General features: G+C 62.5%; 110 protein-coding genes, 1 tRNA gene and 1 pseudogene (1 of these 112 only partly in view). 68 read left to right on the top strand and 44 right to left on the bottom strand.

The annotated features are described in order from the left end of the window. Nucleotides 1-428: 428 nt before the first annotated feature. From LAN70_13340 to LAN70_13315, 6 genes are all read left to right on the top strand, one after another. The gene (locus LAN70_13340; protein MBZ5512137.1) at nucleotides 429-839 is read left to right on the top strand and encodes a hypothetical protein; all 411 of its coding nucleotides are present in this window, start codon (nucleotides 429-431) and stop codon (nucleotides 837-839) included. A 165-nt stretch (nucleotides 840-1004) separates the two neighbouring features. Further along, on the top strand, nucleotides 1005-2975 hold the full coding sequence (gene thrS / locus LAN70_13335) for a threonine--tRNA ligase (GenBank protein MBZ5512136.1): 1971 nt from the start codon (nucleotides 1005-1007) through the stop codon (nucleotides 2973-2975). A 263-nt stretch (nucleotides 2976-3238) separates the two neighbouring features. Beyond that, nucleotides 3239-4030, top strand: coding sequence for a 1-acyl-sn-glycerol-3-phosphate acyltransferase (locus LAN70_13330; protein MBZ5512135.1), 792 nt, complete (start codon nucleotides 3239-3241; stop codon nucleotides 4028-4030). Nucleotides 4031-4083: 53 nt separating this feature from the next. Continuing rightward, entirely contained in the window at nucleotides 4084-4887 is an 804-nt protein-coding gene (locus LAN70_13325) for a gamma-glutamyl-gamma-aminobutyrate hydrolase family protein (GenBank protein ID MBZ5512134.1), read from the top strand. A 296-nt stretch (nucleotides 4888-5183) separates the two neighbouring features. Further along, entirely contained in the window at nucleotides 5184-5966 is a 783-nt protein-coding gene (locus LAN70_13320) for an SDR family oxidoreductase (GenBank protein ID MBZ5512133.1), read from the top strand. A 159-nt stretch (nucleotides 5967-6125) separates the two neighbouring features. Continuing rightward, nucleotides 6126-6968, top strand: coding sequence for a hypothetical protein (locus tag LAN70_13315; protein ID MBZ5512132.1), 843 nt, complete (start codon nucleotides 6126-6128; stop codon nucleotides 6966-6968). A gap of 104 nt (nucleotides 6969-7072) precedes the next feature. Here LAN70_13315 and LAN70_13310 read toward each other — a convergent pair whose 3' ends face one another. From LAN70_13310 to LAN70_13275, 8 genes are all read right to left on the bottom strand, one after another. Further along, on the bottom strand, nucleotides 7073-7468 hold the full coding sequence (locus LAN70_13310) for a hypothetical protein (GenBank protein MBZ5512131.1): 396 nt from the start codon (nucleotides 7466-7468) through the stop codon (nucleotides 7073-7075). A 182-nt stretch (nucleotides 7469-7650) separates the two neighbouring features. Then, entirely contained in the window at nucleotides 7651-8325 is a 675-nt protein-coding gene (fsa, locus tag LAN70_13305) for a fructose-6-phosphate aldolase (protein ID MBZ5512130.1), read from the bottom strand. Between the two features lie 136 nt (nucleotides 8326-8461). Continuing rightward, a complete protein-coding gene (locus tag LAN70_13300; protein MBZ5512129.1) occupies nucleotides 8462-9265 on the bottom strand; it encodes a fumarylacetoacetate hydrolase family protein in 804 nt (267 codons plus the stop codon). A 171-nt stretch (nucleotides 9266-9436) separates the two neighbouring features. Next, a complete protein-coding gene (locus tag LAN70_13295; protein ID MBZ5512128.1) occupies nucleotides 9437-10528 on the bottom strand; it encodes a hypothetical protein in 1092 nt (363 codons plus the stop codon). Nucleotides 10529-10685: 157 nt separating this feature from the next. Further along, nucleotides 10686-12101, bottom strand: coding sequence for an ATP-dependent protease ATPase subunit HslU (gene hslU, locus LAN70_13290; GenBank protein ID MBZ5512127.1), 1416 nt, complete (start codon nucleotides 12099-12101; stop codon nucleotides 10686-10688). A 30-nt stretch (nucleotides 12102-12131) separates the two neighbouring features. After that, nucleotides 12132-12545: a DUF3052 domain-containing protein gene (locus LAN70_13285; protein ID MBZ5512126.1), complete on the bottom strand. Its 414-nt coding sequence runs from the start codon at nucleotides 12543-12545 to the stop codon at nucleotides 12132-12134. Between the two features lie 120 nt (nucleotides 12546-12665). Then, on the bottom strand, nucleotides 12666-13232 hold the full coding sequence (gene hslV / locus LAN70_13280) for an ATP-dependent protease subunit HslV (protein MBZ5512125.1): 567 nt from the start codon (nucleotides 13230-13232) through the stop codon (nucleotides 12666-12668). 64 nt (nucleotides 13233-13296) lie between these two features. Then, nucleotides 13297-13929, bottom strand: coding sequence for a DoxX family protein (locus tag LAN70_13275; protein ID MBZ5512124.1), 633 nt, complete (start codon nucleotides 13927-13929; stop codon nucleotides 13297-13299). A 303-nt stretch (nucleotides 13930-14232) separates the two neighbouring features. Here LAN70_13275 and LAN70_13270 point away from each other — a divergent pair, with 303 nt between their 5' ends. Beyond that, a complete protein-coding gene (locus tag LAN70_13270) occupies nucleotides 14233-14610 on the top strand; it encodes a RidA family protein (GenBank protein MBZ5512123.1) in 378 nt (125 codons plus the stop codon). A gap of 5 nt (nucleotides 14611-14615) precedes the next feature. On the opposite strand, the gene LAN70_13265 is transcribed toward LAN70_13270, so the two are convergent. From LAN70_13265 to LAN70_13255, 3 genes are all read right to left on the bottom strand, one after another. Then, nucleotides 14616-14996, bottom strand: coding sequence for a PilZ domain-containing protein (locus LAN70_13265; GenBank protein MBZ5512122.1), 381 nt, complete (start codon nucleotides 14994-14996; stop codon nucleotides 14616-14618). A 261-nt stretch (nucleotides 14997-15257) separates the two neighbouring features. After that, nucleotides 15258-15446, bottom strand: coding sequence for a 50S ribosomal protein L28 (gene rpmB, locus LAN70_13260; protein MBZ5512121.1), 189 nt, complete (start codon nucleotides 15444-15446; stop codon nucleotides 15258-15260). Nucleotides 15447-15619: 173 nt separating this feature from the next. Next, nucleotides 15620-15766: a hypothetical protein gene (locus tag LAN70_13255; protein MBZ5512120.1), complete on the bottom strand. Its 147-nt coding sequence runs from the start codon at nucleotides 15764-15766 to the stop codon at nucleotides 15620-15622. 36 nt (nucleotides 15767-15802) lie between these two features. Here LAN70_13255 and LAN70_13250 point away from each other — a divergent pair, with 36 nt between their 5' ends. The 6 genes from LAN70_13250 (at nucleotide 15803) to LAN70_13225 (ending at nucleotide 22609) form a co-directional block, all read left to right on the top strand. Continuing rightward, nucleotides 15803-16216 carry a DUF971 domain-containing protein gene (locus tag LAN70_13250; GenBank protein ID MBZ5512119.1) on the top strand — a complete coding sequence of 138 codons (414 nt, stop codon included), beginning with the start codon at nucleotides 15803-15805 and terminating at the stop codon, nucleotides 16214-16216. Between the two features lie 93 nt (nucleotides 16217-16309). Further along, nucleotides 16310-18871: a UvrD-helicase domain-containing protein gene (locus tag LAN70_13245; protein MBZ5512118.1), complete on the top strand. Its 2562-nt coding sequence runs from the start codon at nucleotides 16310-16312 to the stop codon at nucleotides 18869-18871. Between the two features lie 207 nt (nucleotides 18872-19078). Continuing rightward, nucleotides 19079-19237, top strand: a complete 159-nt coding sequence (locus LAN70_13240; GenBank protein MBZ5512117.1) for a hypothetical protein — start codon at nucleotides 19079-19081, stop codon at nucleotides 19235-19237. Between the two features lie 70 nt (nucleotides 19238-19307). Beyond that, nucleotides 19308-20879, top strand: a complete 1572-nt coding sequence (locus LAN70_13235) for an amino acid permease (GenBank protein MBZ5512116.1) — start codon at nucleotides 19308-19310, stop codon at nucleotides 20877-20879. 180 nt (nucleotides 20880-21059) lie between these two features. Continuing rightward, nucleotides 21060-22100: an adenosine deaminase gene (add, locus tag LAN70_13230; protein ID MBZ5512115.1), complete on the top strand. Its 1041-nt coding sequence runs from the start codon at nucleotides 21060-21062 to the stop codon at nucleotides 22098-22100. A gap of 248 nt (nucleotides 22101-22348) precedes the next feature. Further along, nucleotides 22349-22609 carry a hypothetical protein gene (locus LAN70_13225; protein ID MBZ5512114.1) on the top strand — a complete coding sequence of 87 codons (261 nt, stop codon included), beginning with the start codon at nucleotides 22349-22351 and terminating at the stop codon, nucleotides 22607-22609. Nucleotides 22610-22717: 108 nt separating this feature from the next. Here LAN70_13225 and LAN70_13220 read toward each other — a convergent pair whose 3' ends face one another. After that, entirely contained in the window at nucleotides 22718-24925 is a 2208-nt protein-coding gene (locus tag LAN70_13220) for a bifunctional (p)ppGpp synthetase/guanosine-3',5'-bis(diphosphate) 3'-pyrophosphohydrolase (protein ID MBZ5512113.1), read from the bottom strand. A 285-nt stretch (nucleotides 24926-25210) separates the two neighbouring features. On the opposite strand from LAN70_13220, the gene LAN70_13215 reads away from it, so the two are divergent. From LAN70_13215 to LAN70_13205, 3 genes are all read left to right on the top strand, one after another. Next, complete coding sequence (locus LAN70_13215) at nucleotides 25211-26056, top strand: hypothetical protein (GenBank protein ID MBZ5512112.1); 846 nt, start codon at nucleotides 25211-25213, stop codon at nucleotides 26054-26056. Nucleotides 26057-26126: 70 nt separating this feature from the next. Beyond that, entirely contained in the window at nucleotides 26127-27044 is a 918-nt protein-coding gene (locus tag LAN70_13210; protein MBZ5512111.1) for a hypothetical protein, read from the top strand. Between the two features lie 149 nt (nucleotides 27045-27193). Next, nucleotides 27194-28093 carry a TIGR01777 family oxidoreductase gene (locus LAN70_13205; GenBank protein ID MBZ5512110.1) on the top strand — a complete coding sequence of 300 codons (900 nt, stop codon included), beginning with the start codon at nucleotides 27194-27196 and terminating at the stop codon, nucleotides 28091-28093. Between the two features lie 103 nt (nucleotides 28094-28196). Here LAN70_13205 and LAN70_13200 read toward each other — a convergent pair whose 3' ends face one another. Together LAN70_13200 and LAN70_13195 are read right to left on the bottom strand one after the other, a co-directional pair. Then, complete coding sequence (locus LAN70_13200) at nucleotides 28197-28556, bottom strand: sulfite exporter TauE/SafE family protein (protein ID MBZ5512109.1); 360 nt, start codon at nucleotides 28554-28556, stop codon at nucleotides 28197-28199. An 84-nt stretch (nucleotides 28557-28640) separates the two neighbouring features. Continuing rightward, complete coding sequence (locus LAN70_13195; protein ID MBZ5512108.1) at nucleotides 28641-29609, bottom strand: putative sulfate exporter family transporter; 969 nt, start codon at nucleotides 29607-29609, stop codon at nucleotides 28641-28643. Between the two features lie 203 nt (nucleotides 29610-29812). Between LAN70_13195 and LAN70_13190 the strand changes: the two genes are divergently transcribed. From LAN70_13190 to LAN70_13170, 5 genes are all read left to right on the top strand, one after another. Then, nucleotides 29813-30370 carry a DinB family protein gene (locus LAN70_13190; protein MBZ5512107.1) on the top strand — a complete coding sequence of 186 codons (558 nt, stop codon included), beginning with the start codon at nucleotides 29813-29815 and terminating at the stop codon, nucleotides 30368-30370. A 248-nt stretch (nucleotides 30371-30618) separates the two neighbouring features. Further along, entirely contained in the window at nucleotides 30619-31653 is a 1035-nt protein-coding gene (locus LAN70_13185; GenBank protein MBZ5512106.1) for a radical SAM protein, read from the top strand. A 586-nt stretch (nucleotides 31654-32239) separates the two neighbouring features. Beyond that, a complete protein-coding gene (tdh, locus tag LAN70_13180; GenBank protein MBZ5512105.1) occupies nucleotides 32240-33292 on the top strand; it encodes an L-threonine 3-dehydrogenase in 1053 nt (350 codons plus the stop codon). A 93-nt stretch (nucleotides 33293-33385) separates the two neighbouring features. Next, nucleotides 33386-34600 carry a glycine C-acetyltransferase gene (locus LAN70_13175; protein ID MBZ5512104.1) on the top strand — a complete coding sequence of 405 codons (1215 nt, stop codon included), beginning with the start codon at nucleotides 33386-33388 and terminating at the stop codon, nucleotides 34598-34600. A 61-nt stretch (nucleotides 34601-34661) separates the two neighbouring features. Further along, a complete protein-coding gene (locus LAN70_13170; protein ID MBZ5512103.1) occupies nucleotides 34662-34805 on the top strand; it encodes a hypothetical protein in 144 nt (47 codons plus the stop codon). A gap of 88 nt (nucleotides 34806-34893) precedes the next feature. Here the strand turns inward: LAN70_13170 and LAN70_13165 are convergent, their stop codons facing one another. After that, the gene (locus tag LAN70_13165; protein MBZ5512102.1) at nucleotides 34894-35736 is read right to left on the bottom strand and encodes a haloacid dehalogenase-like hydrolase; all 843 of its coding nucleotides are present in this window, start codon (nucleotides 35734-35736) and stop codon (nucleotides 34894-34896) included. A 130-nt stretch (nucleotides 35737-35866) separates the two neighbouring features. On the opposite strand from LAN70_13165, the pseudogene LAN70_13160 reads away from it, so the two are divergent. Next, nucleotides 35867-38020 (top strand): annotated as a pseudogene (locus LAN70_13160) (M28 family metallopeptidase). A 176-nt stretch (nucleotides 38021-38196) separates the two neighbouring features. Here the strand turns inward: LAN70_13160 and pepE are convergent. Beyond that, entirely contained in the window at nucleotides 38197-38904 is a 708-nt protein-coding gene (pepE, locus tag LAN70_13155) for a dipeptidase PepE (protein ID MBZ5512101.1), read from the bottom strand. Nucleotides 38905-39114: 210 nt separating this feature from the next. On the opposite strand from pepE, the gene LAN70_13150 reads away from it, so the two are divergent. From LAN70_13150 to polA, 3 genes are all read left to right on the top strand, one after another. After that, on the top strand, nucleotides 39115-39321 hold the full coding sequence (locus tag LAN70_13150) for a hypothetical protein (protein MBZ5512100.1): 207 nt from the start codon (nucleotides 39115-39117) through the stop codon (nucleotides 39319-39321). A gap of 3 nt (nucleotides 39322-39324) precedes the next feature. After that, nucleotides 39325-39696: a cysteine dioxygenase family protein gene (locus LAN70_13145; GenBank protein ID MBZ5512099.1), complete on the top strand. Its 372-nt coding sequence runs from the start codon at nucleotides 39325-39327 to the stop codon at nucleotides 39694-39696. Nucleotides 39697-40101: 405 nt separating this feature from the next. Next, nucleotides 40102-42825 carry a DNA polymerase I gene (gene polA / locus LAN70_13140; GenBank protein MBZ5512098.1) on the top strand — a complete coding sequence of 908 codons (2724 nt, stop codon included), beginning with the start codon at nucleotides 40102-40104 and terminating at the stop codon, nucleotides 42823-42825. A gap of 26 nt (nucleotides 42826-42851) precedes the next feature. Here polA and LAN70_13135 read toward each other — a convergent pair whose 3' ends face one another. From LAN70_13135 to LAN70_13120, 4 genes are all read right to left on the bottom strand, one after another. Then, nucleotides 42852-44147 (bottom strand): tetratricopeptide repeat protein, encoded by a 1296-nt coding sequence (locus tag LAN70_13135; GenBank protein MBZ5512097.1) that lies wholly within the window; start codon nucleotides 44145-44147, stop codon nucleotides 42852-42854. Between the two features lie 109 nt (nucleotides 44148-44256). After that, nucleotides 44257-44982: an NAD-dependent deacylase gene (locus LAN70_13130; protein MBZ5512096.1), complete on the bottom strand. Its 726-nt coding sequence runs from the start codon at nucleotides 44980-44982 to the stop codon at nucleotides 44257-44259. 123 nt (nucleotides 44983-45105) lie between these two features. Further along, the gene (gene glmM, locus LAN70_13125; GenBank protein MBZ5512095.1) at nucleotides 45106-46479 is read right to left on the bottom strand and encodes a phosphoglucosamine mutase; all 1374 of its coding nucleotides are present in this window, start codon (nucleotides 46477-46479) and stop codon (nucleotides 45106-45108) included. Between the two features lie 116 nt (nucleotides 46480-46595). Beyond that, nucleotides 46596-48047, bottom strand: a complete 1452-nt coding sequence (locus LAN70_13120) for a peptidase C45 (protein MBZ5512094.1) — start codon at nucleotides 48045-48047, stop codon at nucleotides 46596-46598. Between the two features lie 137 nt (nucleotides 48048-48184). On the opposite strand from LAN70_13120, the gene LAN70_13115 reads away from it, so the two are divergent. Next, nucleotides 48185-48586 carry a carboxymuconolactone decarboxylase family protein gene (locus LAN70_13115; protein MBZ5512093.1) on the top strand — a complete coding sequence of 134 codons (402 nt, stop codon included), beginning with the start codon at nucleotides 48185-48187 and terminating at the stop codon, nucleotides 48584-48586. Nucleotides 48587-48675: 89 nt separating this feature from the next. Here LAN70_13115 and LAN70_13110 read toward each other — a convergent pair whose 3' ends face one another. Continuing rightward, the gene (locus tag LAN70_13110; GenBank protein MBZ5512092.1) at nucleotides 48676-50739 is read right to left on the bottom strand and encodes a GAF domain-containing protein; all 2064 of its coding nucleotides are present in this window, start codon (nucleotides 50737-50739) and stop codon (nucleotides 48676-48678) included. 320 nt (nucleotides 50740-51059) lie between these two features. Between LAN70_13110 and tadA the strand changes: the two genes are divergently transcribed. The 4 genes from tadA (at nucleotide 51060) to LAN70_13090 (ending at nucleotide 55435) form a co-directional block, all read left to right on the top strand. Then, the gene (gene tadA / locus LAN70_13105) at nucleotides 51060-53174 is read left to right on the top strand and encodes a Flp pilus assembly complex ATPase component TadA (GenBank protein MBZ5512091.1); all 2115 of its coding nucleotides are present in this window, start codon (nucleotides 51060-51062) and stop codon (nucleotides 53172-53174) included. Nucleotides 53175-53473: 299 nt separating this feature from the next. Beyond that, nucleotides 53474-53635, top strand: coding sequence for a hypothetical protein (locus LAN70_13100; protein ID MBZ5512090.1), 162 nt, complete (start codon nucleotides 53474-53476; stop codon nucleotides 53633-53635). A 158-nt stretch (nucleotides 53636-53793) separates the two neighbouring features. Next, nucleotides 53794-54768: a restriction endonuclease gene (locus LAN70_13095; protein ID MBZ5512089.1), complete on the top strand. Its 975-nt coding sequence runs from the start codon at nucleotides 53794-53796 to the stop codon at nucleotides 54766-54768. Between the two features lie 34 nt (nucleotides 54769-54802). Next, a complete protein-coding gene (locus LAN70_13090) occupies nucleotides 54803-55435 on the top strand; it encodes a DUF4928 family protein (GenBank protein MBZ5512088.1) in 633 nt (210 codons plus the stop codon). Nucleotides 55436-55561: 126 nt separating this feature from the next. Here the strand turns inward: LAN70_13090 and LAN70_13085 are convergent, their stop codons facing one another. Beyond that, a complete protein-coding gene (locus LAN70_13085) occupies nucleotides 55562-55915 on the bottom strand; it encodes an aspartyl protease family protein (GenBank protein ID MBZ5512087.1) in 354 nt (117 codons plus the stop codon). Nucleotides 55916-56109: 194 nt separating this feature from the next. Here LAN70_13085 and LAN70_13080 point away from each other — a divergent pair, with 194 nt between their 5' ends. Then, complete coding sequence (locus LAN70_13080; GenBank protein MBZ5512086.1) at nucleotides 56110-56877, top strand: hypothetical protein; 768 nt, start codon at nucleotides 56110-56112, stop codon at nucleotides 56875-56877. Between the two features lie 239 nt (nucleotides 56878-57116). Continuing rightward, entirely contained in the window at nucleotides 57117-57305 is a 189-nt protein-coding gene (locus LAN70_13075; GenBank protein MBZ5512085.1) for a hypothetical protein, read from the top strand. Nucleotides 57306-57576: 271 nt separating this feature from the next. Here the strand turns inward: LAN70_13075 and LAN70_13070 are convergent, their stop codons facing one another. After that, nucleotides 57577-57897: a transposase gene (locus LAN70_13070; protein MBZ5512084.1), complete on the bottom strand. Its 321-nt coding sequence runs from the start codon at nucleotides 57895-57897 to the stop codon at nucleotides 57577-57579. Between the two features lie 182 nt (nucleotides 57898-58079). Between LAN70_13070 and LAN70_13065 the strand changes: the two genes are divergently transcribed. From LAN70_13065 to LAN70_12990, 16 genes are all read left to right on the top strand, one after another. After that, a tRNA-Ser gene (locus LAN70_13065) sits at nucleotides 58080-58169 on the top strand. Nucleotides 58170-58641: 472 nt separating this feature from the next. Further along, nucleotides 58642-59298: a hypothetical protein gene (locus LAN70_13060; GenBank protein ID MBZ5512083.1), complete on the top strand. Its 657-nt coding sequence runs from the start codon at nucleotides 58642-58644 to the stop codon at nucleotides 59296-59298. A 20-nt stretch (nucleotides 59299-59318) separates the two neighbouring features. After that, nucleotides 59319-60758, top strand: coding sequence for a sigma-54 dependent transcriptional regulator (locus tag LAN70_13055; protein MBZ5512082.1), 1440 nt, complete (start codon nucleotides 59319-59321; stop codon nucleotides 60756-60758). Beyond that, nucleotides 60759-61271, top strand: a complete 513-nt coding sequence (locus LAN70_13050) for an Hsp20/alpha crystallin family protein (GenBank protein ID MBZ5512081.1) — start codon at nucleotides 60759-60761, stop codon at nucleotides 61269-61271. Between the two features lie 27 nt (nucleotides 61272-61298). Continuing rightward, on the top strand, nucleotides 61299-63434 hold the full coding sequence (locus tag LAN70_13045; protein MBZ5512080.1) for a CDC48 family AAA ATPase: 2136 nt from the start codon (nucleotides 61299-61301) through the stop codon (nucleotides 63432-63434). Then, the gene (locus tag LAN70_13040) at nucleotides 63434-64252 is read left to right on the top strand and encodes a GvpL/GvpF family gas vesicle protein (GenBank protein MBZ5512079.1); all 819 of its coding nucleotides are present in this window, start codon (nucleotides 63434-63436) and stop codon (nucleotides 64250-64252) included. Before LAN70_13045 ends, LAN70_13040 begins: the two co-directional genes overlap by 1 nt. Then, nucleotides 64249-64977, top strand: coding sequence for a GvpL/GvpF family gas vesicle protein (locus LAN70_13035; GenBank protein ID MBZ5512078.1), 729 nt, complete (start codon nucleotides 64249-64251; stop codon nucleotides 64975-64977). The genes LAN70_13040 and LAN70_13035 overlap by 4 nt, the downstream gene beginning before the upstream one ends. Before the next feature lie 460 nt (nucleotides 64978-65437). After that, nucleotides 65438-65656: a gas vesicle structural protein GvpA gene (gene gvpA / locus LAN70_13030; protein ID MBZ5512077.1), complete on the top strand. Its 219-nt coding sequence runs from the start codon at nucleotides 65438-65440 to the stop codon at nucleotides 65654-65656. A 112-nt stretch (nucleotides 65657-65768) separates the two neighbouring features. Further along, the gene (locus LAN70_13025; GenBank protein MBZ5512076.1) at nucleotides 65769-66059 is read left to right on the top strand and encodes a hypothetical protein; all 291 of its coding nucleotides are present in this window, start codon (nucleotides 65769-65771) and stop codon (nucleotides 66057-66059) included. A gap of 703 nt (nucleotides 66060-66762) precedes the next feature. Continuing rightward, nucleotides 66763-67677 (top strand): gas vesicle protein GvpN, encoded by a 915-nt coding sequence (gene gvpN, locus LAN70_13020; GenBank protein MBZ5512075.1) that lies wholly within the window; start codon nucleotides 66763-66765, stop codon nucleotides 67675-67677. A 169-nt stretch (nucleotides 67678-67846) separates the two neighbouring features. Beyond that, nucleotides 67847-68809: a GvpL/GvpF family gas vesicle protein gene (locus LAN70_13015; protein MBZ5512074.1), complete on the top strand. Its 963-nt coding sequence runs from the start codon at nucleotides 67847-67849 to the stop codon at nucleotides 68807-68809. Between the two features lie 21 nt (nucleotides 68810-68830). Beyond that, a complete protein-coding gene (locus LAN70_13010; protein ID MBZ5512073.1) occupies nucleotides 68831-69073 on the top strand; it encodes a gas vesicle protein GvpG in 243 nt (80 codons plus the stop codon). 12 nt (nucleotides 69074-69085) lie between these two features. Next, nucleotides 69086-71059 (top strand): ArsA family ATPase, encoded by a 1974-nt coding sequence (locus tag LAN70_13005; GenBank protein ID MBZ5512072.1) that lies wholly within the window; start codon nucleotides 69086-69088, stop codon nucleotides 71057-71059. Then, nucleotides 71049-71330: a gas vesicle protein gene (locus LAN70_13000; GenBank protein ID MBZ5512071.1), complete on the top strand. Its 282-nt coding sequence runs from the start codon at nucleotides 71049-71051 to the stop codon at nucleotides 71328-71330. The genes LAN70_13005 and LAN70_13000 overlap by 11 nt, the downstream gene beginning before the upstream one ends. Further along, the gene (locus tag LAN70_12995; GenBank protein ID MBZ5512070.1) at nucleotides 71317-71694 is read left to right on the top strand and encodes a gas vesicle protein K; all 378 of its coding nucleotides are present in this window, start codon (nucleotides 71317-71319) and stop codon (nucleotides 71692-71694) included. The genes LAN70_13000 and LAN70_12995 overlap by 14 nt, the downstream gene beginning before the upstream one ends. 9 nt (nucleotides 71695-71703) lie before the next feature. Beyond that, nucleotides 71704-72027, top strand: a complete 324-nt coding sequence (locus LAN70_12990) for a gas vesicle protein (protein ID MBZ5512069.1) — start codon at nucleotides 71704-71706, stop codon at nucleotides 72025-72027. Nucleotides 72028-72091: 64 nt separating this feature from the next. Here the strand turns inward: LAN70_12990 and LAN70_12985 are convergent, their stop codons facing one another. After that, entirely contained in the window at nucleotides 72092-72391 is a 300-nt protein-coding gene (locus LAN70_12985) for a hypothetical protein (protein ID MBZ5512068.1), read from the bottom strand. A gap of 289 nt (nucleotides 72392-72680) precedes the next feature. Between LAN70_12985 and LAN70_12980 the strand changes: the two genes are divergently transcribed. From LAN70_12980 to LAN70_12950, 7 genes are all read left to right on the top strand, one after another. Continuing rightward, a complete protein-coding gene (locus tag LAN70_12980) occupies nucleotides 72681-73064 on the top strand; it encodes an Hpt domain-containing protein (protein MBZ5512067.1) in 384 nt (127 codons plus the stop codon). A 9-nt stretch (nucleotides 73065-73073) separates the two neighbouring features. Then, complete coding sequence (locus LAN70_12975) at nucleotides 73074-75149, top strand: TonB-dependent receptor (GenBank protein ID MBZ5512066.1); 2076 nt, start codon at nucleotides 73074-73076, stop codon at nucleotides 75147-75149. A gap of 329 nt (nucleotides 75150-75478) precedes the next feature. Further along, the gene (locus tag LAN70_12970) at nucleotides 75479-77464 is read left to right on the top strand and encodes a TonB-dependent receptor (protein MBZ5512065.1); all 1986 of its coding nucleotides are present in this window, start codon (nucleotides 75479-75481) and stop codon (nucleotides 77462-77464) included. 95 nt (nucleotides 77465-77559) lie between these two features. After that, nucleotides 77560-78186 carry a YfiR family protein gene (locus LAN70_12965; GenBank protein MBZ5512064.1) on the top strand — a complete coding sequence of 209 codons (627 nt, stop codon included), beginning with the start codon at nucleotides 77560-77562 and terminating at the stop codon, nucleotides 78184-78186. Then, nucleotides 78186-78749 (top strand): hypothetical protein, encoded by a 564-nt coding sequence (locus LAN70_12960; GenBank protein ID MBZ5512063.1) that lies wholly within the window; start codon nucleotides 78186-78188, stop codon nucleotides 78747-78749. Before LAN70_12965 ends, LAN70_12960 begins: the two co-directional genes overlap by 1 nt. Continuing rightward, complete coding sequence (locus tag LAN70_12955) at nucleotides 78730-80934, top strand: response regulator (GenBank protein MBZ5512062.1); 2205 nt, start codon at nucleotides 78730-78732, stop codon at nucleotides 80932-80934. Before LAN70_12960 ends, LAN70_12955 begins: the two co-directional genes overlap by 20 nt. After that, entirely contained in the window at nucleotides 80915-81520 is a 606-nt protein-coding gene (locus LAN70_12950) for a response regulator transcription factor (GenBank protein ID MBZ5512061.1), read from the top strand. The genes LAN70_12955 and LAN70_12950 overlap by 20 nt, the downstream gene beginning before the upstream one ends. A gap of 201 nt (nucleotides 81521-81721) precedes the next feature. Here the strand turns inward: LAN70_12950 and LAN70_12945 are convergent, their stop codons facing one another. The 19 genes from LAN70_12945 to LAN70_12855 all read right to left on the bottom strand — a co-directional run bounded on the left by LAN70_12945 (nucleotide 81722) and on the right by LAN70_12855 (nucleotide 101620). Then, nucleotides 81722-82486, bottom strand: coding sequence for a GAF domain-containing protein (locus LAN70_12945; protein MBZ5512060.1), 765 nt, complete (start codon nucleotides 82484-82486; stop codon nucleotides 81722-81724). Between the two features lie 261 nt (nucleotides 82487-82747). Continuing rightward, nucleotides 82748-83407, bottom strand: a complete 660-nt coding sequence (locus tag LAN70_12940; GenBank protein ID MBZ5512059.1) for a carboxypeptidase-like regulatory domain-containing protein — start codon at nucleotides 83405-83407, stop codon at nucleotides 82748-82750. Nucleotides 83408-83505: 98 nt separating this feature from the next. After that, the gene (locus LAN70_12935) at nucleotides 83506-84285 is read right to left on the bottom strand and encodes an ABC transporter permease subunit (protein ID MBZ5512058.1); all 780 of its coding nucleotides are present in this window, start codon (nucleotides 84283-84285) and stop codon (nucleotides 83506-83508) included. Between the two features lie 3 nt (nucleotides 84286-84288). Then, a complete protein-coding gene (locus LAN70_12930) occupies nucleotides 84289-85092 on the bottom strand; it encodes an ATP-binding cassette domain-containing protein (GenBank protein MBZ5512057.1) in 804 nt (267 codons plus the stop codon). Beyond that, entirely contained in the window at nucleotides 85061-86011 is a 951-nt protein-coding gene (locus LAN70_12925; GenBank protein MBZ5512056.1) for an ABC transporter substrate-binding protein, read from the bottom strand. Before LAN70_12925 ends, LAN70_12930 begins: the two co-directional genes overlap by 32 nt. Before the next feature lie 18 nt (nucleotides 86012-86029). Further along, nucleotides 86030-86539 carry a hypothetical protein gene (locus LAN70_12920; protein MBZ5512055.1) on the bottom strand — a complete coding sequence of 170 codons (510 nt, stop codon included), beginning with the start codon at nucleotides 86537-86539 and terminating at the stop codon, nucleotides 86030-86032. A 19-nt stretch (nucleotides 86540-86558) separates the two neighbouring features. Next, nucleotides 86559-86882 (bottom strand): hypothetical protein, encoded by a 324-nt coding sequence (locus tag LAN70_12915; protein MBZ5512054.1) that lies wholly within the window; start codon nucleotides 86880-86882, stop codon nucleotides 86559-86561. A gap of 7 nt (nucleotides 86883-86889) precedes the next feature. Further along, the gene (locus LAN70_12910) at nucleotides 86890-87618 is read right to left on the bottom strand and encodes a hypothetical protein (protein MBZ5512053.1); all 729 of its coding nucleotides are present in this window, start codon (nucleotides 87616-87618) and stop codon (nucleotides 86890-86892) included. Nucleotides 87619-87641: 23 nt separating this feature from the next. After that, a complete protein-coding gene (locus LAN70_12905) occupies nucleotides 87642-88097 on the bottom strand; it encodes a PAS domain S-box protein (protein ID MBZ5512052.1) in 456 nt (151 codons plus the stop codon). Between the two features lie 161 nt (nucleotides 88098-88258). Continuing rightward, a complete protein-coding gene (locus LAN70_12900) occupies nucleotides 88259-89908 on the bottom strand; it encodes an acyl-CoA synthetase (GenBank protein MBZ5512051.1) in 1650 nt (549 codons plus the stop codon). 13 nt (nucleotides 89909-89921) lie between these two features. Continuing rightward, the gene (locus LAN70_12895; GenBank protein ID MBZ5512050.1) at nucleotides 89922-90551 is read right to left on the bottom strand and encodes a hypothetical protein; all 630 of its coding nucleotides are present in this window, start codon (nucleotides 90549-90551) and stop codon (nucleotides 89922-89924) included. 14 nt (nucleotides 90552-90565) lie between these two features. Further along, nucleotides 90566-90943, bottom strand: a complete 378-nt coding sequence (locus LAN70_12890) for a hypothetical protein (GenBank protein ID MBZ5512049.1) — start codon at nucleotides 90941-90943, stop codon at nucleotides 90566-90568. A 9-nt stretch (nucleotides 90944-90952) separates the two neighbouring features. Next, the gene (locus LAN70_12885; GenBank protein MBZ5512048.1) at nucleotides 90953-92323 is read right to left on the bottom strand and encodes a CoA transferase; all 1371 of its coding nucleotides are present in this window, start codon (nucleotides 92321-92323) and stop codon (nucleotides 90953-90955) included. Between the two features lie 14 nt (nucleotides 92324-92337). Further along, complete coding sequence (locus tag LAN70_12880; GenBank protein ID MBZ5512047.1) at nucleotides 92338-93738, bottom strand: CoA transferase; 1401 nt, start codon at nucleotides 93736-93738, stop codon at nucleotides 92338-92340. A 155-nt stretch (nucleotides 93739-93893) separates the two neighbouring features. Next, nucleotides 93894-97181, bottom strand: coding sequence for a TonB-dependent receptor (locus LAN70_12875; protein ID MBZ5512046.1), 3288 nt, complete (start codon nucleotides 97179-97181; stop codon nucleotides 93894-93896). A gap of 122 nt (nucleotides 97182-97303) precedes the next feature. Beyond that, on the bottom strand, nucleotides 97304-98608 hold the full coding sequence (locus tag LAN70_12870; protein MBZ5512045.1) for an OFA family MFS transporter: 1305 nt from the start codon (nucleotides 98606-98608) through the stop codon (nucleotides 97304-97306). An 867-nt stretch (nucleotides 98609-99475) separates the two neighbouring features. After that, entirely contained in the window at nucleotides 99476-100192 is a 717-nt protein-coding gene (locus tag LAN70_12865; GenBank protein MBZ5512044.1) for a Crp/Fnr family transcriptional regulator, read from the bottom strand. A gap of 204 nt (nucleotides 100193-100396) precedes the next feature. Continuing rightward, complete coding sequence (locus LAN70_12860; protein MBZ5512043.1) at nucleotides 100397-101308, bottom strand: universal stress protein; 912 nt, start codon at nucleotides 101306-101308, stop codon at nucleotides 100397-100399. A 144-nt stretch (nucleotides 101309-101452) separates the two neighbouring features. Then, a complete protein-coding gene (locus LAN70_12855; protein MBZ5512042.1) occupies nucleotides 101453-101620 on the bottom strand; it encodes a hypothetical protein in 168 nt (55 codons plus the stop codon). A gap of 491 nt (nucleotides 101621-102111) precedes the next feature. Here LAN70_12855 and LAN70_12850 point away from each other — a divergent pair, with 491 nt between their 5' ends. The 7 genes from LAN70_12850 to LAN70_12820 all read left to right on the top strand — a co-directional run bounded on the left by LAN70_12850 (nucleotide 102112) and on the right by LAN70_12820 (nucleotide 108837). Continuing rightward, complete coding sequence (locus LAN70_12850; protein MBZ5512041.1) at nucleotides 102112-103395, top strand: ABC transporter permease; 1284 nt, start codon at nucleotides 102112-102114, stop codon at nucleotides 103393-103395. A 116-nt stretch (nucleotides 103396-103511) separates the two neighbouring features. Then, the gene (locus LAN70_12845; GenBank protein ID MBZ5512040.1) at nucleotides 103512-104777 is read left to right on the top strand and encodes an ABC transporter permease; all 1266 of its coding nucleotides are present in this window, start codon (nucleotides 103512-103514) and stop codon (nucleotides 104775-104777) included. A 160-nt stretch (nucleotides 104778-104937) separates the two neighbouring features. Beyond that, nucleotides 104938-105417 carry a hypothetical protein gene (locus tag LAN70_12840; protein MBZ5512039.1) on the top strand — a complete coding sequence of 160 codons (480 nt, stop codon included), beginning with the start codon at nucleotides 104938-104940 and terminating at the stop codon, nucleotides 105415-105417. Nucleotides 105418-105625: 208 nt separating this feature from the next. Then, nucleotides 105626-106165: a peptide-methionine (S)-S-oxide reductase MsrA gene (gene msrA / locus LAN70_12835; GenBank protein ID MBZ5512038.1), complete on the top strand. Its 540-nt coding sequence runs from the start codon at nucleotides 105626-105628 to the stop codon at nucleotides 106163-106165. 53 nt (nucleotides 106166-106218) lie between these two features. Continuing rightward, complete coding sequence (locus tag LAN70_12830) at nucleotides 106219-107286, top strand: ABC transporter ATP-binding protein (GenBank protein MBZ5512037.1); 1068 nt, start codon at nucleotides 106219-106221, stop codon at nucleotides 107284-107286. Between the two features lie 180 nt (nucleotides 107287-107466). Further along, nucleotides 107467-108222, top strand: coding sequence for a metallophosphatase family protein (locus LAN70_12825; GenBank protein ID MBZ5512036.1), 756 nt, complete (start codon nucleotides 107467-107469; stop codon nucleotides 108220-108222). 123 nt (nucleotides 108223-108345) lie between these two features. Next, the gene (locus tag LAN70_12820) at nucleotides 108346-108837 is read left to right on the top strand and encodes a ribonuclease HI family protein (protein MBZ5512035.1); all 492 of its coding nucleotides are present in this window, start codon (nucleotides 108346-108348) and stop codon (nucleotides 108835-108837) included. A gap of 94 nt (nucleotides 108838-108931) precedes the next feature. Here the strand turns inward: LAN70_12820 and LAN70_12815 are convergent, their stop codons facing one another. Then, nucleotides 108932-109603, bottom strand: a complete 672-nt coding sequence (locus LAN70_12815) for a hypothetical protein (GenBank protein MBZ5512034.1) — start codon at nucleotides 109601-109603, stop codon at nucleotides 108932-108934. A 241-nt stretch (nucleotides 109604-109844) separates the two neighbouring features. Between LAN70_12815 and LAN70_12810 the strand changes: the two genes are divergently transcribed. From LAN70_12810 to LAN70_12785, 6 genes are all read left to right on the top strand, one after another. Continuing rightward, nucleotides 109845-111125, top strand: coding sequence for a 3-deoxy-D-manno-octulosonic acid transferase (locus LAN70_12810; GenBank protein MBZ5512033.1), 1281 nt, complete (start codon nucleotides 109845-109847; stop codon nucleotides 111123-111125). Then, the gene (lpxK, locus tag LAN70_12805) at nucleotides 111125-112078 is read left to right on the top strand and encodes a tetraacyldisaccharide 4'-kinase (protein ID MBZ5512032.1); all 954 of its coding nucleotides are present in this window, start codon (nucleotides 111125-111127) and stop codon (nucleotides 112076-112078) included. Before LAN70_12810 ends, lpxK begins: the two co-directional genes overlap by 1 nt. Nucleotides 112079-112208: 130 nt before the next feature. Beyond that, entirely contained in the window at nucleotides 112209-113267 is a 1059-nt protein-coding gene (locus LAN70_12800; GenBank protein MBZ5512031.1) for a bifunctional hydroxymethylpyrimidine kinase/phosphomethylpyrimidine kinase, read from the top strand. A gap of 47 nt (nucleotides 113268-113314) precedes the next feature. After that, nucleotides 113315-113806 (top strand): adenylyltransferase/cytidyltransferase family protein, encoded by a 492-nt coding sequence (locus LAN70_12795; GenBank protein MBZ5512030.1) that lies wholly within the window; start codon nucleotides 113315-113317, stop codon nucleotides 113804-113806. Beyond that, nucleotides 113803-114966: a glycosyltransferase family 9 protein gene (locus LAN70_12790; GenBank protein MBZ5512029.1), complete on the top strand. Its 1164-nt coding sequence runs from the start codon at nucleotides 113803-113805 to the stop codon at nucleotides 114964-114966. Before LAN70_12795 ends, LAN70_12790 begins: the two co-directional genes overlap by 4 nt. Next, nucleotides 114963-115343 carry the 5' portion of an isoprenylcysteine carboxylmethyltransferase family protein gene (locus LAN70_12785; GenBank protein ID MBZ5512028.1) on the top strand. Its footprint extends 162 nt past the window's final position, so only the first 381 of its 543 coding nucleotides appear in the window; its start codon is at nucleotides 114963-114965; its stop codon lies off the right edge, out of view. The genes LAN70_12790 and LAN70_12785 overlap by 4 nt, the downstream gene beginning before the upstream one ends.

Raw genomic sequence — 115343 nt, 5'->3', positions numbered from 1 at the left:
GTTTTCTGTGCCGCCGCCAGCCACGCGACTTGTGTGGCACGGGTCTCCGACCCGTGGTCCTGCGTCCTCGGACTCTCAATCGCCGTGCGCATTGCCTTCTCCTGTCCGACCACCGTGCCGCTGATCGCCACGCAAACCAGTATGACTAAGATGCCGCCGCGCCGCATTTCTCCTCCTTATCAAGCGGCCCAGTATAAACAAATAGTTGTGTGCGAATGACCGCGTCGGTGGTGATCTGAGCTATTCTCGACAATCTTCCGCCGCGCGCATACAGTGACGCCATGCGTATGCTGCTTCTCGTTGTTATCGTTGCCACAGGGCCGCTCTTATCGATTGCGCAGTCTGCCCCCACGCCACCGCGAAAGGGAACTGTGTGCTGGCCGCTTAATTTCGCTGGCGTCACCGTCGGAGTAACTACAGATGCACAGGTGCAGCGTCTCCTCGGCACCGGCGTGTTTCGACCGAACGAAGGCCACACTGGAGGCCGCTATTTCGTCGACACGAAGCACACGGCGACGCTCCACATCGTTGAAGGCGTCGACCGAATCGTCGAGGAACTGACATTCATCCAAGGTGTGGACGGTGCAATCAAAGGGAGTGAACGTAACGCTGCTGTGAGCAAGTGGTTCGACACGCAGGAAGGTTTCGGCAAGTGGCACGAGCTGCATTTGGGCTCGTCCAAAAGCGATGTGCTCGTTAACTTGGGGGAACCGCAAGAGAGAGTCAGCGCGAATCGATGGATCTATGAGTCAGCCTGCAGCTGTGAAATCCCAGAATATTTCACCGTCTCGTTCAAAGACGGCCGCGTAGTCGAACTTGCCTTGTCCGAAGAAGAATAGAACCTAACTGATCTATCCCCTTATCACCAGTCACCTTTTTCCGCTTATAATTGTTTCGACTGTGAAATTGCACTCGCCATCCCGCCGAACATCCCCGCGCTCCTAGCGCCGCGCCCTCGTTTCCTCTAAACTCAATATTTTCAGCCGTACTCGCGGAGTTTCTCCATGGCAGACAGCGTCGAAGTGAAGGCCGGCATCATCCACATCAAGCTGCCCGACGGCAGCGTTAAGGAAGTGCCCAAGGGCACCACTGCGCTCGACATCGCGCGCTCCATCTCGCCACGCCTGGCCGACGCCGCCCTGGCGGCCAAGACCAACGGCAACCTGATTGACCTGACCAGGCCGCTGGAGGCCGACTCCGAACTCCGCATCCTCACCGACCGCGATCCCGAAGCGCTGCAGGTTTACCGGCACTCGTCCGCGCACCTGATGGCCGCCGCCGTGCTCGAACTCTTCCCCGAGACCAAGCTCGGCCACGGTCCCGCCACCGAGACCGGCTTTTTTTACGACTTCTACCGTCCCACCCCCTTCACCCCCGAGGACATGGAGAAGATCGAGAAAAAAATGCAGGAGATCGTCGCCCGGAACGAGCCCTACGCGCGCGAGTGGCTGCCGCGCGTCGAAGGTCTGGAGAAGTTCAAGGGCGAGGGTGATTTCATGAAGTGCCACTTCATCGAACAGTTCACCCAGCCCGACGAAAAAATCTCGCTCTACAAGACCGGCAAGTTCGTGGATTTCTGCCGCGGGCCGCACATCCCCTCCACCGGCAAGATCAAGGCCTTCAAGCTGCTCACCATCGCCGGCGCCTACTGGCTGGGCGACGAGAAGAACCCGCAGCTCCAGCGCATCTACGGCACCTCGTTTTTTTCTCGGAAAGAGCTGGACGAATTCATCAAGCAGCAGGAAGAGGCCAAGAAGCGCGATCACCGCGTGCTGGGCAAGCAGCTCGACCTGTTTTCCATCCAGGAAATCGCCGGGCCGGGGCTCATCTTCTGGCACCCCAAGGGCGGGCGCATCCGCAAGGAGATGGAAGACTGGATGCGCGATGAGTATCTCCGCCGCGGTTACGACCTTGTCTACACCCCGCACGTGGCGCGCGTGGATTTGTGGAAGACTTCGGGCCACGAAGGCTACTACGCGCAGAACATGTTCACTCCCATGGAGCTTGACGATTCCGACTACCGCATCAAGCCCATGAATTGCCCGTTCCACATCCTGATCTACAAGGACCAGCTCCGCTCCTACCGCGATCTGCCGGTGCGCTTGGGGGAGCTCGGCACTGTGTACCGTTACGAGCGTAGCGGCGTAATGCACGGCCTGCTGCGCGTTCGCGGCTTCACCCAGGACGACGCCCACATCTTCTGCACTCCGGAGCAGATCGAGGACGAGGTCGTCGCCTGCATGGACTTCGCGCTGGAAGTGCTGCGCGTTTACGGCTTCGAGAAGTTCCAGGTCGAGCTTTCCACCTGGGACCCCAACGACCGCAAGAACTTCTTCGGCCGTGCAGAGCAATGGGAGCTGGCCAACAAATCGCTGGAGAGCGCGCTCCGCCGGCGCAACATCGAGTACAAGACCATACCCGGCGAAGCCGCATTCTACGGCCCCAAGATTGACGTCAAGCTGGTGGACGCCATCGGCCGCCTGTGGCAGCTCTCCACCATCCAGTTCGATTTCTCGCTGCCCGAACGCTTCGCCCTGGAGTACGTCGGCGAGGACGGCCAGCGCCACCAGCCGCTGATGGTGCACCGCGCGCTCTATGGGTCGATTGAACGCTTCTTCGGCGTGCTCATCGAGCACTATGCGGGCGCGTTTCCCACCTGGCTGTCGCCGGTGCAGGTGGCCATCATCCCCATCAGCGAACGCCACGCGGAATACGCGAACAAAATCGGCGACGCCTTGCAGGCGGACAATGTGCGCGTCGCGGTTGACCAGCGCAATGAGAAGATGAACGCCAAGATCCGCGAGCACGCGATGCAGAAGGTCCCGTTCCTGCTGGTTGTCGGCGACAAGGAAGCGGAAGCGAATTCGGTGAACGTTCGCACCCGCGGCAAGGAGAAGACCGAAACTGTTCCGTTCACTGAATTTCAGGCGCGGTTGCGCAAGCTGATTGTGGATAAATCCGCAACTCTGGACTGATTGGGCACGTAGGAGTCTGTGTGAGAACTCACTTTCGGGAAGCGAAGTGGTCCAAACGCACTCATAATCCAGCCGCGGAGCGGCGGAATTCGTTAGCCCAGCGCGGCAGCGCTGGGAAAGGTGGATCGGAATTATCGAGCGCCAGCGGCGCGGCACGGTTCTCTCACAGACTCGTAGGAGTTGGGAATCCGGTTCAAGGCACAAGGCTCAAGGAGAAACTCAATCGCCTTGAGCCTAGCGCCTGAAGCCTGGAGCCTTGATGCGTGAAGACCTCGTCCAAATCCTGGAATGCCCTGAGCTGGGCGCGCTCCATCTTCATCTTCGACCCGCTCATTTACCTGTACACCGCCGTTCTTGGCATCCTTTCGCTGTTGTCGTCGCTGTTTGACCGTGACGGCCGCATCCAGCACGGCTTTGCGCGGCTCTGGTCGCGGCTGATCCTGCACACGGTTTTCTCCCCGGTAAAAGTCACCGGCCTGGACCGCATCGATCGCGCGCGCCCGCACGTCTTTGCCGCCAATCATATTTCCGCGCTCGACATCCCGCTCCTCTACGAGCACCTGCCGTTCCAGTTCCGCATCATGGCGAAGAAGGAGCTGTTCCGCTACCCGTTCATGGGCTGGCACCTGCGACGCTCCGGGCAGATTCCCGTGGACGCCGCCAGCGCCGCAGCTTCCATGCGCAGCCTGATGCACGCCGTCCGCAGCCTGCAAGGCGGCATGCCGCTGGTGGTCTTTCCCGAAGGCGGCCGTTCTCCCAGCGGGCAGGTCCAGCCGTTCATGGGCGGCGCGTTCTACATCGCCATCAAGGCCGGCGTGGACGTCGTGCCCATGGCGATTGTCGGCTCTTATGAAGTGCTTCCCATGAACAGTTTCCACATCCGTCCCGGTCCCATGGAGCTGGCCGTCGGCGAGCCCATCTCGACTGCCGGCTACAGCCTGCGTGACATGGACGTGCTTGCCGCCCGCGTGCGCAAGGCGGTCGAAGACCTGTACTATGCCCGCTCCCGCGTGCCCGACCCGCGCGTTTCCGCCGGAGCCACGACGGGTTCATGACCGGCCCTGGTTGGGTTTACACTGGCCACTGACCACTGAACACTGGCCACTTTATGCGACCCCGCATCGCCATTCCCGTCCCGCACTCCGAGCACGATTACGCGCAGCGTGCCCTGGTGCAATACGAGCAGGCAGTGCGCCAGGCCGGCGGCGAGCCCATCGCGGTCCCGCTGGAATGGACGAACCAGCAGATCGCGCAAGCGGCCAAGCGCTGCGACGCCATCCTCCTGCCCGGCAGCAAGGCCGATCTTGACCCGGAAAAATACGGCGCGGCGCGCGGCCCGCACACCGCCCCCGCCGATCCCGCCCGCGACAACGCCGACGAGCTCCTTTTGCAGGACGCGTTTAATATGCGCAAGCCCATCCTCGCCATCTGCTACGGATTGCAGGCGCTGAATGTCTGGCGCTCGGGAACGCTGGCGCAGCACCTCACCACTGGGATCAATCACGCCGTCGGGCGCGAACAGCCGCGTGCGCACACCGTCACCGTCGAGCACGGCTCACGACTGGCGGGAATTGTCGCTCCGTTCAAGGAGTTCGCCGCCGGACTTTGTGGCTACACTCAAGACAAGCCGCAGCAGAGAATTTCCCTGGTCGTGAACTCCAGCCACCACCAGGCTGCGGAGGTCGTGGGCGACGGCCTGCGCGTGGTCGCCCGCGCCGACGACGGCACCATTGAAGCTCTCGAGGGCACCGAGCCCGATCACTTCGTGGTCGCCGTGCAGTGGCATCCGGAACGCAGCTTCGCCGATGACGAGCCCTCGCGCGCCATCTTCCAGGCCTTCATCCAGGCCGCGCTCCTGCGCCACGACCAGCCGCGCACGCCGGTGCCGGATTTCGAATCGTTGCCGAAATAGCTGTCAGCTATCAGCCATCAGCTCTCAGCCTCAGCCATTGCTTTCACCGATATCATCCCGAGCGAGGATGCGCCACCGAACCAGCGCGCCCGCTGGAGCCTGCCCTGAGCGCGGCCGAAGGGCCGCGCGGGTTGGCGGGGCCCCCGCGGCGCGCCGGTTTTGCGCGCCGTGGGGTACTTTGGCGCATCCGAGTCGAGGGACCTTGTGTTTCTGCGCCGCACGCACCCGCAGGTAGGCGCAGCAACCCTCTACAATCCGTTGCGTCCTTCGCGTCCTTTGCGGTTCAATGTTCGCTTATGCCAAACGGAATCACGCTTTCCCTGCAAGACCGCATCGCCATCATCACCGGTGGCTCGCGCGGCATCGGCGCTGCCACGGTCAAGATGTTCGTCGCTGCCGGCGCCAGGGTCCTGTTCAATTACCGGAAGAATCGTACGGCCGCGGAGCGCGTCGTCAGCGAATGCGGCAGAAACAAAGATCGCTGCGCCGCCGTTCGGGCCGATCTGCGCAGTGTCGAATCGGCGCGCGAATTCGTGGAGCAGGCCACCCAGCGCTTCGGCGGCCTGGACATTCTCGTCGCCAATCATGGAATCTGGCCGCCGGAAGACGTTGCCGTGGACCGCATGAGCGACCGCCAGTGGCATGACACCATCGCCATCAACCTCGACAGTGTTTTCGGCCTGGTGAAGCATGCGGTGGCGCAGATGAAAAAGCAGGCGCGCGGCGGGCACATCGTGCTGGTCAGCTCCACCGCCGGCCAGCGCGGCGAAGCCTTCCATTGCGACTACGCCGCCACCAAGGGCGCCGTCATCAGCATGGTCAAGGGGCTTTCGACCGAACTGGCGCGCGACCTCATCCGCGTCAACTGCGTCGCTCCCGGATGGGTTGCAACCGACATGGCCGCGCCCGCGCTCAATGATCCCGCCACCCGCGATAAAGTGTTCGCCACCATCCCGCTGCGCCGCGTCGCCACGCCGGAAGAGATCGCCGCGCCCATTCTCTTCCTCTGCACGGAACACGCTGGGTTCATCACCGGCGAAATTCTTAATGTCAACGGCGGCGCGGTGTTGGTCGGATAGTCTTCGGTCGTCAGTCGTCAGTCTTCAGCACGTGGGATAGTGTCCCGTCGTCGATTGTGCAGCGCCCGAATCCCGCTTTCCTGACGACTGAAGACTCAAGGCTGAAGACTCCGGAACAGCTATTGCGCCCCGCGAGCGTCTAAAATAAGCACTTCACCTATGAAGCCTTCCATCGTCACCGTGCTTTTCGTCGTGTGTGCTGTTGCAGCCGCCGCTCAGGCCGTCCCCCAATCCTCTGCGCCCTCCGCGTCCTCTGCGACAAGTTCACCGCAATCCTCGCAGGATGCCAATGCGCGCCAGGCCCGCTCGCTGCTCGAGGAATGCATTCAAGCCTTGGGCGGTCAAGCCTGGCTCAACCTTCAGGAGATGGAGCAGCAAGGGCGTGCGTACGCCTACTCACACGGCCAGCCGAACAGTCTCGGCACCCTGTTCTGGAGGTTTTGGAAATATCCCGACAAGGAGCGTATCGAGCTCACCAAGCAGCGCGACGTGGTCTTCATCAACGTCGGCGAGAACGGGTACGAAATCACCTACAAGGGCACAGCCGCCATGGAACCCGATCAACTCGCCGACTACAACCGCCGCCAGCGCCATTCGCTCGAGGTCGTCCTGCGCCAATGGCTGAACCAACCGGGCATCGCGCTCTTCTACGACGGCCCCGCCGTGGCCGAGCAAAAGCCCGCCGACTCGGTCACCATCCTGACCGCCGACAATGATTCCGTCACGCTCTTCCTCGACAACCACACCCATTTGCCGATCAAGAAAATGTTCGAGTGGCGCGATCCGGCCGACCGCCTGAAGAACGTTGAAGGCGAGATCTTCGACAACTGGCGCCTCGAGCAGGGCATCATGACGCCGCACAGCCTGCTGCGCACCCACAACGGCGATACCACCAACCAGCGCTTCATCACCAACGTGCGCTACAACGCCGACTTGCCCGACTCGCTGTTCCAGGCGGCCATCACCTACGACCCCAACAAACGGCCGGCAAAGCGGCGCTAGAAGGCTTTAGGCTTTAGGCTTTAGGCTTTAGGTTTTAGGTTTTAGAAATTCCACATTTTAAATTGGAAAGCCTAGCGCCCAAAGCCTAGCGCCGAAAGCCTGCTTCAACGCCTGCCGATGCCGGTCCAGCTCTCGGAGATCACGATGGAGTTGCCAGGATTCTGCGGATCGTACCGGACGGAGGCGGACAGGCCCAGCTTGAAGGAGTGAATGTCAAGCAACTGGCGCAGGTGGGTGATGTCCTGCGACGCCTCGTACGACACGCCGCCGACATCGTAGGAATAAATGAGCAGTTGGGTGGGGCCGTGGCCGTTGGCGCTGATTTCCTGCACGTCGAGCACGGTGCCGTCGCAGATGCGGCCCATTTGCGCCAGGCGTTCGCGGCGTTGCCGCTCCCGCTGTTCGGGCGTCATGCGGTGGCTGCGGATCCACTGCCACACCCCCGCGGCAGCCGCGGCCGCTCCTGCCGTCACCGCCGCATACATACGAAGCGCGCTCATACGAATCTCAGGAACAAACCGGCCGGTCCTGCGTGCAAAGTATTACGTCCCCCGACGCCAATGGATTCAGCTTACCTCTTAGATGCCGGATATGCGAGGTTACGATTCGGGTGCGGGGTGGACCACACAAAAAAGCAAACGGCGCGACCTGCGCCGCGCCGCGTCGAACATCCCCGCCCTGGTCATCCCTTTGCAATCAGATCCGCTTCCGCCAGCGCCTTCACCTTCTCCCAGTCTTTCAGGAACGCGTCGAGCCCTTTATCGGTAAGCGGATGCTTGATCATCAGGTCCAGCACCTTGAACGGGATGGTGGCAACGTGCGCGCCGGCCATCGCCGCTTCCACCACGTGCAGCGGATGCCGCAGCGATGCTGCCAGCACCTGCGTCTTGTAGCCGTAGTTGTTGTAGATGTGCACGATCTGGCGCACCAGGTCCATGCCGACGTGGCTGATGTCGTCGAGCCGTCCCACAAACGGGCTCACGTAGGTGGCGCCCGCCTTGGCCACCATCAGCGCCTGGTTAGGCGAGAAGCACAAGGTCAGGTTGGTGCGAATGCCTTTCCCGGCAAGCGTCTTGCAGGCTTTCAAGCCTTCTTTCGTGGTGGGTAGCTTGACCACGACATTCTTGTGCCAGGTGGCGAATTCTTCGGCCTCGCGCACCATGCCCTTGGCCTCCAGCGCGACCACTTCCACGCTGACCGGCCCGTCCACGATGCTGCAGATCTCCAGGATCGTGTCCTTGAACGGCTTGCCTTCTTTGGCGATGAGCGATGGGTTGGTGGTGACTCCGTCGAGGATGCCCATCGCATTGGCCTCGCGGATTTCGTTCAGGTTGGCGGTGTCAATGAAGAACTTCATATGGAACTCAATTATCGCCGATACCCATTGGGTAATTTCGTAAATTTGTAATTTGGCAATTTCGCAGGACGAAGGTCTGATTTTCAAGTTACGAAATTACCAAATTACACAATTACCAAATTGCGCGATTGCCTTTCTACTCGTCTACGACGGAATTGCGCAGCGTGCCCACGCCCGGAATGGTGATTTCCACGACATCGCCGGCGTGCAACGGCCCCACGCCTTCGGGCGTTCCAGTAGCGATCACATCGCCGGGCACAAGCGTCATGGCCGCGGTGATGTGGCGGAATATAACATCCAGCGGGAAGATGAAATCGGCGGTGGTGCCGTGCTGCCGAACCTCGGAATTGATGCGGGTTTCCACCTCGATCCCCGCCCACGGATCCAACCCGTCCACCACCACCGGGCCGACGGGAGTGAAGGTGTCGAAGCCCTTGGCGCGAGCCCACTGGTTTTCTTTTTTCTGCAGGTCGCGCGCGGTGACATCGTTCAGGATGGTATAGCCGAAGATGTAGTCGCGCACGTCCTCGCCTTCGCGCACGCGGTAGCAGGTCTTGCCGATCACCACCGCCAGCTCGCCTTCGTAGTGCACGTTCTGCGACAGTTTGGGCAGGCGGATTTCCGCGCCGGGGTCGGCCAGCGACGACGGCGGCTTGAAGAAGATCAGTGGCTCGGTGGGAACCTCATTCCCCAATTCGAGCGCATGCGCCTTGTAATTGCGCCCCACGCAGACGATTTTCGACGGCAGCACCGGCGTCAGCAGCTTGGCGTCCTCGAGCGGGATGGGATCAATGCGTTTCGAGGCCGCGTCTTCGTCGGGAATGCGCGCGCACGCATCGGACTTGAAGACGCGGGTGATCAGCTCCCGCCCCGTGGACCCTTCGGTCTCCACCAGCGCGAATTGAGGTTCGTTGTTGATCAGCAGTCGGCAGTATTTCATTTCAATCCTTTAAAGCCTCTTACCGCAAGGGACGCTGAGGACCGCAAAGGAAAATCAATACTAAACATGAGCTCAGAAGTTGTTCATCGAGCGTTTGATTCCGTCTTCCACTGATAATTCCGCGGCAATCATGTTTTGCGTTCCTTTGCGTACTTTGCGGTTCAATGTTTCTTACGGCACCCTCTCAGATGTTTCGTCGGACCGCGGACTCTCGTTCCCTCGCAGATCCACCGCCGTTACAGCATAGAAGTATTGGTGTCCCGACGTCACCTCCCGGTCGCGGTAGGCCGGCGCCTTCACCAGCTCGTTGTTGACCTTCACCGGCGGCTGATCTGCCTGGCGCCGGTAGACGTTGTACCCGGCGAGATCAGCCTCGGTGTTCGGCGCCCAGGTCAAATCCACAAACGGCGGCTGGCCAACGCCGCTCGCCACCGCTTGTAACCCCGCGGGCGCGGCGGGCGGGAAAACGTCATGCGTGACGACCTTTGCCTCGGGCGTCGGCTCCCCCGGCACTTCAACTTGGGTTCCGCCAGGCCTGGTTACGGTGGTTATCGCAACGACGCGGTAGAAATACGTCTTCTCCCACTCGAAGTTCGTGTCCGAAAACGCGAACTGCTTGCGGGCCATATTGATTTCAGGCGCTTCGGCCATGGCCGGACCAAGATCGACGTCTCCGCCCCCTTCAGCGCGGCGGAACACGTGGTATGCAAAGCTGAGGTTCGCACTTCGGCGTGCGGCAACACCATATCCTGTCCAACGCAGAACAACGGCATCGGAGGTGACATTCGCCTCGACGCTGCCGAGCGGTTCCAGCGTCGGCGCCAGCGGTACCTCCACCTGGTTCGACAATCCCGCGCTGCGCCCGCGCGCGTTCAGCGACTCCAGTGCGTAGGTCGCGAAGCCAGTAAGATTCTGCTGCTGTAAATCCATCGGCAGCGTATCCGCGTAAACCCTCTGCTCCGGTTTGGCGCCCTTGGCCACTGCCGGAACGGCTGGCAACTCCGCCACTTGCGGGCACTGCACCATGGCCGTGGTGTTTACGCCGCGGCAAATGCGCACCGGGCCGGGATGACGGATGTTCTGCTTGTCGGTGGTCTCGCGCGGCGCGGTCCAGATGAGCGTGACCTTGTCGCCCTGCCGGGTTGCCGCCAGATCCGTCACCGGATGCGGCAATTCCAACGACGGCGGGCGCGGCGCGCCTGGCGTTCCGCACGCCGTCAGACACAACATCCCCGTCAGCCCGAGATGAAGCTGCCATTTCATGAAAGCAAAACAGGGTAACAGAGGATTTGTAATTGGTAATTTCTAATTTGTAGTTTCCACGCCCATGAATTTCTGGCTAAAGCAAAGGCCCGGTTGCTCACCGGGCCAAATTACAAATTACAAATTGCAAATTACCAATTCCAGGCGGAACTCATTGCTACAAAATATACCTGGACAGGTCCTGGTCCTTCACAATCTCCGCCAGCATCTTGCGCACGTAATCGGCGTCCACGGTGACGTTCTTTTCTTTCATGTCGGGCGCTTCGAAGCTGATCACATCGAGCACGCGCTCCATGATGGTGTGCAACCGCCGCGCGCCGATGTTCTCCGTGCCTTCGTTGACCCGCGCCGCGAAATTTGCCACTTCCTCCAGCGCGCCCGGCGTGAATTCCAGTCTCAGGCCTTCGGTCTCCAGCAGCGCCGTGTACTGCTTCACCAGAGACGACTTCGGCTCCGTCAAAATCTTGATGAAATCCTCAATGGTGAGCGATTGCAATTCGACGCGGATGGGAAAGCGGCCCTGCAGTTCGGGAATCAGGTCGCTTGGCTTCGAGACGTGGAACGCTCCCGCGGCGATGAACAGGATGTGGTCGGTGCGCACCATGCCGTAGCGCGTGTTCACCGTGGTGCCTTCGATGATCGGCAGGATGTCCCTCTGCACGCCCTCGCGCGACACGTCGGGTCCGTGGCCGCTTTCCCGCCCGGCGATCTTGTCAATCTCGTCGAGGAAAACGATGCCCGACTGCTCGACGCGCTCCACCGCGATGCGCGTCACCTGGTCCATGTCAATCAGCCGCTGCTCTTCTTCCTGCACCAGGTACTCAAAGGCCTCGTTGACCTTCATCTTCCGCTTCTTGGTGCGCTGGCCGAAGATGTTGGGCAGCATGTCCTTGATGTTGACGTCCATCTCCTCGATGCCCTGGTTGGAGACGATCTCGAACGCCGGAAAGGATTTTTCGCGCACATCGAGTTCTACGATGCGGTCGTCCAGCTTGCCTTCCCGCAACTGCTGGCGCAGCTTTTCGCGGGTGCGGGAGTTTGATTCGCCGGGATGAATGACCTCGATGGCCCCCGACCCGCCATCCCCGCGCGGCGTACTGCTGAACCCGACGTTGGCGGGCAACAGCAGGTCGAGCAGCCGTTCCTCGGCGTTCAGTTCGGCCTTGTCCTGCACGTCCTCCAGCTTTTCCTCGCGCACCATGTCAATCGCGATCTCGACCAGGTCGCGGATCATGGACTCGACATCGCGCCCGACGTACCCGACTTCGGTGAACTTCGAGGCTTCCACCTTCAGGAACGGCGAACTCGCCAGCTTCGCCAGCCGGCGCGCGATCTCGGTCTTGCCCACGCCGGTCGGGCCGATCATGATGATGTTCTTGGGAATGACCTCTTCCGCCAGCTCCGGCGTGAGTTTCTGCCGCCGCATGCGGTTGCGCAGCGCGATGGCCACCGCGCGTTTGGCCGCGTTTTGGCCGACCACGTACTTGTCGAGCTCGGCGACGATTTCCCGCGGCGTCAGCTCGTCCAGTCCGATACTTTCTTCTTCCGCGGTTTGGGGTAGATAAATAGCCATAAAAGCAGTTTCAAAGTTTCAGTTTCAGTTTCAGCCGGCGCGGCCCGCGGCTTTCGCTTGAGCCTTGCGGCGGTAAAATTTCAGGCCGGACCAGGTCTCGTCAATGGCGCAGACCTTCACGTCCACCCAGCCCAGCGGCAACCCGATTTCCCGCACCACATCCTCGGTCAGGTCGGTGGCCACGCCGGATGCTTTCTTCGGCCACGAAACCCATACCATGCCGCCGCCGGCAACACGTTGCAACAGCGGCGCGAAAGCATTCTTCAACTCGGCCGCACTCTTGACGAAAAGCAGGGCGAAATCCACATCCCCGGCGCGCACCGTTTTCGCTTCGGCGGCCAGTTCCGAGATATCAAACCCGCCGGGCCGGTTCACAAACTGTACCCGGGCGCCCGGCTTGATCCCGAGCTTCTTCACCAGCGGCGTTCCCGAATACCCTGCCATCCTGTCATTTGTAATTTGCAATTTCAAATTTGTAATCTGTCGGACGTGCCGGATGATCGCGCAACAGCAAATGCCCACAATTGCAAATTACAAATTGCAAATTACCAATTACAAATCCCCCTACAGCTCCTCGAAGGTGAACTGCTCATTGGTATAGATGCACATGCGGCCGGCGATCTTCATCGCTTCCTCGGCGATCATGCGCGCCGACAGCCCGGTATGCGCTGCCAGGGCCTGGGCTGCCGCCTGGGCATACGGGCCTCCGCTGCCGATCGCCGCAATCCCGGAATCGGGCTCGATCACGTCGCCCGCGCCGCTGATCAGGAAAGTCTGGGTGTGGTCGGCCACCAGCAGCAGCGCCTCCAGGTGCCGCAGCGCCTTGTCGGTACGCCAATCTTTGGCCAGTTCCACCGCCGCCCGGCCCAGGTTCCCATGGTATTGCTCGAGCTTCGATTCAAAGCGGCTGAACAGCGAGAAGGCATCGGCGGTCGACCCAGCGAACCCGGCCAGGATCTTGTCCTGGTAAAGGCGCCGGATCTTGCGGGCCGAGTGCTTGACGATGCTTTCCCCCAGCGTGACCTGGCCATCCCCAGCCATGACCACTTTGCCATCCTTGCGGACGGACAGCACGGTCGTGGAGCGGATTTTCGGGAAATGGCGGTCGGATACTGCTCGCGGCGCTTTCATTAGAGCTGATTCGATTATAGCAGCCGCAATACCCAGCGTTCCGCGCGCAAGTCCGGCGTGGACTTCAGATCCTCAGCTTGAACCTGTCGGAATCGGTGTGGGGCTCCTGCGGAGCCTCGTCGTTTTCGTTGCGGTAGGACCGGCCGTAGAATTTGACTTCCGGAATGGCGGAGGTCTCCAACTCGCCGTCCGCTTCCGGATGCTCCCACTTGCGATGGCGGCGGTGGTGATACAGCGATCCCAGCCCCAGGTTTTCTCCCGCGTGCCCAAAGCCGAATAGCACGAAAAGGAACAACAGCGCCAGCAGCTTGCAGCTATTGTCGAGGTAGCGCCACATGGGTTCGTTCGGTCCAGGCACATTCCAGGTGGCGAGCATCAGTTGAACCATGTACACCGAGCCCAGGAGGGAGATGGGGCGAACCGCCAACCCGAGCACCAGCCCCACACCGATGAACAATTCGGTGAAGCCGACCAGCACGGCGTACCCGCCCGTATGCTGCCAAATGAAGGTGTCGAGGAACTCGCCGTAAAACCCCACAGCGGCGCCGTGGGTCGCTTCCCAAACAAAGTGCGGGAACTCGACTTTGGCGAATTCCCATGACGAGATCTTGTGTGCGGCGGCGAACAGGAACAGGACACCCGTCAGGATTCGAACTACGGCCAGCGTCTTGCGCAGCCGCGAGTGTGAATATGCCATGGCAGCTCCCGGCGTCCGGAGGCAGGCTCTCCTGCCCCCATCATCTAGCCATTCCGTCCCGGAAACCAAGACATTTCTGCACCAAGATTGTTGCAAATCTTTGTACCAACATCATTTGCAAGGCTTTGCACTGTCAGCAGTTGGCGCCGATTCGCGGCGGCGCTGAATGGATGGGGTGGTTATCAGGACATTACGACCCCGGTAACCAGCCGGGGTGGGACGAATGCTGCCGCATCGTCCTACTGCTACAATTTCCGGTTTTGCGGTGCGCCCGACGCAACTCATGGAAACATCGGAGAGAACATGCGCGAAGTGATCGCCACCACCAAAGCTCCCAAAGCTATCGGCCCGTACTCGCAGGCGATTCGCGCCGGCGGGATGGTCTTTTGTTCCGGCCAGATCGCGCTTGATCCCGCCACCAACCAGCTGATCCAGGGCGACATCGCCGCCCAGACCGAGCGCGTGCTGAAGAACCTCTCGGCCGTGTTGTGGGAGGCCGGAAGCAACCTGGATCAGGTGGTCAAGACCACCGTCTTCCTGAAATCCATGAACGATTTCGCCGCCATGAACGAGGTTTACGGCAAGTTTTTCACCAAGCAGCCGCCGGCCCGCTCCACGGTGGAAGCGGCCCGCCTGCCCAAGGACGTTCTGGTGGAGATTGACGTAATTGCCGTGTTGTAGGCGATTCAGTCGGGTTTCTTGCGTTGCCCGATAACGCTGAAGGCAAGCAGCGCCAGCCGTTGTTCCCGCAAGAGATTCAGAAACTGCACACCGATCGCTCCGCGACGGCAATACCGCACCAGTGCCTTCACATGAATCGGCCCGCCCGGTATCCGCAACTCCAGTGACACGATGGTGTCCACGGCGTAGGGTGCGCTGCTCAAGAAACACATCCCGTCGTCGTTGATATCGGCGGCCAGTCCGAAGTGAGTGGCCATGCCTTGCCCATGCATGAGGGGGAACCGCACCAGCCAGCGTGGCGAAGCGCGATCTTCATCTGTCTCCCTTTGTGCCGGCATCAGAACCCGACACGCCAGCGCGAAACTGTCCACTTCCACCAGGTCCATACCCTCTCCTCCCACAGGAGCTACGTGGGTCCAACCTACCTGCACTTGGATGGCGCAACAACGTCACGCAGGTAACAGCTTCGCCGTCGGACAGGTAACGGTACCGAGGTGGAATTGACTCCGGAGAAAGCAAAACCGGCCATTGCGGCCGGTTGACTAATCCATTTTCCGTGGTTGCCCAGATCAAGGTCGGTCAGCGTCACGGCCCTAACGCCTGAAGACTGACGACTGGAGACTGGCGACTGGAGACTGGCGACTGGGTTACGCCTTCACTACTTTCCCGCTGCGCAGACACGACGTGCACACGTGCAGCTTCTTGGTGGCGCCCTTCACCTTGGCGCGCACCGGGCGCAGGTTGACGTTCCAACGCCGCTTGGTGACGTTGTGGGCGTGGCTGATGTTGTTGCCGAACTGCGGTCCCTTGCCGCAGACATCACAAATTTGTGCCATGACTGCTCAGAATCCTTCCATTCCCAGTGGGGCAAAACATAGATTTTACAGGAGCTGCGCTGATTTGGCCAGCAGAGCACGATCGCAGGTTAGAATCAGAAGAGCGGATGAAAGCCGAACCGAACGCAACAAAGCGACGCAAGAAACTGACGCGACGACAAGCGGCGCGAAGACTAGCCGACATCATCCTTGAGCACTTGTCGCAGTTCCCTGTTGAAGAACAGCACCGGCGAATCGACGCCTTCAGCAAGTCCGTTGATCGGCTTCGCGCCCGAAAATCCAAGACTCAGAATACGAGCACCACACGCTAAGTTGGCCACGCGATGCTCGCTTTCGCCCTGTGCGATACTAGCTCCATGCCTCCCGCAGCCCAGCCCAGCCCCAAGTCGGTGAAGGTTCACCTCTCCACCGGCGCCGGCATGGACATTGAGTGGATGGACGGGCACAAGAGCATTTACACGTTTCAGTACCTGCGCGATGCCTGCCCCTGCGCCCTGTGCAACGACGAGCGCGTCAAGCAGAACCGCGAACCCGGCGAGCGTCCCAAGCCCGCTCCCGGCGTGCTGCCCATGTACACTCCACCGCCGAAAGCGACGGTCGCCGAAGCCGTCGGTAAGTACGCCATCCGCTTCACCTGGAGCGACGGCCACGAGCACGGCATCTTCTCCTGGGACTTCCTGCGCGAGTTCTGCCCCTGCCGCGAGTGCTCCAGCCTGCGCCGCGAGATGAAACCGCCGGACGCAGGCGTCACGCGCACGGTGCCGCACTGAAGGTGAGGCGTTTAGCGGGCGTGAGCGGAGCGGGAGCCCGTTACCGAAATCCCGAGCGAAGCGAGGGACCTCCCACGCGTTAAACTGGTGTCAGTGACTTTCCTCGACGAACTCAATCCCCAGCAGCGCGAAGCGGTCGAAACCGCCGACGGGTCGATCCTCATCCTCGCCGGCGCCGGTTCGGGCAAGACCCGCGTCATCACTTACCGCATCGCGCATCTGATCGAAAACCTGGGAGTGCAGCCCGAGGCCATCCTGGCGGTCACCTTCACCAACAAAGCCGCTTCCGAGATGGCCGAGCGCGTCGAGCACCTGGTCGGCGGACGCTCCTTCGCCAAGCCGTGGATCTCGACCTTCCACTCCATGTGCGTGCGCATGTTGCGCCGCGACATCGAGGCGCTGCGCGTCAACAATGTCGGCTACCGCAAGGATTTCGCCATCTACGACGAAGCCGACCAGCAATCGCTGGTCAAGCAGGCCATCCGCCGCCTCGGCCTTGACGACAAGCAACTCACGCCGCGCTCCGTGCTGGCGCGCATCTCCTGGGCGAAGAACCACATGCTCGACCCGCAGGAAACGTTTCTGCAATCCTCCGACCCGAAATCGGAGCAGGTGGCGCACGTCTACGAGATCTACCGCCAGGAATTGCGCAAGGCCAACGCCATGGATTTCGACGACCTGCTGTTGGAGACCGTGCGCCTGCTCAAGGTCGCCGAACCGGTGCGCCATTACTGGAACCGCCGCTTCCAGTACATCCTGATTGACGAGTACCAGGACACCAACCGCCCGCAGTACGAGCTCATGCGCCTGCTCGCCGGCGAGCGCCGCAACATCTGCGCCGTCGGTGACGAGGACCAGTCCATTTATTCCTGGCGCGGCGCCGACATCCGCAACATTCTGGAGTTCGAAAAAGATTTCGGCGACGCCAAGATCATCCGCCTGGAGCAGAATTACCGTTCCACCCAGAACATCCTCAGCGCCGCTAGCGCCGTGGTCGCCAACAACGTCAAGCGCAAGGGCAAGAACCTGTGGACCTCGCGCCAGGGCGGCAACAACATCGGGTATTACGAAGCCCCCGACGGCGAGAACGAAGCCCTGTTTGCCGCCGACCTTTTCTCCAAGTACCTGCAGCAATCGGCGCAGGAGGGCATGGATGAAGCCCGCGCCCGCGCCGCCGTGCTCTACCGCACCAACGCGCAATCGCGCCTCTTTGAAGAGGCGATGCGGCGCTACCAGTTGCCCTACCACGTGGTCGGGGGATTCTCGTTCTACGAACGCGCCGAGATCAAGGACATGATCTCGTATCTCAAGGTCGTGCAGAATGCCGACGACTCCATCGCGCTGATGCGTGTCATCAACACCCCGGCGCGCGGCATCGGCCGCACCACGCTCGACACGCTGGAGCGCATCGGGCTGGAAACCGGAACTTCGCTGTGGGGCGCGATTGGCAACGCCATTGACGGCGTGCTCCTGCCGCCGCGCGCGGTCGCCTCGCTGAAGAATTTCCGCGAGATCATTGAGGGCGGACGCGCCATGCTCGCCGGCGCCTATGCCCAGTGGCTTGGCGACTCCATCGACGAGAGCCCCAGCGAGCCCGAAGATCGAACCGCACCCGACGCCGCTCCGCCCACCGGCGCCGATGAGTCCTTCGACTTCGGCGCGAATGCGGGCGCCGCCGCTGCCGGCGACTCAGAAGCGAGCGATGTTCCCGCCAGCGGCGACCCGCGTCCCGGCACCACCGCCGAGCTGCTCAAATACCTCCTCGACCGCACCGGCTACATCAAGCAGCTCGAGGAAGAGGACACACCCGAATCGCTGGCCCGCGTCGAGAACCTGCGCGAGCTGGTCAACGCCGCCATGGATTCGCGTGACCGCGGCGAGTCGCTCCAGGAGTTCCTCGACCACGCCGCGCTGGTCAGCGACCAGGATCAGTACGACGCTTCCGCCAAGATCACGCTCATGACCCTGCACTCCGCCAAGGGCCTGGAGTTTCCCCTGGTGTTTCTGGCGGGCATGGAGGAGGGCCTGTTCCCGCACTCGCGGACGTTCCTCAATCCCGACGATGTTGAGGAAGAGCGCCGCCTCTGTTACGTCGGCATGACCCGCGCCATGGACCAGCTCATCGTCAGCCGCGCGCGCTACCGCCGCCGTTACGGCACCGATATGCCGGAGGCATCGATCGCGTCGCGTTTCCTCGAGGAGATTCCGCCGCAATTGCTGGACGACCTGGGCGCGCCGCGGCGTTCCGCCTGGAGCGAAACCGATCGTGCGGCACACGCGCCCTCGCGTGCCGAGTCCGATGACGGCTACTCCTCGGCTCACTACGACTACGAAAGTGAAGACCAGCGCCCGGCGTACCCCCGCCAGCAGCGCGCCGCGTACTCGAATTCGCATCCGACCTACAACTCGATTGACAACATCGCCGAGTTCTTCGCCTCGCGTGGGAAAAAATTTGCTCGGCCGAAAATCGAAGTTCCCGCCGCTCCCGGGCGCACCGGCTTTCGTCCCGGCCAGCGCGTCAAGCACCCGAAATACGGCGAGGGAACGGTGTACAAGCGCGAGGGCGACGGAGACGACGCGAAGCTTACGGTACAATTCCCAAGATTCGGTCTGAAGAAGCTGGTCGAGAAGTATGCGCAACTGGAGCGGGTTTAAGACAGGCTTCAGGCTCTAGGCCTCAGGCTCAAGGCTTCAGGCTCTAAGCCGTGCGCTATGGAATGCAGGCGTCACGACGGTACCAAGCGCGCGCAGCGCGCCAAAGAATGTGTAGCCCACGGCGTAAGCCGTGGGTCAGGAAGTAGCACCAGATCGAGCCCGCTTTAGCGGGCGACAGAAGTTCTAATCCAACTCTAGCGAGAACTCATGAACACGGAAGCACTGTCGAAGGAAGAACGCAAGAAGGTCAAGCGCGCGGCCCGCAAGAAGGCCTCGATTGAGAAACCGAAAAAGAAACGCGACTACGCCCGCGGCTCCAAGAAGCGCAAAGTGAAAAAGATGGTGCGCGGCCAGGCGAAACGTTAACCATCGGCCTTCGGCCGCCGGTACACGGCGGCTGAAGGCTTTTCTATACTGAACTGAAACTGAAACTCTCTTGGCCGACTCAACCGCGACGACCGACAAGAATTCAGCTAAGCACACCGGCTCCCAGCTTCTCGCCCGCAAATCCATCGACAAGCTGATTGCCGACTCCGAGGAGCCCGAGCACCGGCTCAAGAAGACCCTCGGCCCGTGGAGCCTGACCGCGCTCGGCATCGGCGCGATTATCGGCAGCGGCATTTTCGTGCTCACCGGCACGGCTGCCGCCGGCGAACACTTCGAAGTCCCCTCCATCCTGCACGCGCAGGTGCTCGACCTGATCGCCAACTTCCTGCGACACGGATCGAGCGCGGGTGCGCTGATGCACGGTCGCCCGCCAGCCGGCCCGGCCATCGCGATCTCCTTCATCCTGGTCGCCGTCGCCTGCAGCTTCGCCGGGCTGTGCTATGCCGAGCTCGCCTCCATGATCCCCATCGCCGGCAGCGCGTACACCTATTCCTACGCCACGCTCGGCGAAATCTTCGCCTGGATCATCGGCTGGGACCTGATTCTGGAGTACGCGGTCAGCAACGTCGCGGTCGCCGTCGGATTCAGCGGATATCTGAAAGCGCAGCTCGCCGCCTTTGGCATCGTCTTGCCCGATGTCTGGTCCAGCGCCGTGTACGCCTCGGGAAAATTGACCGGTGCATACTTCAATGTGCCGGCGTTTCTCGTCGTCTTCGTCCTCACGATTCTGCTGGTGCGCGGCGTGCGCGAGTCGGCCGAAACCAACAACATCATGGTTGCCGTCAAGCTGACGGCGATCGTGATCTTCCTGATCGTGGGCGGCATGCTGGTGCGCCCGGCGAACTGGCATCCATTCATGCCCTCGGGATTCGCCGGCGTGGTCACCGGCGGCGCCATCATTTTCTTCACCTACATCGGCTTCGACTCGGTCTCCACCGCCGCCGAAGAATCCAAGAATCCGCAGAAAGACATTCCCTTCGGCATCATCGCCTCGCTCATCGTGTGCACAATTCTGTATGTCGGTGTGGCGCTGGTGCTGCTCGGCATGATGAAGTACACCACCTTCACCGAGGGCGCGGCCGCCGAGGCCCCGGTCGCCTACGCGCTCAAGCAGCTTGGCGCCAGCCGCGTGTGGCAGTCGGTCATCATCATCGGCGCGCTCACCGGAATGCTCTCGTCGCTGCTGGTCTTTCAGTACGGCCAGACGCGCATCTGGTTCGCCATGTCGCGCGACGGCCTGCTCCCGCGCATCTTTTCCGCCGTGCACAAGAAGTTCAAGACGCCGCACTGGTCCACCTGGATCGCGGGATTCGCGGTTGGCATTCCGGCCGGAGTCGTGGACATCGGCGACGCCGCCGACTTGTCGAACATCGGCACATTGTTTGCCTTCGTGCTCGTCTCCCTGGGCGTCATCTTCCTGCGCCGCACGCAACCCGACCGCCCGCGCGGATTCCGCGTCCCGCTCGTGCCGCTGTTCCCGCTGATCTCGGTGGTGCTCTGCGGCGGCCTGATGACCGGGCTCACCGTCATCACCTGGATTCGCTTCTTCGTCTGGCTGGCGATCGGCTTGTGCATTTATTTCCTGTGGAGCCGCCGGCATTCAGAGTTCGCTCGGCACTGAGCAACGAACGATGAACACAGAGACACAGAGACAGAGAGAAATACATTTCCGATTGCCGATTGTCGATTGTCGATTGAGAACGCAACCTAAACCCAATCGGCAATCGGCAATCGACAATCTTCAATGTAGTTGCCTTCTACAACTCTTCCGTGCCTCCGTGTCTCCGTGGTGGATTCTGCAATGAAGGCCACGCAAAACCTGCCGCCGACCAAAGACCGTAGGCCATCGGCGTTCATCCGCGCGCTGCCCAAAGCCGAGCTCCATCTCCACCTCGAAGGCTCCATCGGCCCCGACGAGCTCGGCGAGCTGATCCTTCTGCACGGCGGCGGGCCGGTGGATCGCGAGCGCCTGGCGCAGCTCTACCGGCACAAGGATTTCACCGCCTTTCTCGACGCCTTCAAGCGCGTCACCTCCTGGCTGCGCACGCCTGAGGATTACGAGCTCATCACCTATCGCCTGATGCAGAAGCTCGCGGCGGAAAACGTCCTCCACGCCGAGGTTTACGTTTCCGTCGGCGTGATCCTGTTCCGCGGGCGCGACTTCGATGCCATCTTCGACGGCCTTGAGCGCGGCCGGCAGCGCGGCGAGCGCGATTTCGGCGTGTCGCTGCTGTGGATTTTCGATGCGGTGCGCCACTTCGGGGTCGTGGCCGCCGAGAAGGTATTCGAAAAAGCGATCCCGCTGCGCGACCGCAATGTCGTCGGCATCGGTATCGGCGGCGACGAACGCATGGCCGCACCCGAACTGTTTCGCGAGCTCTACGCGCGCGCCCGCGACAACGGCCTGCGGCTCACGGCGCACGCCGGCGAATCCAGCGGGCCGGAGTCCATTCTGGGCGCGCTTGACGCCCTCAAGGCCGAGCGCATCGGACACGGGCTCACCGCGTACCAGGACTGCGAGCTGATGGCTCGCCTGGCGCAAACCCAAGTCCCCGTCGAAATCTGTTTCACCAGCAACCTGCGCACCGGCTGTTGCGTGGCGGCCGAGCGGCATCCGCTCAAAACCTACTACGATCTCGGACTGATGGTCACGCTCAATACGGACGATCCCGCCATGTTTGAGACCTCGCTCTCGCGCGAGTACCAGGTCGCGCAGGACACCTTCGGCTTCACCGACGCGCAATTGCGCGAGCTGGCCATGAACTCCTTCCGCGCTTCGTTTCTGCCTGAACAGCGCAAGCGCGCACTCCTGGCGCGGTTCCAGGCGTCGGAGTCTGTGTGAGAACTGGTCTGGCATGATTGCCAGGGGTACGAAACAGCGAGACCGCAGCCCCTTGGGGGCGGTTAAGAATAGCCCGCCGCTTCAGCGGCGGGGCACAGTGGGAGAGATCATCCAGTGCCGTAGGCACGACTGAAGTTCTCACATAGACCCGTCAGTCCCGAGACGCGAGTCGCGAGATTGCTTCGCTCGGGACTCGGGTCTCGCGACTCAGGACTGGTATACTGCGCGGCAACGAACGGGAGAGACGAATGCCGGAAGAGAACAACAGCGAAACCACCGCCAAGAAGAAGCGAGCTGTGAGGCGTCCTGCCGCGAAGAAAAGCCGCAAGCGCGCCGTCAAGGCCAGCGCCGCAGCCGCGCCGACCGCAGCACCCGCAGCCACATCGTCGGCGCCACCAGTGACCGGCGACCGCCTAACCGAAGTCGCGCGCACCATCGGCTCGACCATGGGCGACATCGTCGCCAAGACCAAGCGCGTGCTGCATCGGAAACCGGGGACCGAGACTTAACGCGCGCCAGCCGCCCGTCCTGCACACGTTGGGGGTGCCCCTTCGACTTCGCTCATGGCAGGCTGTGTCCCACACAACTGAAACCGAAACTGAAACTGAAACTTCTTTTCAGATTTTCTGCACCCTCTGCACGTCGTGCACGCCGGGAATCTTCCGCAGCCCGCCGACGATCCGCTCCAGGTGCTTCAGGTCCTCGATGTCGATGACGAAATCGACCGTTGCCTGGCTGTTGGCGGTGCGGGCTTCGATGTTGCGGATGTTGATGTTCTCGTCGCTGATGAGCGCGGTCATCTGCTTGAGCATGCCGCTGCGGTCGGCGCAGAACACGGTGAGCTTGACCGGATACCCGGTGCTGCCATCTTCCTTGGCCGGCCTCGCCCACTCCACGTCGATGCGCCGGTCGGATTCGTACATCAGGTTGACCACGTTGGGGCAGCTCCTGGCGTGCACCGCAACGCCCTTGCCGCGGGTCACGTAGCCGACAATCTCTTCGCCGCGGATGGGATTGCAACAGCGCGCGCGGTACACCAGCAGGTCGTCGTGCCCCTTGACGGTGATGGCGCCGCTCTCGCCGCCGAAGACGCGCCGCAGCAGGCCGCCGGGTTTTTCTTCGGGCGCGGCCTCAGGCGTGGGTTCCGCGGCCGAGGAGGGCGCCAGGCGCGCCAGCATCTGCCGGGCTGAAAATTTGCCGTAGCCGATGGCCGCCATCAGGTCGTCGGGCCGGCCCAGGCCCACTTCGCCGGCCACCTTCTGATACTGCTCCTCGGAAATGTCTTTCAGCGGGACGCGATATTTCCGCGCCTCTTTCTCGATCAGCTTGCGGCCGATTTCAATCGCGCGCTCGCGCTGGTGGACATTGAGCCAGTGCTTGATCTTCTGCCGCGAGCGGCTCGACTTGACCAGCGCCAGCCAGTCGCGGCTCGGCTTGTGTCCAGTCTGGGTGAGAATCTCCACGATGTCGCCGCTCTTCAGCTTGTAGCGCAGCGGCACCATGCGCCCGTTCACTTTCGCGCCGACGCAGGTGTGTCCCACCTCGGTATGTACTGTGTACGCAAAATCAATCGGCGTGGCGTCGCGCGGCAGCACCACCACCTTGCCCTTCGGGGTGAAGGTGTACACCTCTTCGGGGTAGAGATCGATCTTGAGCGTGGAAAGGAACTCGCTGGGATCGCTGATGTCGCGCTGCCACTCCACCACCTGGCGCAGCCACGCCAGGCGCTGCTCGTCACGCGCCGTTACCGGCCCGTCCTTGTATTTCCAGTGCGCGGCGATCCCCTCCTCCGCCATGTGGTGCATCTCCTCGGTCCGGATCTGCACCTCGAACGGCGTGCCGCTCTCGGCGATCACCGAGGTGTGCAGCGACTGGTAGAGGTTGGGGCGCGGCATGGCGATGTGGTCCTTGATGCGCCCCGGCACCGGCCGCCACAGGTTGTGGATCATGCCCAGCACGGCATAGCAGTCCTGCACCGATCCGGTGATCACCCGCACCGCCAGCAGGTCGTACATCTGGTCCACGGAGATGCGCTGCCGCTGGATCTTGAGGTAAATCGAGTACAGGCGCTTGATGCGGCTTTCCACCCGCGCCTGGATGCCGGCTTCCTTCAGCTTTTCGCGGATGAAGCTTTCGATCTTGGCCAGGAACTCCTCGCCCGACTTGCGCCGCGCCTCCACCGCCTCGTGCACCTGCTGGTAGGCGATGGGATCCACGTAGGGGAAGCCCAGGTCCTCCAGTTCGCCGCGGATCTTGCCCATGCCGAGGCGGTGCGCGATAGGCGCGTAGATTTCCAGGGTCTCGCGCGCGATCGCCAGCCGCCGTTCTTCCGGCAAGTGCTGCAGCGTGCGCATGTTGTGCAGCCGGTCCGCCAGCTTGATGAGGACGACCCGAATGTCGTCCACCATGGCCAGCATCATCTTGCGCAGGTTCTCGGCCTGGCGCTCCTCGCGCGTATGAAAATCGATTTTGCTGATCTTGGTGACGCCCTCCACGATGTGCGCCACCTGGTCGCCAAATTCCTTTTCGATTTCCTCGATCTTCACCGAGGTGTCTTCCACCAGGTCGTGCAGCAGCCCGGCGGCGATGGCCACGGTGTCGAGCTTGATCTCCGCCAGCACGCAGGCCACTTCCAGCGGGTGCACCAGGTAGGGTTCACCGGACGCTCGGGTTTGTCCGGTGTGATAACGCAGGGAGAAGTCGTAGGCCTTCTTGATGAGATCCAGATCGTCGTTGGGCCGGTAGGCCCGGACCTGCTTCATCAGGTCACGGAAACGCGTGACCCGCAAGACGTTGGTCGCGATCTGCTGGCGGAAGGTCGCCATGCTTGATTATAGCCGCAGGCTCAAAGCTTTAGGCGTTAGGTCTTGGGCGTTAGGAACAACCGCCGAATGCAACCCTGACCAAAGAGCCGACGCCCAAAAGCTAAAGCCTGACGCCTAAAACCTAAAGCCTAACGCCTGCTTTTCTGCCCATTGACACCCGCAAAGGCCGCAGCGTAGGCTTGCATCGCTCAAGCGGCCCGAACTGGGGTGGGCCCTTCCTTACTCGCTGACTCGCGTTAATTCATTCGGAATCAACTAACCAAGAAAGCAACAAGAGGAGAACCTATGCGCAAAATCCTTGTCTGGGCGGTCTTCGCCCTGCTCGCCTGCCCCGCGACCCTCGTCGCCCAGAAAGCGGAAATGCACGGCCCGCCGAAGGTTCTGGAGATCATTCGGGAAGACTCGAAGCCGGGCAAAGTCATTGCCCACCGCAAACACGAGGCGGGCTGGGAGCAGGCCTTTATCAAGGCCGGGATCCCATACAACCTGACCATCAGCTCGGTGACCGGACCGGATCAAGACTGGTTCATGACCGGGTTCGACACCTATGCCCAATTGGAAAAGCTGAACGATTCGTTCGAATCCAACCCGGCGTTTCGGCAAATCATGGAGACCTTCTCGCCGAAGGAAGCCGAATTCGTTTCCGAATCGCGGACCGTCTTCGCCAAATACCGTCCGGAGCTGAGCTACAAGCCGGACTTCAATTTGGGCGAGTACAAGTACTTCAACGTGCTGGTCGTGCGCTTCAAGATAGGCTCCGGCCCGGACGAGGTCGGCAAGATTGTTGCGGCCGCGCGGGCAAAGGCCAACCCGGATTACCATTCCGTTGCCTACGAAGTGACCTCGGGCATGCCCGTGGGGACTTACATATATTTCACCCCAGTCAAGAGCCTGGTGGCATGGGACGAGCCCCCAAACAAAGCCTATGGCGAGGCGCTGAAGGAAGGCGGGTTTTTCGATGCGGTCGGCAAGACCGTTCAGCTCGCCGAAAGCCGCCTGTTCGCCTTCAATCCGCGGCTGAGCTACGTGTCCGACAATGTGGCGAAAGCCGACCCGTCGTTCTGGCACCCGAAGATGGAAACGCCCAAGCCGCCGGCGGCCAAGAAGGACATGAAGACGGAAAAGAAGTAGTGATCTGTTGCGCGACACTGCCGTGTGCTGCGTCGCTTTGAGCAGACACCAGAACTGAGGAGGAGAATAGATGAGGAAAATACTGTTCGCCCTTGCCGTGCTGGCGCTGGTCGTGTCAGCCACGGTCACCGTACCCACCGCGGCAGCGCAGAACTATGCCGAATCCGCCAGCGCCGGACCGCCGCCGGTCATTCAAATCTTCCGCGAGGAGGTAAAGCCGGGGAAGGGTCCGCTGCACGCCAAGACTGAGGCCGCCTTCCTGGCGGCCTACAAGAAGGCCAATCTCAAGTATTACTACCTCGGCACCACCACCATGACGGGGCCGTCTGAGGCGTGGTTCCTCGGCGCGTACTCGTCCATGGAGGACGTGGAAAAGGCGAACCTGGCCTTCGAGGCCAACAAGGCGGTGCAAGCCGAACTCGATCGCGCCAATATCGCCGATGGCGACCTGCTGACCGGCGTCCGTTCAACCTACTTGTTCTACAACCCCGAACTCAGCTACCGGCCGAACTTCAACCTCGGCGAATACAAGTACTTCATGGTGGACACCTACCGCATCAAGCTCGGCCACGGCGAAAAATTTGCCGAGATGCGCAAAGCGGTCAACGCCGCGCATGAGAAAGCCAAGATCGACGAGCACATGCTGGTGTACAACGTCGGCCTGGGCGCTCCCGCCGGCATCGTGTTGGTCTTCGAGCCGATGAAGTCACTGAAGGAATTTGACGATTTCCCGAAGACCCACGGCAAAGGCTCCGCGTACTACGAGGCGATCGGGGACGCGGGCAGGAAGATGTTTACCGAGTTCGCGCGCGAAGACGAGCAGTTTTTCGTACGTGATTTCCTGGCCTTCAGCCCGGGGATGAGTTTCGTCTCGGAGAAGGTCATAGCCGCCAATCCGAGCTACTGGAAGCCGAAGGCCGAGATGGCGAAGGCCCCGGCAGCCAAACCTGCGGCCAAGAAAGAGCCGGCCAAGACGGAAAAGAAATAAATTTGCTGGCGTCACTGTGCCCGGCCGGAGAGGCCGGGCATTTTTGTTGGTCTGTCAGTCTATCGGTCGATCGGTCTTTCGGACCGGCGACGACCGATAGACCGAAAGACCCGCTTGAAGCCGCGCTTGGTTCAGCTACCATCGTAGGCATGAGAGTTCTGGTCACCGGCGCTTCGGGATTCATCGGCTCCGCCCTGCTCCCCGCTTTGCGCGACGCGGGACACCAACCCGTTGCGCTGGTGCGGCGCGCGCCGCGTCAGGGCGCCGCTGAAATCCAGTGGGACCCCGCCGGCGCCATCGACGGCGCAAAATTCAGCGGCGCCGATGCGGTAGTGCATTTGGCCGGCGAAAGCGTCGCCTCCGGTCGGTGGAACGAGCAGCGCCAGGCGCGAATCCTGAACAGCCGGGTGCAGGGCACGCAAACCATCGCCGCCTCCATCGCGCGGGCCAATCCGCGCCCGCGCGTGCTGGTGAGCGCCTCGGCAAACGGCATCTATGGCGACACCGCGGACAAGGTGGTGACCGAGGCGGAGCCGCCCGGATCGACCTTCCTTGCCGAAGTCGGCCGGCAGTGGGAGAACGCCACGCGCACCGCCAGCGACGCCGGCATCCGCACCGTCATGATGCGGACCGGCATGGTCCTGAGCGGAAAGGGCGGAGCGCTGGCGCGCATGCTGCCGCCGTTTCGCATGGGCGTTGGCGGCCGCCTCGGTGATGGACGCCAGTGGATGGCCTGGATCGCACTCGATGACCTGATCGCGCTCTTCCTGCACGTGCTCACCCACGAATCGGTGCGCGGCCCGGTGAATGCCGTGGCGCCCAACCCGGTCACCAACGCCGAATTCACCCGCGCGCTGGGATCGGTGCTGCACCGCCCCACGCCGTTTCCCGTACCGGCGTTTGCCCTGCGCGCCGCCTTCGGTCAGATGGGAGAGGAATTGCTGCTGGCAAGCAATCGCGCCGTGCCCCAGGCGGCCTTGGCCAGTGGATTCCAATTTCGCTATCCGGAAATTCGCGGCGCTCTGGAACACGTGCTGGAAAGCAGGTGACCGGTTTTCGGTTATCGGTTGTCGGTTGGATCGCATCCGAATTCCGAAGTGCCGAGCTAAACTTCCATCGCCTCTGCCCCGATTACCGAGAACCGAAAACCGACTACTTTTCGAGAAACATCTTCACCGCCACCGCCACCAGCAACACGGCAAAAGCCTTGCGCAGCACCGGGCCAGGGATATGCTGCGCCCAGGCGCCGCCGAAGTACCCGCCCAGCACCACGCCGGCGGCGATCACCAGGCCCAATTTCAGGTCGGCCTCGCCGTGACGGTAGTACTGAATGAATGCCAGGATGCCGGTGGGTGGCAGCAGGATCGCCAGCGAGGTTCCCTGCGCCAGCTTCTGGTTCATCTTGAAGAAGTACAGGAGGATGGGCACCAGCACCACGCCGCCGGCCACACCCAGCAGGCCGGAAAAAATGCCCACCACTACCCCGGCCAGAACACCCCAGACGATCCACATAGCGCCTCGCTTCAGTTTCAGTTTCGGTTTCAGTTGGGCCGGTGAGAGAAGAAATCGTATCAGAGGCGCGCACGCCGGCAATGATTACAGCGCGATCCAGCCGGCGCGGATGGCCGCCGCCGAGGCCACCGCCACGATCAGCCACAGCAGCACGCCCTGGATCAGCGGGCGCGCCCCGACCTGCCTCAGCGTGGAGCGCGAGACGCCGCTGCCGATCAGGTACAAGGTCGCCGTCAATCCGATAATTCCCAGCCGTGCCAACCCGTGGAACGCGGGCGCGCCCGCCGGCGCCAACGTGTTCGCCACCGCCGCCAGCACGAAGAACAGGATGAACCATGGCCACGGAACGCGCGTCGGAGTCGACGCGGCGCGGCTGCCGTTGTTGTTGTCGATGCGCCGCTTTACCGCCGCCGCGCCTAGGGTCATGGGCACGATCCACAGCGCGCGCGCCAGCTTGACTGTGGTGGCCACGGCCAGCGCAATCGCGCCGTACTTTGCGCCCGCGCCGACCACCGAACTGGTGTCGTGAATGGCCAGCGCCGCCCACAATCCGAACTGCGATTGCGTCAGGTGCAGCGACGCTCCTATGCCGGGAAAAATCAGCAGCGCAATCGAATTGAGGATGAACACCGTGCCCAGGGCGACCGCCATCTCTTCTTCATCGGCTTGGACCACCGGACCGACCGCGGCAATCGCGCTGCCGCCGCAAATCGCCGTGCCTGCCGAGATCAGCAACCCCGCGGTGGGCGGCACCTTCAGCAGGTGCCCCAACGTCAGCCCGACCAGCATCGCGAAGCTGATGCCGACCGCGGTGTAAATGAACCCCGAACGCCCGGCTTTCAGGATTTGCTGCAGGTTCATGCCGAAGCCGAGCCCGACTACCGATGCCTGCAGCAGGTATTTCGTGAACCAGCGCGACTGCCCGCGGAATGGATTGCCGAACATGAGCCCAAGCACCAATCCGACGGCGAGAGCAAGCGGCGGCGATGCCCACGGGGTCAGGGCAAACAGCAGTCCGGCAATGAAGATGATTTTGGTGAAATTCAGTTTCATCAAAGGCAAGTTTTCGGTTGTCGGTTTTTCGCTCCTGGACTGTCGGAATGCGCACCGAACATTCAATTGATTCGGCAGTACCGATGACCGATAACCGTAAACCGACAACCCTCCTAATCTAACAGACGAGTTCGCCACGCTGCTGGCGCTGCGCCGCCCGAAACGTGTATCCTTACCGCCACTTCAAGGTGGGGGAGACAACCATGAAAAAACTTCTGTTCGTTGCGCTGGCGCTGCTGTGCACGACGGCCGTCGCGCAGCAGGCCAAACCGGGTTCCACTGCTGGCGCGAATCCGGTCAGCGATACGGTTCGAAGCATGCTCGCCGGGCGGGCGAAAAACCTGACCGCCGCCGCCGAGGCGATGCCGGCGGACAAATACTCGTACAAGCCGACCGAGCAGCAGATGACGTTCGGCACCCTGCTCGAGCATATTGCCAAGTCGAACAATTTCTTGTGTGCCAAGCTGGCCAACCTGGCTGAACCGTCGGACAAGATCAGCGACAAGGACCCGAAGGACAAGCTGGTCGCCGCGCTGAAGAACTCGTTCGACTATTGCCAGACGGCGCTGAAGGGCGTGCAGGACTCGCAACTCGGCGAGCCGGTGACCATGTGGGGAGGACGCCAGGCGCCTAAGGCGGCCGCGCTGATCGGCCTGACCAACGACTGGGCTGACCATTATGGGCTGGCGGCAACCTACCTGCGCCTCAACGGCATGCTCCCGCCGACGGCGCAGCATGCGCCAGCGCCGGAGAAAAAGTAACAAGTGAAATCGGGTGATCGGACAAAGTCAGTTTTTGCTTTGCGCGATTGCCCAATTACCCGCTTCCGGAATCCCAGTTTTGCGCATCCCTGGGTGCCGTTTCGGCATCCAATCCGCTGCTCACAACTCATTGTTACAACGCCGTTTAGGCCCTGTAAATGCTCCATTCGATGATCGATTCCCGCCGCTGAGCGTTTCCCTGCCCTGGCCGGCGGCTTCGCAGTGCTTTAATAACTGGTTTGAGAATGATGGCATCCCCCGCTGTACGATTCCGGCGCAGATTCAACGCCATCCATCGCCGCTCCCGCGAGTGGATGATGATCGCCAAGGCGCTGCTGTCCACGCGCCATCCGGTGCTGGCACACATCATCCCCATGCGCCGCTGCAATCTCTCCTGCTCCTATTGCAACGAGTACGACGCCGTCTCCAAGCCGGTGGCGCTGGAAACCATTTTCCAGCGCCTAGACAAGCTGGCCTCGCTGGGCACGACCATTGTCACCATCAGCGGCGGCGAACCGCTGTTGCATCCCGAACTGGACGACATCATCCGCCACATTCGGCAGCACGGCATGATCGCCGGCCTGATCACCAACGGCTACCTGTTGACCGCCGACCGCATCGGGCGCCTCAACCGCGCCGGGCTGGAGCACCTCCAGATCTCGATCGATAACGTCGATCCCGATGAGGTCTCGAAAAAGAGCCTCAAGGTGCTCGACAAGAAGCTGCAACTGCTGGCCGAGTACGCCGAGTTTCACGTCAACATCAATTCCGTGGTCGGCGGCGGCATTCACCGCCCGCAGGACGCGCTGGTAATCGGGCAGCGCGCGCGCCAATTGGGATTCACCTCGACCATCGGAATTATTCACAACGGCGACGGACAACTCCAGCCGCTCGATCCCGTCGAACGCTCCGTGTACCACGAGATGAAGAAGCTGGAAAAGGGCAGCTACTCGCGCATCAACAGCTTCCAGGACAACATCGCCAACGGCCGCCCAAACAATTGGCGCTGCCGCGCCGGCGGGCGCTATCTCTACATTTGCGAAGACGGCCTGGTGCACTACTGCTCGCAACAGCGCGGCTACCCGGCCAAGCCGCTGATGCAGTACACCCTCGCCGACGTCCGCCGCGAATACCTCACCGAAAAAAGCTGCGCGCCGCACTGTACCGTGTCGTGCGTGCACCAGATTTCCTACCTCGACTTCTTCCGCTCCCCGCAGACCACGCAGCTCATTCCGCCCTCGCCCGCCGAGGCGCCCGATCTGGTGCAGATCCAGTCGGACTAGTTTCTAGTTTCCAGTTTCCAGAGAGTTTCAGTTTCAGTTTCGGTTTCAGTTGAGCGCGGTCGGCGTCGGATGCGACGTCTCGGACGTGAGCGCTGCGAAAAGCATGCCAATACTCCCGTAATGGAATTAGGTGAAAGAGATTCTCGTTCAATGGCAACGAACTAGTGGCAGTATTGTCACCGAACTACAGAGGCGGCAAGGTGGAAACCTCAACAAAACCGAACGTGCTATCGCCCACAACGTTCGGAGTAGCAAGCCTGCTTTTAACCGCAGGTTCATGGCTGACTGGAGTCTGGCCAGATAAGGTGGATAAATTCCTCCAAGCACTCCCACTGTTTTCTCCTCTTACCTGGTTCTTCGTCTGGCTCGCTACGCCTGTCGTGTTGGGGGGCATCGCCGCAGTTCGGGGCTCTCGGGCATGGTGGTTGTCGGCGGCACTCGCGCTTGCGACAGCCGTCATGTTTTTCATCGGCGTGCTGTCCTAAGAAGAACCAAGTCGGTGCATCACGTCTGCGCTGTTCGCGTGCTAACATTACGGGTTTGCCCATAGTTTCCGCGTGCGGCCATGCTGCGCGCCGAGGATTTCATGTCGGACACCATGCTCGCGGTTGTGAAGCCCGAGCCCAAGCCGGGCGCCGAGATCCGCGAGGTCAAAATCCCCGCCTTCGGCCGCACCGATGTCCTGGTCAAGGTCAGCGTCGCCAGCGTCTGCGGTACCGACCTGCACATTTACAACTGGGACCCGTGGGCGCAGCACCGCATTCACCCGCCGCTGATTCCCGGACATGAATTTTGCGGCACCGTCTCCGCCATTGGCGACGAGGTCACCAGCGTCCAGGAAGGCGATTTCGTTTCCGCCGAGATGCACGTCGCCTGCGGCAAGTGCCTGCAATGCCGCACCGGCGAAGCGCACATCTGCCAGCACGTTTCCATCATCGGCGTGGACCGCAACGGCGCCTTCGCCGAGTACGTGGTCATTCCCGAGTCGAACATCTGGAAGCTCGACCCCGCCATCCCGCAGGAGTACGCCTCCATCCTCGACCCGCTCGGCAACGCCGTGCACACCGTGCTGGCGGGCGAGATCGCCGCCAAGACCGTCGCCATCACCGGCACGGGACCGATCGGGCTGTTCGCCATCGCCGTGGCGCGCGCGTGCGGCGCGACCCAGGTGTTTGCCATCGAGGTCAACCAGTACCGCCGCAAGATCGCCCAGCAGATGAAGGCCGACCACGTGCTCGATCCCGCCACGCAGGACGTGCGCCAGATCGTCATGGACCTGACAGGCGGCACCGGCGTGGACGTGGTCTGCGAAATGGCCGGGCACCCCGACGCCATCCGCACCGCCTTCAACATCGTGCGCCGCGGCGGACGCATCTCCCTCCTCGGCCTGACCTCCAAACCCATCGCGCTGAATTTTTCCGAAGACATTATTTTCAAGGGCATCACCGTGCAGGGCATCAACGGCCGGCGCATGTACCAGACCTGGTACCAGATGACCGCGCTGCTCAAGGCCGGCAAGCTTGACCTGCACCCGGTGATCACCGACAAGCTGGCGATGAAGGACTTCAACCAGGGCATGGAGCGCCTGAAAACCGGCGAGGCCAGCAAAATCCTGCTGTACCCGAATGGGACGCGTTGATGTGCTCACGTTGATGTGGCGCGGGCGCCCCCGCCCGCGTTCTTGATTCGCGTTGATCCGCGTAGATCCACGGTTACTTCTCTTGGGGGTTTCATGGCACCGGCCGCCCGCACCAACCCGCTCTCCTATCTTTCCGACCAATTGAACGAGCTCAAGAACAAGGGCACTTACTTCCGCCTGCGGGTGCTGGAGGACGAGCAGGCCCCGGAGTGCACCTTCGACGGCAAGCACGTCATCAACCTCGCGTCGAACAACTATCTCGGCCTGACCACGCACCCCAAACTGCGCGCGGCGGCGCTGGAGGCTACGCGCCAGTACGGCGTTGGATCGGGCGCGGTGCGCACCATCGCCGGCACCATGAAAATCCACATGGCACTGGAGGAGAAGATCGCGCGCTTCAAGAACGTGGAAGCCAGCGTGGTTTTTCAATCGGGTTTCGCCGCGAATTCCGGCACGGTGTCGGCGGTGCTGGGCAAGGACGACTTCATCATCTCCGACGAACTCAACCACGCCTCCATCATTGACGGCGCGCGGCTTTCGAAGGCCAAGATCCTGGTCTTCCGCCACAAGGACGTGGCGCACGCGGAAGAGCAACTGAAGTCAGTCGCCAACCAGCCCGGGCGCAAGCTGCTGATTACCGACGGTGTCTTCTCCATGGACGGCGACATCGCGCCGCTGCCCGCGCTCTGTGATCTTGCCGAGAAATACGGCGCCATCATGATGGTGGACGACGCGCACGCTTCCGGTGTCCTGGGCAAGAATGGTCGTGGCACGATCGATCACTTCGGCATGCATGGCCGGGTGGACATCCAGGTGGGCACGCTGTCCAAGGCCATCGGCGCGCTCGGCGGCTACGTCTGCGGCACGCGCGACCTGATCGAGTTCCTCTATCACCGCGGGCGGCCGTTCCTGTTCTCCACCTCGCATCCGCCATCGGTTGCCGCCACCTGCATTGCCGCCTTCGAGGTCCTGGAGCAGGAGCCCGAACGAATCGAGAAGCTGTGGGAGAACACGCGCTACTTCAAGAAGGAACTCGGCAATCTCGGCTTCGACATCGGCGGCCGCAACACGCCCAGAAGCGAAACCCCCATCACGCCCATCATCACCGGCGAAGGACGGCTGGCGATGGAGTTTTCGCGCGAGCTGTTCAAGGAAGGCGTGATGGCCACCGGCATCGCTTTCCCCACGGTCCCCGAAGGCAAGGCGCGCATCCGCACCATCATGAGCGCCACTCACACGCGCGAGGAACTGGACAAGGCGCTGGCAGTGCTCGGCCGCGTGGGCAAGCGCCTGGGAATTATTTCTTAACCACAGATCGCCACAGATAAACACGGATCGGACTTCTTTATTTTCTGATCCGCGTGAATCCGTGCCAACAATCGCTTTCCCCACGGTGCCCGAAGGCCAGGCGCGCATCCGCACCATCATGAGCGCCACGCACACGCGCGAGGAACTGGACAAGGCGCTGGCCGTGCTCGGTCGCGTGGGCAAGCGGCTGGGAATTATTTCTTAACCACGGATCGCCACAGATGAACGCGGATCGGACTTCTTTATTTTCTGATCCGTGTGAATCCGTGCCAATCCGTGGTTAAGTTTTTGCGTTATTCCGCGCCTGCGCTCTGCGCGATTTCCGGCGGCGCGGCGGGACGGAGCGTCAGCCAGTCCGTGCGCACCCGGGCCCACTCCTGCACCAGCAGGCCATGCGACTCGAAGAAGTCCCGGATCTGCGTAGGATTCCAACCGACGATTCTCTCCAGGATCGGCAGCAGCATGGCGAGCGCGTTGGCGCTGATCACCGTGCGCTTCGCGATCTGCGTCACGTTGCTCGTCTCCGACACCGCAATCGTCAATCCATCCCGCCCGTTCACGTGCAGCATGGCGTGGACATCGGAGCTGCCGTCGCCGGCGAAGATGACATGGTCGGGCCCGATCTGCAGCCTGGCCTGCAGTTGGTCGAGGCAGGCGACCTTGCCGTAGCCCGCGGTGGTGCGCACGATCCTCTCGATCTCGCCCGCGCTGTTGTACTGGAATTCCGAGCCGTAGATGTGGTCCGCCGGCACAATTCCTTCCAGCGCCGACTGCACGATCTCCACCGGCGCCGCCGACAGCACGAAGAAATCGAAATGATAACCATCAATGCCGCTGGCCAGGATCTGGTACAGCAGCCCGATATTCTCCTTCAGCGGAATGCGCTTCCCGACTTGGTGCAGGTGCTCGCGCCGGCAGCGGCGGAACTGCGGGTCGTGCAACAGCAGGTACGCCAACTCCGCCCCTTGCTGCACCAGGTTCAGCTTCGCCATCCCGGTGGCCTTGCGTTTGAACTCCTCGGGCGGAATGCCGAGCAGTTCGCTTAGAACGTGCCCCGAATCATTGAAGCTCAGCGTCTGGTCAAAGTCGCTGGCGAATAAGTACCGTTTTATGAGCTTGTCGGCCATATCCACCATTAGATTCGCCAGCGCCGCGAACGACATTAAAACCGCGTGAAACTGTCATAAATCTTCTGAATCGCGGGCATCAGGATTTTGCGTGCCTCGCAACTTTCCCTTTACACTCGAGGTTTGCCGATGTGAGCGTATGCGTCTTCGTCCGGCCGCAATCCTGGTGCTTCTTCTCTGCGCGACGCTGGTCGCGCAAGCGCCGCCGCCCGCGCCGGCGCCTCCTGCTTCCATCGAGCAGCAGTTCCTTGCCGTGCCCGACCCGCGCCAGGCCGAGCAGCACATGAAAATCCTGACCGCCGCGCCGCACATGGCCGGCACGCCCGAGGACCGCAAGACCGCCGATTACGTCGCCCGCAAGTTCCGCGAGTGGGGCTTCGACACCGAGATCGTCGAATACAAAGTCTGGATGAACTCTCCCGTCGAGGTCAGCGTCGACGCATTCACGCCCGCCGGCGCGATCATGCACGGGCCCACCCGCGAGCACGTCGAGGGCGACCCCTTCCAGGACGACCCGCGCGTCGTCATGCCGTTCAGTGCCTACTCGCCTTCCGGTGACGTCGAGGCCGAAGTGGTCTACGCCAACTACGGCCGCCCCGAGGATTTCCAGCAGCTCAAAGACATGGGCGTGGACGTGCGCGGCAAGATCGTGCTGGTGCGTTACGGCGAGAATTTCCGCGGCGTCAAGGTGTATATGGCGCAGGAGACCGGCGCCGCCGGTATGCTCATTTATTCCGATCCGATGGACGACGGCTATTTCCGCGGCGACATTTATCCCAACGGCCCGTGGCGGCCCGATACCGCCGTGCAGCGCGGCACCATCGCGTTCGGATTCGAGCATCTCGGCGATCCCACCACGCCCGGCTGGCCGTCCACGCCCGGCGCCAAACGCGTCAGCCCGCAAACCTCGCCCGACATTCCGAAAATCCCCACCACACCTCTGTCGTATCACGATGCATCGCCCATTCTGCAGGCGTTGGGCGGGACCGAGTCGCCGCGCGAGTGGCAGGGCGCGCTGCCCTTTACCTACCATGTCGGGCCGGGGCCGGTGCGCGTCAAGCTGCACTTGAAGCAGGATTTCGGCTATCGCGCCATCTGGGACGTGATCGCGCGCGTCCGCGGCACGCGCTGGCCGGACCAGTGGGTCATCGCCGGCGCGCATCGCGACGCCTGGGTCTACGGCGCGGTGGACCCCATCAGCGGCACCACCGCCATGCTGGAAGCGGCGCGCGGCATCGGCCGTTTGCTGCGCACCGGCTGGCGCCCCACCCGCACCATCATCTTCGCCAGTTGGGACGCCGAGGAGCAGGGCCTGCTCGGCTCCACCGAATGGCTGGAGCAACACGAGAAGGAACTGGAGAGTGCGGCCGCCTACTTCAACCTGGACACGGGCGCTTCCGGCCCGAATTTCCGTGCCTCGGCGGTGCCCAGCCTGCGCGGCTTCCTGCGCGATATCACCAAAATCGTTCCTAGTCCCAAGGGCGGCACGCTTTACGACGCCTGGCGCACCGCGGCGCGCCGCGAGAACTCACCCACGGCGAACGCGCCGGCCGAGCCGCCGGTTGGCAATCTCGGCAGCGGATCCGACTTCACTTCCTTCCTCGACCACTCCGGCGTGCCCGCCACCGACATTCGCTCCGGCGGCGATTACGGCGTGTACCACTCGGTCTTCGACAATTTCGCCTGGTACAAGAAATTCGGCGACACCAATTTTCTTTACACCCAGGAAATCGCGCGCGTGTACGGCCTGCAGGTGCTGCGCATGGCCGAGGCTGATGTGCTGCCCTACGACTACGAGGCCTACGGCAAGGAAATTGCCACTTATCTTGACGGTGCGGAGAAGAATGCGGCCGAGCATCTCGGCGACCAGGCGCCCAGCTTCAAGCCCGCCCGCGCCGCCGCCCGCCGCTTCGCTCAGGCCGGCGCCGCGATCAATGAGCTTGTGGCACACGCGAATGTGGCACACGTGCCCTCGCTGGAAGTTGGAGCGCGCTCGCCCTCGAGCGCGGGTGCCGAACCACTGAACAATGTGGCGCGGGCGCCCTCGCCCGCGGATGCCGAACGCCTGAACACACTCCTTCTCGCCACCGAGCGCGCGCTCCTGCTGCCCAACGGTCTGCCGCGCCGTCCGTGGTTCCGCCACGCCATCTACGCGCCCGCGGACTTGAAGGGCTACTCGGCCTCCACCATTCCCGGCGTCAACGAGGCCATCCAGCGCCACGACGCCGCCACTGCCGCCCGGCAATTGCAGGAATTGACCGACGCGCTGAATCGCGCCGCCGCCTTGCTCGAAGGCTACAAGCCCGCTGGCGCGGAATCAAAGGTTGCAAAATTAGCGGAAGCAACTCGATGCCAGGCCGCGAAGCGGCCGGAATTCGTTAGCCCACCGCGGCAGCGGTGGGTGACGTGGGCAAAGAGCGCACCGAGCGCCAGCGGCGCGGCACACAAAAACAGATCTCATCATCCCGTTCACGCAAACGGGTCCACCACCGTCCCCGGCGCGATCTCCACCGGCTGCTCGCCGCGCCGGAAAATCTTCGCTCCCGTGGTTCCCTTCAGCGTCGTCGCGCCGTTCTCGACCCGCAGCATTGATCCCTCGCGGATTCCCACCACCGGCGTTTCATTCTCCTCGTGAAATTCGCGCAAGCGCACCTCGCGCGTTTCACCCATGTGGGTGGAATTCGGGTCGGGATCGAGATAATGCGCATTGATCTGAAACGGTACCAGCGCCAGCGCCGTCAGGCTCGGGGGTTCGACAATGGGCATGTCGTTGGTCGTCTTAATCGTCGGACACGCCACCACCGATCCCGCGCTCGCCCCGATGTAAGGCATTCCGCCTTCCACCCGGAGGCGAATCGGCTCCAGCAGCCCGTATTCGTAGAGCGTCTTCAGCAGGCGAAACGTGTTGCCGCCGCCGATGAAGATGGCCTCCGCGTTCTCCACCGCTTTCCGCGCGTCGGGCGCGCGATGGATCGATTCCAGCGCGAAGCCCATCTGCGAAAACCTTGCCCGCGCTATTTCCGCGTACCCGTCGCGGTCCTTCAGCGCGTAGGGTACAAACAGCACGCGCTTGACGCCGCCCAGAAAATCCCGCAACTCTTGCTCCGCGTGTTCCAGGTAGCCGCGCCCGTGCTGCGTGGAATTGCTGATCAGCAGCAGCCGTTTCTTGTCGTTCACGTTGTTGACCCCTCCGACGCATTCTAAGCCAGCCGCACCACACTAGACCGGCGCGGAAATCAGCCGCGGAGCGGCGGTATTCGTTAGCCCACCGCGGCAGCGGTGGGTCCCGTGATGTTGAATGGCGTGAGCGCCGGAGGCGCGGCACATTTGCGAAACACTGCCACCTTGTTCCGTGGCACAATGAGGGCCTTGTGGGGGAGGACGCCCGTGAGCACTCAGCCGGCCGTGAACGCCTGTTCCATCCAGGACTTCGTCCGCGAACTGCGCAAGTTCCCCGAATCCGCTTTCCTCGAGGTCACGCAACTGCAGCGCTTCCTCAACTCGCATCCCATCGAGCCGGACACGCTCGCGCCCTATCTGGTCTGGGACCGCCAGCACTACACCCGCAACCTGATTGACAAAACGCCGCTGTAAGAGCTGGTTGCCATCTGCTGGGAAATCGGCCAGGGCAGCTCCATCCACAACCACCACCAGCAGAACTGCTGGATGGCCGTGCCCGTCGGACGCCTGCTGGTGCAGAACTACCGCACTCTCGCCGAAAACCTCGCCGCCGGAACCTGCAAAATCGAGCCGACCGACCTGCAAGAAATGAATCCCGCGCAGTGCTGCGCCGTCGATCCCGCCCAGCCGGTGCACAAGGTGTCCAACCCGCGCGAGTTCATGCAGCGCGCCGTCAGCCTGCACATCTACTCCAAGCCCTTCGACTCCTGCGTCGTCTATTCCGAGGAGCAGGGCACCTGCGGCGAAATCAAGCTCGGCTATACGACACAGTACGGGAAGAAATCCTAGCCGCTGATACACGCAGATACACGCTGATGTTGTTGGAGCGCGTTCGCCCTCGAACGTGAACCCACGTGGCACACGCGCCCTCGCGTGTGAACACGACCGATGGTTGATTTCCCTGCTGAGCAGATACCAGCCGCGGAGCGGCGGAATTCGTTAGCCCAGAGCCTGCCCTGAGCGAAGTCGAAGGGCGGCAGCGGTGGGTTGCGGCATAAAGAACTGCGAGCGCCAGCGGCGCGGCACCTCACGCGACTGCCCCTCGCCGACCTCGCTCACCCTTGCTAAACTAATCTGTTGCCTCCACGCAATAAATCCGTTCAGGACCCCGCCCCCGCGGACCAGCGCGTGGAAACGCGGGTCGGAGACCCGCGCCACACGGCCGGCAAGCCGCGCATCTTCCTGATTGACGCCATGTCGTTCATCTTCCGCGCCTATCACGCCATGGCGCGCCAGCGGCCGATGAGCACGAAAACGGGCGTTCCCACCAGCGCCACCTTCGTGTTCACCAACATGCTGCTCAAGCTGGTGAAGGATTTCGCCCCCGAGTACCGCGCCGCCGTCTTCGACGTGGCTGCGCCCACCTTCCGCGACCAGCAAGCCGCGCAAATGTCCGCTGTCGGCAAGTTCGACCTGAAAACGCAAACCTTCCAGCAGCAGGAGTACAAGGGCTACAAGGCGCAGCGCGCGGAAATGCCCGCCGACCTGGCGCAGCAGATTCCCCACATCCGCCGCCTGCTCGAGGCCTACCGCATTCCCATCCTCGAGATGTCGGGCTACGAGGCCGACGACGTCATCGGCACCCTCGCCCGCCAGGCCGCCGCGCAGTCACACACCGTCTACGTGGTTTCCAACGACAAGGACATGCTGCAGCTTGTCAACGACCGGATCTGCGTCCTCAATCCGCCCAAGGACAACCTGATTTGCGATCCGCCCAAGGTCGAGGAGATTCTCGGCGTGCCGCCCGCGCGCGTGGTGGACGTCATGGCGCTGCGCGGCGACGCGATTGACAATATTCCCGGCGCGCCCGGCATCGGCGACAAGGGCTCGGTGGACATTATCCAGCGCTTCGGCTCGGTGGAGAATGCCCTGGAGCACGCCGCCGAAATCGAGAAGAAAACTTACCGCGAGTCGCTGCAGAATTATCGCGAGCAGATTCTGTGGTCGAAGCAGCTGGCCACCATCGATGCCAATGTCCCGGTCACGCTGGACCTGGAGCCCATGCGCGCCGTCGAGCCTGACGCCGCCGCCTGCCGCGAACTGTTTGCCGAGCTGGAGTTCAACACGCTGCTGAAGGAATTTCTGCCTTCGGGCGTCGAGCTCGGCGAGACCGATTACCGCGACGCCACATCCGCCGCCGACGTGGAAAGCGTGCTCCGGTCGGTGAGCAAGCACGCCCCACTCGCCATCGCTGTGCAGCAAGCTGATGGAGCGCAGGCGCCCTCGCCCGCGACAGAAGAAGACGAAATCGCTGAAAACGAAACCACGGTTGCCCCACCCTTGTCGCTCCTGGACGAGCCCGCTGTCCCCGAAGTGACCGCCGCGCCCGACAGGCTCGCCATCTCCGCCCATCCCGGCCATGCGCTGTCAATTTCCCTCGACGGCGGTCCCGCCGCCACGCGCGTGAAAAAGGCTCTCGCCGATCCCACCCTTGCGAAATCCATTCACGATTACAAGGCCGCCCTGCACGCGCTCTCGGGTGGCCCTGAAAACGTGGCCTTCGAACTCGCCGGCGTCGAGCACGACCCCATGCTCTACTCCTACCTGCTCGACCCCACCTACTCCAACCACGAGCTGCCCCAGGTCGCGCTGCGCCACTTCAACCTCAAGCTGGGTGGATCGCTTCCCGAAGCCGCCGACGTCACCGGCCGCCTCGCCTCCTCCCTGCGCGAAAAAGTCGAGCAGGCCGGGCTGAAGAAGCTTTACGACGAAATCGATCTCCCGCTCGTGCCCGTACTGGCGCGCATGGAAGACGCCGGCGTGAAAATCGATTGCGACGTTTTGGCCGAAATGTCGAGTCGCCTGGATCGCGACTGCCAGTCGGTGGCGCGCCAGATCTACGAACTTGCGGGGCAGGTGTTCAACATCAACTCTCCCAAGCAGCTCGGCGACATTCTGTTCAACAAGCTCAACCTGCCGAGGCCGATGAAGTACGGCAAGGGCAAGACCATCTCCACCGCCGTGGACGTGTTGCAGGACCTCGCCGCCGCGCACGAAATACCGCGCCTGGTGCTCTCCTACCGCCAGCTCTCAAAGCTGAAGTCCACCTACGTGGACGCGCTGCCGCTGCTGCTCAACCCTGTCACGCGCCGCCTGCACACCACCTTCGATCAGACCAACACTGCCACCGGCCGCCTCTCCTCGAAGAACCCGAACCTGCAGAACATTCCCGTCCGCACCGAGCTGGGGCGCGAAATCCGCGCCGCCTTCATCGCCGAGCCCGGCTGCCTGCTGCTGGCGGCCGATTACTCGCAGATCGAACTCCGCCTGCTGGCGCACTTCTCCGAAGACCGGCTGCTGGTGGAGGCGTTCCGCCGCGGCGACGACATTCACACCCTCACCGCCTCGCAGGTCTTTGGCGTGCCCCCGCTCATGGTGGACTCCGAGCATCGCCGCCGCGCCAAGGTGGTGAACTTCGGCATCGTCTACGGCCTCTCGGCCTTCGGGCTCTCCCAGACGCTGGGCATCGACACCAAGGAGGCCAAAGCCTACATTGATGCGTATTTCGAAAAATACCAGGGCGTGCGCCGCTTCATCGACCAGACCCTGGCGCAGGCGAGGCGCGACCAGAAGGTGACCACGCTGTTCGGCCGCGTGCGCCCCATTCCCGACATTCTCAGCAAGAACTCCAACCTCCGCGGCTTCGCCGAGCGCACCGCCGTCAACACCCCGCTGCAGGGCACCGCCGCCGACCTCATCAAGATCGCCATGATCCGCATTGACCGCCTGCTGCGCGAACAAAAACTCCAGTCGCGCATGCTGCTTCAGGTCCATGACGAGTTGGTCTTTGAAGCGCCGGAAGAGGAAATCGAAAGCCTGCGCGCGCTGGTCAAGGAGCAGATGGAGCAGGCCCATCCGCTCAAAGTCCCGCTGCTGGTGGATATGGGCGTGGGCAAGAACTGGCGCGACCTCGACTAGTGGCGCGATCCCGCGTCCGGCAACGATTACTTCGGCGTCGCCACCGCGTTGGCGGCCGGAGCGGCGGCCGCCAGCCTGCTCTCGGTGCCCGCCAGCATTTCACGCGCCTCGTCCGCCTCCGCGCCGGGTGGCGCATGATTCAGGAACGAGCGCAGTTGCTCGGCGGCGCCGGCAAAGTCCCCGCGTTGCATGAGGACGTTGGCGAGAATGAAATCAATACGCGGCAAGCGATGTTGCGAATCCAGTCGCTGTCCCGCGCGCGCGCTTTTCTCGGCCCGATCGAAGTTGCGCAGATTGTAGTTGGCGGCCGCATCGTAAAAATACGCGACGGGATATTCGTAGGCATTCAGCGCCAGCGCGCGTGCGCTGAGTTCGGCGACAGACTTCCAATCCTTCTCCTGGGCCGCCAGCACCGCCAGGCCGAAGTACGGCGGCAGGAAGTGCGGATCAGCTTCGAGGGCCTGCTCGTACGACTTTTTCGCTTCCTCACGGCGTCCCAGGTTGGCGTAGATATCGCCGAGTTGCATCCGTGCCTCTGCGTACATCGGATACAATTCGATCGCTTTGCTGAACTGCCCGGCCGCCTCCGCTTTGTTCCCTTTCTTCAGAAAATTCTGGCCACGTTCAAACGCCTTTTTCGCATTCCGCGGCGCCCGCAGCGAGGTGGCGCTGATGCTGGTGCCCTCTACGTTGCCGAGACGGTGCAGCACGATCGTCCCCACGCTGCCATTGTCGAAGAGCTGGCGCCCTGCCAGCGCAATGGAATCCGAACGGAATCCTGCCAGGTTCGCGCGTAGCTCGCAACCCAGCCATTCCTGCTGCGTGACCCCTTGACTCGCCGTCCCGTACTGCTGCGTGACCCCTTGACTCGCCGTCCCGTCCTGCTGCGTGGCCCCTTGACTCGCCGTCCCGAGTGACCTGCCTGCCGCTTGTGGATTCGGGAACGGTGACATGTTGCGCATCGGATCGGGACCGCCCCCCACCGATGCATCCTGAAAACCTCGATCCTCCGCGCCCAACTGAAACCCGAACTGTCCGTGCGAGTCGGTATAGGACTCGCGCCGCACCCGTCCGTTGCACACGCGTTCGATTGACGCCCGTTCCGGCGGCTCCGTGCCGTCGTCCAGCGTGACTCGCCCGCTGAGGAACACTAACCGGCGCTCCTCCTGTATTCTGGGCGACGTCGGGCGTGCGGGCACGCTGGGAGTGTTCTTCGTCGTGCTACCCCCGCCGGTTTGGCCGCCGGACTGTGAAAACACGAACGGTGCGGCGAAACACAATACAAGGACTGCGTACTTGGCGAGGACTTGTGGTGCACGCATGGCCAAACCTCGATGCGGGTGCCAGAGGCGATTCTATTGAGGAAAAATTGGAAAACCTGCCGAAACCTCGCCCGCTTGCGCAACAGAGTAGGTCTGCCACCCGGCTAAGTCAAACACTTACTGCACCGAGTTGGGACCAGTGGAACAGCCGTGGCAGCAACTCCCCGGCCATGCCCAGGTAGCACTCGTCGAACAGGGCACGGTTGGCCGGTTCCTCCGGCCCTACGTAATACGTCCTCGCCCCGCCGCTGCGGCGTGCCTGAGCCGCGAATGCCGCCGCCGGGTACACCACGCCCGACGTTCCCACCGCCATGAACACCGAGCAGCGCTGCAGTTCCCGCTCAATCACCTCCATCTCGTACGGCGTTTCGCCGAACCAGCAGATATGCGGCCGGATTTGCCCGCCGCACGCGCAGCGCGGCACCTCGTCCTCGTAGATGTTGGCGTCCTCGAACGGCGGCCGGGCGCAGCTGTCGCACCGGCTCTGGAACAGCCGCCCGTGCATGTGGACCACGCTGCGCGACCCCGCCTCCTCGTGCAGCTTGTCCACATTCTGCGTGCACAGGAAAAACCGGTCCCCGAGCGCCTCCTCCAGTTTTGCCAGCGCGAAGTGCGCCGGGTTCGGCTGCTTCTCGCGGTGCGCTTTGCGCCGCATGGAATAAAACTCCCACACCATCCGCGGATCGCGCGCCCACGCCACCGGCGACGCGACCTCCTCCACGCGATAACCCCGCCACAACCCGCCCGCCCCGCGAAACGTCGGCAGCCCGCTCTCCGCGCTCACTCCCGCGCCGGTCAGAACGAATACGCGATCGTTGGCAGCGATGTCGATCATGTGGGGTTCCAGGACTTGGTAATTTCGTAAGTTGGTAATTTAGTAATTTCCAGAGGTCAGGCGTCGAGTCTTGCCTCTGACTGCCACCTGTATTTCAAATTACCAAATTACAAAATTACCAAATTACGAAATCCCTATCGCTCTCTCAATCGCTCCCGCGATTCCTTCCGTGATCCGCCGCATCGTGTCTTCCGACTCCGCTTCCACCATCACGCGCGCCAGCGCCTCCGTCCCGGAATATCGCACCACGACCCTTCCGCTCCCGTGCAGCTCCTTCTGCGCCGCGTCAATGGCGCCGGCGACCTCGGGCAAATCGGCGAACGGGGTCTTCTCCCTGACCCGCACGTTCTTGATCGTCTGCGGATAGACCTTCAAATCGCCGACCAGTTCGTGCAGCGGCTTTCCGCTGCGCGCCATCACCTCCATCACCCGCAACGCGGTCAGCAGGCCGTCGCCGGTGGTGGAATCGCCGTCGCGGAAGATGATGTGTCCCGACTGCTCGCCTCCCAGCGTCGCGCCTGTCTTTTTCATCTCCTCCAGCACGTATTTGTCTCCCACCGGCGCCCGCAGCATGCGGATGCCGCTGCGCTCCAGTGCCACCTCCAGGCCCATGTTCGACATCGTGGTCGCCACCACCGTGTCGCCCTTCAGCCGCCCCCGCGCCTTCATGTCGCGCGCCGCCAGCAGCAGGACGGCGTCGCCGTTCACCACTCGTCCTTTGCGGTCCGAGAACAGCGCCCGGTCTGCGTCTCCGTCGAAGGTGACTCCCAGGTCGAAGATCCCGCGCCGCTGCGCGACTTTTTCCGCGACGATTTTCGGATGGAGCGCGCCGCAACTCTCGTTGATGTTCTGCCCGCTCGGCTGATCGCAGGTCAGTTCGGCGTGAATGCCGCAAATTCGAAACACCTCGTGCGCCACCGGTGTCGCCGCTCCGTTCGCACAGTCCACCAGCACGCGCAGGCGGCGCAGCGAAGTCCCTTCCACGTTTTTCGCCAGCCACGCGACATATTCCTTCAGCAGCCGCGGCTCGGTCCCCATCGGCCCCGGCTTGTCGCTTGGCTGCGCCGCGGCGGCCGGAACCCGGTTCCCGTGCAGCAGCGCGAAGATGTCGCCCTCCAGTTTTTCCTCCACCTCATCGGAAAGCTTGTAGCCGTCGTGCCCGAAGATCTTGATGCCGTTATCGGTCCAGGGATTGTGCGATGCGGAAATCACCACGCCCGCGGCAAAACCGCCGCGCGCCAAAAAAGCCACCGCCGGCGTGGTGATCACGCCTGCGCTCTGCGCGGCGACGCCCGCCGATTCCAGTCCGCGTGTCAGCGACTCCGCAATCCACGCGCTCGACTCCCGCGTGTCCTGCCCGATCACCACCTGCGCGTCGCCGTGCTGCGCCTTCAACTGCTGCCCCAGCGCCGCACCCACGGCATACACGGTAGCGGCATCCAGCGGCGGATCGCCCGCCACGCCGCGGATCCCGTCGGTTCCAAATAGCATTCTCATCGGCCGGAGAGCCTTTCGTGCGGAAAATATGCGACTTTGAATTTTATCGTAGCCCGGTGGTTGGCGAAGCGCAGGCCCAATTGCAGATTGCAAATTACCAATTCCAAAATCCAAACTCACTTCCTCTCGCCGATCGTGAACTCCGTCCACGGCCCGGCGATCATGTCCGTCAGCGCCGGTTTTTGCCATGCAAACTCCGGATGCGCCGCCAGGAACTCCGCCGCCTTGAAGTTGCCGCCGCACGCATGACCGGCGCGCGCCACGAAAGCCATCTTCTTCGCCATGGCCGCGTCGGCGGCCTTGGCCTGCACCGTGCCTCCGGGATAATACGGATCCCAGTCCCATTCCTTGGTCCCGCGCGGCGACGTCTCCACGTGCCCGCACAGCGTCCGCTCGCTCGCCTCTTCTTTCTTCTGGAATGAATCGTAGTGGTCGCTCTCGAACTTCTCCGCCAGCGCGGCGTCAATCTTCCCTTTATGCTGCGCCATCAACTGGTCCCAGCGCGCGTGCCGCGCGTTCATCGAGCTCGACTTGTCGCTGACATCGAAATCGGTTTCGTCCTTGATTAATTCCGGGTCGCTGGGAAAATTCGACCCCACGTAGTACCCGTCCTTCGTCCGCCATAGACGAGTGTGCTTCAGGCCCTGCTCGAAGCGCGCCACCTCGCCGGTGTTGAAGTCCGCCAGCAGCCAGTCGTTGGCGTAGCCGCCGTTGTTGCCGTCGTTCATGATCTTGACGTACTCATCGATGGACTTCGCGTACTGTGTCGCCTTGCGGGCGCGCACGAACTCCGGCTTGCCGTTGGGATCGTAGCCGTGGAAGCGCGCGATCGTCGTCTCCGTCACCGCCAGGCCCGCCGCATTGATGGTGAAGTCGTCATCGCTGACGATCACCCCCGGAAATCCGTCCATGATCATGCGGTAGCCCTTCTGCGGCACGATGTCGAAGATGATTCGCCAGCGCGCCCCGTGTAGAACGCTGGTCCAGTTATTGTGCGCGATCACCGGACGATGATCCTTCGTCCAGCTCCCGGTGGCCACGAACGCGCTGCAATTCCCCGGCGCGTGCAGCGGTGGATGTTCCGGCGCTTCCAACCCCGCGCGTTTCTGCTTCTCCTCCAGCCACGGCACATAGTAATCCGGCACCTCCTCGAAGGCGTTCAGCGCCACCACGTCCCACACATCCATGGCGGCGCCGCGCCCCTTCAGCCCATTGGCGATCCCCTGCAATTCCTGCTGGTACTCGGTGTCAATGTGCGGCCACAGGACGTCGCGCGCCGTCGCGCGGAAAAAATCCCAATCGCGCTTGGTGTTGTGCGTGTTCTGCAGCTTCACCGCCTGGAACGCGTCCTCGATTTCCGGCGCCAGCAGGTACCCGTGCTGATATCCGATCTCCGCCGGCGATCCCTCCAGGTGCACATACGTCCACCCATCGCGATGAAAGCGATATGACCGGTGTGTTTCCGTCAATACCGGGCCATGTTGGGAGTTCTGCAGCGTTGCGGACCGGCCTGACATGGCCAGCATCGCAAACGCCAGCCCGCCCAGGATGGCCAGTATTAAGTACATAGGGAAACGTGAACTTGGTTGAAAGCGCATCGCCAGAGTCTATGCGCTCGTACTGCCGTTCTTCAATCCGCAATCGGCAAAGATGGTGAATTGCTGTTCGATCGCCCGATCGCCCGATCACCCGATAGAATTGCCCCATGCCTGACGATCGCCGCGAGCCCGCCTACCTCCACAGCGAACAAGACGCCGCCGCGCGCAGCCCCATCGCGCGCCAATTCCTTGCCACGCGCCGCCGGCTGAATGAGAACGTGGACGCCGCCGACAACTACCTGGTCAAGCGCTTCTACAACCTCGACCACAATACCTACCTGGAAGGCGCGATCCCGGCCAAGTACAAGGAATTGATGGGGCTGGTGGTTTCCGCCGGGCTGCGCTGCGACGACTGCATCAACTACCACATCATCCAGTCGTACCGCCTCGGCGCCTCGCGTCCCGAGCAGGAGGAAGCGCTCAACGTCGCGCTCATGGTCGGCGGCTCCATCGTGATCCCGCACCTGCGCCGGGCGTACGCCTTATTGGCGGAGCTGTATCTGGCGTAGTGAGCGCGTATCACATGGCAAAATCCGGGCCCACCACTCACGTCGCTGTCGGCGTTACAGACTGAAAGCTGAGAGCTGATAGCTGAGAGCTAGTACGGGAACGGTGCCTGATACCAGCGCTCCCAAATCTTGGCTTCCACGAACAGGCGGAACAGGTTGGAATCGATGTTGCCGTCCTTCACCTCCGCCTCCAGGATTTGCAGCGACCTTTCCAGTGTCACGGCCTTTTTGTAAGGACGGTCGCTCGCCCCCAGCGCGTCAAAAATGTCGGAGATCGTCATCATCCGCGTTTGCAGCGGAATCTCCGGCGCCGTCAGCTTGTTGGGATATCCCTTCCCGGTCAGCTTTTCGTGGTGGCCGCGCGCGATTTCCGGAATGTTACGGATCTCCTTGGTCCACGGAATCTTGCTGAGAAACTCGAAGGTGTGCGTCACGTGCGACTCGATCAGCAGCCGCTCATTTTCATCCAGCGATCCCTTGGGGATCGACAGCAGCTGCGCCTCGTACGGCGTCAGCAACTGCTCGTCCGTGCCGTCGAAAACCAAAAAGTGCCGCGCCGTGATCTCCTTCAGCTTGTCGAAATTTCCTTCCGCCAGCACCGTCGGCTCGTTCGACTGCAGCACCGTAGCGAAAAATCCATCCACTTCCTGCAACTGCTGCTCGAAGAACGCGTCGTACTCGGTCTGCTTGGCAAGGTACTCGTCGCGCCCCTTTTCCAGCACGTAATTGAGCTTCGACTGCAGCGACCGCACCTGCATGCTGCGCTTCACCGAGTCGCGGAACCGCCGCTGGAGATCCCTAAAGTCCGCTGGAAGCAACTTCATCGCCTTGACCAGCACTTGCTCGGGCACGCCCACCTTGCCGAAATCGTGCAGCAGCGACGCGTACCGGATCTCCTTCATCTGGTCGCGCGTGAATTGGACGTCCTTGTACACCCCGTCGCCGGCTCGGTCCACCGTTTCCGCCAGCGCCACCGTCAGGTTCATCACCCGTTCCGAATGGCCCGACGTGGTCGGATCTCGCGATTCAATCGCGGTCACCGACGCCTTCACGAATCCCTCGAACAGCTCCTGCTGTTTCTGGTACAGCTTGCTGTTTTCCAGCGCCACCGCCGCCTGGCTGGCCAGCGACGCCACCATCTCCTGCTGCCGCACCGTGTACGCCACCACCTGCGTCACCACCGCCGACAGCGAATTCAGCTTCGCCTCGGCGCTCCGCTTGGCGTTGATCAACTGCACCACGCCCACGATCTCCCCCGTCTTCGGGTTGCGCATCGGCACCGCGATCATGGACTTGGTGCGGTAGCCCGAATCCTCGTCGAACTTGCGGTTGAACGAGTACGGCACCAGCTCCGGCAGGTGATAGGCGTCTTCCAGGTTCACGATCTCGCCCGTCTGCACCACGTAGCCCGCGATGGACTTGTCGCTGATCTCCATCACCGCTTCGCGGAACGCGACGTTCCCCACGGTGTCATTCTGCGGCAGCTTGAAGAGCAGCACCTTTTTGGTTTTTTCCTTGCGGCTGACCACCAGCTTGGCGCCGCCGTACTCCTTCAGTTCCTCCGGCGCCGGCGGCAGCGCCTCGCCCTCCAGCGGCACTTCTTCCACCAGGTACAACGATCCCGCGTCGCTCTTGGTGATCTCCCGCGACTTGGTCAGGATCATCTCCAGCAGCTTGTCCGTGTCGTGCTCGGCCGACAGCGCCGCCCCGATCGCGTTCAGTTCCTTGATCTCGTTGGTCGCCCGGTCCAGCCGCTCGTTCGCCTCCCGCCGCGTCGCCGACAGATGGATGTGGTCCAGCGCCTGGTCCATCATGCGTTCCACCAGCAACGGCTGGGTATTGGTCGGCAGGTACCCGTACACAGCGCCGTCCAGCCGCGCGTCGCGGTAGCGGGTGTCGGAAAGGGCGATGATGCGGATGTTGGGCGCGCGCAGCAGCGGCTGGTATTGCGCCAGCAGCCGTTCCGAGGAGACCACCACGATGGTCTCCGCCTCGCGCGACGCCAGGTCGGCGTACTTCACCCGCGCGTAGCGCTGGCAGGCGGCAATCGCCTTGTGCGCCAGTGTGTCGCCATCGAAGCAGATGACGGCGGGCATGGTGCGCAAGGCGCTGGAAACGCTCGCCTTGTCCGGCGTTGCTCTGGTGGTGCTCATAGGCCGGCCTGACCAGCGCGCGCGGGCACACTGGTGCTTCCTGACAGAGCCGCCACTATAGCTCAAGCGCCGGGGAAAAAAAACCGTTGTCCCCGCTTGCCAGGGAGGTACCCTCCGTCCCGGGTGCTGACTTCGCGATCCATCCAGCCTTTCCCGTTGCCTGATGTATAATCCCTCGCCTCTCCCCTCGGCGTTTCTTGCGGAAGTCAGTCCCAACCCGACGAAGAAGTTTCAGTTTCGGGTTTTGAGTGCGCAGTTTCGGGTTCAGGTCCCACCGTCTGAAACTGAAACTGAAGCTGAAACTCGTTTGGAGGCCCATCATGTCGTCTGAGCCGGTGAAAGGGGTTGTCCCGCCGAATGGCGGCGGCGCCGCCGCTGCTGACGCTTTCACGCGCGAAGCCCCCGAGGAGTCCAAGCCCGCGGCCGAGCCGCAGCATTTCTTGCAGCGCATCAAACTGTTCAGCGCCCTCTCCGTGGACGACTGCCAGCAGGTGGTCAAGCGCATGAAGCGCCGCGACTTCCTGCCCAACCAGGTCATCGTCCGGGAAGGCGCGCCGGGCAATTCCATGTTCTTCATCACCGCCGGCCTGGTGGAGATCCGCAAAAAGGACCCGCACACCGGCATTGACTTCCTCCTCACCGAATTGGGTCCGGGACAGAACTTCGGCGAAATGGCGCTGCTCACCGGCAAGCCGCGCACCGCCTCCGTCACCTCTCTTCAGCCCACCACCTGCGCCGTGCTGGAACGGGCCGATTTCCACGACCTGCTGCTGCAGTACCCGAAAATCGGTCTCGCCCTTACTACCGTGCTCGCCGAGCGTGTCGAGAACGCCAGCCAGCATGTCGGCATCGAATTCATCAACCTCGCCAAAATGCACTTCGATCCCCGCGTGCTCGGGCTGCTTCCCCTGCCCATGATGCTGCAGCACAAGGTGATTCCCATCGCCTTCATCAACAACCGTCTCTCCCTCGCGATGGTCAATCCCAACAACATCATCGCCGTGGACGACATCCGCCGCATCATCAAGGGCGTCATGATCGAGCCGGTCGTCACCACCGAGGAAGATTTCAAAAAGTTCATGAGCACCACCTACAACCAGCTCATGAAGAAGGAAGAGGAAAAGCCCGCCACCGGCGTCACACCCGCCACCACCCTGGTTGCGCCGCCGGTCTCGTCCGAGGCCATGATCGACATGATGCAGTCCGACCTCATCCGCGACATCCAGGTCTCCGAGGACAAAATCGCCGAAAGCAAGCAGGACCTGATGTCCGCCAGCGAGGACGCGCCCATCATCCGCCTCGCCAATTCCGTGCTCGGACTGGCCATCAAGAAGGGCGCCAGCGACATCCATGTCGAGCCGATGGAGAAAGACGTCATCATCCGCTACCGCATTGACGGCGTCCTCCAGACCATTCAGAACCTGCCCAAGAAAGTGCAGCTCGGGCTCATTTCGCGCCTCAAGATCATCTCCAAGCTCGACATCAGCGAGAAGCGCCTGCCGCAGGACGGCCGCATCTCCGTCTACATGGAATCCAAGCCGATTGATTTCCGCGTCTCCACCATTCCCGGCAAGTGGGGAGAAAAAGTCTGCCTGCGCATCCTCGACAAGTCCAACACCATGCTGGGACTCGACAAGGTCATCTCCCACGAGCCCACCCTCAAGCTGGTCCGCGAACTGATCGACCAGCCCTACGGAATCCTGTACGTGACCGGGCCGACGGGCTCGGGCAAAACCACCACGCTCTACTCCGCCCTCGCCGAAATCAACGACCCGGCCTTCAACATCTCCACCGCCGAAGACCCCATCGAGTACGACCTCGCCGGCGTCAACCAGATCCAGGTGCATCCCGATATCGGCCTCGACTTCGCCCGCATTCTGCGCGCCTTCCTCCGCCAGGATCCCGACATCATCCTGGTCGGCGAAACCCGCGATAAAGAGACCGCGCACATCGCGGTGGAAGCCGCGCTCACCGGGCACCTGGTCTTCACCACGCTGCACACCAACTCCGCCGCCGGCGCGTTCACCCGCTTGAACGAGATGGGCATCGAGCCGTTCCTGGTTTCCTCCTCCACCATCGGCGTGATGGCGCAGCGCCTGGCACGCCGCCTGTGCAAGCACTGCAAGGAAGAGTACGTCGCCGAAGACGCGACCTGCGATTACATGGGCCTGCCGCGCGGGTCGAAATTCTGGAAAGGCCGCGGCTGCGACGCCTGCGCCGGCAAAGGCGTGAAGGGGCGCATCGGAATCTACGAAGTGATGAAAATGAACGCCGAGCTGCGTTCCATGGTCGCCAAAGGCGCGCTAACCGAAGACATCCACAACGCCGCGCTTCGCCACGGCATGCTCGACCTGAAGAAATACGCCGGCTTGCTGCTGCTGAATGGCGATACGTCGGTGGAAGAAGTCTTGCAGGTAGTTTCGGTACAGGAATAGCTCTCAACGTCGTGTCATCCTGAGCGAGGATGCGCTGGCAGGGCCCGTGCGCGCCGGTTTTGCGCGACGCGGGCTGCCAACGCGCATCCGAGTCGAAGGACCCCTGCGTTTGCCGCTGATTCACGCAGATCGGAGTCCCCGAAGCGGACGCCAGAACCTACTCGGACGCGAGTGGGGAGTGCCTGCGGGCTGGCGTGCCCGAGTCCCGGATAACAAAAATCCGCCGGAATATTGACCGGGATTGTAGAGTTACACATGCACGGGTGGTCCTATTCCGACGTGCGGGGGAAACAGGTGCTATGAAACCGACGATCAGAGACATCGCTGCGGCGCTGCTGTCCCTTCAGGGACTTAGGGCGAGCGGCAACGAGTTGCAAGTGTTAGACCGCGTCTTGACTGAGGAACAGATGCTCGATTTTGTCCACGATATGGCTCTCGAAGCCATGGAGCAAGGATGGTAGATTCGCCGTCCGCCCATGCCTAGAGAGCACTACAGCCACCAGGCTCGATCCCCGCTATTAGCAGCCTCATGCAGGACTGGGTGAAGAATTTATTCCTCGACACGTTCTGAACGACGTGTTGTAGACTCTTCGCGATTCACCTTCGCGAGGGAACGATAGTGCAGCCGGTTCAGTCGTTTGCGGTCGGTCATCTGTATACGAACGACCAAATTCGATTCGCGCTTGGAGTCGAGAACCTGGGTGGAATTCGACCGTCCGTCGATTCGCAAGGCAGGTTAAAGCACGTCGCAATTATGACGTCCGACCTCGACTGTGATCGAAACCTATCAGAAAATCCCTATGCTGACCGCATCGAAGGTGGAACGTTACTCTACACCGCTGCCGGACGCGAGGGCGATCAGAAGCTATCTGGGCGAAATAAGCGCCTTGCGGAACAGTATGACAGCCCAACACCATTCTTCGGCTTCGCAAATGTTGGACGCCAGGTGTACCGGTTCTTGGGCCTACTTCAACTGATCAGACACTACCGCGACATCCAAGCGGATCGTAAAGGCGACCTTCGAACAGTCTGGATGTTCGAGTTCCGCATCCACACGGCACTCTCCGAAATTCGAATTGATGACGCACGGTCGGCAATGAACACACTACTGGAGACCAAAGCCGAGAGCGGAGATGACTCGACCGACGAGCAGCCTTCTCCTTCGATGATCGTCCAAGCTGCCGAAGGCGAGGTCGAGAGAGTTCGATCGAGATTGCTTGCGCTATCTCCCCGCGAATTCGAGCAGTTCGTTGGCCGCTTCTTCGAGATCAATGGTTTCAGCGAAGTCAGAACAACCTCCTTCCAGGGTGACGGTGGCATCGACGTGGAAGCATACGTCACTACCGATAATCTCTTCTTCGCCGGCACACACGTGCAAGCTCAGGTTAAGAGATGGCGGCACACAGTTGGCAGTGTCGAGCTAAACGGTTTTCGGGGCGCTCTGGCGACTACTGCGAAAGGCGTTTTCATTTCCACGGGTTACTTCAGCAGAGCTGCAGTTCAGCAGGCAATAGCGCTATCGAAGCCTTCCATCGCTCTAGTTGACGGTAGGCGGTTAGCAGTAGTCTGCCTTCGGCAAAGGTGCTTACCCTAGACGAACGGCGGCGGACGGCCCTCGATAAGTGCATTTGGACAGAGTTGAACCTGAACAACGAACGGCGCTTCTTCGCAAAGCTCAGGAATTCTTAGTTGCGAAAGTCGGCGAATACCACAAGCAGCAAAGACTTAAACCAGTTTTTGACCCATCGAAGACCAAAGCAGAGTTCGTTGCGGCACTGCTCGGGCTCGCGCGGGAACAGGCGAAATCTGATGCGGTCGCACAGTACTTGGTCGGCGCGAAACTTCAAGTACGCTTTCCAGACCAATCAGTCAGGAACGAGTCATATAGCACAGCCGATCAACAAGGGGGACGGGCTGGTGATTTTGAGATTAGCAACACCGTGTTTCACATTACAGTGTCACCTTCTGCCGGACACTTTGACAAATGCCAGAGGAATCTCCAGGCCGGGCTGCGCCCGTATGTAGTAGTTCCGAGCGGAATGTTGGAAGGTGCAAGGCAGAATGCGGAACACATAGCACCCGGTCAGATTGCAGTTGTTTCAATAGAGTCGTTCATTGCGCAGAACATAGATGAGTTGGGGCGATTCGATTCTGACGCCAGTCGGGAGCAACTCCGATCGTTACTCGTCGCGTACAATGTACGCGTCGATGCGGTTGAAAACGACAAGTCACTCCTGATTGATATACCGCCTAATTTGTAGCTGCAGTGGCGCGTTACCCACCCTTTCGCCCAGTCTTGGCGAAGGGTGGGGAGTCCCCTGAGTTTTTGCGAGAAAATGCCAGTATCGAATGTGGGCTGATGTCCCGAAAGTCTGCCTGTCGCTCTATCAGGCGAGCAGCATGCGCATCGGTTCCAGGGTGCGCTTGAAGGGATGGAGAACCAGGCCTAAGATTTCCAGCGTCACCGCTCCCAGCAACGCCTGATCTCCCGGTTCGCCCAGGATGACCGGCGTGTGTCCCTCGCCTTCGGGCAGTCTGAGGTGCGCCTCCGAGACGGCGCGCTCAACCGTGGTGCCATCGGCCAGCGTAAACGTGACCTGACGCTTGGGCGCAAGCTCCAGCGCTTTCCAATCATCGTGCGGCAGCAGGGTGTAGGTTGCGCCGCTGTCAACCAGGAAACGTACGGTAGCCTGTTTGTCCGTCGGGCCCGTAACCACCCCTTCAACATACGTGACGCCCATGTCCGCCACGTCCTTTCTGCGTCTGACATGCGCCTCGGTAGTATGACACACGGGTGCGTACTTGGCTTTCGTCTCCGGTTGACACTCGTCCCAGCCGCCGCGTAGGCTTGCGGCAACCAATCAGGGGTGTCGAACCACACGGCCCGTAGGTTCACTCACAAAATCCAAAGAAAGTCCTGAGGAGGTTGCACCGCATGCGTAAGACGTTTCTCGTGCTGTCCATCGTTTGTCTAACCGCAGCCCTGGCCGTAGCCCAGGCCCCGCCGCCGGCCAGCGTCTGCGAGGTTCACATCAACAAAGTAAAGCCGGGCATGACGGCGCAGTACGAGCAGGGACGCGCCAAGCACATGGCCTGGCACAAGTCGCAGAACGATACCTGGTCCTGGGAGGTCTGGGAGATCACCACCGGGGAGAACAGCGGTAACTACCTGGTGGCCACCTGCGGCCACGATTGGAAGGACTTCGACACGCGCGAGAAGTTCAACGTCGCCGACGGCGCCAACGCCAACGCCACCATGGGTCCCTACCTGGCCGGGGATACCGTGACCTACTATGCGCTCCGTTCCGACCTCACCGTGGCCCACAAGCCCGGCGCCACGCCGCCCCCATACCTGAGCGTGATCTATTTCGCCCTCAAGCCGGAGGGGCTGCTCGACTTCGCCGACGCGGTCAAGAAGATCAACGCCGCCTTCGCCAAGACCAACACGCCCACCACGGTCCAGGACTGGTATTCGCTCGCCAACGGCGGACGCGGCCCCGAGCTGGTGCTGGTGCAGGAACGCAAGAACATGGGCGAGATGGCGGGTACAACCGCAAAAACGCTGGACGCGATCATGCAGGAGGCCTACGGCGACCAGGGCGCAACCATCATGACTGCGCTGCGCAAGGATTATTGGGGCTCCACCTCCGAGCTGCTGCATTTCCGGTCCGACCTCAGCTACATGGCGCCCGCCGCCAAGTAACTGCGGCATTGTGGAATTGAGGTTTGCTTAGGTGCGCTGCTCGCGGCGAGAACCGCGGGCAGCGCAGTTCTTCTTGAGACGACAGAAAAACAGCCCCTGATTCACGCGGATGAACGCGGGTCCATTGATTCTGCTGCGTTATCCACAACGGTTTCAAACTTCTTTGTTGATTCGTTCGATTCCTATGCTTTAATTGCACTCCGATTTGTAATTGGATAGGAGCAGTGGAGAGGGCGAACATGTCGTTTGAAGAGGCACTTCAGGCATCCACAAGAGACGAAGGATTCAAGGCTACGATTTACGCGATGAACTCTCTCCTGATGCAAAAGGGAATTTACACGCAGGAAGAATTCCAAAACCTCTTCGTAGAGTGGGTGGAAAAAGAGCAGCGCAAGCGCGAAACCGCACCATCCGTTCGCACCGCATAGGCGTCACTTCTGTCTAGAAGCAGTTGCAACACAAGCGTAAGTTGTTGTAACTGCATGACCGTGATGAACTGATGCTTGGTTGGAGCGCAAAGCGCAGCATCGTCGATTCAACAACTTCGAGGACTTGTTGCTCAGTTCGGTTCATTTACGAGAGGCCTTCTAGGACCGGAACGCTGACGATTAATGATGACGCCAGCAACAGTCCACAGACGGTCAAGCTCACCGGGAAGGGTTCCTAACAGAGAGCCAATCGGTGACCTGCCCCCCATTGTTAGTCCACGGATAACGAGACTTTCTCCGGTTTTTGTTCGCCCCACGCTCCTTCCTGCGTAGCGGGGATGGGGGCGTGGGGCAAGGGGCCGGCGTTTGAGGCCTCTTGCCCCACTCCATCTCTGTAGAAGCTCGCTGCCGCCTGCGCTGCAAACTCCACTGGTGTACGGTACTGCAAGCTGCTGTGCGGACGCATTTCGTTGTAGTCCTGCTTCCACTGCGCGATCTTCTCCCTGGCATCGGCCAGATCGGTGAACCAGTTCTCGTTCAGGCACTCGTCACGGAAGCGCCCGTTGAAGCTCTCCACGTAGCCGTTCTCCATCGGCCGTCCTGGCTGGATCGTGTGCCAGTGAAGACCTTGCCCGTAGGCCCATTGATCGACAGCGCGGCTCACGAACTCAGGCCAAGTGTTTCGCAGTTCGAGCGTGGTGGGTCCCCACAAAAGTCCCCACAGTAGCCATCAGCAGAACTAACAAGCGCTGGTAAACTACTGAAAGTGAACCCGGAGGGATGCGTGAGTGGTCGAAACGGGCGGTCTTGAAAACCGCTGTGCCCGAAAGGGTACCGGGGGTTCGAATCCCTCTCCCTCCGCCAGCTCTCTATTGAGGTCCCTCGCTGCGCTCGGGATTTCGGCACGCGGCTCCCGCTTCGCTCACGCCGCGTAAGCGCCTCAAGTTCGAATCCCTCTCCCTCCGCCAGTTTCATGCAATCCCAATCGCTTCAGCCTCAGTGCAGTGTGGAAAGATCCTGCGGTGGAATTGAGGTTGCGTGTCCTGAAGTTGTCCCCAACGATTTCTGGGGTCTGCCTTGCGTTCTCAATGTTGTCCTCCAGCTTCGCCATTGCGCTGCGAACGTCGTCAGCGGCCGTCTTGATGCTGTACATCGCCGTGGTGCTCACGTTCGCGTGGCGCAAAACGGCGACGAGCGGCGGTCACAGCGAAGCAAAGCGGCGAGTTCTAATTTGAACGCCAACCCGATCCGGCACTGATGGCTTAACAAAACATTTCCTACTGCTGTTGCTCCCGTCACTCCTGCGGTACCCTCCGAAAGATAGCTCGTGCGAATCATGGAGAGAAGAAACCAACCTGCCTCCGGTCCTCTCAACCGCCCGGCGGGCCTGCGGACTCTGATCCTGATTCCCATCATTCACACTCAAGCCGACATGGGAGCGCTCAGCGAGCCAATCCAGCGCATGAAAGTGGCGAAGCTGGGCAAGAAAAGCTTGGAACGCAATTTCGAGTTGGTCACCCGGCTGTGGACGCAAATCGAACAGACCCTCGAGGGCCTGGCAATTCCCTACGAGCGGCTCCGTGTCTACCAGGATGGGTTGCCGGTGTGCGGCCGCGAGTTGGAGATCGTGAGCGAGCTGGCCAAGGCGGGGAGCCGCAACCATCAACTGCTGCTGAAACTGAAGGAAAAGGGCGCCACCATCATGGGCACGGAATCCTCCGAGTTGCTGGTCGAGGAGTATCAGCTCCAGCAGCAAGCTTTCTCCGTGCCGCCGTCCAAAGTCCCGGCGCGGGCCGCGTCCCGAGGCAGGAATTTGCGGGATTCCTTGCTCCAGCGGCGCGACCAGTTCCTCGGCGCCAGGATCAACACCACCCTCCAGCAGGGCGAAACCGGCCTGCTTTTTCTGGGCATGCTGCACTCGGTGGAGTCTTGGCTGGCCAAAGACATCCGAGTAGTCCGCCCCATTCGCCATCTGCCCATTCACCATCCTTGACGTGGGAGACAGAACGCTACATGACTGCGGGAAACAAGATTCTGATCGTGGACGAGCAAGCGGAGGCGTGCAGCCTGCTGTCTGAGTACGTGGGGCAGGAGGGCCTGACCGCGATCATCGCCCACACCGGGGAAGCCGGCCTGGAAAAAATTCGCACCGAGGTTCCCGACGCGCTGATCCTGGCTTCCCGATTGCCGGACATGGACGGCATCCAGGCCTTGAAGGCAGCCAAGGCGCTGGATCAGGACCTGCCGGTGATTCTGATGACGCACACGCCGGAGATTCGGGGAGCGGTGGCCGCCATGCGGGCGGGCGCCCACGACTACCTGGAGAAGCCGCTCAAGCACCACGAAGTGCTGCGGGTGGTATTCCGCGCCTTGAACGAGCGTTCCCTCAAGCGCAAGGTGCGCTGCCTGTCCTTGCAGGTGGAAGACGAGGCCTCGCTGCGGGAGTCGATGGGCCCCAGCAGCGTCATCGACCGCCTGGCCTCGGAGGTCGCCCGCGTCGCCAAAACCAACTTCAGCGTGCTGATTCTGGGGGAAACCGGGACGGGCAAGGAGTTGGTGGCGCGCGCCACTCACGCCCTGAGCTTCCGCTCGCAGAGTCCGCTGCTCACCGTGGACTGCGGCGCCATCCCGGAGACGCTGCTGGACAGCGAGCTATTCGGATACGAGAAAGGGGCCTACACCGGGGCGGACCAGCGGCGGATGGGGAAGTTCGAAATGGCCTCGGGCGGAACCTTTTTCCTGGACGAAGTTTCCAATATGCCTCTGGGATCGCAGGCCAAGCTTCTGCGCGTGCTGCAGGAGCGAACCATTTGCCGCATTGGGGGTACGCAGCCCATCCGCGTGGATGTGCGGGTTCTGGCGGCCAGCAATCAGGATCTGCACCACCTGGCGGAGTGCAAGGAAGGCCTGTTTCGCCGCGATGTCTATTTCCGCCTGAACGAATTCACCATCAACGTTCCCCCCTTGCGGGAGCGGCGGGAAGACATCGTCTATCTGGCCCAGCGGTTTCTCAAGCTCACCAACGCCGAGCTGCACAAGAAGGTCGAGAGCTTTACCCAGGCGGCGGTCGATGCCCTGCTGGCCTACCACTGGCCGGGCAACGTCCGCGAGCTGCGCTCCATGATCCGGCGGGCGGTTCTACTGGCCGATGACACCATCAGCCAGCATCATCTCGCCATTCCCAGCGCCCCGCCACAGAGCACGGCGAATGCGGAGCACGATGCGGGCTATGCGGTGGCCGGGCAGAAGCCCTGGAACGGCTTGTCCCTGAGAGACATCGTGCAACAAAAGACCGCTGCCCTGGAGCGCGAGATTCTGCTGCGCGTGCTGCGCGAAACCGGCGGCAACAAAGCCAAGGCTTCGCGCTTGCTGCACATCGACTACAAGACCATTCACCTGAAACTCAAAGAGTACGGCATTCTTTCCGACAGAACGAGAAAAGGAGAGCTCTAAGTGGAAAAGACGAGAGAGAAAGACACACGCGGCGGACTGGAAGGCGGCCTCGGAGGCATCCTCCGCGGCCTGGGCGACCTGGTGGAAAAACTGGCCGACCTGGAACAGCAGGGCGAGATATCCAAGACCGGAACCATTCGCGGCTCGGGAGAACAAGTCCGGGGCATCTACGGATTCACCGTGAAAGTGGGCCTGGGAGATCAGGGGCCGCGCATCGAGCCGTTTGGCAATATTCGCCGCGACGCCAGCTCGGGGCGCACCGAGGTCCAGGAAGTGCGCGAGCCGATGGTGGATATCTTCGACGAAGAGAAGTACTTGCTGGTACTGGCGGAGCTGCCCGGCACCAGTAAGGAAGATGTCCATATCGAACTGGAGGACGATGTTCTGACCATCGCCGCCGAGCGCGGCGACAAGAAGTACCGCAAGGAAGTTCTCCTGCCGCGCAGCGTCCCGAAAGAGAAGATGCAGGTCAGCTGCAATAACGGGGTGCTGGAAATCCGGTGGGTGAAGTAGTTCGAAAGCCAAGGGAGCGGTAATGAAATGGGCGGCAAGCCACTGAAGCTGAAAGTCAGCGAGGCGCTCAGCAAGGACGTGGGCCGGGCCTACGCCCGCATGGGGCCGGAGGACCTGGCCCGGCTGGGGGTGGAGGTCGGAGACATCGTGGAAGTCGCCGGCAAGGCCCGGACCGTCTGCAAGGCCATGCCCGGATTTAAGGACATGCGAGACCAGTCCCAGGTGCAACTGGACGGGCTGACGCGGGAAAACGCGGCCGTCGGGCTGGATGAACATATCGTGGCACGACCTATTTCCTGCCCGGCGGCGGAGCGCGTGGTTCTGCTCCCCACCAACGTCGTCCCCTCGGAGCGCGACATGGACTACATCGGCAGCCGTCTGGACGGGTTGCCGGTCCTGGCGGAGAACCGCATCCGGGCCACCTTGTTCGGATCGCGCTGGGCCGACTTCAAGGTGGAGAGCACGGTGCCCAAGGGCCCGGTGCTGATCGGGCCCGGCACCCAGTTGCTGATCTCCAAGACAAAGCCGCAGCAAGCCGCCGCGCGCGCCATTTCCTACGAGGACATTGGCGGGCTGAAGCCTCACCTGACCCGCATCCGGGAGATGATCGAGCTTCCTCTGCGCTACCCCGAGGTCTTCGAGCGTCTGGGGATCGACGCGCCCAAAGGAGTGCTGCTGTACGGGCCACCGGGCTGCGGCAAGACGCTGATCGCCCGCGCCATCGCCCACGAGACCCAGGCCAGCTTCTTCTCCGTCAGCGGCCCCGAGGTCATCCACAAGTTTTACGGCGAGAGCGAAGCGCATCTGCGGAAGATCTTCGAGGAGGCCGACCGCAAGGCCCCCAGCATTATTTTCCTCGACGAAATCGACGCCATTGCCCCCCGCCGCGAGCAGGTGGTGGGCGACGTGGAGAAGCGGGTGGTGGCGCAGTTGCTGGCGCTGATGGACGGGCTCGCCAGCCGGCGCAAAGTGATCGTGATCGCGGCCACCAACCTGCCGCAAGTACTGGACCCGGCGCTGCGCCGGCCGGGGCGGTTTGACCGGGAGATTTCCATCCCCATTCCCGACCGCCCAGGGCGCCTGCAGATTCTGGAGATCCACAGCCGCGGCATGCCGCTGGGGAAAGAAGTCGACCTGCCCCACCTCGCGGCCATCACCCACGGTTTCGTGGGGGCTGACTTGGAAGCGCTGTGCCGCGAGTCGGCGATGATCTGCCTGCGCCGCATCTTGCCGGACGTGGACTTCGGCCTGGCCCGCATCCCCTACGACCAACTGGCCAAGCTGGAAGTCGAGATGGACGATTTCCTGGCCGCGCTGCAGACCATCGAGCCTTCCGCCATGCGCGAGGTGTTCGTCGATGTCCCCAACGTGAGCTGGGAGGACGTCGGCGGGCTGGCGGAGGTCAAGGCGCGCCTGGTGGAGGCGGTGGAGTGGCCGCTGCGCTACCCCGACCTGTTCAGCCAGGCCGGCGTCAAGCCGCCCAAGGGAATCCTGCTGTCGGGGCCTCCGGGATGCGGCAAGACCCTGCTGGCCAAAGCCATGGCCAGCGAGACCAAGGTGAATTTCATCTCGGTCAAAGGGCCGGAGCTGCTCTCCAAGTACGTGGGAGAGTCGGAGCGGGCGGTGCGCGACATCTTTCGCAAGGCGCGGCAGGCGGCCCCTTGCATTGTTTTCTTCGACGAGATCGACGCGCTCGTGCCCAGCCGTGGTAACGGCGGCTCCGACTCGCACGTCTCGGAACGGGTTCTGAGCCAGTTCCTGGCCGAGTTGGATGGAGTGGAAGAATTGCGGGGGGTGCTGGTGCTGGGCGCCACCAACCGCGCCGACATGCTGGACCCGGCCATCGTGCGGCCCGGCCGCTTCGATGAAATTGTGGAGATCCCGCTTCCCGACGAAGACGGGCGCCGGGAAATTTTCCAGGTGCACTTGCGCAACAAACCGCTGGCCGCCGAGGTGAGCGCGCAAGATCTGGCGTCGCGCAGCGAGGGCTATGGCGGCGCCGAGATCAGCTCGTTATGCCACCAGGCCGCCCTGCGCGCCATCCGGCGCGCCGTGCACGCCGCCGACAAGACCGCAGGCGTTCCGGCGCGGGTCGCCATTGAGCCGGAAGACCTGGAAGCGGCGATGGAGGAGGCCGGCCTCCGGGCCGGAAAACTGACTTGATGGCGGAAAGCGAAGTCGTCCTCTACCTGTTCTGCTTTGCCCGCCCCGAGGAGGCCCGGCAGGTGGCGGGCAGCGGTGTCGACGAGCGCAGCCCGGTGCGTATCTTCCGCCATTCCGCGGAAGTGTGCGCGGTCATCGCCGAGGTGGCGCGCGAAGACTTCTGTGGCCCGGAGGCGGAACGGCGGATGGAGCAGTTGTCCTGGGTGGGGCCGCGCGCGCTGCGCCACGAGGCGGTGATCGAAGAAGTGATGGAACATTCTCCGGTATTGCCGGCGCGCCTCGGCACGCTGTTCTCGTCGTTGCCCGCCCTGACCCAATTCATGGATGCGCACCGGGAAGTCATTGCGGAGTTTCTGGGCCGGGTGGCCGGCCACCGGGAATGGTCGGTGCAAGGCCGGTTCGACCGAGTGCGCGCCCAGCAGGTGCGGGCGGCGGAAAGGCTGGCGGCCGAACAGCGCCATCTGTCCGGCCTCCCCGAGGGGATGCGCTACTTCACCGAGAAGCGCATCCGCCAACAGGCGGAGCAGGAACTGGGAGGCTGGCTGGAGCGGACCCAGCGGCAAGTCGCGCACAATCTGGCCCAGCACGCCGCCGACTTCCGGGAATGCGCCCCGCGGGCCCGCGAGTGCTCCGACAACCAAGCCGAGGAGGTGCTGAATTGGGCGTTCCTGCTGCACGAATCGAAGGCAGCTTCGTTCCTGCAGGAAGTCGACCGCGCCAACCTGGAGCACGCCGTCGAAGGATTGCAGTTTGAACGTTCCGGCCCCTGGCCGCCTTTCCGTTTCGTTCCCGCGCTGGCTGGGGCGGAAGCACCATGAGTAACCTGCTGTACGCGATCTTCCGCGGCCCTTGGCCGCCGGAACTGACGCTGCCCGCCGGCGTGGCCGGCCAACCGGTGGCGGTGCTGGAGCACCAAGACTTGGGCGCGGCGGTTTCCGCGCTGGCCCAAGCCGGGGCGCCGGCGGATGTCCCCAGCCTGGTCGCGCACGAGCAGGTGGTCGAGTTTTTCTTCCGCCACCGGACGGTGATTCCGCTGCGCTACGGCGCCGTGGTCGGCGAGCAACGCGAGGTCAAGGCGCTATTGGAAACACATCAGGCGGAATACCGTGCTTTGCTGCATGCACTCGACGGGTGCGCCGAGATGGGGATCCAGCTTCTGCTCGACGGCTCCCCTGGCCGCGCCCAGACGGACTCGGCGGCGGTTGCGCCGGCGCAGCTTCGCTCCGCCGAGCCGCCGGGCGCTTCTTATCTGTTGGCCAAAAAGCTCTCCTACCGCAGCGCCGACCGGATGGTGCAGCGGGAGAGCGAGCTGGTGGAAGAGATTTCGGCGTCCGTCGCCGGGCTGTTCGTCCGCCGCAAGGTGGAGCGGCCTTCTCGCGACCGCCTGCTCCGTCTTTACTTCCTGGTGCCGCGCGCGGCGGTGGAATGTTTTCGCCGGACGAGCCGGCAGAGTTCCCGGAACCAGCCGGTCAAGCTGCTCTTGAGCGGGCCGTGGCCGCCGTACAACTTCGTCGATGGCAATCCTGGCGGCGCGATTCTGTAACCCAGCGAGCTCTTTTTCTTCGTCTGTGGACACCATGCCCCACTGTTGACGCTTGCGCTCCATGGTTTGCGCGCCCGAGCGGGCAGGAGCGGCGGCGGTCGTGGCGTGGCGTAGCGTGTGTGCCTCGTCTTCCTGCCGCGCCGGCGCGGCGCCAGTTCCCCAACAACTCCACCCCGTCCGGGCCACCACGACTCGCTTTCTCTCGTCAGGCCGAAGTCCAGCATTACAGGGACTTACGCGGCCGGCGAGGAAGAGCGCACTCGGCCGGCAACAACGCGGCGCCACAGTTGGCATGCGGCTCAACTCATGCTGCGAGTCTTCTGCCGCTGGACGGGAAAAGATTTGCACACCTGCGCTGGTAGGCGCCTTGCTCTTAGTGCCGCAGACGGGTTCGCAGCCGTCGGTTCAAGCTCGACTGCGACAAAAGGTAAATTTTTGCTTACCGGAAAGGAGAACCAACATGGCGAAGGTCCAGAAATCCACCGATTCTTCCAGCCTGGCGGAAGTGGTCGATCGGATTCTTGATAAAGGCATCGTCATCGACGCGTGGGCGAAGGTATCGCTGGTCGGGATCGAATTGCTCTCGGTCGAGGCTCGGGTAGTGATCGCCTCTGTCGAGACCTACCTGAAGTACGCCGAGGCTATCGGCCTGACGGCAACTGCCGCGGCTCCGGCCTAGCCGTAGCTGAGGTGGGAAGCCGCTGCCAAAGTGGAGGGCCGCTTTCTGGCCCTCCCCTCTGGTCAACGCGGCGAGAGCAGCAGAACGGTAAGAAGAGGAAAGGAGAATCACCGTGGCTAAGTTGACCGAAGACATGACTCGGTTGTGCGAGGAGATCCAGACTCTGCGGGCCAACCGCGAAGGGCTGAAGAAGGAGCTGGCGGAGACGAGCAAAGCGCGCCAGATGGAGGTGGTGAAAAGCTGCGCCGCCTTTGCCGACGCGCTGGCGCGCAAAGCCAGGCTCGCCCACGACAACCGGATCAGCTTCCTGGGCCACCTCAAGCACCGGGTCAGCGAGCAGGCAAGGGAGATGCAGGACGATCTGACGATGGTGCGGCGGATGTGGGGCAAACGAGAGGCCTAGGCGGCAGAGGAGGGCAGCAGCACCGCCCGCTGCCAGTTGAGGGCGGGCAGCGGTCCAGGAGGAGCACGATGGGCGGCATGGCGGAAGGCTTGTTCCGAGTCCACGACGAAATCCTACGGTTGCGCCGGCAGCGCGAGTTGCTGCTGGCTAGCCGGGAGGAGGAAACCCGGGACCGGCGAGCAGCGGTGTCCCGCATGCTGACTCGCTTCTCCCGGGAACTGGCCGAGGCCGCCGGCCGGGGCAGGATCCGGCGGATGGATTTTCTGGCGGATCTGCGGCGAGAAGTCTTGCGCCTGCTGGACGGTCTGGAGGCGGACTGCGGCGGAGCGCGGGAAGCTCTCGTACGCCTGGCAGGCGCCCGGGGCGGCCCGGCAGCCAGAATCCGGATCAGGAGGAACAGTGCGACTAATGGCGCCGCCGCGCCCGCACGGCGGCCGCCGAAGGGCAGGGCAACCGCCGAACGACAGCAAGCCAAAAACAAGCAACACCAGACCGGGCACCGGCGCGGGAAAACCCGGCGCCGGCCTCGGCGTTGAAGCGCGAAAGGAGCAGCATCGTGCCGTCAGTTTTTGAACCAGCAGAGGAGGCCACCGACGTCCCCGAGCCGCCTACCAATGGCGACGGCTTTCACTTGTACTCCCAGGACGAGCTGAGGACCTTGGCCGAGGAGGTCAACGTTGTCCCCGAGCCCAGCGACAGCTTTGTGGTGACTCCCTACGTCGACGCCCTGACCGCCCGCGCGCTCGCCTACCTGGAGGTCGGGTACGCGCTGCACTTCGCAGGCCCGGCGGGAACCGGCAAGACCACGCTGGCGCTGCACGTAGCCAGCCGGCGCGGCCGGCCGGTCATTCTGATCCACGGCGACGACGAGTACGCCAGTTCCGACCTGGTGGGCAAGGACTCCGGCTACCACAAGTCCAAACTGGTGGACAATTACATCCACTCGGTGGTGAAGACGGAAGAGAGCCTGAGCACGGTGTGGGAAGACCGCCGTCTCACCACCGCCTGCCTGAAAGGCTACACGCTGATCTACGACGAATTCAACCGCTCCCGGCCGGAGGCCAACAATGTCCTGCTCAGCGTGCTGGAGGGCAAGATCCTGAGTTTGCCCAACCTGCGGCGCTCGGGAGAGGGCAATCTGCACGTGCATCCGGAGTTTCGGGCGATTCTGACCTCGAACCCGGAAGAGTACGCCGGCGTCCACAAGACCCAGGACGCGCTGCTGGACCGGCTGATCACCATCAACCTGGGGCACTTCGACCGCGACACCGAGATCGCCATCGCCATCGCCAAGTCGGGGCTGGAGCGCGGTGACGCGGAGACCATCATCGACATCCTGCGCGAGCTGCGCGGCATTGGCGTCAACAACCATCGTCCGACCATCCGCGCGGGCATCGCCATCGCCCGCATCCTGGCGCACTACCACGGCTCGGCCAAGGCGGGGGATGAGATTTTCCGGACCATCTGCCATGACGTGCTCAATAACGACACCGCCAAAGTCACCCGCGAAGGCAAATCGCTGATGGCGGACAAGGTGGAAGAGACGATCGGCAAAGTGTGCGGCGAAACGCCGCGGCGGCCCGGCCGGGGGCGCCGGCGGGAACGGGAGAAGGAGTAAACCATGTCGATTCCACTGCGAGGACTCAGAACCATTCGCACTCTGGCGGGCAAGGTGAACCAGACCGTGGTGCCGCATCGGGCGCACCTGCAGATCGCCTGCCTGGAGATCGAGAAGACCCGGCGGGCGACGGAGCGGACCAGCGTCCTGCGGCGGGCGGCGGAGCTGGATGCCCGGCTCGCGGAAATCGAAGCGGAGCAAGCCCGCCTGTTGCAGGCTCTGGCGGAGCGCAAAGAAAAAACCGCCGCTGGGCCGAGGCCGCTGTCGCGGGGGCGGGCTCATCCGTTCCGCATCCGCTACTAGCCGGCGGGCGAAGGAGAACACTGTGCGTAGCCATAGTTTGACAGCTCATGCCGCGACCCAATTCCCGGCCCCGGCGCCGCGCCCGGCAGTACGCCAAAAGGCGTACCTGTACGCCATCATCGCCGGCGCCCAGGACAAAGTGTACGGAGGATTCGGCATCCACGGCCATGACGTGTACTCGGTCCCGACCGGAACCATCGCGGCCGTGATCAGCGACCTCCCGAACGGGTCGGTGCGTCCGGAGCGCGCTCATCTCGCCGCCCACCATGAAGTTTTGAAGAGGCTGATGGCGGAGACCACGCCGCTGCCCATGTCGTTTGGGACGGTGGCCGAGAGCCCGGCGGCGGTGCGGCGGATGCTGCTGCGCAACCAAAAAGCCCTGGCCGGGCAACTGGAGCATCTGGCGGGCAAGGTGGAGATGGGCCTGCGGGTCACTTGGGATGTTCCCAACATTTTTGAGTATTTCGTGAACACGCATCCCGAGTTGCGGGTGGCGCGGGACCGGCTGCTGGGCGTGAACTGCGCGCCCACGCAGGAACACAAGATTGAGGTGGGCAGCATGTTCGATCGGCTGCTGAACCAGGACCGGGAAGCCTACGCGGCCCAGGCGATGGGAATGTTGGAGGGCCGCGAATTTGAAATCCGGGCGTTGAAATGCCGCAGCGAGCGCGAGGTGATGAACCTAACGTGCCTGGTGCGGCGCGAGGCGATGTCCAGCTTTGAGGCCGCGGTTTTCGAGGTGGCGAAGCAGTTCGACAACAATTTTGCCCTCGACTACAACGGGCCGTGGGCGCCGCACAACTTCGTGGACGTCAAGCTCGACCTGTAGGCGCTCAAGAGGAGGGTGCCGGTGATCCTGGTGGACGATATCCTGCTGGCCCCGTTTCGCGGCCTGCTCTGGATTTTCGAGGAGATCCACCGCGCCGCTCAGGAGGAGATGGTCGGCGACGCCGAGTCCATCACGGCGGAGCTCAGCACTCTTTACATGAGGCTAGAAACGGGAAAGATCACCGAGCAGGAATTCGCGGAGCAGGAGAAGGTGCTGCTGGATCGGCTGGACAAGATCCAGGGACCGGAGCGGATGATCGAATAGCGGAAAGGAAGCGTGGGGGGAGGCATGGAAGGCGCGGGGAAGATGCCGGAGCCGGTCTTTCTGGAACCTCGCAGCTTGCAGTTGCTGATCTTCGGCGGAAAAGGCGGTGTGGGCAAGACCACCTGCGCCACCGCCGCGGCATTGCGCCTGGCGAGGCGCGCGCCCCAATCATCGTTTCTGCTGGTCTCCACCGACCCGGCGCACTCCCTCGCCGACAGCCTGGCGGGTCTGGTCCCGCCGCAAAACCTCAAAGTTCTGGAGCTGGACTCCGAGGCGTATCTGCTGAAGTTCAAGCAGAAGCACAACCAGCATCTGCGCGAAATCGCAGCGCGCGGAACTTTCTTGGACGACGACGAGATCAACCGCTTCCTCGACCTTTCTCTGCCCGGCCTGGACGAGTTGATGGCGTTCCTGGAGATCGCCGCTTGGGTGGAACAACGCGTGTACGACTGCATCCTGGTCGACACCGCTCCCAGCGGCCACACCCTGCGCCTGCTGACCATGCCGGAGTTTCTGCGCAAGTGGCTGGCCATGCTGGAGACCCTGCTGGCCAAGCACCGCTACATGAGATGGGCCTTTGCCCGCTCCCGCGAGCGCGATGAACTGGATGCATTCCTGGAAGAGCTGGCTGCCTCGGTGAAGCGCGTGGAGGAGGTTCTGGCGGATTCCCAGCGCTGCAGTCTCGTTCTGGTCATGCTGGCGGAGCCGATGAGCCTCAGTGAAACCGTCTCGATCGTGAAGGAGGCGGATTATCTCAAGCTGCCGGTGCGCGACATCATCGTCAACAAGCTCTACCCGTTGAATGGCTGCCGGGTCTGCCGCCATGAATACTTTCTGCAGGCGCTCTCTCTCCGCGAGCTGTTCCTTCAGACTTGCCTGCCCAGGTTCGCGCTGTGGGGCATTCCCTTGCACGAGGAAGAAGTTCGAGGAGCAACCGCACTGGAGTCATTCTGGGATGCGGCCCGGCCCATCCGCCAGCCTGCGGCGGAGGTGGCGGAGGAGATGGCGCCGCCGGTAGTCCAGCTAGGAGCGGGGATGCAGGTTCCCCGGCCGGAAGTTGCGCTGCTGATTTTCGCGGGCAAAGGCGGCGTGGGCAAGACCACGCTGGCATGCGCCGCTGCCCTGCACTTGGCGGAAAGTTCATCACGCAGAGTTCTCCTGGTTTCCACCGGGCCCTCCCACTCACTGTCGGGGTGCCTGGACCTGGCCATCGAGGCCGAGCCCAAACGCATCCTCCCGGGCTTAGACGCCCTGGAGATTAACTCGCAGGCGGAATTCGAGGCGCTGAAGCAGCAGTATGCAGGAGACATCGAGAAGTTTCTGGAGTCGGTTTCCAGCAACTTCGATTTGGCCTTCGACCGCGAGGTCCTGGAACGGACCCTGGATCTTTCTCCGCCGGGATTGGACGAGGTGATGGGCTTGACCAGCGTGATGGCGCTGCTGGCTTCGCGGGACTACGACGTGCTGGTGCTGGATTCGGCGGCCACCGGCCACCTGATCCGGCTGTTGGAGCTGCCCGAGATTATCGATCAATGGCTGAAGGCCTTCTTTGCCGTGCTGCTGAAGTACCGCCAGGTTTTCCGGCTGACCGAGTTTTCCCAGAAACTGGTGGAGATGTCCAAGAACCTGAAAAAGCTACGGCAGTTGCTGAAGGACCCGGCCGGATCGGCCCTCTACGCGGTGAGCATTCCAACCCTGATGGCTTTTGAGGAGACTCGCGATCTGCTGGCAGCCTGTGGACGCTTGGAAATCGCGGTGCCGGGACTGTTCATCAACCTGGTCACGCCCGCCAGCGATTGCGGGTTGTGTTCGGCCCTGAACCGCCGGGAAGCGCTGATTTGCGAGAGGTTCAAACGGAGCTTTCACGGCCGCATCACCCAGGTCTACCGCCACGGAGAGATTCGCGGGCTGCACGCGCTGCGCCAACTGGGAGAAGCGCTGTATCAAACGGGGCGGTGGAAAGCGATGGCAGTCCATGCCGGTTGAGAACACAACCACGGCAGGGCTGATCGCGGCGCCACGCCTGGCCTTGAAGGAGTCGCAGCAGATTTCCTTATGCGAGGTGCTGGACCGGGTGCTGAACAAGGGGGTCGTGGTGGATGGGGAGGCCACGATTTCGGTAGCTGGAATTGACCTCATCTACCTGGGGCTGAAGCTGGTGCTGACTTCCATCGAAACAGCTCGCCTGGGCTGGCATGGCGCCGCGGCGGATCCGGGGGCGCCCATCGGGGAGGAGACGGCTAATGCGACCTTGTGACCTGGCGCGGGTGGAGTCCGACAACCTGAGCGATTTTGCCCAGGTGATGCAGGCCGACCGGCTGCTCGCGCCCGAGTCGCGCCAGATGCGGCGCTGCCGGACCCCGCGCCTGAACCTCGAGGGCAACCAGACCAAGAACGGGCTGGGACAACTGGTGCTGACTCTCGTCAAGGTACTGCACGAATTGCTGGAGCGGCAAGCCATCCGGCGGGTGGAGGCCGGGTCCCTGAGCGCCGAGCAGGTGGAAAGGCTGGGCCTGGCCCTGATGCAGCAAAGCCAGGAAATTGAACGGCTGCGCAAAGAATTCGGCCTGGAAGAAGAAGATCTCAACCTCGACCTGGGCCCGTTGGGGAAGCTTCTGTAAGGAGACGTCATGATTCAAAAACACGGCCTGTCGCACTCGGTGGAAAGTTCCACCCTGGCGGACGTGCTGGAGCGCGTTCTGGACAAAGGGATCGTCATTGCCGGCGACATCCGCGTCAAGCTCGTCGACATCGAGCTGCTCTCCATCCAGATTCGCCTGGTCATCTGCTCGGTGGATAAAGCCAAGGAAATGGGCATGGACTGGTGGGTGAACAATCCCATCTTTCGTCCCGACAAGCAGGCGGAAATCGCACCCGGCTCTCTGGCCGGCATCGAGGAAAGAATGTCCCGGCTGGAAGCTTCCCTGAGCAAAGTGGCTGTGCCGGCAAGCTGAGCACACCGAGTGGTCAGGGGCCGGAGCGGCTTCCAGTATTTAGAGAGAGGATGTAATGGTTGACTTACAGCGCGTATTCAAGCAGTTGAAGCAAGAGCGGAGGCGGGCTCAAAAGGAACTGCAACGGCTGGAGAATGCGGTTGCAGCGTTCGGCAAACTCGTCGGACGGCGGACCGCCAGGGCCACGCGAATACTTTCTGCTGCCACCCGAAAGAAGATAGCTGCGGCTCGGCGCGCGCGTTGGGCAAAGCTCAAGGCAAGGTAGGGAATCTGCCGGCCGGTTGCGGATGCCGGCGCGGCGCGAGAAATCAAAACCTGCTGCGCTGGCCGGGTCGACAACAAGCAGAATTTCGCCATTCCGCAAGGACACATCGAATCAATCCGCAGCTCCCGAAGCGAAAACGCCGCACTGCCAGGGCAGGCGCGCTTGTCAAAACGGGCCTCGGTCCAATACGAAACGACCATTCGCCGCCGGGGGCGCATTTCCGCGCCGGTGCGAAATCAGTTGTAGTAATCAGAGAACACGGCGCGACGCATGGCTGCCGGCGCGAAGCCGGCGATCAAGATTGCGGCGGTGCGCTGCATGCCGCATCGAGCCTCGCCATCAAGGATGAAAGGGGCGATGGGAGCGCATCGCTGAAAGGAGCATCCAGTTGCCGCCACAAACGAAATCTCCACCATCGCAGGAAACCCCTTGTTTCGACGCCGCCGCGCTGATGCGTCACGTAGGCGGCGACCGGAAGTTATTGCGGGAAATCATCGAAATCTTCCTGGCTACGGCCCCGCAGATGCTGACCGACGCAAGAGACGCGGTCATGAGCGGTGACTGCCAGAAAGTAGAACGAGCGGCACATGCGCTACGAGGCGCGGCCAGTAACTTTTTTTCTGCCCGCGTCGACCAGGCTGCTCTGGCGCTTGAAACCATGGGCCGAAGCCGCGATTTGGCCGATGCGAAGAGCGCATTCGGAGTCCTGGCAGCGGAGTTCGACCAATTGCGCTCCTGGCTGGAGCGGATGCTTCGCGGCGAACCAGCCTGAGGTAGCGTCATGACAACCAAGACGAACCGGATTCCCAGCGGCAGTCCGCATGCGGCCGGATGCGGCCCTTTCGTCCGCTGCCTCCGCTCGTCTCGGTACCTCGCTTTCATCTTGCTGGTTTGGGCGGTGGCGCCGTCGGTCGGCGCGCAACAAAAACCCGACCTCTTTCAGATGACGATCGAAGACCTGATGAAGATTGAGGTCACCTCGGCGGCGAAAAAGGAACAGACGCTGCTCCAAATCCCGGCGGCGGTGTACGTGATCACGCAGGAGGATATCCGCCGCTCGGGGGTGACGAGTTTACCCGAGGCGTTGCGCCTTGCCCCCGGCGTGCACGTGGCCCAGATCAACACCAACAGTTGGGCGATCAGCATCCGCGGCTTCAATTACCGCTTTGCCGACAAGCTGCTGGTCATGATTGACGGCCGCACCATCTACTCCCCGATCTTTTCCGGCGTTTTCTGGGAGCTGCACGACATTCCGCTGGAGGATATCGAGCGCATCGAGGTGGTGCGCGGGCCGGGGGGCACGCTGTGGGGCGCCAACGCCATGAATGGCGTGATCAACATCATTACCAAGCGCGCCCAGGACACCCAGGGCCTGCTGATCGCTGGCTCCGTCGGGTCGCAGCATCAGGACGGCGGCGAGGTGCGCTTCGGCGGCGCCCACGGAGACGACCTCGCCTACCGCGTTTATGGCAAGTACCTGCACTGGGGCCGCGGTCCTGATCTCCAGACTTCCGGCGCCGATGCCTACGACGGCTGGGACATGGTGCGCGGCGGATTCCGTCTCGATTGGTCACCGTCGCCGCGCGACAAGCTTACCTTTTCCGGGGACCTTTTCCGCGGCAACGAGGAGAACGCCTATCCCTTCCCCACCTTGGTTCCGCCCTATCTGGTCAATGCAAAATACGACTCGATCGCCCGCGGCGGCAACCTGCTCGCGAAATGGAGCCGCGATTTTTCGCCAAGGTCCAGCCTGAACCTGCGGATCTTCTACGACCGCGCGCAGCGCACGATCGTGCCGGGCTTCTCCCCCTTGTACGAAGTGCTCGATGTTGACCTGCAGCACCGCCTGTCGCTGGGAAAACGCCACGAACTGGTCTTCGGCGGTGGATTCCGCAGCGGCCAGTATCACTCTCACGACACTTTTGTTGTGAGACTCGATCCCAGCGACCAGAGGCTCAACACCGCCAATGGCTTCCTGCAAGACGAGATCATGCTGGCCAAGGATCGGCTCTGGCTGGTGCTGGGATCCAAGTTCGAGCACAACCAATACACCGGGTTCGAGGCGCAGCCGAATCTGCGTCTCCATTGGCAGCCGCGCAGCAAGCATATGTTTTGGGCAGCGGTCTCGCGAGCCTTGACGACGCCCAACGATTTTCAGGAAGTCGGGCAGCGCGTGTCCACCATCTCGCCCGGACCGGGTGGCCTGGCCGTCGTCGCGCTCTCCCGGGGAAACCGGCGGCTGAAGGCGCAGAACCTCATTGCCTATGAAGCCGGATATCGCACCCAGCCGAACAAGCGCCTGGCACTCGACATCAGCGCCTTTTTCAACAGTTATCACCAATATGTCGACGTTGCCCCGGGGATGCCTTACCCGGAAACGACTCCCGCACCGGCGCACCTGGTCGTGCCGCTCCAGTTCGTGAACAACATAATCCGGCATAACTACGGCCTCGAATTCACCGGCACCTACGCGCCCAACAGTTTCTGGAAGCTGATGTGGGGCTACTCCTGGCTGGTAAATGGTGCCTTCATAATTTCGGATCCGGCAAGCTCTCCGTTTCGCTCCGGGGACGACCCCAGGCATCAATTCCAGGTGCGGTCGTTTTTCTCCCTCGCCCACCACCTGGAGTGGGACTCGAGCCTGTTTTACGTCAGCCGCCTGCCCCCTCAATCTCTGCCCAGCTATGTCCGTTTCGATACCCGGTTGGGGTGGCGGGCAGGCGAACACGTGGAGATCAGTGTTGTCGGCCAGAACTTGCTCGATCCGCATCACCCGGAATTCACTGCTCCGGAACTGTGGACGCAGCCGGCGCAAGTGGGACGCAATGCGTATGTGAAATTCACCTGGCGCTTTTGAGGAAACGCCGGAGACCTGATTTCTGGGATCAGCGGTGATCGGCCGCCCGCAGGCACATCACCCTGGAGACTGGCTCAAACGATGTACCGCAGCGCTTGGCTGAGCAGCCCGACCGAAGCCCTCCGGAGGGCGCAGAAGCCGGTGTCACAGACCTGGACCCGCCGTTCGCTGGCGCCGCAGAAAACTGCCGCTCCTTCGGTGAACCGTTATGGGCCGCGGTTCGCAAGTGGAACCAGTCCCATCCGTTTCTCGCTCCTCATCGCTACTCCGGTATTCCGCCGTGCTAGCCTCCGGAATGAAGCTCCACCCGTGCATTTGTGGAGGCTTTGATGGCGTCCTCCGGATACACAACACGACATCTCGCGTGGCGTCTTTCCGTCCTGGCGGCCGTCTTAGCCTTGGCACTTCCTTCCTTTCCGCAACGGCCGGCTCGCGATCTGACCGAAGCCACGATTGAAGAATTGATGAACATCACGGTCACCACCGTGAGCAAGAAAGAGCAGACGCTCACCTCCGCTCCCGCGGCGGTGTACGTGATCACGCAGGAAGACATCCGCCGCTCGGGAGTGACAAGTTTACCGGAGGCGTTGCGCCTTGCCCCCGGGGTGCAGGTGGCCCAGCTCACGTCCTCGGACTGGGCCGTCAGCATCCGCGGAGCAAACTCACGCTTCGCCAACAAGCTGTTGGTTCTCGTGGACGGACGCACCGTGTACACGCCGAGCTTTTCGGGTGTGTTCTGGGCCGAACAGGATCTTCTGCTGGAGGACATCGACCGCATCGAGGTCATCCGCGGTCCGGGGGCGTCGCTCTGGGGCACCAACGCGGTCAACGGCGTCATCAACATTATCACCCGCCCGGCAGACGAGACGAACGGCGGGTTCGTCGGCGGCGGCGTGGGCTCCTGGGAGCGCGCGACTCTTTTCGCGCGCTACGGCGGTCGCGCTGGCGATCATGGCAATTACCGCGTGTTCATCAAACACGCGCGGCGGGCAGACTTGGCCGACACGGGCGCCCTGGGCGTCGATGACTCCTGGAACTCCACCCGCGGAGGATTTCGCGCTGATTGGAAGCTCAACCGCCAAGCGGACGCGATCACCTTCGAGGGTGAAGGTTATCAATCGGCTCCCGACGTATTTGCGCCGGGGCCATCCCTGCCCTTTCCCGGATTGGCCTCCTCTCAGGGTGGCAATCTGCTGGCGCGATGGCAACACCGTTTGTCCAACGGATCGGAATTCAGCGCGCGGGTTTACTTCGATGAAACCCGCCAGTCATTTCCCGAAGTGATGGACTTGCGGCACGACACCCTCGACCTGGATTTTCAATACAACGCCCGTGTGGGGAAGAAGCATGACCTGGTATGGGGAGGAAACTTCCGCAACATCCGGCAGCGGACCTGGGGAACACCGGCCATTCACTTCGATCCGCCCGCCCGCACGTTTCACATCTTCAGCGGCTTCGTACAGGACGAAATTACCTTGAGCCCCGCGCTTGTGCTCACCCTGGGAACGAAGTTCGAATCCGATACGTTGGCCGGTGTTAGCGCGCAACCCACCGCCCGTATTCTCTTTGCACCCTCCACTCGTCACAGCTTCTGGGCGGCCATTTCACGCGCCATGCGGAGTCCCAGCGAATTGGAAGCGGAGGCGCACTTCACGCTGCCGGGATTCCCCACGCCTTGGGGTTGGCCGAAATACGTGCAACTGCTCGGCAACCCGGATCCGGTTTCCGAGGAACTGGTGGCTTACGAGGTCGGGTATCGCACCCGGCCTGCGCGCCATTGGCTCATAGATGCGGCCTTGTTCTTCAACCGGTATCACCATCTGGCCAACTTTGGGCTGGCGCAACACATGCCGGTGACGCCGGACCTGATACCCCTGGTGACAACCAACACCGTATCTGCCAACTCCCACGGCGCCGAACTATCGGCGACGTACACGCCTTGGAGTCGGTGGAAAATCACGGGCAGTTACAGTTGGCTGCATTTTTCTCGCGAACGGGCAGGAGAGTTCCCTGAGTTCTCCGGTTCCGGCGATAATCCTGCCCACCAGTTCCAGATTCATTCTTACCTGTCCCTGCCGGGAAAGGTGGAGTTCGACAGCCACCTGTATTTCGTGGACAGACTTCCGACGCAGCCCGTTCCTCGTTACACACGCGTGGACTTGCGCCTCGGGTGGCGTCCTAACCAGCACCTGGAGTGTAGCTTGGCGGGTCAGAACCTGCTGGATTCCGCGCACCGGGAATTCTTCACCGGCATCCAGGGCGCGCCCCTCGAGGTGCGCCGCAGTGTCTTCGCCAGATTTAGCTGGAGATTCTAATTGGGCACCACCATATGGCCTGGCAAACAAGGGCGACGCAACCGATCCTGATTCCCGGGTGCGATCGCATTCTTGCTTCCCGCAGAACCTGGAATTTGAGTGGAATCGGTTTTGCGTGCCAACCCCTCCCGCAAGCGGCCAGGCCGGTCTCACTGGCGCGCACCCGCCGTTGGCTGGCGCCGTTTCCGCGGCTGGCCATCGTCGTGGTAATCGCGATGGCGTTGCTGGGAGTGGCCCTTGCTCAAGGGCCTTGGACCGAATATCAGGTCAAAGCTGCTTTCCTGTTGAACTTTGCCAAATTCGTGGACTGGCCGCCGGAAGCCTTTGGCGGCCCCGATGCTCCGCTGTCGGTGTGTGTGTTCGGTCGCAATCCCTTCGGCGAGGATCTGGACGCTATCGCAGCCGGCAAGACCGTCCAGAATCGTCGCGTCCGGGTAACGCTGGTCTCCGGCGCGCTGGCGGCGCGCAATTGTCACATCGTGTTTCTCCCGGCGCAGGAGGCGCGCCGCGCCGAGGAGTTTCTCCACGCCATCGCCGGGCTGCACATCCTCACGGTGGGCGAAACCGGCGATTTCCTGTCGTTCGGTGGTGCCATCAACTTTGTTATGGACCGGGGCCAGGTGCGCTTTGAGATCAATGCGCAAGCCGCGGAGAGAGCCGGGCTGAAGATCAGCTCTAAGTTACTGGCTCTCGCCCGTGTCGTGCGCGTCGGAGGTGGGTAATGCGGCGCTTCCGCGACATCTCGGTCGGACAGAAACTCACCCTTATCATCCTGACGACCAGTTGCGTCGTGGTTTTGCTGGCCTGCGTCGCCGTCGCCACCTATGACTTGCTTGACTTCCGGCGCGCCGCCCGGCGCGACCTCACCATTCTGGCGGATGTGATCGGCGCCAACAGCGCGGCGCCGCTGATCTTCAACGATCCGCGCAGCGCCGAGGAAGTGCTGGCTGCCCTGAAGGCGGCGCCCCACGTCCGCTTGGCCTGGGTGTACAAGAACACGGACACGCCCTTCGCCAGCTACCACCCCGGCTTGGACCCATCCTCCGCGCCGCCCCTTCGCCCCGACGGCACCTACTTTTCCCGCGACTCCATTGAGCAGTACTGCCGCATTCGCTTAGCCGGCGAACAAGTCGGCGTCGTCTACATCAATTCCGATACCGGCGAACTGAGAGACCGGCTCCGGCGCTATGCGGGCATCGTGCTGAGCGTGATTCTGGTCTGTTCGGCGCTCGCCTTCGCCCCTCGGCAACCGGCTGCAAAAACTTGTGTCCGGACCGATTCTTAACCTGGCGGAAGTCGCGGCGCGGGTCTCGCAGGACAAGGATTTCAGCCGGCGGGCGGCGCCCGCTGGGGGCGACGAACTCGGCCTGCTGGTCACCACCTTCAACCAGATGCTGACCGAGATCCAGTCGCGCGATCTGGAGCTGCAGCGCCACCGCGAACACCTCGAGGAGGCCGTGGAAGAGCGTACCCGCAAACTGCGCCAGCTCAACCAGGATCTGCTGGCGGCCAAGGAAACTGCCGAAGCTGCCAGCCGCGTCAAAAGCGAGTTCCTGGCCAACATGAGCCATGAAATCCGTACCCCCATGAACGGCATCCTGGGCATGACCGAGCTGGCCCTGGACACCAGACTGACGCGCGAACAGCGGGAGTATCTATTGGCCGTGAAATCCTCGGGCGATGCGCTCTTGCGTGTGCTCAATGACATTCTCGATTTTTCCAAGGTGGAAGCCGGCAAACTCGACCTGGAGTTGATCGAGTTCAGTTTGCAGGACTGTGTGGGTGAAACCGTCAAAGCCCTGGCGATGCGGGCCCATGACAAAGGGCTCGAGTTGGCTTACCAGCTCGGATCGGAAGTGCCACAGCGGGTGGTCGGCGATCCGGTCCGCCTGCGCCAGATTCTGACCAACCTCGTCGGCAATGCGATCAAGTTCACGGTCCAGGGAGAGGTGGTGCTGACCTTGAGCGCGGCGCCAGGCGGCGAGGGCAAGACCACTCTGAATTTTACGATCCGGGACACCGGTATCGGCATCCCGCCGGAAAAGCAGGTAGGCATTTTCCAGCCATTCGTCCAGGCCGATGCCAGTACCACCCGCACCTACGGCGGCTCCGGGTTGGGGCTGGCTATCTCGGCGAAGCTCATTGCATTAATGGGCGGGCAGGTTGCGGTGGAAAGCGCGCTGGGAAAAGGAAGCTGCTTTCAATTCACCATTGCGATGTCCGTCCCTCAGGAGGCATCGCAAAAACCTTTGCTTCCCGGACCCGAGATCCTGGTGGGAGTCCCGGTGCTGGTGGTGGACGATAACCCTACCAATCGCGAGATTCTGGTGCACGCGACCCGCGATTGGGGGATGGCGCCGTGTGCGGTCGGTGACGGCGAAGCGGCGCTGCGGGAGGTGGAAGCCTCTCTGCAACAGGAAAAGCATTACCGGGTTGCCCTGATTGACTCGCACATGCCCGGCATGGATGGCTTCGCCCTGGCGGAGCGGCTGCAGCATGATCCGCGCATGGCGGGGGCGGTCATCATGATGCTGACCTCCTCCGGGCAGCGCGGCGATGCGGCGCGGTGCCGCCAGCTCGGCATTGCCGCCTACCTGGTCAAGCCGATCGGCAGCCACGAGCTGATGCGGGCCTTATTGGCGGTGCTGGGCCAAAGCGCCGCGCTGGGCCAAAACGCGGAGGCGGTTCGTCCGCTGGTAACGCGGCACACCCTGCGCGAGAACCAGCGCGGCCTGCGCATTCTCGTCGCCGAAGACAATCCTGTGAACCAGGCGCTGATCCTCCGCGTGCTGCAAAAACAGGGGCACGCTCCGGAACTGGCGCGCAACGGGCGGGAGGCGGTGGCGCTGGCTGCCACCGGCCGCTTTGATCTGGCGTTAATGGATGTCCAAATGCCGGAAATGGACGGCTTCGCCGCCACCACCGCTATCCGTGAGCGCGAGAAAGTCCATGGCGCCCATCTGCCCATCTATGCCATGACGGCCCACGCCATCAAAGGTGATAAGGAGCGGTGCCTGGCCTCGGGTATGGATGGATACATTTCCAAACCGGTGGAATTCAGCAAAATCCAGCAGGTGCTGGACGGGGTGCGCGCACAGCCGCCCCATCCCACCCCGGTCTGGGACCACCGTCAGGCGTTGTCCCGCGCCGGAGGGGACGAGCAGCTCCTGCGCGAGATCGCGGAAATGTTTCTTAATCAGTATCCCCAAGCAGTGTCGGAATTGCGCCGGGCCTTGGCCGGGCGTGATGCCGGCATGCTGGGGCGAATCGCACATCGCCTGAAAGGCGAAGTCGGATGTTTCGGTGCGCGACAGTCCTTTTCCGCGCTGGTCAAGCTCGAGGAGCACGTCGCCCACCCGGACTTCGAGCCCATGCGCCAAGCCGTCGATGAAGTAGAACGCGAGCTTGCTTGTCTCCGACAAGCGCTTGAGGAATTCTGCAAGGTGCCACATGAAAGTCTTAGTCGCTGAGGATGATCCGCTCGTCCTCCATCTGCTGGAACGGCTGCTGGCCACCGAATACGAGGTGGTTTCGGCGCGCGACGGCAAGCAAGCATGGAAGATTCTCTGCCAGATAGATGGCCCGCGGCTGGCGGTGCTGGACTGGCAGATGCCGGGGATGCATGGCAACGAAATTTGCCGCAAAGCCCGCCAATTGCCGGATACGCCGATGTACCTCCTGCTGGTGACTGCTACGCGCAAGAGTTCAGCGGATGTCCTGTCAGGATTCGACGCGGGTGCGGATGACTACATTGCCAAGCCCTTTGATGCCGAGGAACTGCGTGCCCGTGTTGCCGTCGGACGGCGCGTGCTGCAACTGCAACAATCCCTGACGGAACGCGTCGCCGAGCTTCAGGAAGCGCTGCTCTCGGTTCACAAGCTCGAAGGGCTCCTCCCCATCTGTGCCTGGTGCAAACGCGTTCGTAACGACCAGAACTACTGGGAACAGTTGGAACAGTATTTGAGCGAACACATGGGCGCGAACATCACCCACGGGATTTGTCCCGAGTGTTGCGCCAAATGGCGCGCGGAGGGGAAACTGGCGCCCCAACATTGACGAGTCTGCGTGAGAACTCACTTTCGGGAAGCGCAGTGGTCCAAGCGCACCCATAATCCAGCCGCGGAGCGGCGGTATTCGTTAGCCCAGCGCGGCAGCGCTGGGGAAAGTGAAACAAGATCGTCGAGCGCTAGCGGCGCGGCACAGTTCTCACACAGACTCTGATGAGCCGTGTTGCGTCTTCCGGCCAGCCACTCTGCCTTACTGCAATGCAGCCTGACACACTCCGCAAATGTTTTCGTGGCTGCGTGAGTACGTGCCGCAGGCAGGACACGGCAGGCCCAGCAGGTAGCGATCGGAAACGGCCGCGGCATGGCTCGTTGGCGAACCCTCTGCTGCCATCAGGCGTGACGGGGTGCGGGAAGACGGCTTTCCCCATCCGATTTCGTACGACGACGCGAGCTTCGGCGCCTCTTCGATCTTCGCCATGGAGAGTCCGAGAAGGCTTGCCGCATCCCGTATCGCGGCCAGGCTGCCGCTGCCGAACGCATCCGCGTCTCCGGAGAAGATTCCAACCAACCCGGCAACGCACCCGTGCAGCAGGACCGGCGCCAGCAGCGCCGATCGCGGTCCCGCGTACGCCCGTGCCGCGTTGTCGGCCTGAAAGCGCACCACTCGTCCGGTGCGCACGCATTGTCCGGAAAGCGTGCCGTCCAGTTGCAGCGGAATATTGACCGACGGCGCATCTCCTATGCTGGACACGCACTGCATGCTGCCACTGTCACCGAGCGCGACCGCCACTCCATCGGCGCCTGTGCTGATGATGAGCAGCTCTTGCACCAGTTGGACGACGCTCTGCACCTCTAAGGGAATCTCGGCGATGTCCGCCAGCTCTGCTCGGGTGGGTGGCGCGCTCTCCAACAGCGCCGATGGCGATTGGGACCCCGTCAATTGTTGCTGCGTTGCCGTGCGTGCGATTAGTTCTAATTCCTGGTGGATGAAAGGAACATCTTGCACCATGGACATGGAGGCGTCTCTCTCCGTATGTCGTGCGAGATAAATTGGGATTGAGCTTCGAGGTTCGAAATGCAATTTCTTGTCCACTCCTCGTTGCTGAATGCAGATGAGTTATCCCAACATTGAGAATCTATTTCTACGTAATAATTACGACAACCGGAGATATTGACGCAGTATTCCGCTGAGTAATGTCGAAGTGGATTACAGCAAAGTCCTGATTACGGGTGAGAAGGCGGTTTATCAACAGTTACGACAACTCTGAGCACTCAATCAGTCCGAAGGTTCCAGTTGCACAGCCAGGGTCAGCCGAGTTCCGGATGCCAGATGAAGGGGCTTTCCCTTTCCGATGCTCTCGTCCCACTCACGGAATCCATCTGAGGTCACGTGCAGCAGAAGGTTCTTGTCTGGTGGTATTAAAATGACGTGAGTTGAATAGCAACTCATCGTGAACAACGGCGACGCAGGCTTGTCCATCGGCATCACTGCAATCCGCATCCCCGAGATGACAGTGCCCGTTCTTCGATTGGTCAAATGAATTTCCAGAAAACCAGCTTTGGGAGGGAGGTAGACCTTAAGTTCTGCTTCGCGGTGTTCGGGCGTAACCTCAACTTCTGGAGGTCGGCTGCCTGCGGTACCGGTGCTGGTTCTTGAATATCCTGCGTCTTCATCATCGGCGTACACCGTGTATCTGCCCCACCAGGGAAGTTTGTCAAAGCGATATTCGCCAGCGTCATTCGTTCTTGTGTTAGGAAGCACTGCACCGAGTGCAACCCCTAACGGGTAGGCTGTTAGACCTATGCCTTTCGCTGGCTGTCCATCCTGGCCAATAACGTTTCCGAAAATCACCCCGCTAGGACGGGCATCGTCCTGTTGCTGCGCCATCGCAGTGGCCAGCAGTAGGAAGGCAATGAAGAAGAAAGCTCTTTTCATGGAACGCTCATGCCTCAAGCCCCACAACGTAACTGTTGACAACCATCTCGCCAGTTAACCCGCCACCTGCTCCGGAGAGAATCTTGTTGCCGTGTATGTTATTCGTGCACATTCGGCAGCCAGCGCAGCATCCGGTTCTGCGCCGTGTTCACCCCGAGATTCAGCAAAATTCCGATAGTGCCCGCCAGCAGCACCGCGGCGTACGCTTCCGGAATGCGGTAGGTGGCCTGGTATTCGTAAATGGCGCGGCCCAGGCCGTGCTCGCCCAAACCGACGAACATCTCCACCGCAATCACCAGCACCATGGAATAGGACGCGGCGGTGCGGATGCCGTCAAAAATGTTGGGCAGCGCCTCGTAGAACAGAATCTCGGTGATGGTCTCGTAGGCGCTCAGCTCGAACAGCTTCGCCTGGTAGAGCCGGCGCTTGTTGGCGAGAGCGGCGCCGGTCACGGTATTTACCAGGATCACCAGCAGGCTGGGGTAGGCGGCGAGCGCTACGATCGAGGTTTCGCCGACGCCGGCAATGATCAGGAACAGCGGGAACAGGGCTGAGGCCGGAATCGACCGCAAGGCGTGCAGCGGGCCTTCCACCATCTGATACCAGCGCTTGCGATACCCCAGAAACAAGCCGAGGGGAATCCCCACCGCGCCGGCAATCGCCAGTGCGGCAAACACCCGGCCGAGCGTCAGCGCCACGTCCACCACCATGCGATCGCGGAATATTCTCGCGACAGCGCGCGCCACGCTCCACGGCGCCGGCAGCACGATCGAATCCACCAGCCCGAGACCGGCCACGGCAGCCCAGATCGCCAGCAGCAACGCCATGGGCGCCAGCACTCTGGTCGGCTTTCGTAGCGGCCGGGCTAGTCTTGGCATCTTCTACACCAGGCCATCGCGAATGCACGCGATGAGCGCCTTCTCCATCGTGTCGTAATCCAGCGCGCCGCGCTGCCGCGGATGCGGGCTCTTGAATTCAAGGTCGGAAATGATGCGCACCGGGCGGTCGCCGATGATCACGTAGCGCATGCCGATGGCGAGCGCGTCGGAGACGTTATGCGTGATCAGCACCACCGTCATGCCGTCCTTGGTGGCAAGCTCGTGCAGCGCCTGGCCGATGGTCGCCTTGACGTCGCGGTCCAGCGCGGAAAACGGCTCGTCCAGGATGACCAGCCCCGGGCGCCAGGAAAGGCACCGCGCCAGCGCCAGGCGTTGCAGCTCGCCGCCGGATATCTGCGCCGGCAGCGACTCCAGCACCGTGTCCAGCCGGAACAGGGACGCCAGATAGCTGACCCGCGCCCGGCTTTCTTCTTCGTTCCATTCCAGTTTTTCCAGCGGATACTCCAGATTGCCGCGCACCGTTTGCCACGGGAAGATGCTGTTCATCGGGTGCTGGTCCATGTAGACCACGTCGGCGCGCCGGGAGAACTGCGGCGACCACTCGATGCGCCCGGCGGTCGGCCCGATGATGCGCGCCATCATTTTTCCCAGCGTGCTTTTGCCGCTGCCGCTGGCCCCCATCAGTGCCACCACCGAGCCCTGTTCGATCGCCAGATCGAAGCCCGCGTACAGCGACCGGGAACCATTCGGCGCGGCACAGTAGGAGAAGTCCACGCCGCGCATGCGCAGCGCGTGCTCGCCCGGCGCGGGTTCCCTAGCGGGTTGCGTCGATAAGACGGTGAGCATCGAACTTCTCGGGAATCTCTCCGATTTCGTACATTAAGTCAATAAATCGCTGCAGCACGGCCGCGTCCACCGTGTTGGAAAGCGTAATGTCGGCCACGTTCACGCGCCCCGCCATCTGCGGCGTCATACGGGTGAATCGCGGCAGCAGCGCGGTCGCCTGCTGCGGGTGCGAGCCGACGTAGTCGATCCCTTCCTGGATGACTCCGGCGGCGCGCGCGGCGGCCTCCGGCTGCGCGCGCTCGAAAGCGCGCGCAATCACCGACACGCCCAACGGGCAGGGTTCGACCAGTTCGGCATAGACGGAATTCGAAATCGCCCGGTAGCGTCCCGGTTCGGCGATCAGGATGAGCGGGTCATAGGAAAACAGCGCGTCCACCGCGCCCGATTCCAGGCTGGCGACCTGCGCCGACGTGGGCAACTGGACGAACAGGATGCTGCCCGGGTCCACCCCGTTGCGCTGCAGGAAGGCGCCCACCAGCCGCGTCGCCGACGTGCCCGGAAACACGCCGACTTTCTTTCCCTTCAGGTCCTGGAGTTTTTGCACCGGAGACGAAGCTCGGACCACTAGGCGGTAGGTCGAGTTTTCGCGCCGCATGCGGCTGTGCGAGAACACGCGAAATTTTCCCGGATACTGGATTTCCAGGTGCAACAACGGCACCAGCGACACTGCCGGCAGCACGTCCACCTGGCCGGCCACCAGCCCGCTCACCATGTCGTTGCTGCTGCTGAACGACACCACCTCCGCCTGCAAGCGATGCTGCTGGAACATCTGCTGATCTTGCGCGACGAAAACCGGCAGGCTCGCCAGGATCGGGGCGTACGCGATCCGAACCCGGCCTGGCTTGCGCGCCCTGAAGGACAGGAGCGCCACCAGCAGGATTACCAGGCAGAGTGCAGCGACGATGCGGGCTGTACGCATGGTTGTCAGAGCCGCCGCCTAGGTGTAGCCGGCGGAGGTCTCCGCCACCGCCGCCCGGCGCTGCGCCAGCTTCTGTTGCCGGCGCGCCAGCCGCGCTTCCAGCCGCTGCAATCGCGCCCGTCCTTCCGGGTTGCGGACCGCCGCTGCCTCCACGTTCAACAGAAAGTAGGGCAGCTTCTTGCGAATGTCGGCCAGATACGGCTTGAACTTGGCAAACACACAATACATCTCGCCGCTGCAGTCGAAAAACAATTCCTCATGCAAGGCGCCGCGCAACACCAGCGACGCCGCCATTTCCCAGTAGCTGGTCACCTGGCGCAACCAGGTATTTTCGCGGCTGGGATAACTGCGCGCCAGCCGAAGAACGTCTTCCGCGCTTTCCGGCCAGAAGTCGGCGGAGATGAAGTGCCGCGCTTCCCGCATCGCAGGCTCGCGGCGCAATTCGTATAGATAAAGGATCACCTGCGCGTCGCCGGTGGTGGCGGCCGGCAGGCTGAGGTGCCGTTTTTCCACGCGCTGCTTGCTCATATCGGTTTCCCGCACCTGCTCAATGTCCGCCGAAGAACGCGAAATAAGCTTCTTCGCCGATCCACTCCGCGACGTGGGCGCGTGTCTCCTCCACAAACTTCAGGTCGCCGTCGAATTCGTGGGCCACGACTCGCTGGTCCTGCCCGTCGTAATAGCGGACCGCATACCGGTTCTCCGCCACGCAGATCAGGTCAATCGGCTTGGCATCGTCGAAGTCCAGGCCCATGCGGTGCAGCAGTTCGCCGGCGTCGAGCGTTTCGCCGCGGATCGACAATGCCTGCTTACCGCTGCCCAGCGGGCCGAAACGGCTTTCAATCTCAGCGCGGCCTCGGGGTTCGTTCATGACGCCATCATGCCCGCGTCGCCTGCGCCAGCCAGGCCGCCGCGGACTGGTACACCTCGGAATTGAACTTCAGTTCGCCGTGGTTGAACCAGCGGGGCAGATAGCGGATAAATCCGTTCTCGTGCTGGATGTCGGGGCGGACGTCGCGCGTGATGGTGCGGATCTCGGCGTTGGGCAGCGCTGCCTTCAGTCCGGCCGCCCCGTTCATGATGGCCGGGATGTCGCGCTCGGCATACAGGATCAGGCACGGACGCGTGTGGCTCTCGACCGGCCCCAGTTCTTCCAGCAACTTGACCACGTATCCGGGATACGGCTCGCGCACGCCGGGGCTGGGAAAGTTTTCAAACATCCACTTCCCCTGCGGCGACATTTCGACAATCACCGACGGTGAAATCGCCACCATGCAGTCGGCGGTGGAGGTCAGCGCCAGGCGCCCGCCGATACTCAACCCCAGCGCGGCCGTGCGCCCGTAGCGGCGCAGGTAACTCAGCCCCGCTTCCACTTCCTGCACCATCCCCGTCCCGATGGCGGCGGTGTTTTCGCCGTGACCGCAGTTGTCGATCGCCAGCGCCGCCCAGCCATCTTCCGCCAGGCTGGCCGCCAGACCGAGCATGTGCTCCTTGCTTCCGCCGTAGGGATGCAGCAACAGCGCGCCGCCCCGGACCTTTTCCTTGGCAAGAAGATATCCCGGGATAGCTTGTCCCGCCTTGCCGACATCCACTCGGTCGAAGTTCATGATCTCCTGCTTCCGGGCGCCGCCTACGGCCGCTGCGGTTGGGTGGTTTTGTTTTCCAGCGCAGCCAGGCGGGCGCGCAGCGCCTTATCGCGTTCCCAGCGCGCCGTGACGTCCTGCACGATCGCCGCCGCGCCCAGCATGCCGCCTTCCGCCGACCGCACCAGAACAATGGTGAACTCGATGGAAATTCGGGTGCCGTCCTTGCGCAGCGCGGGAACGGCGAGCGCATCCCGTCCATACTTCGTGATCCCGGTTTGCATCACCCGTGCGTAGCCCTCGTTGTGGTGGGCTCGATGTTTTTCGGGGATGATCATCTCCATGGTTTGGCCGATCGCCTCCGCGGCGGTGTAGCCAAACATGGCTTCCGCGCCGCTGTTCCACAGGCGGATAATGCCGCCTTCGTCGGCGAAGATGATTCCCGCTTGCGCATCCTCGACGATTTGTTCGCACAACCTGGAATGGCTGATGGTGGGGTTCATGGATCAGAGATTACACCACAACCGCAGCGAGGCGGCATGGCATGAAAAAGGTGAACACCAGGGCCAAACTGCCCTGGTGTCCACCGGTGCACGGGAGAGCTGCTTAGCCGTTCCCGCGCGCATTGGGTGCCGTGTGCTCAACCTCCCGCAGGTTAAGCACTCTACACTGCGGTCTTGGCTGCCGCCTTGGCCGCATCTTTCGCGCGCAACACCCGCCGCAACAGTTTGCCCGTCGGGGTGCGGGGCAGTTCCGCCACCACCTCGATCTCCCGCGGCATCTTGTAGGTCGCGATCTTGCCGCGGCAGAACTCGATCAACGCTTCGGAGCTGACCGTTTCGCCCGGCTTCATCACAACAAAGGCCTTGGCGATTTGGCCGCGGACTTCGTCGGGAACGCCGATCACGGCCGCCTCCGCCACCGCCGGATGAGCATTGAGGGTCACCTCGATCTCCTCCGGTCCGATGCGATAGGCCGAGCTCTTGATGACGTCGTCCTCGCGCGACACGAACCAGAAGTACCCCTCCTCGTCCACGTACACGTAATCCCCGGCCCGGTTCCAGCCGTCCGGCGTGATCGCGTGACGTTGCTTGTCGGGTTCGCGCCAGTAGATGGTGCCGGTGGGTCCGCGCGCCAAAAAGTGGCCGGCGTTGCCGGGCTTGGTTTCCTTCCCGTCTTCGTCCACCACCTTGAGCTCGTAGCCGGGAACCGCCTGTCCGAACGAACCCGCCTTCGCCTTCCGGCTGACCACATTCGAAGCGAACACGTACATCATTTCCGTCGTGCCCAGGCCCTCGAAGATTTCAATCCCGAATTTGCTTTTCCAGGCGTTGTAGGTCACTGCGGTCAGGCTTTCGCCGCCGCCGGTGCAGATGCGCAGCGTGCTGAGGTCGTAATTTTTCTCCGCGTCCGGTATCTGCAGCATTTTCCGGTAGGCCGTCGGCGCCAGCGAGAGCACGCTGATCTTGTGCTTCTGGATGGTTTCGAAGACCTTGACCGGATCGAACTTCGAGATCAGCGATGCCGCTGCGCCGAAGCGGAACGGAATCGTGGCGAAGGTCGAGTACCCCGCGCCAAATGCCAGCGGGGCGGTCCCCCCGATCACGTCGTTCTCCGTCACGCGCCAGCCATACTTCCCGAACGCGTCGGGGATAATGAGCAGTTCTTCGACGAAGTGAACCGTGCCCTTGGGCGCGCCGGTGGTGCCGGAGGTGTAAAGCAGGATGCCGAGGTCCAGGCGCTCGCGCCGTACCGGATCCAGGGATGCGCTCCCGGATGGCAAAAGCTCGCTGTACGGTATGAAGCCCTTGGCCTTCAGCTCTGCCGGTTCGCCGCCGATCACGATGATGTTCTCGACGGTTTTCAGGTTTTCGCGGGCCGCTTCCAGTTCGCCCAGAAGCGCCGCATGCACGACGATCGCGACCGCCTCGGCGTCGTTGGCCACGTGCGCGATTTCCGAGCGCGAGAACAACGGCGAGGTCGGAGTCAGCACCGCTCCCAGTTTCAGCACCGCGAAGTTGGTTACCAGCGCGGGCGGGATGTTGGGAGTGCGCAGGATGACGCGGTCGCCCTCGTTGACTCCGAGCCCGCGCAGCGCGTTGCCCAGCTTGTTGGACTGGGCAAGCAACTGCGCGTACGTGATTCGCTGATCGTCGAACAGTATGGCCGCGCGGTCGCCCCGGCCGGCCGCGACCTGTTTGTCCAGCAACTCCTCGGTCGGATTCAGCCGGTCGGGGTACGACGCAAACTCCGGCAGCGTGTAGATCCGCGAAGGCCAGAGCTCGCGAGGAGGCAGGTGCTTGTGGTCCGACATTCTTTCCTCCTCGTTAACGCGCCCCTACGGCGGCGCCTTTGCGTTCCGCGACCAGGTCTTCCAGCGCCTGCTCCACCCGGATGGTGCCGCGTTTGGCATCGGTCCGGGGGAAGGCCTGCGTCGGATAGCGGTCGCCTTCGAACACCAGCAGGGCGGGTACGTTGGTCCCGAAATCATCCACCAGCGCGCCCTTGGCGCCGAAGACCGGCCGGACGGTTGCGTCCGGACCGCTCACCGACTTGTGATAGATCGGGAACCGATCTTTCACCGTGGACACGTCAATGGCCTTGGCGTCCATACCTGCCGCCTGTAGTGCCTTGACCAGTTCCAAGGCTTTGTTGTTGTCGCAAGGGAACAGCTCGCCGGGTTTCTGTTTGCTGCTGTAGTAAAACTCGGCGCGCTTGGCCCCCTTGGCGGCGGTGGCAGTGGCGGCAGCCGTCGCGGCCACCGGGTCCGGCGGCACGTAGGCCTTCCCGCTATCCTGAAAGACATCGCACTCCGACCAGCCCTGTAGCGTGATGGCCAACGTGAACGGCCATTCCCGCTTAGTGCACTTGCCGAGGTACGCCTTCTGAATATTGGGATCCAATGCCGGGCGCATATGGGTACAGCGGACGCAGAGCGACTTATCGTTATAGAACATATGCCCTCCGTTTCTCACTTCGCCCCGGCAACCATGAATTTTGCGAGGCTGCCGACGAGATCGTTTTTGGTAAGTGGATAGCCCGCGATGACGTTACCGCGGACGTTCCGCTTAATGGGTTTGGGTTTGCAGATGGATTCCTTCTGCGCTTTGGGAGCGGGACGGGTTAGCCCCGGACCGGAAATACCCTCGTAGGCCTGTGTCTCGGCGAAACCGGGCAGCAGGTCGGCTTTACCCGACGCCTCTGCCGGCTCGCTGACGCAGGTTCCGTTGGAGGTCTCCAGCCGCCAGATCTTCTTGCACCCGGCGCACTGGGTCGTCCCCTTAAAGTTCCAGAAGGGGTAGGGATCCAGGAAATTCTTAGTCTTACAGCTCGGGCAAGTTAGCAGCATGGTGCCTCCTCAGATGCACTCCTGGTCTTCCAGCCGCTTGATGTCTGAAGGACTCAAGCCGGCCAGTTTGCCCAGGATGTATTCGTTGTCTGCGCCTACGGGTTTCATGGCCCATTTCGTGCGAGGCGGAGTTGCCGACATCTTGTACCCCGGCCCCTGGTGCAGCAGATCTCCGTAGTAAGGGTCATCTATCCAACGAACCGCCCCGCGTTGCTGCCAATGAGGATTGGTAGCAACCTCTTTGGAGTTCCAGACGGGCTGATTGTTGATGTTGGCTTTGTCGAGAATGTTGGCGACGTCTTCCTTGGTCTTGTCCGCCGCCCACTTCTCCAGGTACGGGTAGATCTCCATCTGCGATTCCGCCTTCACGCGCACTTCCGCCTTGCCAAACTTGGCGGCAAAGTTGCCGTCGCCAATCGTCTTGCAAAGACGCGCGAAGTCTTCGTCGCTGTATGCGCTCACCAGGATGTAGCCTTCCTCGTTCTCCTGCGGGTTCTCGGAGTTCGCGTAGGAACTCTTGCCGCACTTGATGATCCCGTGCACGCAGAGCTGAGTGTCCCAAGTGCCCCAGCGCTCGCGAGTGATGCCATGACGCCCGTAGAGCGGCAGGGCATACTCCAGTTGCCGGGTTACGCCGTGCACCTGCGAATACTCCATGAAGGTGCCCTCGCCGGAGATCTTGTCGCGGTAGTAGAGCGCAGCCAGGATCTGGACGGCGCCCATCATCCCGCCCCAATAGTCGGCGAGCCAGATGGTGTGCTTGGCGGGCGAGCCTCCCTGGAACTCGGCTTTGCCGGTCATGCCGAAGTTGCCGCCCTGGGACTGCCCGAGGATGTCGTACGAAGCGCGCACGCGCCCCGGACCCCATCCCCCGAAACCGCCCAGCCATTGGTAAATCAGGCGCGGATTGATCGCCCTCAACTGCCGGGCGCCGATGGTCCAGCGGTCGAAGGTGCCGGGGCGATAGTTCTCGACGAAGACGTCGGATTTCGCCGCCAGCTTCTTCACCAGGGCCTGCCCTTCCGGCCGGTGGAAGTCGATGGAGGTAAAATATTCGTTGCAATTCGCTCCCACGAAGCCTAGGCCGGTGCCGCGCTCGGGAACGTATTTCGAGAGCGGGTAAAGGAATGGTTCGTTGAACGGCGTGGTGTGGCGCATGGCCTCACCTCGCCGGGGAGCCTCGATCTTGATGACCTCGGCGCCCAGTTCCGCCAGATACGAGGCGCAGGACGGACCCAGAATGTACTGCGTACAGGAAAGCACGCGGATGCCCTTGAGTGCTTCAGGCTTGGCGAACTCGCCCTTCGGGTCGAAGGTCTTGCGGCAAAACTCCTCGAAACTGATTTGCGGGGCATTGGAAACAGCGGTATCAGTTGCCATGTTTATCCTCCGCCTCAAATGACGTTCGCCTTTTGAAGCCGCGTGAAGTCTTCACTGGTGAAGCCGAGCAGCCGGCGATAAGTGTCCTGGTTGTCGTACCCGGTGGGGCGCCCCATCCATTTCAGCCGGCCCGGTGTCTTCTCTTGCTGGAACGGTGTGGTGCCGTACAGGATTTTCCCGTAGTGCGGCGACTCGGTCTCCGCCACGTGGCCGCGGTACTTGAAGTGCGGGTACTCGGCCACTTCGTTGACGTAGAGCACGCCGCCGCTGGCGACCTGCTGCTTGGAGAGTTTCTTTTCCGCGTCGGCGCGCGAGTTGTCCTTAAGCCATTCGCCCAGCATGGTGTAGGTCTTGATCTGCTGGTTCATGGCCAACCGGTCCGCCACTTCCCTCAGGTGCGGATCGCCCAGGATGTCGTCTTCGACTTTGGGATACTCGTCGCCGACCACACGCCAGATGCGGTACCACAACCGATCGTGGCCGCCGCCCACCATCATGTAGCCGTCCTTGCAAGGATTGACGGCATAAATGTTGATGGCCAGGTCCCAGTTGCCGAAGCGCGGCCGGATGCTGCCATCCATCCCGTACCAGGCCCAGGAATAGTCGAGGATGCGGATGACCGCCTCCGCCGCCGTGGCTTCCACGAATTGCCCCTCGCCGGAAACCATTTCGCGGTAGTACAGCGCGGTCAGGATTCCCATGGCGGCCTGGGTGCCACCGACGTGGTCACACATCCAAAGCGCCGAGCGCATCGGGGTGCCGCCGAACTCCTTGGGATCGCCGGTGCCGTGGCAGAAGCCGCAGGCGGCTTGCGCCGTCGGGTCCAGCATGCCCGGTTTGTCCTTGTGCGGACCCCATTGGCCGAGCTGGCCCACCCAGCAGTAGATCAGCCTGGGGTTGATCTCCTTCAATTGCCGGTAGCCGATTCCCAGGCTGTCGCGATGTCCCGGCGGATCGTTTTCAATGATGACGTCCGTATGCACGGCCATCTTCTTGAAAATCTCGCGCCCTTCCTCCGTCTCCAGGTTGAGCGTGATCGACATCTTGTTGCGCATTTCATGCAGGAAGTGCGCCCCCACCGGCTCGCCCGACTCCTTGTCGGTGAACATGTACTCTTTCCGTCCGAAAGGAGTCAGCTTGCGCATCGGGTCGCCGCCCGGCGGTTCTACCTGGATGACCTCCGCACCCAGCTCCGCCAGCAAGGAAGAGCACCAGTGCCCGATCATCATGCGCGTGCTGGTGTCATAGACCCGCAGGCGCGATAGCGCCTCCGGCTTTTCAAAGGCATGCGATTGACGACAAATCGATTCAAGATACAGTGGATAATCCTTCGCCTGATCGCTCAAACCGGCGTAGACCTCCTCCGGTTTGGGGATCGGCACAGCCGGCCAGGGTGTCACTTTATCGCTACTCATTCCCTATTCTCCTCGGCGTCCTTGCATCTCATCCGCGCAGACGCGTTGTGGCCCGAATTACCTTGACTGGCGTTCCTTAAAGAATTCCCATGATCTTACTCGCCAGTTTCTTCCCTTACTCCCGACTCGCATGGCCCCGTTTCCGTTCACCACCATCACCAGCTCAAACGCGCCGCCAACTGCAGGCGCCGCGTCGCTCCCGCCGCGTTGTACAAACCGAAGCTGGAGCTGGAGATGGTCCGCCAGTTGTCGCTCTGGGCGGTCAGGAACGGAACGTTAAACACGTTGTAGGCTTCCGCCCGCAGTTGCAGCGTCAGCGGCGCCGATCCCAGCCAACCGCCCTCGGTCAGCGTGGTCTCTTTGAACAGCGACCAGTCGAAGTTGGGCAGGTGGTTCATGCGGATGGTGTTGCGCCCGCACGTCCCGTCGTTCCCCAAGAGCGGCTGCGAGAATCCGTGGGTTGCGCTCGGATCGCCAAATCGGAACGAGGCGTTGGCGGCGCAGTTGGCGCGCGTGTTGTCGGCGCCGGTAGGAATCAGGTTGCCGTCCAGGTTGACGTCGGCGATGCCCAGCCGCGCGCCCGCCAGCAAGGTCGCCGGGATGCCCGTCTGCCACAGGTTCACCGACTGGAAACTCCAGCCGTCCAACAGCTTCTTCGAGACTCCCCGGAAGTTATGAAAGAACGGAACCCGCCACAGGCCCGTCACCAGCACGCGGTGCGCGATATCGAAGTTCGACACCGCGCGCTCCGCCTGCGGACGGTTCGTGTTCTGCGCGAAGCTGTTGTCATTCGCCTGCGCGGTCGGGCTGAAGTCGGACGCGTCGTCAATTGACTTCGACCAGGTGTACGAAGCCTGGAACTGCAGCCCGTGGGACATCGCTTTCTTCCATTCCACCTGCAGCGCGTGATAGATCGAGCTTCCGCCCGCCTCGTGCAGGTTCACCTGGTCGAAGCGCGGGTCCAGCCTCCAGTTTGGCGCGCCACCCGCCAGCACACCGTTCTCGGATCCCGCGGCCGCCTGGAATTGCGCCAGCCGCGCCGCTTCGTCGGCCGTGCTGGTGGCCGGCGCGGGACGCTGCAGCAGCGGATTGATCGCCACCAGCCGTGTCAACTGCGTGCCCTTGGTGCCCACGTAGGCGATGGTGACCACCGAGTTTGCCGGCATCTGCCGCTCAATGCCGAAGCTGAATTGCTGCACGTAGGGATTGGCGAGCTTGGGATCGCTCGTGGTAACGCTCTTGAAATTCGTCAGTTGGCCGAACCCGCCGAGCTGCGCTTGCGTCTGCGCCTGGATCAGAGCCGTGCCGTTCAGCAGACTCTGAAAACTGTTGCCGCCCGCGATCTGGCAAGTCGGCGCCGACACGCATGCCAGGCTGGGGCTGTAATTGAACGGCGGCACCGCCCGCGACGCCGCCAGCGGGCTGAAGGTGAATGAGTCCCAGTAAATTCCGTAGCCGCCGCGGATCACCAACTTGCCGGCATGCGGGTTCCAGGCAAAGCCGACGCGGGGCGCGATGTTGAACGGGTTGGCTGCAACCGCGTCGCCACCAAGCCGGAAACTCCCCAGCGGGCCCGCTCCCGCCACCCCGATCGTGCCCGTGCTCCGCGGATCCAGGATCGAGGTGTTCGCGCCCGCGTCGCTGAGCGCGCCCTGCACTTCCCAGCGCAAGCCCGCGTTCAGCGTCAGCGTCGGCCGCACCTTCCAGTCGTCCTGGACAAAAAATCCGTACAGGCCGGTGCGGAATCCGCGGTTGGTGTTGCCAAATAGCTGCGTCCACGCGCTCGGCTGGCCGGCCAGGAACTGGCTCAACGATGCGAACGTGAACACGCCCCGGCTGTTGGTCGCGTTGATGGAGTTGTCCTGGATCTTGCGCAGGTCCACTCCCACCCGCGTCACATGCCGCCCCCGCAGGTGGCTGAGGACGTCATTGATCTGGAACACGTTGAACACCCGGCTTGCCGGGACCGACTGCAGCGCGCCGAAATTCACCAGCCCGCTGATCTGGAATCGCGCCGTCTCCAGACCGTTCTGCGGCGATCCCTGGCCAATGGCGCGCCCGTAGGCCAGCCGCAGCTCGTTGACCGTTTTCGGGCTGAATACATAGGTATCGCTCAGATTGGCGTTGCGCAGTTCAAACACGTCGTCCACGTCAAAGCCGCGCAGCGTGTTCTGCGAAGGAAACCGCGCCACGAAGGAAGCCGTGCCCTGCAAATAGCGCGCCGAGATCCGGTGCGCGTCGCTCACCTGGTGGTCCGCCTTGGCGACAAACTGGTAGTTGTCCACCGGCGAAGGCACCTGCACCGCCACCGTGCCCAGGTCGGGATTGCTCTTCGGGTCAGGTCCGGTTGCCGCCGGAACGAACCGGTTCAGTAGGTCGAGAGCCAGGGGATTCGTGCCGGGCCGGTTTGGATCGCGCGCCAACGCGCTGGGTACGCTGGCCAGCGTGGTGAAACTTCCGCCGCGCGTTTTCCGCCCTTCGTATCCCGCAAAGACGAACGTCCGGTTCTTGATGATCGGACCGCCCGCCGTTATGCCGTAGATGTTCTGCTTGTTGGGGGAGGGCTTGCCCGTCTGGTCGAAGTAGTCGCGCGCATTCCACGCGTCGTTCTGCACGAAGTCGTAGGCGGTGCCGTGCAGGTAATTGGTCCCGCTCTTGGTGACCATGATCACCTGCGCGTTCGATTTCACGCCGTATTCCGCCGAAAAATTGCTGGTCAGGATCTTCAGCTCTTGCAGCATGTCCGGCGTGATCGCCTGCATGCCGGGTGCGAAGCCGCCGGCTTCCCAGTCGTTGGCGTCGGTGTAGTCAAGTTGCACCGAGGTGGCGCGCGCCCGCCCGCCATTGGCGGCGATCAGACCCGACTGCACCCCCAGCACGATCACGAACGAGCCTCCGCCTCCGAAGGTCGAGCCTCCGCGTGGGTTGTTGGTCGGCGATATTCCCGTTCCGAGCTGGACCGTGGAAATCATGTTGCGGGCGATGCTGGGCAGGTTCGCGAGCTCGGCTTCGCTGCGCGTGATGTCGCGCTGCGCATCGGAGGAAGTCGTTGCTGCCGCCTCACTGGCCGTGACCTCGATCGTGGTGTGCGTTTCGCCCACCGGCAGGGCCAGGTTCCGCGTCACCGTCTGGTCGCTGCTGATCGCTACCTCCACCGAACGCTTGGCCAGGCGCGGAGCTTCCGCGGAGAGGATGTACCGGCCGGGCGGGAGCGCGAAAAATACGAAGTAACCGTCGCGCTGCGTCACAAACGTGCTGCTGGCATTGGTGGCGAGATTCACCAGCCGGACCACGGCGCCGGCCAGGACCGCGCCCGTCGGATCCATCACCGTGCCTTCCACCCGTCCTACCGTATATTGCGCCCATGCGCATGGCAGGCAGGAGAGAATCACCAACACCAGCGTCGTCGCCCTCGGTGTCGCCGCTCGTAGGTGTCGTAGCACGAAGATATCTCCAAACTGGAGGCTAGCGGGTCTTGCGACCCGCCAGCCCACCCAGATTCATGACCACTTAGCAGTTGGTGCCCCACATCTGCCCGAAGTTGGCAGATGCGTGTCTTCCCCGTTCAGCCTCGAGCGGGCGCAGGCGCAGCCTTGAGTTCTGCTTCAGCCGGAACTGCGGGACGCTTGGCGAGCAGTTCGCATACCAGCGCCACCGCTGCCATGCCGGCCGCTGCATAGAACGGAGACTTGAAGCTCTTGCTTGAAGCCAACAGCTTCGCCCCGATCATGGGGCCGAGGACACCTGCGCAGCCCCAGGCGGTGAACAGCATGCCGTAGTTGATGCCCGCGTTCTTGGTGCCCCAGAAGTCGGAAGCGGCAGAGCCGTTGACCGACAACTGCGTCCCGTAGCACCAATAAATGACGAAGATCGCCACGAACAGCAGCGCCACGTTGCCGCCCACCGCGTACAGGATGGGCATGGCCACCATGGAAATGGCGATCATCAGGCGCAGCACGTTGATGCGGCCGATGGCGTCCGACATCCAGCCGGACAGAATACGTCCGGCAGCGTTGCCTACGGCGGCCACGATGAACGCCGTACCCGCCAACCCTGCGACCACCTTGGGATCCATGCCGGTGCCCTTCAGGCTTGTAACAAAGAAAGGCACCAACTGGCTGATCACCATCAAACCAGCCGAGCAGCCCAGCGCGTACGCCAACCACATGAAGTAGAAGGCCGGGGTGCGCAAGGTCTCTGCCGGCGTGAACTCATGCGTCGTGGCGGCAGCCTTCGCCGTCGCGGGTGCCGGAGTCCAGCCTGCCGGACGGTAGCCGACGGGCGGATTCTTCAGCAAGAACGCCCCAATCATGGTCATGACGAAGAAAACCACTCCCAGGATCTGGAACGTCGGCCGCCAGCCATAGGCGGGGATGAGATAGTTCAGCGCCAATTTCCCGAAGATGGCCGAGCCGCCGCCGTAGCCGGCCACTGCCAGGCCGACTGCCAAGCCGCGCCGATCGGGGAACCACTTGGCCATGACCGGGATGGGTGTCGCGTAGCCAAAACCGTTGCCCAGCCCGCCGATGACACCGAACGAAATGTACAGGGCGGTCAGGCTGTGGGCATAGGCGGACGTGAAGAAGCCGATGCTCACCAGAATGCCGCCGATGGCGGAACAGATGAACGGTCCCTTCTTGTCCTGAATGCGCCCGGCGACGATGAAGGTCAGGGCGAAGACTACGACTGCGATGGTAAAGGTTAGCGCGTAAGCGGTCGGGGCATAACCCTTAAATTCTGCGTCCTTCTGAAACTGTGGGACAAACAGGCTCCAAGCGTATAGCGAGCCGAGGGCGAGGTTCATGGAAAGCCCGCCCACCACGCGCCACCACCGGCTGATTTGAGTATCCTGCGACATTGCGGTTGCCATAGCTGAATCTCCTTCGTGAATTGCTACGGGTCACGAGCCTGGGCCTAACGATCAGTCCGTCCGCCCTCTCGCCCGGCACTCGCCGGCTTGTCGACGGGACCAGGACCCCTATCGAACGTTCGCTCGGATTCGGCTGTGCCTCGGCCGCGCTGCCTGGGGGCAGCGGGCTGGGTGGCTTACCTTATCGGGCGTGGCGTATGCGCAGCGCGCACAGGAAGTCTTCGTCCTCGACGGTCTACCCCTGGGGCCTCGGCGATCCCCGCCCTCTGCATTCCGCTCCGCAAGCCATTCACGAACCGCGCTTCCGACCGCGCATCGCAAACGACCGTGCTTCCCGGGTTGCAGCGGGACAACATCGCCATCAGCTCCCAAACCGTTTTCTTTTCGCCTGAAATCCCCCGTACCGCTCGGAATGCCGCGGCGACGCGTCATCCCCGGGCTTTCAGCTGACAGGCCTGGTACTGCTTGAGGTCGGACTAGGGAACGGTGTTTTTACCAGCGCTTCGCAGCCGGAGGATTGTTGGGGCCAAGTCTTCCGTCTGCCTCGGGCGCTGCATCTTCGAGATCACGATACGAACGTTCACTCGAGGATGGGACGCGATACTCTACGAAGATGAAGCACTCGTCAGTGATCTACATCACTCTCCTGTGTGACACACATGCCCTGCCCCCGGTGCCTCCTGCCCCTGCGGAAGCGGATGGAATCACGGTCAGGATGCATTGGCCGCCTCGGGGTGGCCTCGCCCCACCGCGCCGCGGGCACGGCAGGCTCCGCCTGGGCAAGCGCCGCGCAGCGGCATTTCGGCCACTGCTGAGACTGCCGGAGGTGATCGGGGTCACTCCCGTGAGGTGATCGGGGAAGGCGTTTTACCGGCCGGCCAATCGCTGCAGCGCAGCTTTGTTGCGGATCAATAATACCGAGCCCTCCAGCACCGCCACCCCCATGGCCCGGAACTCCACCAGCTTGCGCCACACGGTTTCGCGCGACATCCCGATCGCTTCCGCGATCTCCTTGTGGGTGAATGGCAGATGCACCCGGATGCCGGCGCGCGTCCCGGTGCCGATCACGGATGCTTCCAGCAGCAGCCGCGCCAGTTTTTGGCTGGACGAGTGCGCCGCGTTCACCGAGCGCAGGATGCTGTACGCATCGCTGCAATACCGGCTCAGAAATTGCGCCGCCTGCCAGCAGACTTCGTCGTTCTCCGCCAGCAAGCGCAAGAAATCGTCGGCTTTCACGAACACGATGTGCGACGGCTGCACCGTTTCCGCGTTGAACTCTTGCGGCGTCCCGCCGAGGCACGCGTGCAACCCCAGCACCTCTCCCGGACCGGCGAGCTTCACCACCATGGACGTGCCGTTGGCGCCATCGGTGCACAGCTTCACCTTGCCGGCGCACACGATGTGAATGCCCGCCGGCTTCTGCCCGGCGGCGAACAACACGGTCGCCTTGGGAAAGACGTTGGCCAGCTTCAGACTGTCAAGAACGGGGAGCAGCGAATGCGAGAGCGAACAGAAGAAGTTGTCTTTACGCAACTTACATGTGACGCAGCTTTCGACGAGCTCCAGACCGTAGGGAGTACGCATAACTACCTCCCCGGCACGGTCGGACGAGCCGGTCACCTGTTGGTAGCTTGACGGCCGCTACCCTACCACAGGAAAAACCCCCGTGCAAAAAAAAATTTTCCGGAGCCCACCCGGCGCATCCTCCGTCGCTGTGCTTGCCTCGAAAATGAGCGGAAGGCGAAACGCGCATCGCCCTTCGCCTTCCGCTCGCCAGGGCCGGAAAAATTATGGCCGGATTTGCGCTCCGACCGTCAGCACCGGGCATGGCGCTTCGCAGACCACGCGATACGCCACTCCTCCTCCCAGGTGCTTGGTCAGCGCGGCCGGCCGCTTGACCCCGAGCACGATCATGTCCACGTCCTGAGCGGCGGCCGCCAGAATGGTTTCCACCGGCGGGCCGAACTGCACCAGGAATTCCGGCTCGTGCCACAACGCGGTGTCCCGCGGCACCAGATCGCGGAGTTGTTGCTTGTCGTCGGCAACCTCTACGTCTGGGCGGATCACCGGCAAGCTGCCGGGCACTGGTTCGGGCAAAGCCACTCCGGGTTCGTGGGCGACGTGCAGCATGGTGAGGCGGGCGTGATTCTCCTCCGCCAGCGACAGCGCATACGGCACGCCGTGCGCCGACTCCGGGCCGAAGTCGGTGGCGTACAGGATGTGCTGCAGCTTGGCTTCCCCCGCGCCGCGCGTCACGTGTGGACCGACGGTGAGGACCGGGCATAACGCCGAGCGGAAGGCTTCCTCCGCCACCGAGCCCAGCAGGAACTTCCCGATCCCGCTGCGCCCTTGCGTCCCCAGCACAATCAGGTCAATCTTCTCGGCGATTGCCAGATCGGCCAGCACCTGGGCGACCTCACCTTCCTCAATCGTTTCCGTATGCCTGATGCCCCGGAATGCTTCGCTCGCAACCATCTTCGCGAGCCTTTGTTGGGCGCTGCGCCGGATCCGGTCAGGGTCCGGGTCGGGCGATTCCACGAAGGGCATTTCCGGCAGCACATGCACCATGTGCAGCGTGCTCCCGTAGCGATGCGCCATGCCCAACGCGTACTTCACCGCCGACTCCGCGCAGCCGGAAAAGTCCGTGGCCACCAGGATGTTTTGCAATGTAATGCGGATTGGAGCAGTGACCGTTGCCATAGCAAACCTCCTCGGTTAGCGGAGGCCGTGGACGCCCATTCCCCGCGCTGCGTCCACTTCCTCCTGCCTCAAGCTTCTGACCCCGAACATGCGGAGCGCGGTTCTCCTCGATGTGCCGGGGCATGGAACGGCGTCACGCGGCGCTTACACCACTTCTTCTTCCTCTTCCATTTGCTGCGTGGCTGCGTGGTTGAACTCGGCGACGGGCGTGTGCTGCGTCACGAATTCGGTCTGGCACGCCGTGCAACGCACGCCCGTGTCGAAGATCTGCCAAATCTGGCTGCCGCAACTGCAGGTGTACAGATCGGTCATAAATCCTCCTTGAAACACATCCGTGATGATGCCGGTCCGGGCGCGCACCCGGGCATACGACAAGCGCAAGTGCCGGCTTCCGCAGCTCGAGCGGGAGCAAGGGGTAGTGCGCGCTGCGTGGCTATCGTGGATGTGGGCTCGACGCGTAGTAGGTCGCAACTCTTCACCTCCCCCTCGTGAGGCGAAATCAAATCAGGGGGCGAAGGTTGGGGGCCGCCGCGGTTGGCGGCCAGCGCAACAGTGTGTTTTCGCTGCTGCGCTCGTCAGGCAGGCAGTATCTTTTTCGCCGCTCGCTAGGCACAAGTGTTCTCCTAGCCGATCCCCTTGGCGGTGACCTGCATCACGGGTGCGTGTGCGTACTCCCGATTTGGTCCGGCAGCGGGTGGGACCCCCTGGGGCCAGTGGAGCAGCATCCCTCCGGCATCTCTTCCCGCGGCGCGGGAACTTTCAGCCCGGTTGACTCGTATGTCTCCCTGGCGCCTAATGTATTTGTGTCTGCCGCAACCGCAGCCCGGGTAGTGATGAAGATCAGGCGGTCCTCTACCTTTCGCGAGCCGGTCACCATTGCGCTGGAAAGCCTGTGGGCGCATAAGCTGCGCTCGTTTCTCACCCTGCTGGGCGTCATCATCGCCGTCACCGCGCTCATCGGCGTGGTCTCGGCCGTCAACGGGCTGAACACCTACGTCGCCGAGCGCCTCGCCAATTTCGGTGTCAACGTCTTTTACGTTGCCCGCTTTCCCATCATCACCAACGCCAAGGATTTCCTCGAGGCGCGCCGCCACAACCGCAAGCTCGATCTCGACGATTTCGAGTACCTGCGCTCTCACATGGTCCTGGCGGATGAGGTCGGGGCGCAGGACTGGCGCACCAAGGACGTCCGCGCCGGCAACCAAAACATTGACGACGTCACCATCCGCGGCGCTACTCCCAACATCATTGATCTCTCCACCGACAAAATCGCCCGCGGCCGCTTCTTCAGCGAAACCGAGTACCAGCACCGCGTCTCGGTGGCCGTCATCGGCAACGATCTCGCCGAGCGCTTCTTCCAAAGCGTGGATCCGCTGGGCAAGACCATTCTGGTCGGCGGCGTTCCCTTCGAGGTCATCGGCGTCGCGGAAAAGAACGGCACCGCCTTCGGCCAGAGCCAGGACAATTTTGTTTACGTCCCCATGACCGCGGTTTTGAAGTCCTGGGGACAGGAAGGGCCCGACACTTCCGGCCTGTGGGTCGCCGTCAAGTCCAGTTCTCCCGCCGTCATGGAGCAGGCCAAGGACCAGGCCCGCGCCTTCATGCGCGCCCGCCGTCATCAGGATTTCAACGACAAGGATGCCTTTGGCATCATCTCCAGCGAATCCGTCACCGGGCTGTGGAACCAGATTTTCGGCGGACTGGCCAATGCCTCCATCGGCATCGTCTCCATCTTCCTCGTCATCGGCGGCGTCGTCATCATGAACATCATGCTGGCCTCGGTCACCGAGCGCACCCACGAGATCGGGTTGCGCAAGTCGGTGGGCGCGCGCAAGCGCGACATCCTGATGCAGTTCGTCGTCGAATCTTCGGTCATGGCGGCGATGGGCGGACTGTTTGGGGTGGTGCTGGCGGTGCTGGTCACGCAAATCGTCCGCGGCCTCACGGCCATGCCCATGCGGACGCCCCTCAGCGTGGTTTTCTTTGCCCTCGCGGTCTCCACCGTCGTGGGCCTGTTTTTCGGACTCTGGCCTGCCCTTAAGGCGGCCAAGCTCGACCCCGTGGTCGCGCTCCGTGCCGAGCTGTAGGTAATTGTCGAATTCCGGGAACTGACGAGGGGTGTTTTTGAAGGGGCGCGGCTTCAGCCGCGCCGTTCGAGACTGCGATTCTGGCGGCTTTAGCCGCCGAGGAAAACACAAGAGCGATGCCGCTGTTGGCCAATTCGAAGCGCCAGAGCCTGCTCGAGAACGTGATCATGGCTCTGGACACGCTGCGCAATAACAAACTGCGCTCCGCGCTTACGCTGATCAGCATCATGGTCGCGGTTGCCACCCTCATTGCGGTGGTCGCGCTTCTCATGGGCCTGGACCGCAACATCCAGGAAACCATCCAGGGCTACGGCACCAATACCGCGTTCTTCTCAGCCCTACCCACCGGCCCCCACTTCGGACGCCTGACCAAGGAGGAGCGCACCCGCAAGCCCATCAGCTACGACGACTATCTCGCCGTCCGCGAATCCTGCATGGCCTGCGTCCACGTTACCGTCTCGCTGTTCAATGACGAGCCCATCAATACGGCGCGCTACCGGGGCCAGGAGGTCACCGCCCTGGACCTCCGCGGCGCCACCGGCGAGTTCTTTTCCGTGTACGCCAACGCCATCGTTGCCCAGGGCCGCGCCTTCACCGAACCCGAGAACCTTCACCATCGCGAGGTCGCCGTGATCGGCGCCGATGTCGCCACCGGCCTTTACCCGGGCGTGAATCCGATCGGCAAACCGGTGAGCGTCGGAGGTCATGAATTCGAGGTGCTGGGGGTCTTCGAAAAACCCAAGGGCGGCCTCGGTGGTCCCGATAACAGCGATCGCCGCCTTGTGATTCCCTATTGGACGTTCCACAAGTATTATCCCAGCGCCAAACAACACGGCATCCGTATCGAAGCTGCACCCGGCAAGCTCGACGTTGCCATCGACGAGTCTCGCGTCGCCCTGCGCCGCAGCCGCCGCGTCATGTACGACAAGCGCGACGACTTCGAGTTTGCCACCTCGGAATCCCTCATCCGCGACTTCCACAACATTGTCGGCATGGTGGCCCTGGCCATCATCGTCATCGCTTCCGTCGGCATGATGATCGGCGGTGTCGGGGTGATGAACATCATGCTGGTCAGCGTCACCGAGCGCACCCGCGAGATCGGCGTGCGCAAGGCTATGGGCGCGCGGCGGCGAGACATCATCTGGCAATTTCTCACCGAGGCCATGGTCATGGCGGCTACCGGCGGCCTCGTTGGCATTCTCGTGGGCTACGCCATCAGCGGGGCCGTGAACCTCTTCGTGCCCAGCCTGCCCACCTTTGTGCCAGCCTGGGCGGTCCTTTCCAGCTTCACCGTCGCCACCAGCGTTGGACTCTTTTTCGGCATGTATCCCGCGGTCAAGGCCGCCCGCATGGATCCCGTCGTCGCCCTGCGTCATGAATAGGACCGGCGCCGCTCGCAACCTGAACCGGCAACTTTTTCCACTGCCCCGTGTTCTCATGCAACAGGATGCGGGGCGGGAGTCTGTCCCGGCGCATTCCACCGTTCACGTTTCCGCATCGGCATCCAATCCGCCGCGTGCGGCCGATCGAAAAGGAGCACCGATGACCAAAGCACGTACCGCGTTCGCCGTCGCAATTCTGCTTGCGGTTGCGTTACCTCTCACCATGGTCGCGCAAACCGAGGCGCCGCCAGCCCAACCGCAGGGCCAGATGGGCGGGCCACACGACCACATGGGTCGCATGGGCGGGCCGCCTAGCCCGCAGCAGCACCTCGACCACCTCTCGCGCATCTTGAATCTCACCGACGACCAGAAAACCAAGATCAAGCCCATCCTGGAAACCGAGTCCACGCAGGCGCAGAGTCTTAGCAAAGACACCTCGTTGTCGATGCAGGACCGCCACGCCAAGATGCGCGACCTGCACGAACAGAGCATGACGCAGATTCGCGGCTTCCTCACCTCCGACCAGCAGGCGAAGCTCGATTCCATGAAGCAGCATGAGGGCCGCGGCAAAGGCCACTGGCAGGGCATGGGTCCCAAGGGCGAAGGCCAACAGCCGCCGCCGCCACCGCCACAGCTTTAGAGACGCGGTGAAATTGCATCAACGACGCGCTGCCCACGCGGCAATGCGATTAGGTTGAACCTGTAGGCCCCGGCACCCTCGCCGGGGCTCTAATTTTTCTGGCAGGCGACTCAGGGCGCGCTTTTGCTCGGTACTCGGTACTAAGTACTCGGTACTCTCTCGCAACTCACAACCCGCAACTCGCACCTGGTTCCCGCATCTAATTCGCATGTCCGAACAACAAACTGCCGTCTTCGGTGGCGGATGTTTCTGGTGCCTGGAAGCTGTGTTCGCCCGCGCCACCGGCGTGAAGTCGGTCGAGTCCGGCTACATGGGCGGACGCCGCGAAAATCCCACTTACGAACAGGTCTGTACCGGCGCCAGCGGCCATGTCGAGGTGGTGCGGGTCACCTTCGACCCGGCGCAAATCACCTACCGCGACCTGCTCGACATCTTTTTCACCATCCACGATCCCACCACGCTCAATCGCCAGGGCAACGATTCCGGTACGCAATATCGTTCCGTGATCTTCTACGCCTCCGACGACCAGCGTCGCCAGGCCGAGCAGGCCATCGCCGACCTCACCGCCGCGCGCGCCTTTCCCAATCCCATCGTCACCGCCGTCGAGCCCGCCAAGCAGTTTTACGTCGCCGAGAATTATCACCAGGGATATTACGCTGGGAATTCCTCCGCGCCCTACTGCCAGTACGTCATCGCCCCCAAGCTGAAGAAATTCGAACAGAAATTTTCCAAAAAGACCGCGCCCTAGGCGGGATGCATCAGGCGTTCAATCACCCGATCACCAGATCGCCCCATCACCCGATGTACTATGGGCTCGTGCCTCCCCTGCTTGCTTTGGATCGGCTGAAGGTGAGCTTTCCGACGCGTGATGGCCAAGGCCTGCTCGCTGCCGTCCGGGAAGTCAGCCTGACGCTTGCGCCCAGCGAAGTGTTAGGGCTGGTGGGGGAATCCGGATCGGGCAAATCGGCCACGGCGCTGGCCATCATGCGACTGCTGCCCACGGAGGCTCGCGTCGAGGGCGAACTGCGGCTCGAGGGCCGCGATCTGCTCTCCGCTTCCTCCGACCAGATGCGCGACATCCGCGGCGCGCGTATGGCCATGATCTTCCAGGAGCCGATGACCGCGCTCAACCCGGTGATGCGCGTGGGAGACCAGATTGCGGAGGCAGTGCTGGCGCATCGGTCAGTCGACCGTCGACCGTCGACCGTCGACGGCAAGAACGGAGCAGGGCGACTGACAAAGTCCGAAGCGTGGACACGTGCGGTGGATGCCATGCACGAGGTCGGCATTCCGGAGCCCGAGCGCCGTTCCCGCGACTACCCGCACCAGCTCTCCGGCGGCATGCGGCAGCGCGTGATGATTGCCATGGCGATCGTGAACCGGCCGCAACTGCTGATTGCCGACGAGCCGACCACCGCGCTCGACGTCACCATCCAGGCGCAAATCCTTGACCTGCTGGCGGACCTGCGCCGGAAATTCAACCTGGCGATGCTGTTCATCTCCCACGACCTGGCGGTGGTCTCCCAAGTTTGCGACCGCGTAGCCGTGATGTACGCCGGAAGCATCGTCGAACTCGGCCCGGCGCGCGATGTATTCGCCTCTGCCGCGCACCCCTACACGCGCGGCCTGCTGCACTCCGCGCCCACGCTGCACACCGACCGTTCGCGCGCTCTGCCGACCATCGAAGGCACCGTGCCTTCCCTGACCTCGCTGCCGCCGGGCTGTGCCTTCGAACCGCGCTGCGGGTTCCGCATTCCCGATTGCAGCCGCGCGCTGCCGCCTCTGGTCGAGGTCGCGCCCGGACACCTGGCAAGGTGCCCGGTGGTGAACAAGTCAGAACTAAGAAGTCAGAATCAAGAAGTGAAGTAGAGTGAAGTAAGGATTAAGAAGTAACTCAGAAGTAGGGATCAGGAGTAACAAGTAAGAACTCAGAAATCAGCGACTTTCGCTTGTTACTTCTTAATTCTTACTTCTGACTTCCTATTGCCCTATTGGTGCTATACAACCTCGGGGCTATATAATCCCAGATCGCTCCATCGCGAGCACCACGTGCGGATACTCCTGTTAAGCGACATACACGCCAACCTGGAAGCTCTGGACGCCTGTCTGGAGCAGGCGCCGGAGCACGACTTGGTGGTCAATCTCGGCGACGTCGTCGGGTACGGCGCCAGTCCGAATGAGGTGGTGGAACGTTCGCGCAAGCTGGGTAAGATCGTCGTCCGCGGCAATCACGACAAGGCGTGCTCCGGGTTGAGCAACATGGAGGACTTCAACCCCATTGCCGGCATAGCGGTCATCTGGACGCGCACGGTGCTGCGCAAAGAGAACCTGGAATGGCTGCGCGCGCTGCCGCAGGGCCCGGCGCCGCTGGAGGGAGTGGAAGGCGTCCGGTTCGTACACGGCTCGCCGTACGACGAAGACGAATATCTGATCCTGGTGCCGGAGGCGCTGCGCGCGCTCGCCGAAGCCGAAGTTCCGCTGACCTTCTTCGGGCACACCCATATCCAGGGAGGATTTTTCGCGGGAACCGACGATGCTGCCGCCATCCATCCGGTGTACAACTCGCACGGCGCCTCCGAGAAATTCGTCTTCAAGCTGCGCAAGGGCATGCGCTACCTGATCAACCCCGGTTCGGTGGGACAACCGCGCGACGGCGACTGGCGGGCCGCCTTTGCCCTGTTCGACACCGAGGCCTACTCCGTCACCTATTACCGTGTGAAGTACGACGTGGCGGCAGCGCAGCAGCGGATCATCGCCGCCGACCTGCCGGAACGGCTGGCGACCCGGCTGGCACAGGGACGGTGAAGCATTTGTAATTTGTAATTGGTAATTTGTAATTTACCGGCAGCGTAGTGCCGCTTAGTGCTTTCGACAGCGCGCAAAACACAGCAAATTACCAATTACAAATTACAAATTACAAATTGCCTCATGCCTTTCCGTCCTTACCCTCGCCGCAAAAAGCCCGCCGCCTCGCAGGAACTGTTTGGCGCGCTTGTCGAAAAATTGCCGGAAGATCGCCTGATCGCCCACATTGACGGTGGCGCGCGCGGGAATCCCGGTCCCGCCGGCTACGGCGTGGTGCTCGAGGATGCCGCCCGGCGCCGCCTCGCCGCACTCAGCCAGTTCCTCGGCCACCGGACCAACAACTACGCGGAGTACATGGGCCTGATCGCGTCCCTGGAATACGCCCTGGCCCACGGTTGCAAGGCGCTGGAGGTGATCAGCGACTCCGAACTGCTGGTCAAACAAATCAATGGCCAATACAAGGTCCGCAATCTGACACTGATGGAATTGCACCGGCAGGCGAAAGCGCTGATCGGGAAGCTGGACTGGTTCAACATCCACCACGTCTTGCGCGGCAAGAACAAGGAAGCCGACGCACTCGCCAACCGCGCCATGGACGAGGGAATGGGGCGTTGAATCGTTATCGGTTGTCGGTTAACGGTTTTCGGTAATTAGCGATTGCCGTTGTCTTGATGCTGTTACCGAAAACCGATAACCGTAAACTGATAACCTACTTTCCCGAGCTTCCCGGCTTGTAGGTCAGATATTTCTCCAGCGCGATGTCGAAGAACATCAATTCGGTACCGTTGCCGTCGCGCACCCGGGTGACGTAGAGATGGGCCCCGGCCAGGGGCTGGCTGATGCCTTCGATATCGAAGAACAGGAAGCCAGCCTGCGTGGCGTGCGGCTCCACCGCCTTGGCGCCGAATTGCGCGTTCTGGATTTCCTCGCCCCCGCCTTTGGGAAGTCCTGCATCGGGATGGCGGGGCAGCGGAATGGGCAGCGGATTGCGGCTGACCTCGTCGCCGCGGCGCTTCACCCGCGAGAACCGCCGGTACAGGTCCTCGATGCTGGCCGGCTGCAGCTTGCTTCGGCTGGCGGTCACCAGCTTGACTTCCATCTGGTTCAACGCCACCGGCTGGTCGCCGTCGTTGGTGATGACCAGGAAAATCGGCAGGTAGCCCCTGTCTTTGTACGGCAGCGTGAACACCGGCGCGGCCTTGTCGGGCATGTCGTAGGGATCGGCGGCGATCGTGACTTTCTCATCCGGATGCTCGTCGCGCGCCGGATACGTCTTGGCGGGAAATGCCTTGGGCGCCATGTATTGTTTGCTGGCAATCGCCAACGTTGCCAGCATCATCACCGCTGCCGCCAGCCACCAACGATAGTTCGACCGATCCATACCCAGGATTATCAATCCTGCCCCGCCGCCGCGGCAAATGGGAAGGAACAGTTTCAGTTTCAGTTTCAGTTTCGGTTTCGGTTTCAGTTTTGGAACTCGCCTTTGGGTGACCGAACACTGAAATGAAACTGTGCCAGACTGGGCTGAAACTGAAACTGAAACTCGAAACTGTATTAACTGGGCTACCCGTGCTGAAACTGAAACTGAAACTCGAAACTGTATTTAGAATGTCCCTTCACCCATGTATCTCCTCTACAGCGCGCTGGCCGCCGTGGCCCTGCTGCTCTCCTCGCCCGTCTGGCTGTTCCGCCTGCTGCGCCACAGCAAGTACCGCGCCGGACTCGCCGAGCGCTTCGGACGCGTGCCCCAGCGCCTGCGCGATTCGCCGCACCGCCCCACCATCTGGGTACATGCCGTTTCCGTCGGTGAAGTGCTCGCCGTCAGCGAGTTGATCTCCGAACTGCAGCAGCGCGCGCCGTCGTACAGGATTGCCGTATCCACCACCACCGCGACCGGGCAGGCGCTGGCGCGCGATCGCTTCGGCGCCGCCGACGTGTTTTACTTCCCCATCGACTTCGCCTTCGCGGTGCGCCCTTACCTGCAAGCGCTGCGCCCCGAACTGATCGTCATCGCCGAGACCGAGTTCTGGCCGAACCTTCTGCGCCTGGCGCCTCTGTTTCTTGCGCAAGGCGATGAAGACCGTCGTCGCCTGATCGAAATCGGCGCGCCGGAGAAACGTGTCCAGGTCAGCGGAAACCTGAAATTCGATCTCAAGCCGGCGGCCGAAGCGCCGCTGGTGGCCGAGCTTAAATCGGCGCTCAATATCGCGCCCGCTCTCGAGGGTGCCCCACATTTGCCTGGGTTTGGCAAATGTGGGTCTTTTCCCGCTCCCGTCCTCGTCTGCGGCAGCACCGTCGACGGCGAAGAACCCATTCTGCTGCGCGCCTTTACCGCTGTCCGCGAACGCTATCCGAATGCACTCATGATTCTGGCGCCGCGCCATCCCGAGCGCTTCGCGCCAGTTGCCGAACTCATCGCCGCATCCGGCATCCAGTTCTGGCGCAGGTCGCAGTGGAGCGCTTCAGAACCGCTCGGACCCGGAATCTTTCTCCTGGATACCATCGGCGAGCTTGCTTCCACTTACCAACTCGCCGACATCGCCTTCGTGGGCGGCAGCCTGGTGGCCAAAGGCGGCCACAACATCCTGGAGGCCGCGCAGCACGGCTCGGCCATCGTAGTCGGCCCACACACGGAGAATTTTCGCGACATGGTCACGCTCTTCCGCCGCGCCGGCGCCGTGGTGGTTGCCCCGGCTGACGAGCTTGCGCCAACCTTCCTTAGCCTGCTCGCCGACGAATCCCGCTGCCGTGGTCTGGGCGCGCGCGCCCGCGAAATCCTGCGCGACAATGCCGGCGCCACCGCACGCACCGTTTCCGCGCTGCAATCTCTTCTCGGAAAACACGCCGCCCCAGCCGCCGATTGCGCCACCGCGTCCAAGATTTCTTCGCGGGTGGAGACCTGATGGCGACCCGCATCCTCTCCCGAGTGTTTGGTGGCGCGGTCCGCCTGCGCAATTCGCTGTATGACGCCGGCGCTCTGCCTGCGAAACACCTCAAGGGCCCGGTGGTCAGCATCGGCAACCTGGCTGTCGGCGGTTCGGGAAAAACTCCCTTCGTCATTCTGCTTGGGGAGCTGCTGCAATCCCGCGGCATCGCCTTCGACGTGCTGTCGCGCGGGTATCGCCGCCAGAGCAGCGGAGTCGCGCTGGTGGATCCGGGCGGGCTGCCGCGCGATTTTGGCGATGAACCCCTGCTGATTGCGCGCCGCCTGCAATGCCCGGTGATTCTCGGCGAGGAGCGCTATCAGGCCGGCTGCCTGGCGGAAGAGCGCTTCGGAGCGCAACTTCACCTGCTCGATGACGGCTTCCAGCACCGCCAACTGGCGCGCGACTTCGATATCGTGCTGGTCACGCCCGACGACGCCCGCGACCGCCTGCTTCCCGCCGGCCGCCTGCGCGAGCCGCTCAGCGCGTTGCGGCGCGCCGATGCTGTCGTGCTCGCCAGCGGCGCCGAGCCGGACAACTTTCCGCTCACGGGCAAAGCCGTGTGGCGTGTCCGCCGCGGCATTGTCACCAGCGGCTTGCCGCCGCACCCGCTTGCCTTCTGCGGCATCGCCCGCCCGCAGAGTTTTTTCGCGCAACTGCGCAAGGCGGGCGTTGATCCGGCGGCCGAGGTCGTCTTTCCCGACCACCACGCCTACACGGAAAAAGATTTGCGAGATCTCCAGTTCGTCGCCGAGCAGAACCAGGCCGACGGCTTTGCGACCACCGAGAAGGACGCGGTCAATCTCGGCGGATTTCTCGCTTCTCTGCAGCCGCTGGCGGTGGTGCCCGTGAAGATGGACTTGCAGGACGCCCCGCGTGCGCTGGATTTCCTGCTGGAAACTCTGAAGAGCCGCGGGAAACCGCTGTCATGAGAAAATGCCAGTTCGTTGTAATCGGACTACGATTCAGATCAGCGTTCATCTGCGTTAATCAGCGGCTCATCAAGAATTGGGAACTCGGTGTTGACTCGGTGTCCTCGGTGACTCGGTGGTGAATGACAGCTTGAAGCCCAGCAAACAACTCGACCGTCTGCGCAAGATCGTGGACGCCTTTCCGCGCCTCACCATCACGGTCGTCGCCGATCTGGTAGCCGACGAATTCATCTACGGCGAAATCTCCCGTGTCTCGCGTGAGGCGCCGGTACTCATCCTCAAGCACCGCGAGCGCACCGTGGTTCCCGGCGGCGGGGGCAACGCGGTTTACAACCTCGCCGCGCTGGGCGTCACCGTGCTGCCGGTGGGCGTGGTCGGCGACGACGAGCCCGGACGCCTGCTGCTCCGCGCCTTTCGCCAGCAGCGCATCTCCACCTCCGGCATCCTGCGATTGAAGGGCTACACGACGGTCACCAAAACGCGCATCCTCGCCGGCATGACGCACACCGCGCGCCAGCAGGTGGTGCGCGTGGACCGCGAACCGGAGAGCGAACTCGACTTCATGCACCAGCAAGACCTGGTCGCATCCGCCAACCGGTTTCTGCGCGCTTCCGATGCGCTGCTCATTTCCGACTACGGCTACGGCGCCGCCACACCGCAAATGCTCAAGGACCTGCGCTCGCGCGGCAGTCTGAAGGACATTCCGGTCACGCTCGACTCGCGTTACCGCCTGCTGGAGTTCGCCGGCGCCACCGCCGCCACGCCCAACGAGCCCGAGGTCGAACATGCGCTCGGGCTGCGCATCGGCGCCGATTCCGCGCGCCTGTTCGCCGCCGGCAAGAAAATTCTGGAGCGCATGAAGCTGGACGCGCTGGTCATCACCCGCGGCCGCGACGGCATGGTGGCTTTCGCGCGACGCACCCAGCCGGTCGAGATTCCGATTCACGGCAGCGACCAGGTGGCCGACGTCACCGGCGCGGGCGACACCGTCATCGCCACCTTCACTGCCGCGCTCGCCGCCGGCGCCGACGCCCAGGAAGCCGCGCACCTGGCCAATTACGCCGGAGGCATCGTGGTGATGAAGCGAGGCACCGCCACCGTCAGCCGCGAAGAACTTTTGCAGGCCGTGGAAGGCGCGGAGGAAATGCAAACCGCGGATCGCCACGGATCTACACGGATAAGGAAATGAAATCCGATCCGTTTAAATCCGCGTAGATCCGCGGTTAAGTCTTTTTGATGAGCACGCACGAAAACAAAGTCCTTACCCGCGATCAACTGCGCCGCCGCGTCGAGGAATGGCGCCGCGCCGGCGAGCGCATTATCCTGACCAACGGCTGTTTCGACCTGCTGCACGTCGGCCACATCCGCTATCTCCGCGCCGCCAAGCAACTCGGCGGAAAGCTCGTGGTCGGTCTCAATGCGGATGAGTCGGTGCGCGGCTTGAAGGGTCCCGGCCGTCCGCTGATGCCCGCCGCCGAGCGCGCCGAAATCCTGGCCGCCCTCGCCGACGTGGACGCGGTGGTGGTATTTCCTGAGGCCGACGTTCGCGCCCTCATCCGCGAAATCCGCCCCGACATCCACGCCAAGGGCACCGACTACACCGCCGACAACGTTCCCGAGCGTGACACCGTCGTCGAGTGCGGCGGGCGCGTGGCCATTGTCGGCGATCCCAAAAACCACTCCGCCACCGAGTTCATCGCCCGCATCGGCCGCAAGGAGCGTCCGTGAGCGGCGACCTTGCGCGCTTGCTGATCGTGCGCCTCGGCTCCATGGGCGACATCATTCACACCCTGCCCGCGGTGGCTGCCCTGCGGCGCGCATTCCCCGGCGCAACCATCGGCTGGGCGGTCGAGCGGCGCTGGGCCTCGCTGCTTTCTTCCGGCGCCGCGCTTAGCGGACCTCGCTCCCCGGAAAAACCTCTGGTGGACATGGTCCACATCGTGGACACGCTTGCCTGGCGTTCGGCGCTATTCTCCGGCGAAACCTGGCAGGAGTTCCGCGATGCGCTCGGCCAATTGCGCGCGGTGCGCTACAACCTCGCGATTGATTTTCAGGGAGCGTGGAAATCGGCGATTCTGGCGCAATTATCGGGCGTGCCGCGCCGCTTTGGCTTCATGCAGCCACGCGAAAAACCCGCCACCCTTTTCTATACGCACCAGGTTGCCGCGCGTGGACGCCATATCGTCGAGCAGAATATTTCGCTCGCGCAGGAATTGTGTGGCCCGGGTTTCGGACCCGAGGAACTCAGCTTCCCCTTGCCGCGCGATCCTGCCGCCGAACGCGCCATCGAGCAGCAGCTACACACGCTCGGCCTGCACGGCTTTGCGCTGGTGAATCCGGGCGCGGGCTGGGGAGCAAAATGCTGGCCGGCGGAACGCTATGCGGAAGTGGTACGCGCGCTTGCGGTTCATGGACTTCGCGCCATCGTGAACTTCGGCCCCGGCGAAGAGCAACTGGCGCGCGATGTCGAACGCGCTGCCAACGGCGTTGCGGGTGCCCCACCCTTGTCGTCGCTGGGGAAGCCTGCCCTGAGCGCAGTCGAAGGGCGACGACAGGGTGGGGAAGTTCCTGTCGCCATCGCCCTGCAAACCACGGTCAGTGAACTCATCGCGCTCTGCCGTGGTGCGCGCATTTGCATCGGAGGCGATACCGGCCCTGTCCACTTGGCCGCGGCGGTGGGCGTTCCCGTGGTCGCGTTGTTCGGCCCCACCGACCCCGCGCGCAACCGCCCTTACACCCATCGCGCCATTGTGCTGCGCTCCCAGGTAAGCCAGACTACGACCTCGCACGAGAAGGACCCCGAGGCGGGCCTGCTGCAGATTACCGCCGCCGAGGTGATCGCAGCCGCGCGTCATCTCCTGGCGCAAACTTCCGAGGCGCCGCGATGACCTGGTCCCGCATCGCGCGACGCATCCGCGTTCCCCTCGGGTTCGCTTTCGCCGCGCTCTACCTCTGGCGCGCACGCCCGACGTGGATTTCCCTGGCTGCGGGCGGCCTTATCGCTCTTATCGGAATCGCCATTCGCGCCGTCGCTTCCGGCCACATCAGCAAGAATTCCGAGCTCACCACCTCCGGCCCCTACGCCTACACGCGCAATCCGCTCTACCTCGGTTCCATCGTGATCGCCCTCGGGTTTGCCGTGGCCGCGCTGAGTTGGTGGATCGCGCTCGCGCTCGTTGTTCTGTTCGTCGCCATCTACATCCCCGTGATTCTCGCAGAAGAAAGTTTCCTGCGCTCGCGCTTCTCCGAGTTCGACCAGTACGCG

The sequence above is a fragment of the Terriglobia bacterium genome (assembly GCA_020072845.1).
Classification (GTDB): Bacteria; Acidobacteriota; Terriglobia; order Terriglobales; family Acidobacteriaceae; genus JAIQGF01.
This window is presented reverse-complemented; position numbering and strand designations above follow the sequence as displayed.

Coding starts and splice junctions, on each gene's coding strand:
- thrS (MBZ5512136.1), top strand. CDS start 1,005: ATGGCAGACAGCGTCGAAGTGAAGGCCGGCATCATCCACATCAAGCTG.
- LAN70_13325 (MBZ5512134.1), top strand. CDS start 4,084: ATGCGACCCCGCATCGCCATTCCCGTCCCGCACTCCGAGCACGATTAC.
- LAN70_13320 (MBZ5512133.1), top strand. CDS start 5,184: ATGCCAAACGGAATCACGCTTTCCCTGCAAGACCGCATCGCCATCATC.
- LAN70_13315 (MBZ5512132.1), top strand. CDS start 6,126: ATGAAGCCTTCCATCGTCACCGTGCTTTTCGTCGTGTGTGCTGTTGCA.
- LAN70_13310 (MBZ5512131.1), bottom strand. CDS start 7,468: ATGAGCGCGCTTCGTATGTATGCGGCGGTGACGGCAGGAGCGGCCGCG.
- fsa (MBZ5512130.1), bottom strand. CDS start 8,325: ATGAAGTTCTTCATTGACACCGCCAACCTGAACGAAATCCGCGAGGCC.
- LAN70_13300 (MBZ5512129.1), bottom strand. CDS start 9,265: ATGAAATACTGCCGACTGCTGATCAACAACGAACCTCAATTCGCGCTG.
- LAN70_13295 (MBZ5512128.1), bottom strand. CDS start 10,528: ATGAAATGGCAGCTTCATCTCGGGCTGACGGGGATGTTGTGTCTGACG.
- hslU (MBZ5512127.1), bottom strand. CDS start 12,101: ATGGCTATTTATCTACCCCAAACCGCGGAAGAAGAAAGTATCGGACTG.
- LAN70_13285 (MBZ5512126.1), bottom strand. CDS start 12,545: ATGGCAGGGTATTCGGGAACGCCGCTGGTGAAGAAGCTCGGGATCAAG.
- hslV (MBZ5512125.1), bottom strand. CDS start 13,232: ATGAAAGCGCCGCGAGCAGTATCCGACCGCCATTTCCCGAAAATCCGC.
- LAN70_13275 (MBZ5512124.1), bottom strand. CDS start 13,929: ATGGCATATTCACACTCGCGGCTGCGCAAGACGCTGGCCGTAGTTCGA.
- LAN70_13270 (MBZ5512123.1), top strand. CDS start 14,233: ATGCGCGAAGTGATCGCCACCACCAAAGCTCCCAAAGCTATCGGCCCG.
- LAN70_13265 (MBZ5512122.1), bottom strand. CDS start 14,996: ATGGACCTGGTGGAAGTGGACAGTTTCGCGCTGGCGTGTCGGGTTCTG.
- rpmB (MBZ5512121.1), bottom strand. CDS start 15,446: ATGGCACAAATTTGTGATGTCTGCGGCAAGGGACCGCAGTTCGGCAAC.
- LAN70_13250 (MBZ5512119.1), top strand. CDS start 15,803: ATGCCTCCCGCAGCCCAGCCCAGCCCCAAGTCGGTGAAGGTTCACCTC.
- LAN70_13240 (MBZ5512117.1), top strand. CDS start 19,079: ATGAACACGGAAGCACTGTCGAAGGAAGAACGCAAGAAGGTCAAGCGC.
- add (MBZ5512115.1), top strand. CDS start 21,060: ATGAAGGCCACGCAAAACCTGCCGCCGACCAAAGACCGTAGGCCATCG.
- LAN70_13225 (MBZ5512114.1), top strand. CDS start 22,349: ATGCCGGAAGAGAACAACAGCGAAACCACCGCCAAGAAGAAGCGAGCT.
- LAN70_13220 (MBZ5512113.1), bottom strand. CDS start 24,925: ATGGCGACCTTCCGCCAGCAGATCGCGACCAACGTCTTGCGGGTCACG.
- LAN70_13215 (MBZ5512112.1), top strand. CDS start 25,211: ATGCGCAAAATCCTTGTCTGGGCGGTCTTCGCCCTGCTCGCCTGCCCC.
- LAN70_13210 (MBZ5512111.1), top strand. CDS start 26,127: ATGAGGAAAATACTGTTCGCCCTTGCCGTGCTGGCGCTGGTCGTGTCA.
- LAN70_13205 (MBZ5512110.1), top strand. CDS start 27,194: ATGAGAGTTCTGGTCACCGGCGCTTCGGGATTCATCGGCTCCGCCCTG.
- LAN70_13200 (MBZ5512109.1), bottom strand. CDS start 28,556: ATGTGGATCGTCTGGGGTGTTCTGGCCGGGGTAGTGGTGGGCATTTTT.
- LAN70_13195 (MBZ5512108.1), bottom strand. CDS start 29,609: ATGAAACTGAATTTCACCAAAATCATCTTCATTGCCGGACTGCTGTTT.
- LAN70_13190 (MBZ5512107.1), top strand. CDS start 29,813: ATGAAAAAACTTCTGTTCGTTGCGCTGGCGCTGCTGTGCACGACGGCC.
- LAN70_13185 (MBZ5512106.1), top strand. CDS start 30,619: ATGGCATCCCCCGCTGTACGATTCCGGCGCAGATTCAACGCCATCCAT.
- tdh (MBZ5512105.1), top strand. CDS start 32,240: ATGTCGGACACCATGCTCGCGGTTGTGAAGCCCGAGCCCAAGCCGGGC.
- LAN70_13175 (MBZ5512104.1), top strand. CDS start 33,386: ATGGCACCGGCCGCCCGCACCAACCCGCTCTCCTATCTTTCCGACCAA.
- LAN70_13165 (MBZ5512102.1), bottom strand. CDS start 35,736: ATGGTGGATATGGCCGACAAGCTCATAAAACGGTACTTATTCGCCAGC.
- polA (MBZ5512098.1), top strand. CDS start 40,102: ATGTCGTTCATCTTCCGCGCCTATCACGCCATGGCGCGCCAGCGGCCG.
- LAN70_13135 (MBZ5512097.1), bottom strand. CDS start 44,147: ATGCGTGCACCACAAGTCCTCGCCAAGTACGCAGTCCTTGTATTGTGT.
- LAN70_13130 (MBZ5512096.1), bottom strand. CDS start 44,982: ATGATCGACATCGCTGCCAACGATCGCGTATTCGTTCTGACCGGCGCG.
- glmM (MBZ5512095.1), bottom strand. CDS start 46,479: ATGAGAATGCTATTTGGAACCGACGGGATCCGCGGCGTGGCGGGCGAT.
- LAN70_13120 (MBZ5512094.1), bottom strand. CDS start 48,047: ATGTACTTAATACTGGCCATCCTGGGCGGGCTGGCGTTTGCGATGCTG.
- LAN70_13115 (MBZ5512093.1), top strand. CDS start 48,185: ATGCCTGACGATCGCCGCGAGCCCGCCTACCTCCACAGCGAACAAGAC.
- LAN70_13110 (MBZ5512092.1), bottom strand. CDS start 50,739: ATGAGCACCACCAGAGCAACGCCGGACAAGGCGAGCGTTTCCAGCGCC.
- tadA (MBZ5512091.1), top strand. CDS start 51,060: ATGTCGTCTGAGCCGGTGAAAGGGGTTGTCCCGCCGAATGGCGGCGGC.
- LAN70_13100 (MBZ5512090.1), top strand. CDS start 53,474: ATGAAACCGACGATCAGAGACATCGCTGCGGCGCTGCTGTCCCTTCAG.
- LAN70_13085 (MBZ5512087.1), bottom strand. CDS start 55,915: ATGGGCGTCACGTATGTTGAAGGGGTGGTTACGGGCCCGACGGACAAA.
- LAN70_13080 (MBZ5512086.1), top strand. CDS start 56,110: ATGCGTAAGACGTTTCTCGTGCTGTCCATCGTTTGTCTAACCGCAGCC.
- LAN70_13075 (MBZ5512085.1), top strand. CDS start 57,117: ATGTCGTTTGAAGAGGCACTTCAGGCATCCACAAGAGACGAAGGATTC.
- LAN70_13070 (MBZ5512084.1), bottom strand. CDS start 57,897: ATGGAGAACGGCTACGTGGAGAGCTTCAACGGGCGCTTCCGTGACGAG.
- LAN70_13060 (MBZ5512083.1), top strand. CDS start 58,642: ATGGAGAGAAGAAACCAACCTGCCTCCGGTCCTCTCAACCGCCCGGCG.
- LAN70_13055 (MBZ5512082.1), top strand. CDS start 59,319: ATGACTGCGGGAAACAAGATTCTGATCGTGGACGAGCAAGCGGAGGCG.
- LAN70_13045 (MBZ5512080.1), top strand. CDS start 61,299: ATGGGCGGCAAGCCACTGAAGCTGAAAGTCAGCGAGGCGCTCAGCAAG.
- LAN70_13040 (MBZ5512079.1), top strand. CDS start 63,434: ATGGCGGAAAGCGAAGTCGTCCTCTACCTGTTCTGCTTTGCCCGCCCC.
- LAN70_13035 (MBZ5512078.1), top strand. CDS start 64,249: ATGAGTAACCTGCTGTACGCGATCTTCCGCGGCCCTTGGCCGCCGGAA.
- gvpA (MBZ5512077.1), top strand. CDS start 65,438: ATGGCGAAGGTCCAGAAATCCACCGATTCTTCCAGCCTGGCGGAAGTG.
- LAN70_13015 (MBZ5512074.1), top strand. CDS start 67,847: ATGCCCGGCTCGCGGAAATCGAAGCGGAGCAAGCCCGCCTGTTGCAGG.
- LAN70_13000 (MBZ5512071.1), top strand. CDS start 71,049: ATGCCGGTTGAGAACACAACCACGGCAGGGCTGATCGCGGCGCCACGC.
- LAN70_12995 (MBZ5512070.1), top strand. CDS start 71,317: ATGCGACCTTGTGACCTGGCGCGGGTGGAGTCCGACAACCTGAGCGAT.
- LAN70_12990 (MBZ5512069.1), top strand. CDS start 71,704: ATGATTCAAAAACACGGCCTGTCGCACTCGGTGGAAAGTTCCACCCTG.
- LAN70_12975 (MBZ5512066.1), top strand. CDS start 73,074: ATGACAACCAAGACGAACCGGATTCCCAGCGGCAGTCCGCATGCGGCC.
- LAN70_12970 (MBZ5512065.1), top strand. CDS start 75,479: ATGGCGTCCTCCGGATACACAACACGACATCTCGCGTGGCGTCTTTCC.
- LAN70_12960 (MBZ5512063.1), top strand. CDS start 78,186: ATGCGGCGCTTCCGCGACATCTCGGTCGGACAGAAACTCACCCTTATC.
- LAN70_12950 (MBZ5512061.1), top strand. CDS start 80,915: ATGAAAGTCTTAGTCGCTGAGGATGATCCGCTCGTCCTCCATCTGCTG.
- LAN70_12945 (MBZ5512060.1), bottom strand. CDS start 82,486: ATGTCCATGGTGCAAGATGTTCCTTTCATCCACCAGGAATTAGAACTA.
- LAN70_12940 (MBZ5512059.1), bottom strand. CDS start 83,407: ATGAAAAGAGCTTTCTTCTTCATTGCCTTCCTACTGCTGGCCACTGCG.
- LAN70_12935 (MBZ5512058.1), bottom strand. CDS start 84,285: ATGCCAAGACTAGCCCGGCCGCTACGAAAGCCGACCAGAGTGCTGGCG.
- LAN70_12930 (MBZ5512057.1), bottom strand. CDS start 85,092: ATGCTCACCGTCTTATCGACGCAACCCGCTAGGGAACCCGCGCCGGGC.
- LAN70_12925 (MBZ5512056.1), bottom strand. CDS start 86,011: ATGCGTACAGCCCGCATCGTCGCTGCACTCTGCCTGGTAATCCTGCTG.
- LAN70_12920 (MBZ5512055.1), bottom strand. CDS start 86,539: ATGAGCAAGCAGCGCGTGGAAAAACGGCACCTCAGCCTGCCGGCCGCC.
- LAN70_12915 (MBZ5512054.1), bottom strand. CDS start 86,882: ATGAACGAACCCCGAGGCCGCGCTGAGATTGAAAGCCGTTTCGGCCCG.
- LAN70_12910 (MBZ5512053.1), bottom strand. CDS start 87,618: ATGAACTTCGACCGAGTGGATGTCGGCAAGGCGGGACAAGCTATCCCG.
- LAN70_12905 (MBZ5512052.1), bottom strand. CDS start 88,097: ATGAACCCCACCATCAGCCATTCCAGGTTGTGCGAACAAATCGTCGAG.
- LAN70_12900 (MBZ5512051.1), bottom strand. CDS start 89,908: ATGTCGGACCACAAGCACCTGCCTCCTCGCGAGCTCTGGCCTTCGCGG.
- LAN70_12895 (MBZ5512050.1), bottom strand. CDS start 90,551: ATGTTCTATAACGATAAGTCGCTCTGCGTCCGCTGTACCCATATGCGC.
- LAN70_12890 (MBZ5512049.1), bottom strand. CDS start 90,943: ATGCTGCTAACTTGCCCGAGCTGTAAGACTAAGAATTTCCTGGATCCC.
- LAN70_12885 (MBZ5512048.1), bottom strand. CDS start 92,323: ATGGCAACTGATACCGCTGTTTCCAATGCCCCGCAAATCAGTTTCGAG.
- LAN70_12880 (MBZ5512047.1), bottom strand. CDS start 93,738: ATGAGTAGCGATAAAGTGACACCCTGGCCGGCTGTGCCGATCCCCAAA.
- LAN70_12870 (MBZ5512045.1), bottom strand. CDS start 98,608: ATGGCAACCGCAATGTCGCAGGATACTCAAATCAGCCGGTGGTGGCGC.
- LAN70_12865 (MBZ5512044.1), bottom strand. CDS start 100,192: ATGCGTACTCCCTACGGTCTGGAGCTCGTCGAAAGCTGCGTCACATGT.
- LAN70_12860 (MBZ5512043.1), bottom strand. CDS start 101,308: ATGGCAACGGTCACTGCTCCAATCCGCATTACATTGCAAAACATCCTG.
- LAN70_12855 (MBZ5512042.1), bottom strand. CDS start 101,620: ATGACCGATCTGTACACCTGCAGTTGCGGCAGCCAGATTTGGCAGATC.
- LAN70_12845 (MBZ5512040.1), top strand. CDS start 103,512: ATGCCGCTGTTGGCCAATTCGAAGCGCCAGAGCCTGCTCGAGAACGTG.
- LAN70_12840 (MBZ5512039.1), top strand. CDS start 104,938: ATGACCAAAGCACGTACCGCGTTCGCCGTCGCAATTCTGCTTGCGGTT.
- msrA (MBZ5512038.1), top strand. CDS start 105,626: ATGTCCGAACAACAAACTGCCGTCTTCGGTGGCGGATGTTTCTGGTGC.
- LAN70_12830 (MBZ5512037.1), top strand. CDS start 106,219: ATGTACTATGGGCTCGTGCCTCCCCTGCTTGCTTTGGATCGGCTGAAG.
- LAN70_12820 (MBZ5512035.1), top strand. CDS start 108,346: ATGCCTTTCCGTCCTTACCCTCGCCGCAAAAAGCCCGCCGCCTCGCAG.
- LAN70_12815 (MBZ5512034.1), bottom strand. CDS start 109,603: ATGGATCGGTCGAACTATCGTTGGTGGCTGGCGGCAGCGGTGATGATG.
- LAN70_12810 (MBZ5512033.1), top strand. CDS start 109,845: ATGTATCTCCTCTACAGCGCGCTGGCCGCCGTGGCCCTGCTGCTCTCC.
- lpxK (MBZ5512032.1), top strand. CDS start 111,125: ATGGCGACCCGCATCCTCTCCCGAGTGTTTGGTGGCGCGGTCCGCCTG.
- LAN70_12795 (MBZ5512030.1), top strand. CDS start 113,315: ATGAGCACGCACGAAAACAAAGTCCTTACCCGCGATCAACTGCGCCGC.